Here is a 115,343-nt window from a genome sequence, read left to right as displayed (position 1 = left end):
GCGAGGAGGTGTGGGCGACCGGACTCGCGACCGACGCGCGCGCGGTCGCCGACGACCCGGCCAACCTCGGTGATCGCGCGGGACCGGCGGCCGGCGACGCCCGTGCCGGCTGACTGGACGCTGAGCAGGCGAGCCTTGTACGGCGTGGAGCTGGCCGCGACGTCACCGGTGGGAGCACCGCCGGAGAGCGCGCTCTCCGGCGATCCCGGGTTGTCCGGGTCGCTGGGCTTGCCGGCCGGCGGGACCTGGTCGGCACCATCGAGCTCGTCGGGCCGTTGCGCCGGGTCGTCCGGGGCCGAGGAGTCCTCCGGGCCGGACGAGTCGTCCGCAGCCGACGGCTGGGAGTCCCGGCCGCCGTCAGGGCCGCTGTCCGGTCCGTCGTCGGATCCGCCGTCAGGCCCACCATCAGGATCATCATCCGGATCCTCCGGCGGCGTGCTCTCGTTGATCACCTGATCAAGCCGGTCCTCGTCCAGCCCCGGCGCGTCGAACGGATTCCGCCGCGTCCGGTGCGGCAACGCGAGCTTCGCCGCCGCGCGCACGTCCTCCACCTCGACCACGGTCCGCCCGGACCACGCCGCGTGCGCGACCGCAGTACGGGCCGTGACCAGGTCGGCGCGCATCCCGTCCACGTCGAACGCGGCGCAGATCTCTGCGATCTGCCGCAGCGCCGAGTCGGTGAGGATCACGTCGGTGAGCAGGCTCTGCGCCTTGACGATCCGCTCGGCGAGCTCGCGCTGCGCGCCGTCGTACCGGGTGACGAAGGACGCCGGATCGGCCTCGTACGAGAGCCGCGCCCGCATCACCTCGACCCGGACGGCGGGGTCGCGGCTGGCGACGACGTCGACCGTCAGGCCGAAGCGGTCGAGCAGCTGCGGGCGGAGCTCGCCTTCCTCCGGGTTCATCGTGCCGACCAGGACGAAGCGCGCCGGGTGCGTCACCGAGACGCCGTCGCGTTCGACGGTCGCGCGGCCCATCGCCGCGGCATCGAGCAGTACGTCGACCAGGTGGTCGTGCAGCAGGTTGACCTCGTCGACGTACAGGAGTCCGCGGTGAGCGGCCGCCAGCAGGCCCGGCTCGTACGCCGTGACGCCCTCGGCCAAAGCCTTCTCGAGATGCATCGAGCCGAGCACACGATCCTCGGTAGCGCCCACGGGCAGCTCGACGAGCCGAGCCGGGCGGGAGACGGAGGTCGGCGCCGGGGAACCCGAGGTGGATCCGGGGAGGTGCCCCAGGGGCGTCGGACCGGCCGACGGGAGGTGAGCCCGCTCCGTTCCCCCGAGAGAGAGATCGGCGGCGGGGACTCCCGGGGAGAGCGCCGGAGTGTGCGGCCCATCAGGGCACAGCGGGTCCGGGCTCGCCGGGTCGCAGGAGAAGCGGCAGTCGGGGACCACGTCGACGGCGGGGAGGATCTCGGTGAGGGCTCGGACCGCGGTGGACTTGGCGGTGCCCTTCTCGCCGCGGATCAGCACGCCGCCGATGGCCGGGGAGATCGCCGCCAGGATCAGGGCGAGCTGGAGGTCGTCCATCCCCACCACCGCGGTGAACGGAAAGCCGGTCGGGGTCGGAGCAGGCCGCATCGGCGGTGGGTCCCTTCGTCCTGCGGGTGTCCACGCCCGCGTTGGCAACGGTCGCCCGGAAACGCGGAGAGCGCTCCCTGGCGGACGGCGCGAGATGTCCTGGCTTCCGGATCGCGTCCGGTCACAGTGGCGGGACCGCCCCGGACTCCGGCCGTGCTGGCCGTCACCGGTGTTCCTCTCCTGCCGTCCCGGCGATCATTCCACATCCCCGCCGGACGGCCGCCGCCCGGAGAGAAACCTCACCCGGTGTGAACCACTCCCTAGAAATACTGCGGGAATGAGTGAGCGCTTTCCGTGTGTCTGCTGCGGGCATCTGACGATGGACGACCCGCCGGGTGGCTACGCGATCTGCCCGGTCTGCTTCTGGGAGGACGACCAGGTGCAGCTGCGGACGCCGGACACGATGCTCGGCGCCAACCAGGTACCGCTCGTGCAGGCGCAGCAGAACTACCTCGCGTACGGCGCGTGCGACCGGGACGCGCTCGAGCACGTCCGGCCGCCGCGGGAGGACGAGCCGCTGGAGCGTGGCTGGCGGCCGATCGATCTTGGGCACGACGTGTTCGAGAGCCCGGGCGACAGTACGCCGGGGTTCATCGCCGACGGCACGATCCTGTACTGGTGGCGCCCCACGTACTGGAAGGCGGACAAGGTCTAGCTGATTCAGCCGAACTGCTGAGCCAGGTAGTCAGCGGCCCCGGACGAGTCGACTTCGCGAATCCCGACGATCGGCGTGACCGTCACGTAGCCCGCAGCGAGCAGCGCCTCGTCCGTGTCGGCTCCCGCGCCGGCTGCCGGCGCGGAAAGGGTGATCATCGGCTCGCCGGTAGGTGCTTGTGAGCCAGTGATCCGAGAGCGCTCGATCGGCGCCAGCCGCGCCCGCCGTACGCCCTCCAACTCGTCGACCGGACGGTCAGGCACATTGACGGTGATGACCGTCCCCACAGGCTCCGGCATCAGCCAGTCGAGCGCCTTCGCGGCGACCTCGCCCGCCGTGTCGAGATGCTTCGGATCCTCGGAGTCGATGCTGATCGCGATCGCCGACAGCCCTTGCCCAGCAGCCGTCAGCGCGGCCGCAACAGTGCCCGAGTGCAGAATCGGTACGCCGATGTTGTGCCCGTGGTTGATCCCCGACACCACCACCTCCGGCACCTCGCCGAACGCCCCCACCAGCGCGAGCGTCACCGCCAGCGCGGGCGTCCCATCGACGCCGATGTAGGTCACGCCGCCGACAGTCTCCGAAGCAGTCCGGACCGGCCGGTCGACCATCCCCGCGCGCGCCGACCCGACGCCGCTCTGATCATCCAGCGGCGCCACCGCCAGCACCTCGTGGCCGGCCGCGGCAAGCGCCGCCCCGAGGGCCCGAATCCCCCGCGCCCGGTAACCGTCGTCGTTGGTGATCAGCACACGAGCCATGCCTCTACCCAATCACCCGCGGTCCTCGATGTCGCCCTCGGTCTCCAGTACGGCGGTCCGCAGCGTCTCCAGCGCTTCCTCCGACGGCTCCGACCACAGCCCGCGCTGGGCCGCCTCCAGCAACCGCTCGGCGATGCCGTGCCGCGCCCACGGGTTGGACTTGCGGAAGAACTCGGCGACCTCGGGGTTGGCGACGTACTCCGTCGTCAGCGTCTCGTACATCCAGTCGTCGACCACGCCGGCGGTCGCGTCGTACCCGAAGAGGTAGTCGACGGTCGCCGCCATCTCGAACGCGCCCTTGTAGCCGTGGCGCTGCATCGCGGCCATCCAGCGCGGGTTGACGACGCGGGCGCGGAAGACGCGTTTGGTCTCCTCCTCCAGCGTCCGGGTCTTCACCTGGGCCGGTACGGCGGAGTCGCCGATGTAGGCCTTCGGGTTCGCCCCGGTCAGGTGGCGGACCATCGCGACCATGCCGCCGTGGTACTGGAAGTAGTCGTCGGAGTCCATGATGTCGTGCTCCCGGGTGTCCGCGTTCTTGGCCGCGACCTGGATCCGCGCGTAGGCACGCTCCATCGACGGCCGCGCCTCGGCGCCGTCGAGGTCCTTGCCGTACGCGTAGCCGCCCCACACCGCGTACACCTCGGCCAGCTCGGCGTCGGTGCGCCAGTTGCGCGCGTCGACCAGCGGCAGCAGGCCGGCGCCGTACGAGCCGGGCTTGGAGCCGAAGACCCGCGCCGTCGACGACCGCATGTCGTTGCCCGAAGCAACATCATCCAGGACGTGCGCCCGCAGGTAGTTGTCGGCGGCATCCTCGTCCAGCTCGGCGACGGTCCGGACCGCCTCGTCCAGCCACGCGACCACGTGCGGGAACGCGTCCCGGAAGAACCCGGAGATCCGGATCGTGACGTCCACCCGCGGCCGGCCGAGCTCGGCGACCGGGACGACCTCGAAGCCCGACACCCGGCGCGACGCCTCGTCCCAGACCGGCCGGCAGCCGAGCAGCCACAGGACCTCGGCCAGGTCGTCGCCCTGGGTGCGCATCGCCGACGTACCCCAGACGGTCAGTCCGACCGACCGCGGCCACTCCCCCGTCTCGGCCTGGTGCCGCGCCAGCAGCGAGTCGGCCAGCGCGACGCCGACGTCCCACGCGTTCCGGCTCGGGATCGCCTTCGGGTCGACGGCGTAGAAGTTGCGCCCGGTCGGCAGCACGTTGACCAGGCCGCGCGTCGGCGAGCCCGACGGTCCGGCCTCGACGAAGCGGCCGTCCAGCGCGCGCAATACGTTCGTCAGCTCGTCGCCGGTCCGCGCCAGCCGCGGCACGACCTCCTCGCAGGCGAACCGCAGCGACGCCTCCACACCAGCGGACTGCCGGCCGAGCACCTCACCGACGAGCACCGGCACCTTGGAAGCGTCCCAGCTCAGCGTCTCCAGGCCCAGCACGAGCTTGCGTGCCACAGCCTCCAGCAGGTCCACACCGTCGGCCGCACTCACTGCAGGCAGGTCAGCCAGCTCTGACAGCGCCGCCAGCTCAGCCGGCACCGCACGCCCCGGATCGGCGAGTAGGGCGGCCTCGTCCACGTCGTACGTCGCACCGAGCGCCGCTCGCAGTCCCGGTACGGCGCCTGACGTCCCGCCCCACATCTGCGCGGAGCGCAGGATCCCCAGCACCAGGTTGACCCGGGCCTCACCGACCGGCCCGCCACCGAGGATGTGCAGCCCGTCGCGGATCTGCACGTCCTTGATCTCGCACAGGTAGCCGTCGAGGTGCAGGACGAACTCGTCGAACTCCTCGTCCTCCGGCTTCTCGCTGGTGTGCAGGTCGTGGTGCAGCTGAGCGGCCTGGATCAGCGTCCAGATCTGCGCACGCAGCGTCGGCACCTTCTCCGGGTCCAGTGCCGAGACGGTGGCGTACTCGTCCAGCAGGTACTCCAGCTTGGCCATGTCGCCGTACGTCTCGGCCCGCGCCATCGGCGGCACCAGGTGGTCCACGACGACCGCGTGCCCACGCCGCTTGGCCTGCGTGCCCTCACCCGGGTCGTTGACGATGAACGGGTACACCAGCGGCAGGTTGCCCAGTACGGCGTCCGGCGCGCAGTCCGCCGCCATGCCGATCCCCTTGCCCGGCAGCCACTCCAGCGTCCCGTGCTTGCCCAGGTAGACGACCGCGTGCGCGCCGAAACCGCCCTCCGCGACCGGAGCCTCCAGCCAGCGGTACGCCGCCAGGTAGTGGTGCGACGGAGCCATGTCCGGGTCGTGGTAGATCGCCACCGGGTTCTCACCGAACCCGCGGGGCGGCTGGATCATCAGGACGACGTTGCCGAACTGCAGAGCGGCCAGTGCGATCGCCGGCTCGGCACCGGTCGTGTCGACGTACAGGGAGCCCGGCGCCTCACCCCAGGCCTCGGTCATCGCGTCCCGCAGGGTCTCCGGCACCCGGCCGAACCACTGCTGGTACGTCGACAGCGAGATCTTCGCGACCGCACCGGACAGCTGCTCGTCGGTCAGCCAGTCGACGTCGTGGCCTCCGGCCGCGATAAGCCGGTGGATCAGGCCGTCGGCGCCTTCGGCTCCCTGCAGCTCGTCCAGGTCGAGGTCCGGGCCCAGGTCGTACCCGGCGTCCTTGAGCTGGCCGAGCAGAACCACCGCCGACGCCGGAGTGTCCAGGCCGACCGCGTTGCCGATCCGGGCGTGCTTGGTCGGGTACGACGACAGCACGAGCGCGAGCTTCTTCTCGGCCGCCGGGACGTGCCGGAGCCGGGCGTGCGCGACGGCGATCCCGGCCAGGCGGATACAACGCTCGACGTCGGGCTGGTAGCTGGCGATGCCTTCGGCGTCGTACGCCTTGAAGGAGAAGGGGATCGTGATGATCCGGCCGTCGAACTCCGGGATCGCGACCTGGGTCGCGGCGTCCAGCGGGCTGATCGCGGCGTCGCTCTCCAACCACTGCTCGCGGGTCGAGGTCAGCGCGAGGCCTTGGATCAGCGGGATGTCGAGCGACGCGAGGGCACCTGCGTCCCAGGAGTCGTCTCCACCTGCGCTCGCGTTGGCTGCGACAGTGCCGCCCGCTGCGAGCAGGGTGGTGACCAGCACGTCGCAGCTGCGGAGCAGGTCGAACAGCTCGGCGTTGTCGGCGCTGGACGGGTCCAGACCGCGCAGTGTGCCGCAGTAGACGGGCAGCGGCTGAGCACCGGCCGCGTCCACGGCGTCGGCGAGGGCGTCGACGAAGGCGGTGTTGCCGGAGATCTCGTGCGCGCGGTAGTAGACGATGCCGACCACCGGGCGCCCGTCCAGCTCGGTGGAACGACCAGCCCGTACGCCGTACGCCGGAAGGCTGTGCGGCGGGTCGAACGTGTCGCCGGTGAGCAGGATCGTGTCGCGGAGGAAACCGGCCAGGTTGCCCAGGTTCTCCGAGCCGCCCTCGCGCAGGTAGGCCAGTGCCTCGGTCACCGCGCCGGCCGGGACCGTCGACAGCGACATCAGCTCGGCGTCGGGTGCGGCCTCACCACTGAGCACCACCACCGGCAGACCGGAGGCGACGACCGCGTCGAGCCCCTCCTCCCAGGCGCGCCGACCACCGAGCAGGCGGACCACCACAACCTCGACGCCGTCGAGCAGGGGCGACAGCTCGGCGACCTCGACGCGTGCCGGGTTGGCGACCTTCCAGCCCACCTGGGCCTGCGAAGCCGCCAGCAGATCGGTGTCGGCGGTGGAGAGCAGCAACAGGTTCGCGGGCATGCGCGTCCGGTCCTTCCTCGGGGTGTCCACGCCCCGGGTGGGCAGTTCGACGGCTGCAGTTCCTGACTCCCACGCTGAACGTGGTCACAGTGGCGGGACCGCCCCGGACTCACACCGGGTTCCTGCTGACGACCGTCGATGACACCGAGACTCTAGCCGACCGGCCTCAGCTGTGATCAGCGGTGAGCGGCGTAGTGGGCGGCCAGGAGGTCCTGGCCCCAGTCGTTGTCGAGGTCTCGCCAGACGGAGTGGATGTGGTTGGCGTCGGACTGGGTGTTGTCGTACTCGGCGAGGAAGGTGGGGCCGGCGATGGAGTAGTAGTGGCCGGCGCCGGGCTGGAGGGCTCCGGCCCAGGCGAAGGTGAGGTGGTCGAGGCCCTGGTCGCGGAGGTTGGCCCAGGCCTGCTCGGCGATCGGCTGGGCGGCTCGGCCGACGTACTGGTCGAGCAGGCGGGTGAAGAGGTCCTGCTGGGAGTCCTGCAGGTCGCCGTACGCGATGCCTCGGTGCAGGAGGGAAGCGTCGGCCACCGGGTCGTGGCGGGTGAGGATGTCGTCCGGAGCCGCAGTGGAGACGACGGCGACCTCGCGCTGGCTTGAATCGAGGGCGTGGAGGAGCTGGAAGCCCAGGTCGTGCTCGGCGGCCAGGAAGCGGCGGCCGGCGTACGGGCCTTGGCGGACCTCAGCAGGGTTGGAGCCGATGAAGTTGGGGACGAAGGAGATCCGGTCGCCGACCAGTGTCACGTGCAGGGCCAGGTGGTGGCCGTTGAGGCGCCAGGCCCACGGGTCCGTGCCGGACGGGTCGCCGAGGATGCGCAGGAAGTAGCGCTCCCCCACGACCGTGCCCTGCCAGCCACCGGTCGCACCGACGTCCGGCAACTCGCGCAGGATGATCTCGGCGGCCATGGTCGCCAGTGCGTCGCCCACACCGCGCTCGCTGCACGCCAGCTCGAGCAGGCGGTGCACGTGCTGCTCCTGCTCAGCGGTCAGCTCGGTCAGCTGCAGTCCGGGCCGGTCACCCGGCAGATAGGTCCACTCACGATGGTCCGGGGTGTCGAACGGCGCCGTAGCCTTCGCCCGCTGCTCGGACGTCAGCGCATCCAGCAGTTCCAGGGCGGTCTTGCGGGTCTGCTCTACAACCATGCCGAACGCTCCCCATCCTTCGGTTCGTAGTGCGTCCATTGCTCGAACGGCCGATCCAGCTTGTACCGGAAGTTTGGCTGCCGCAGCAGCACGCGCGTCTCGGCGTTGTCCGGATTGCGCAGCGTCTCGAAGAACTTCACCGACCAGTGGAACCAGCGCATGCAGAACAGCCGCATCGTCAGCCCGTGCGACACCAGCAGCACGTTGCGCGGCGAGTCGGGCGTCTCGAAGTCGCGGTGCATCGTCTCCAGGAAGCTCGACACCCGGTCGTACACGTCCGAGCCCGACTCGCCGTGGGTGAACCGGTAGAAGAAGTGCCCGTACGAGTCGCGCAACTGCTCCTGCCGCTCGATGTCCTCGGTGTCCTGGAAGTTCGCCCAGTCCTGCTCGCGCAGCCGCGGTTCCTCCCGGGCGATACCGATCAGGTCGTCCAGCCCGAGCGAGTCGAGCGTCTGCAAGGCCCGCAGGTACGGCGACACGTAGACGCGGACCGGCTCGTCCTCGAACAGCGTGCGCAGGTGCTTGCCCGCTTCGGCCGCCTGCTCGTGCCCGTGCGGAGTCAGCGGGACGGAGTGGTCGGGCAGTGTCTCGTAGACCGACTTGTCCAGGTTGGCGACCGACTCGCCGTGCCGGATCAGCGCGATCCGCAGCGGCCGCTGGCTCAGACTCATCGTGCTCCCCGTCCGGTACGCCGCCGCGCGACCTGCTCGCTCGCGAGCTGCCTGCCCGCGACCTGCTTGCCCGCGATCGCCAGAATCGCCGCGACGGCTGCCGCGCCGTACGACACTCTCCTCGCGAGCACGGCCGTACGGCGGACGTCGGCGACGCCCGGCCGGAGCCCGTCACCGAGCGTGCCGCGGTCCTCGATCTCCTCGCCGTACGTGTTGGTCCCGCCGAGCCGCAGGTCGAGCGCGCCGGCGAACGACGCCTCGACCGGTCCCGCGTTCGGGCTCGGATGTCCGCCGGCGTCGCGCCGCCAGATCCGCCAGGCCTCGCGCGGCCGCCCTGACGCCAGCCCAGTCAGCACCGCACAGACCCGAGCAGGCACCAGGTTGACCAGATCATCGAACCGCGCCGAAGCCCAACCGAACCTGAGATAACGCCCCGACTTGTACCCAACCATCGCATCGAGCGTGTTAGCCGCGCGATAGCCGACCAACCCCGGCACACCGAACAGCCCACCCCACACGAGCGGCGCCACCGTCGCGTCGCTCGTGTTCTCCGCGATCGATTCCACAGTCGCGCGGGCCAACTCGTCGGCATCGAGATCCGTGGCGTCGCGGCTGCAGAGGTGACTCAGCCGCTCGCGCGCCGCCGGAAGGTTCTTCGCCTCCAGCAGGCCGGACATGACCGAGGCCTCGCGCTCCAGGCTCCGCCCGCCGAGGACGGCCCAGGTCGCCACGGCCGTCACCAGCGTCCGCGCGACCGGCCGGTCCTTGGTGAGCCGCTCGGCGGCGACGCCCGCGGCGGTGACCGAACCGACGAGCACGGCTGCGTACGCCGTACCGGCTGCTCGTGAGTCGGCGTACGCGACGCCCTCGAGCCGGGACGCGGCTCGGCCGAAGCCCGCGACCGGGTGAAAACGGCGCGGGTCGCCGAGGACGCGGTCGGCGGCGAAGCCGAGGATCAGGCCGAGTGCTCTGGACACGCAAGGCAGTCTGCCAGGCGGGTCCGCTCCGCAAGCCCGCTACCTCAGATCTGCCCGGGATGTGGAAAAGTAACGACCATGGGAATTGCTGACCTGCTGCGCGGGGTGGAGGGCCAGGGCGCGTTCGGTGTCTGGCTCGGCCGGACGGACGGCGTCGCGGTGTTCACGCACGAGGCGGAGCGGCCGCACTACTCGGCGAGCACGATGAAACTGCCGGTCGCGATGGCGATGCTGCGCAAGGTCGACGCGGGCGAGCTCGCGCTGGACCAGCCGGTCACCGTGCACAACGACTTCGCGTCGGCGGCCGGCGGGCGGTTCGGGGTGAACCGCGCGGAGGACGAGGCGCCGGCGACCTGGGAGAAGCTCGGCTCGGAGGTTCCGTTGAGCTGGCTGGCCCGGGAGATGATCACGCGGTCGAGCAACCTGGCGACGGATCTGGTGCTGGAACTGGTCGGCGTCGAGGCGGCGAACGCCGTACTGACCGAGTTCGCTGGAGACGAGAGTGTGATCCGGCGTGGCATCGACGACTCCGGCGCCCAGCAGGCAGGGATCAGCAATCTGATGACGCCGGCCGGCCTGGCCGGCGTACTGGGTGCTGTTGGCAACCAATACCTGCGCGACCTGTTGGCCGCGAACGAGTGGAACGGCGAGATCCCCGCGGGTGTCCCCGACGGCACCCGCGTCGAGCACAAGAACGGCTGGGACCTGCGGATCCGGCACGACGGCGGCATCGTCCGCCCGGCCGACGCGGACCCGTTCGTGCTGGTCGTCTGTACGACGTCCGACCTGCCCGATCGCGACGCGCAGCAGCTGATCGCGGCGATCGCGGCCGAGGCCTGGCAGCACCGGCACGACCTCGGGGCGGTGCGCTAGATGAAGCTCTCCACGCATCTGGTGTCGGCGCCGCTGCACACGCCGTTCGTGACGGCGCTCCGGACCGCGACCCATGCCGAGTCCTTGCTGGTCTCGATCAGCGACGGCGAGCACACCGGCTGGGGTGAGGCTCCGCAGGTCTGGAAGGTGACCGGCGAATCGCTGGCCGGCGCGCAGGCCTGCGTCGAAGGTCCGATCGCGATAGCGCTCGACGGGCTCGGGCCGGACGACCTGACCGAGGCGTTGCGGCGTCTGCAGGGCTCGGCGCAGGGCAACTTCGGCGCCAAGGCCGCGGTCGACGTCGCGCTGCACGACCTCGCGGCGCGGCGCGTCGGGCTGACGCTGCAAGGTTTCCTCGGCTCGACCGCGACGACCGTACGGACCGACGTCACGCTGTCGGCCGGTGACGCCGACGCGCTGGTTGCCGCTGCTCAGGATCGGGTGCGCGACGGGTTCGACGTACTGAAGGTGAAGGTCGGGACCGGCGACGCGGCCGCCGACTTCGAGCGCGTACGCCGGGTGCGCGAGGCCGTCGGTCCTTCGCCGAAGATCCGGCTGGACGCGAACCAGGGCTGGAACCGCCGCGACGCCGTCACCGCGATCCGCGCGCTGGAGGATGCGGGCTGCGCGATCGAACTGGTCGAGCAGCCGGTCGCCGCGGCCGATCTGGAGGGAATGGCCTGGATCACCGACCGGGTCAGCACGCCGATCCTGGCCGACGAGAGCGTGTACGGCGTACGGGACCTGGTGAACGTGATCCGGCACGGCGCGGCCGACCTGGTCAACGTGAAGCTCGCCAAGTGCGGCGGGCTCGGGCCGGCCCGGACGCTGCTGGAACTGGCCCGCGAGCACGGGCTCGGCGCGATCGTCGGCTCGATGATGGAGAGCCACGTCGGTGTCGGCGCGGCGGCCGCGCTGGTCGCGGCGTACCCGACGACGGCCGTCAACGATCTCGACGCGGCCTGGTGGTTGCGGCAGCCGCCGGTCGACGGCGGGATCACCTACGAAGGGTCCACCATCCATCTGCCCTCGACTCCTGGGCTCGGCGTGACAGGCTTGATCGCATGAAGGTAGTAGCCGCCAAGGTCCCGGTCAGCACCGTGTGGACCTCCCCCGAAGCACCCCGTGCCATCGACGCCCCCGCGGTCGCCGCCGCGCCCGACGCCGCCGCCTGGGCGAAATCGATGGACACGGAGACGCGCCTGGGCCTGCACGGCCGGACGCTCACCCAACTCCTGTACGGCGAACCGGTGATCGTCCGCTCGGAACGCGACGGCTGGTCCGAGATCGTCGCGCCCTGGCAGCCGTCGTCCCAGGACGAGCTGGGCTACCCGGGCTGGGTCCCGTCGGCGCACCTGGGCGAGCTGCCCGGTTCGGCGACCGCGCCGGTCGCCGTGACTGTCCCGGTGACGTCACTGACGGCTGAACCAGGCGCCGGAGCGATCGCCGACCTGTCTTTCGGGACGGTCCTCTCCTCGGTCGACCACGCGGACGGCTTCACCCGCGTCGCCCTGGCGGACGGCGCCTTCGGCTGGCTCGCCGACGATTCCCTGCGCGCCGTCGACACACCCGCCACCCCCGAGGACCGCCTGCGCCTGGGGTCGCTCTTCCTCGGGCTCGAGTACCTGTGGGGCGGCACTTCGGCGTACGGGCTGGACTGCTCGGGCCTGATCCACGCGGTCAGCCGGGTCCTCGGCCAGCGAATCCCCCGCGACGCCCACGACCAGGCCGACGCACTGGAGTCCGTGGCGATCGACGAGGCGAAGCCGGGCGACCTGTACTTCTTCGCCCGCCCCGGCCAGCAGGTCCACCACGTCGGCTTCGTCTCGCCCGAAGGCATGCTGCACGCCTCAGAGACCGGCAAGCTCCTCGAAAACGAGCCCCTCCTCCCCGAACGCCGCGCAACCCTGGTCGCAGCCGGCCGCCTCTGAACCACTAGCCCGGCGACCGCCTCGCCCCCGCCCAACGGTCTCGGCCAGCCGAGCCTGAAGCGCAAACGCGGCAACCGCCCCGCCCCGCGCAGTGGTGTCCGCCGACCGACCCCGGCACAGCGGTCTCTACCGGCCGACTCCGACGCGCAAGCGCGGCGACGGCCTCGCCTCCGCGCAATGGTCTTGGCCGGCCGACTCTGACGCGCAAGCGCGGCAACCACCCCGCCCCCGCGCAGCGGGTGGCGTCGGGGCGACGCTGCCCCCCCACCCCCAACCCCCACCCAACAGCACAAGCGCCCGCGCCGGGGATCCGGTGCGGGCGCTTGTGCTCTTACCAGGTCAGGGCTTCTTCGAGTCCGTTTCGTGCGGCTCCGGCTCCGGGAGGCCGTCGATCTCCGCCTTGGTGCGCGGGTCCACGTCGTCCTGCGGCCGCGGCGTCGACTCGTCCAGCTCGCCGCCGGCGGTCTCGGCCGGCGCCGCCTCGCCGTTGGCCGGCCCACCGTTCGCCGCCTCGGCGGCGGCGATCTTGCGGGACTTCCACAGGCTCAGGACCGTGGTGATGCCGAGCGTCACGATGATGAAGCCGAGCGACACCGAGATCGGGATCTCCGGCGCCCACTTGATGTGCTCACCACCGTTGATGAACGGCAGCTCGTTCTCGTGCATCGCGTGCAGGACCAGCTTCACCCCGATGAACGCGAGCACGACCGACAGGCCGAGCGACAGGTAGATCAGGCGCTTGAGCAGGTCACCGAGCAGGAAGTACAGCTGCCGCAGACCCATCAGCGCGAAGACGTTGGCGGTGAAGACCAGGAACGGCTCCTGGGTCAGGCCGTAGATCGCCGGGATCGAGTCGAGCGCGAACAGCAGGTCCGTCGTACCGAGAGCGACGATCACGATCGCCATCGGGGTGAACAGCCGCTTGCCGTTCTTGACCACGGTCAGCTTGACGCCGTTGTACTCGTCGGTCGCGTTCAGCCGCTTGCGGGCGAACCGGATGACCGCGTTCTCCTTGTAGTCGTCATCGTCGTTCTCGCCCTGCTTGGCCAGGTGCACCGCGGTGTAGACCAGGAACGCGCCGAACAGGTAGAAGACCCAGGAGAACTGGTTGATCGCGGCGGCACCGACGGCGATGAAGATGCCGCGGAAGAACAGCGCCAGGATGATGCCGATCAGCAGCGCGGTCTGCTGGTACTTCCTGGGCACCTGGAACCTGGCCATGATGATCAGGAAGATGAACAGGTTGTCGACGCTGAGGCTGTACTCGGTCAGCCAGCCCGCGAAGAACTCCCCGGCGTACTGACCGCCCGAGAAGACCCAGACCCCGAGGCCGAAGACGACCGCGAGACCGACGTAGAACGCGATCGCGGTGGCCGATTCCTTGGTGGTGGGCTCGTGCGGGCGACGGCCGATGATGAAGACGTCGAACGCCAGCAGCGCGAGCAGCACCCCGACCGTGATGTACCAGACGTAATCGTGGACGTGCACAGGCAAACCTCCGGAGCGCAAGCGAAAGTGGACTCCGAAGGTCTCTTCCGCCTGGCTCGAATCCTCGGGCCTGGCCGGCGGTACCGGGCGTGGAGACGAACTCCCTGACCGTGATGACGATACCGCCGCGAAGGAATACTCCCCTTCAAAACTCCCACCATTCTGGCGGGTCGATGTCCAAGTTTCCAAATCGGCGACCCGGTACCCGCATGTCGGAATGATCACGCTCCGCCGCGGGAATAACTTCGCTGTGTGATCAGGTTGATCACTGCGTGGTGTGCCCAGGCGGGCGCCGGCTCTTGGGCAGCTTGCCGACCACGGTCGTGTACGACGCGTCGACCAGTTCGAGAATCTCGTCATCCGGTACGGCGCCGCCGAGGCGGACCGTGTTCCAGCCCGATCGCCCGATGTAGGCCATCTTGCCGACGTCATCGGGATAGGCGTTGACCAGCTCGTCCGCCTCGTCGCGGTTGGCCCCGCACTTGATCCCGACCGACTCGTCGCCGAGGAACGCGAAGATCTTCTCGCTCACCTTCGCGACCACGTCGCCCTCCCACGGCTCGTCCTGCCAAGCGCCCGGCTTGGCCAGACAGTGCTCGAGCAGTTCCTTCCCGGTCAGTCGCATCGCCCACCTCCTGGGCTGAACGATACGACCGCCGGCTCAGAGGCCGTAGCCGCCGGAGGCTTCCAGAATCTGCGCGGTGACCCAGCGGGTCTCGTCGGAGATCAGGGCGGTGATGACCTGGCCGATGTCGTCGGGGTCGCCGACCCGACCGAACGCGGTCTTGGCGGCCAGGACGGGGATCACCTCGGGGTACTTGTCGAAGGCGTCGCCACCGAGGCGAGTCAGCGTGGAGCCGGGAGCGACCGCGTTCACGCGGATACCGCGCGGGCTGAGCTCCTTCGCGAGGAACCGGGTCATCACGTTGAGCCCGCCCTTCATCGTCGCGTAGCCGCTGTAGCCGGGCTCGGCGTTGGTGTGCATCGAGGAGTTGCTGCTGACGTTGACGATCGCGCCGTGGTCCTCGATCAGCGGCAGCAGGGTCTGGGTCAGGAAGTACGGGCCTTTCAGCAGTACGGCGTACAGGCGGTCGAAGACCTCCTCGGTGGCCTCGCCGAAAGCTTCGGTCTGCGGGAAGCCGGCGTTGTTGACCAGGGCGCCGAGGGTCTCGACCTGCCAGGTCTCCCGCAGCGCTCGGACGACGGCGTCGCGGAACGCCGGGAAGGTCTCCGAACGCCCGAGGTCGAGCGGCAGCGCGACCGCGGTCCCGCCGTCCTTCTCAATCGCTGAGACAGTGTCGAGCGCGCCCTGCTCGTTGCCGCCGTAGGTGAGAATCACTCCCATCCCCCGCGCGGCGATCCGGTACGCCGTGCCCCGTCCGATGCCCGAACTGCCACCTGTCACCAGTGCGACCTGCATGAGTTGTCCACCTTGTCCAAACTGGAGCGCTCGGCGCGCTCTCGGAAACCGACTCCTCCTATTCCATCAATCTGACCTGCGGGAACGGTAGAACGATGCGAGCAACCTCTTGCACAATCCTCTCCACCACCTCCGACGACGCATCGGAGGTGTCCCGGTGAGCCCGGTCGTGCTCCGGTCCGCCGGCCCGGACGACGCCGCGCAGGTCGCCGAACTGCACGCGGACAGCTGGCGACGCCACTACCGCGGCGCGTACGCCGACGCGTTCCTCGACGGGGACATAGCGGTCGAACGCAACGCGGTCTGGACAGCCCGCCTGGCCACACCAACCGGCACGGCGACCGTCCTCGCGGAGTACGACGACCGCCTGGTCGGCTTCGTCCACGTGATGCTCGACCACGACCCCGAGTGGGGCAGCCTGGTCGACAACCTCCACGTCCGCCACGACCAGCACCGCCTAGGAATCGGCACCACCCTGCTCACCCACGCGGCCGCCGCCGTCACCAACCAGGCCACACACCAGGCGATGTACCTGTGGGTGCTCGAACAGAACACCTCCGCCCAACAGTTCTACCGAACAAGCGGCGGCACCACCGTAGAAAAAGCCCAGGTCCCACCCCCAGGCGGCAACCCCACCCGCCTCACCGGCAACCCCCACTGCCTACGCATAGCCTGGCCCAAAACCACCCCCTGGCCACAAACCCAGTAGCCCCCGCGCAACACCACACCACAAAACCAGGTGGTGGCCAACGCAGCACCGCACCACCCACCACCGAGTCGAGGGCAAAGACTTGCGCCCCGGGGCGCGGGCCCCGCACCCCCACCACCAGCCAGCGCCCCAACCCGCCACACCCGCACCCCTCCACTACCTCCACCTCATCTGTCCCGACACCACCCACCGCGACCAAACCAGGTGATCGCCGGCGCAACTCCGCGCCTCCCACCACCGAGTCGAGGGCTGGGGCTCAAGGACTCCAGCGCAGGCTCGGCCCGCACCACCCGCCACCGGATCGAGGGCTGGGCTTGAAGCCTCCGGGCGTGGGGGCGGTGACGCCCTCAGCACGGTCGGCGGGGGCCCGGGACTCTAACCCCGGGCGCGGGCTCGGCCGCGCCACCCCGGCGGCAGCCCAAGCCGTCCCACCGGCACCCAACTGCCTCCACATCACCGAACCGATGCGGCCCGAGACACCCAAGTAGTCGCCGGCGCAACACCGCGCCACCCATCACCGAGTCGAGCGCTGGGGCTTGACACCATGGCGATCGGGCTCGGGATGAGTTCGGCCTGCGGCTGCTTCCGGGCGCAGGCGCGGCCCGCGCCTCCCGCTGCCGGGTCCTGGGCGGGACTCGAGGCTCCCCGCGAGGGCTCGGCCGTACCCTCGCCACCGCGACGAGGGCTGGGACCTGAGGCCTCCGGGCGCAGGCCCGGCACGCACCACCCGCCACCGGATCGGGTGCTAGGACGTGAAGCCTCCGGGCGCGGGCTCGGCCGCGCCCTCGCCACGGGGCGGGACCTGGAACTAACCCTCGGGTGCGGGGTCGACCACACCACCATCCGGCGGCCCAAGCTGCGGCAGCATCACCGCGCTGCCTCCACATCACCGAACCGACGCCGCCCGGGACAGCCGAGTAGTCGCAGGCGCTGCACTGCGCCACCCATCACCGAGTCGAGGGCTGGGACTTGAAGCCTCCTCGCACGGCACGCCGCGCCCTCGCCACCGAGTAGAGGGCTGGGACTTGAGACCCTCGGCCCGCGCCTGCCGCCACCGGGTCCTGGGCTGGGACTTGAAGCCTCCCCGCACGGGCTCAGCAGGCCCTCCACCGGGACGAGGGGCTGGGACTTGAGACCTCCGCGCGCGGGCTCGGCCCACGCCTGCCGCCACCGGGTCCTGGGCTGGGACTTGAAGCCTCCCCGCCCCGGCTCGGGCGCGCCCTCCACCGGGACGAGGGGCTGGAGCTCGAGGCCTCCCCCGCGCGCAGGCTCGGACGTCCGCTCGCCACTAGGTCGCGGGCTGGACTGCCTGGCCGGGTACCAGTCCGTCTGTCAGCACATCTTGAGGCGTCTGGGCGTGGAGTCGGTCCTCGCCCTCGCCATCCGGGGCGAGGGCGGGGCTTGAGCTTGTGGGCTCGCGGCTGGGCGGTGGGACACAGCGGCCCCGGCCAGCAGGTCTACTTCGCGCCGGCGTTGACCATTTGGCGGAGTTCCTTTTTCAGTTCGGAGATCTCGTCGCGGTAGCGGGCCGCGACCTCGAACTGCAGCTCCGCGGCGGCGTTGTGCATCTGGTCGGTGAGTTGCTGGATCAGGTCGGCCAGGTCGGAGGACGGGAGGCCGCCGGCCAGTTCCTTGGCCTTGTCGCCGGCCTTCTTGCCGCCGCCGGGGACCGGTGCCTTGCCGCGGGACTGGGTCCGGCCGTTGCCGAGGAGTTCGGCGGTGTCGGCGTCCTCGCGGGCGAGCATGTCGGTGATGTCGGCGATCTTCTTGCGCAGCGGCTGCGGGTCGACGCCGTTCTCGGTGTTGTACGCGACCTGCTTGGCGCGCCGCCGGTTGGTCTCGTCGATCGCCATCTCCATCGACGGCGTGATCTTGTCGGCGTACATGAACACCGCGCCCGACACGTTCCGGGCCGCGCGGCCGATGGTCTGGATCAGCGAGCGGCCCGACCGCAGGAAGCCTTCCTTGTCCGCGTCGAGGATCGCGACCAGCGACACCTCCGGCAGGTCGAGGCCCTCGCGCAGCAGGTTGATGCCGACCAGGACGTCGTACTCGCCCATCCGGAGCTCGCGGAGCAGTTCGACCCGGCGCAGCGTGTCGACCTCGCTGTGCAGGTACCTGGTCCGGATGCCCATCTCGAGCAGGTAGTCGGTCAGGTCCTCGGACATCTTCTTGGTCAGCGTGGTGACCAGGACGCGCTCGTTCTTCTCGACCCGGAGCCGGATCTCGTGGATCAGGTCGTCGATCTGGCCCTTGGTCGGCTTGACGATCACCTCGGGGTCGATCAGGCCGGTCGGCCGGATGATCTGCTCGACGAACCCGTCGGACTTGTCCTGCTCGTACTGCCCCGGAGTCGCGGACAGGTAGACGGTCTGGCCGATCCGCTCCAGGAACTCCTCCCAGCGCAGCGGCCGGTTGTCCATCGCGGACGGCAGCCGGAAGCCGTGCTCGACCAGGGTCCGCTTACGCGACATGTCGCCCTCGTACATCCCGCCGATCTGCGGCACGGTGACGTGCGACTCGTCGATCACCAGCAGGAAGTCCTCGGGGAAGTAGTCCAGCAGGCAGTGCGGCGCCGTCCCGGCCTCGCGGCCGTCGGTGTGACGGGAGTAGTTCTCGATGCCGGAGCAGGTGCCGATCTGACGCATCATCTCGATGTCGTACGTCGTCCGCATCCGCAGCCGCTGCGCCTCCAGCAGTTGCCCGCCGCGCTCCAGCTCGGCCAGCCGATCGGCCAGCTCCGCCTCGATCGAGGTGATCGCGCGCTCCATCTTCTCCGGCGCGGTGACGTAGTGCGTCGCGGCGCCGATGTAGAGCTCGCTCTCCTCGCTGAGCACCTCGCCGGTCAGCGGGTGCAGCGTCATCACCCGCTCGATCTCGTCACCGAAGAACTCCACCCGCACGGCAAGCTCCTGGTACACCGGGAAGACCTCGAGCGTGTCGCCGCGGACCCGGAACGTGCCACGGGTGCCGGCCAGGTCGTTGCGCGCGTACTGCACGCCGACCAGTTTGCGGAGCAGGCCGTCGCGATCCATCTCGTCGCCGACCTTCACGTGGATCATCCGGTTCAGGTACTCGTCGGCGGAGCCCAGGCCGTAGATGCAGGAGACCGTCGCCACCACGACGACGTCGCGCCGGGTCAGCAGCGACCAGGTCGCCGAGTGCCGCAGCCGCTCGACCTCCTCGTTGATCGAGGAGTCCTTCTCGATGTAGGTGTCGGTCTGCGGGACGTACGCCTCGGGCTGGTAGTAGTCGTAGTACGAGACGAAGTACTCGACCGCGTTCTCCGGGAAGAAGCTGCGCAGCTCGGTCGCGAACTGCGCGGCCAGCGTCTTGTTCGGCTGCAGGATCAGCATCGGCCGCTGGATCTTCTCCGCCAGCCACGCCATCGTCGCCGTCTTACCGGTACCGGTGGCACCCAGCAGGACGACGTCCTGCTCGCCGGCGTTGATCCGCCGCTCGAGCTCGGCGATCGCGGCCGGCTGGTCACCCGCCGGATCGAAGTCGGACACCACCTCGAGGGGCGCGACCATACGCTGGAGATCCGAGACCTGTCTCATGCCCTCCACCGTACGACCCCGCGCCGACAGTTTCCGAAATCGCGATCCGTACGCCGTACGGAAAGGCGGTCAGAAGGAGCGGACCAGGGTCCCGTTCATGTTCAGGATCTCCTGCTTGCGCTTCGGCCAGACCTCGCGCTGCAGCGCCGCGTCGGTCGCCGTGGTCTGGCCGGTGAAGTCCTCGAAGGCCTGGACGAACCCGGAGAAGACCACCGGCTTCTTGCCCTTCACGGTGACCACGGCGGAGTAGTTGGTCGCGTAGCAGAGCTTGAGCGCCTTGTTCGGGCAGGGCCGGAAGCCGCCCTTGCCGATCACCACGTGGTCCAGGTTGTTCGACTCGACGTCGACCAGGTGCTCGGCGAACGCCTTGGCCCCCATGAGCTTGGTCTGCCGGATCCAGAAGTACCCGTCGATCGCCCCCGGACGGCCGGGCTCGGGCAGCAGGTAGCTGTGGCCGGAGCGGGTCTTGTCCGGGTCCTTGACCCAGCCCTTGGCCGGCGTGAACCAGACTCCCCCACCGATCTCCACGCCCTTGTCGTACGGGCCCTTGGTGATCTGCGTGACGGTCGGCGACGGCGCCGGCGGGGTGTACATCGTGCCGACCGGCGCCGGCGTCAGCGTGGTCCCGGCCACCGGTGCGGCGGGAGTGTCCTTCTTGCCCGCGGTGACCAGCAGGACCGCCCCAGTCGCGATCAGTACGACGGCCAGCGCGGCACCGCCGATCACGATCCACTGGGTCCTGCGGTTCTTCCGTCCACCCGGCCGGTACTGCGGCGGGTAGCCAGGACCCGGACCCCAGCCACCCTGACCAGCCGGCGGCTGGCCAGGAGGCTGACTGGGCGGCTGGTACTGGTTCTGGGGAGGTCCGTACTGCTGACTCATCAGGGCCTCTCGCGCTGTGTCGTCTGGTTGAGCTGGGTGGTCACAGACTGTCGATGACCGACTGCTTCATCGGCGCTGCTTCGGACTCGGCCTTCGCGGCGTACGTCGCGCTGCTGCGGAAGTCGAGCGCGGTCACGACACCGTCCTTGCGCCGGTAGACCTCCACCGAGCCCTGGACCTTGCCGGACTTGGCGGTGGTGGACGTGTAAGTGATCGCGACGCACTCCACCAAGACGTCCTTCGGGCACGGCAGGTTCCGTACGTCGCCCAGCTGGGTGTTCTCGTTCTCGGTCTCACCCTCGACGATGCCCAGCAGGTAGGTGTTCGCGGACACGTTCAGCTTCTGCCGGACCCACAGGAACGCCAGCGGCTCGCGGTTCGGGGCGTAGGTGACCAGCTGCTTGCCCTGCGTCTCCGTGGCGAGCAGGCTCCAGCCGTTGGCCGGGACGATCGAGACGCCGTGGTCGACGGCGATCGCGTTCGCCGGCGGCGTGTACGTCGAAGCCGGCGGCGTCGTCACCGTGGGAGTCGGCGTCTTGGCCTTGTCGTCACCACCGGTCAGTACGACGAGCGCCACGGCGACCAGGAGGACCACCGCCAGCCCGCCCGCGATCGGTAGCAGCAGCGGCGGGACCGGCGGCTTCTTCTTGACCGGCTCCGGACGCCGCAGCGACGGCGACCCGACCTTGTCTCCCCAGGAGGAGCTGGTCTCGGTCGCACCAGACCCAGCACCAGGACCAGCGGCGGACTCGTCAGTCTTGCCCCAGCCGCCGGCTGCCGCCGTACCGGAGTCAGGCGTGGCCGGACGGTCCGGTGCGGTCGGCTGGTCCGTGCTGGCCCGGCCCCAACCACCGTTGGCCGGTGCGGCCGGCCCGGCAGGGTCGGTCCAGGGAGACGGGCGTGGCGGAACCTCCAGCGACCACGGGGACGGCGGCAGCTCCTCCTCGGGCGCCGCGCCGTCGTCGCCGTCGTCGTCCGGACCCGTCTTGCGGACCCAAGGGTTGTCGGGCTGCTGGCTCTTGTCGCGTTTGTTGCTCACTGGCTCGCAACCACCGACCTGAACATGGCCGTCGAGTCCGGCTGCAACGTCGCGGACTTGTCCTGCCGGCCGTACACCTGAACGATCGTCATGATCCCGTCGTCGCGCTCGATCACGCCGATGAACCCGACCACGCCGAAGCTTCCGCCCTGACCGGTCGAGGTCGACTGGAACGCCTGGGTGGAGACCTGCTTCACCGGCGTCTTGTCGTCGGCGCCGGGCGTGTCCTTCTGCACCGCTTTGGTCTTGAACCCGGTCGGCCGCGCCTTCTTCTCGCTCGCGATCAGGATCGGCAGCACGGTGTCGGCCGTGTCCTTGCCGGCCTTGATGGTCTGCACCATGAAGTAGCCCTCCCCCTGCTTGAGCAGGTAGACGCCCTTGAAGCCCTCCAGCGTCTTGCGAAGGTACCCCGAGGCCGGATCGACGAACACGCCCTCCCCGACCTCGATGCCCTTGTCCGCGTTCTGACTGGGCTGGCTGGTCGGCTGCGGGTCCGGGCTCGGCTGCACCGTGTTGTCGTCGCCGCGGCCGAAGACCAGCGCCAGCACGACACCGATCACCACCACGACCGCGAGCGCACCACCGGCGAGCACCAGGATCTTCTTGCTGCCCTGGCCACGCCCACCGCGCGGCTGGAACTGCTGCTGTCCCTGCGGACCCCACTGCTGCTGCGGCGGGTACTGCTGCTGGTATTGCGGCGGAGGCCCTTGCTGGTACGGCGGCTGCTGCTGGTACTGCGGCTGGCCTTGCGGCGGACCCTGGTAGGGCGGCTGACCCTGGTACGGCGGCTGCTGCGGAGGGCGTCCCTGGTACGGCGGCTGACCCTGATAAGGCGGCTGCTGAGGCGGAGGCCCCTGCTGATACGGCGGCTGCTGCGGCGGCCCCTGGTACGGCGGCTGTCCCTGCGGAGGCTGGCCCTGGTAGGGCGGCTGCTGCGGAGGCGGCCCCTGGTACGGCGGCTGCTGCGGCGGCCGGCCCTGGTACGGCGGTTGCTGGTTGCTCATGCCACGACCCCTCGCTCCGACTTGGGCACCGATCGCACCGCGTTGCCACAGGCCGAACAGAAGTCCGAGTGCGGCAGCAACGGCATCTCGCACCGCGTGCAGAACGCCTGCTCGCCCGACGCGTGGTTCGACCCACCGCGAGCAGCCGACTCGAGCGCTGCTTCCAGCAGGCCCTTGTGCAGCACGGTCCGGACCAGCACGATCAGTGCGCCGAGCAGCAGCAGGCCCCAGATCACTCCGAGGACCGCTCCGATCCAGGAGCCCTGTCCGCCGACGAAGCCGAGCAGGTACACCCCGCCCTGGAACAGCGCGTTCACCGCGATCGCCTGCAGCACACCGATCACCCAGCGCGGGGTGAACCCGTCGTACTTCTCGCCCAGCCCGGAGAACTCCGCCACGGCCAGTCCGGCCGCCGACCCGTAGATCAGCGGCTTCACGAACCCCTGCAGGACGACGACCGAGATCCACGTCCCCGCACCGGAGCCCGGACCGGCGAACCCGCCGCTGATCCAGCCCCAGTGCAGGACGAGAGTCTCGAAGCAGGCGAACCCGACACCGGCGACCACACCGAAGGTGAAGCCGTCCATCAGGTCGTCGTACCGGGGCCTGGAGGCCAGGTAGAGCGGTCCGGCCTGCTGGATCAGCACCGACACGACCGGGACGAGCAGCAGCAGGATCAGCAGGTCACGGCCGACCGGGCCGGCGTCGTTGCTGCCGATGGTGTCCAGCGACAGGCCGATCCGGTCCGACCAGAGCCAGGTGAACACCGCCGCCAGGACGCCGGTCAGCAGGAACGCCGCCGCGACGACCGGGACCGGCTCGTCCTCCCAGAGGTTCACGTCGTACAGGTAGAGGATGTAGACGATCGGGATCGCGAAGGCGGCCACCATGATCGCCACCGGCAGCGCACCGACCGCCGCCGTCACCACGGTGAGCAGCAGCGCGACGCCGAGCGCCACCTTGTAGGTGTACGGCTGCTGGCCGGAGCCCTGCGGCATGATCGTCGACACCAGCTTGAACGAAGCCACCGGCTCGTCCGGTCTGGCGGCGTACGCCTTCTTGCGCCCCGGGTCCGCCGACCGCAGTCCGGTGCCACAGTGGTGGCAGAACTGCGAGACGTCGGGGACCTCGGAGCCGCAGCGGGGACACTCCACGCGCTTTCTCCCTAGCTAGGCCGTGCGGGACCGGCGTGATTCTCGTACAGGCCGGCCGGAAATCATCATTTCCCGGGCGGGGGTCACGCTTTCGTGTCCGGACCGTGCCCTTTCAGCTCGGCCCAGACCTCGTCGACCCGGCGGTCCAGCTCGTCCAGGCCGCCCGCGTTGCCGATCACCACGTCCGCGGCGGCCAGGCGCTCCTCACGGGAGGCCTGCGCGGCGATCCGCCGCCGCGCCTCGTCCTCGGCCATGCCGCGCTGCGCGGTCAGCCGCTCGACCTGGACCTCGACCGGTACGTCGACCACCAGCACCAGGTCGAACTTGTCCGCCTGACCGGTCTCCACCAGCAGCGGGATGTCGTGCACCACGACCGCGTCGTCCGGCGCCGACCGCTCGATCTCGGCCGCCCGAGCCCGGACGCGAGGGTGGATCACCGCCTCCAGCTTCCGCCGGGCGGTCTCGTCACCGAAGACAAGCTTGCCTACAGCGGGCCGGTCCAGCTCGCCTTCGGCCGTCAGTACGCCGTCGCCGAACGCCGCGACGACCTCAGCCAGCCCGTCGGTCCCCCGCGCGACCACCTCCCGCGCCAGCATGTCGGAGTCGATCACTACGGCCCCCCGCTCCCCCAGCCGCCGCGACACAGAGCTCTTGCCCGACCCGATTCCCCCGGTCAACCCAACTCTTAGCACGCCTGCACCCTACCGAGTGGCCGAGCCCCGGCCCGTCCGGCTGCCGAACGAACCACCCGCTCGCACGGGCCGTCGCCCCTGGTGTCCCGGAGAATGGGCGCACGTACACAGGAGGACCGACTTGGAGATCCGGCTGCTGGGGCCGTTCGAGGCGCTGCGCGACGACGAGCCGCTTCCCGGCCTGACCGGTCGCGTCCGCGCTCTCCTGGCGGTCCTCGCTCTCGCCGTGCCGGACGCTGTCTCCGTCGACGCGATCGGCCAGCGTCTGTGGGGCGACGACCCGCCGGCCAACCTGCGGCCCAGCGTGCACACGTCGGTCGCCCGGCTCCGCACGCTGCTCGGGCCGGACATCAGTCTGGACACCACTCCGGGCGGCTACGCGCTCCGCGTCGACCCGCAGCAGGTCGACGCTCTCGTCTTCGCCCAGCTGCTCGAACAGGCCAGCCTGGCAAGCGATCCGGCGGCCGAGCGCGACCTGCTCACCGCCGCGCTGGCTCTGTGGCGCGGCGAACCGTTCGGCGGCATCCGCTCGGACTGGCTCGACCGGGAGCAAGCGCCCCGGCTGACCGAGGCCTACCTGTCCGCCACCGAACGCCGGATCGACCTGGACCTCGCCGCCGGCCGCCAGGACGTCGTACTGCCACCTCTGCGCGAGCTCACCGCCAAGTACCCGCTCCGCGAGTCCCTGTGGCTACGCCTGCTCACGGCACTCAGTCACTCGGGCAGACCAGCCGAGGCCCTCAACCTGTACGACGAACTGCGCCGCCGCCTCGCCGACGAGCTCGGCGTCGACCCGGTCGCCGAGCTGCGCGGCCTGCACGCCGAGCTGCTGGAGGCCACCGACCCCAAGCGACCAGCCCGGGCTGCACCGCGGCAGCTTCCACCGGGCCCAGCCCGCTTCACCGGCCGAGCCGCCGCGCTGGACCGCCTCGACGCCCTGAGCGGAGAGCCCAGGACCGGTAGCGACCACCCCCAAAGCGCCAGCACCGCCAGCACCGCCGGCAGCGCCAGCGGCTCCGGCTCCGGCTCCGGCTCCGGCTCCGGCAACACCAGTAGCACCGGCATCGGCATCGGCAACCACCACCCCCTGGCGATCCTCGCCGTCCACGGCCAAGGCGGCGTCGGCAAGACCTCCCTCGCCCTGCACTGGGCCCACCGAGTCGCCGACCGCTTCCCCGACGGCCAGCTCTACCTCAATCTCCAGGGCTACGGCCCCGGCGAGCCGATGGACCCCGACACCGCCCTGGACACCCTCCTGCGCGCTCTCGACGTCCCCGGCGCCCAGATCCCCGAGCGCGGCCCAGCACGGACCGCAATGCTGCGGACCGTTCTCGCCGACCGCCGGGTGCTGCTACTACTCGACAACGCCCGCGACGCCGAGCAGGTGCGCCCACTCCTGCCCGGCTCCGGCTGCCTCGTGCTGATCACCAGCCGCAGCCAGCTGCGCTCATTGGCCGCGCGCGAAGGAGCCCACCGAGTCGCACTCCACCGATTCGGTGCCGACGACGCCGCGGCGTACCTGACGGCGACCTTCGAGCCGCACCACGTGCAGGCGACCGCCGCCGAGATCGCTGAGCTGAGCGAGCTGTGCGGGCAGCTACCCCTGGCGCTGGCGATCGCGGCCGAGCGGGTCACCAGGGAACCGGAGGCCGGCGTACGGGCGTTGATCGCTGAGCTGCGGGATCACCCGGACCGGCTCGGCGTACTGGACGTGGACGAGGACGACGACGGCGCGCTGCGGGTCGTCTTCGACTGGTCGTACCGGGTGCTGGCACCTGGGCAGGCCCGGATGTTCCGGTTGCTGGCGCTGCAGCCGGCGCAGGACCTCGGGCTGGGAGCTGTTGCCGCGCTGGCCGCGACCTCCGAGGCCGAAGCCGCCCAGTGCTTGGACGGGTTGGTCGGGGCTCACCTGCTGGAGCAGCCTGACCGGCGGTACCAGCTGCACGACCTGCTGCGGCTCTACTCGAACACCCTGGTCCAGCAGGTCGAGGAGCCGACTGAACGCGAGGCGGCGCGCGCCCGGCTGCTGGACTGGTACGCCCACTCGGCGCTCAACGGCAAGGTCATGCTGGAGCGGGCGGAGCCGTTGCTGCACTTCGGCTCGCCGCTGCCCGGGGTCACGCCGCTGACGTTCGACGCGACGCCAACGGCTGCTGACTGGTTCACCTCCGAGCGGCACGTCCTGATCGCGGCGGTGTACGACGCGGTCCGCCACGGGCACGACCGCGCGGCGTACCGGCTTGCCTTCGCGCTCTGGCCGTACCTGATCTACCTGCGGGCCTTCGACGAGCTCTTCGAACTGCAGCGCGTCGGGCTCGAAGCTGCTCGCCGTACCGGCGACCTTCTCGCGGAAGCCACATTGGCGGAGGGCCTCGGGGCCGCCTACCTGCACCGCCGGGACTTCCCGCGATGCTCCGAGCACCTCACCCACGCCTTGAAGCTGTTCGACACCCTCGACGCCGAACGCGGCCGGGCCTCGGTCCTCACCGTCCTCGGCCGGATGTTCCGGTACGCCGGTGACGCGCAGGCCTCCATCGAGCACCACCAGCAGGCCATCGCGGCCCTGGCCCCGGACGACCACGTCGAAATCGCCCGCAACCTGGCGAGCATGGCCCAGATGTACCTGGCCGACGGACGCCCCGACGAGGCCTGCGCCGCCGCCGAACAAGCCGTCCACCGCAACCACCTCTCAGGCGAGCGCCGGGCAGAAGCCTTCGCCCTCGACACCCTCGCCACCGCAGAAGTTGCCCGCGGCAACCACACCACCGCGACCGCCCTCTACGAACAGTCCCTCACCCTCTGCCGAGCCCTCAGCGACCGCTGGGGCGAAGCAGTCTCCCTGGCCAACCTCGGCCACGCCCACCAGAAATCCGGTAACCCGGCCGAGGCCCGCCACCACTGGCACCAGGCCCTCACCATCCTCACCACCAACAACCTCACCGGCTCCCCAGAACTCAACGCCGAGTCGCTCCAGGCCCTCCTGGCCACCACAGGCAGCTAGCTCGAGCACGGGGCGGCTGGGCAGGTCTGCCGGGAAAAGGCGAGACCCCCGCACCCAGTACGGGGGTGCGGGGGTCTCGGGTACTGCGGGTGGATCAGCCCTGGCCGGTCAGCTTCTCGCGGAGAGCCTGGAGCGCCTCGTCGGATGCGAGCGCGCCCTCGACGGGAGCGTCGTCCTTCGGAGCCGCGCCGCCGCCGGTGGCGGAGGAGTACGTCGACGCCTCGCCGGCCTCGACGTCCGCCGTCTTGGCGTCCTCGATCTGCTTCTTGTGCGCCTCCCAGCGCGCGTGGGCCTCGGCGTACTGCCGCTCCCACTCCTCACGCGCCGAGTCGAAGCCCTCGAGCCACTCGCCCGTCTCGGGGTCGAAGCCGTCGGGGTAGACGTAGTTGCCCTGGTCGTCGTACGTCGCCGCCATGCCGTACAGCGTGGGGTCGAAGTCGTCGGAGACCGGGTCGACACCCTCGTTGGCCTGCTTCAGCGACAGCGAGATCCGGCGACGCTCGAGATCGATGTCGATGATCTTGACCATCACGTCGTCGTTGACCTGGACGACCTGCTCCGGGATCTCGACGTGACGCTCGGCGAGCTCGGAGATGTGCACCAGACCCTCGATGCCCTCCTCGACGCGGACGAACGCACCGAACGGCACCAGCTTGGTGACCTTGCCGGGCACGATCTGGCCCATCTGGTGGGTCCGGGCGAACTGCTGCCACGGGTCTTCCTGGGTCGCCTTCAGCGACAGCGAGACGCGCTCGCGGTCCATGTCGACGTCCAGCACCTCGACGGTGACCTCCTGGCCGACCTCGACGACCTCGGTCGGGTGGTCGATGTGCTTCCAGGACAGCTCCGAGACGTGCACCAGACCGTCGACGCCGCCGAGGTCCACGAACGCACCGAAGTTGACGATCGAGGAGACGACACCCTTGCGGATCTGGCCCTTCTGCAGCTGGGTGAGGAAGTTCATCCGCACCTCGGACTGCGTCTGCTCCAGCCACGCGCGACGCGACAGGACCACGTTGTTGCGGTTCTTGTCGAGCTCGATGATCTTGGCCTCGATCTCCTGGCCGACGTACGGCTGGAGGTCGCGGACCCGGCGCATCTCGACCAGCGACGCGGGCAGGAAGCCGCGCAGGCCGATGTCCAGGATGAGGCCACCCTTGACGACCTCGATGACGGTACCGGTGACGACGCCGTCCTCTTCCTTGATCTTCTCGATCGTGCCCCAGGCCTTCTCGTACTGGGCGCGCTTCTTCGAAAGGATCAGGCGGCCTTCTTTGTCCTCCTTCTGGAGAACCAGGGCCTCGACGTGGTCGCCGACGTTGACGACCTCGTTCGGGTCGACGTCGTGCTTGATCGACAGCTCGCGCGAGGGGATGACGCCTTCGGTCTTGTAACCGATGTCGAGGAGAACCTCGTCCCGGTCGACCTTGACGATGGTCCCTTCAACGATGTCGCCGTCGTTGAAGTACTTGATGGTCTGATCGATCGCCGCGAGGAAGTCTTCCTCCGACCCGATGTCGTTGACCGCTACCTGCGGGGTGGTGCGCACTGCGGGGTCGAGAGGTGCCTCGATGCTGGCCGTCATGTGGTGGGTTGCTCCGTGGGCTGATGGTGTCGTACGGCTGCGCACGGGCCGTTGGATCGCACCAAACCGCTGGAAAGCTCTGAGGACAGATTCACCACCGACTGCTGCGAGCACGAGCCTGCTCCGTCCGAGGTCGCGCGGGCCCATAGCGCATCTCACAGAATACGTGTACCGGCTGGGGCAGCACAACCCGGGGCACCCGGTCCCTCCCGGCCGCCCGCCGAGGTCACCCGACGTCCTGCTGATCTCAATGTACGACGTCCGGATCCGGACGGCCCGCCGACAGGTCTCCCGTGTCGGCCATCCGGGTGATCAAGCTGTGCGCGGCGGTCGCCACCGGGTTCTGCCCGGACCGCGCGGCCAGGTCGATCAGCGCCCACAGGTCGGCCGCGCGACCCCGCTCGACCAGCCGGTCGCCGAGGTCCAGCCCACTCCCCCGGACAACGTCCAGCACCGCTCGCTCCAGCACCGGATCATCGCCGAACCGCAGCAGGTTCCCCAGATCCCCGTACGGCGTACCGCTGTGCGCGAACTCCCAGTCGACCAGCCCGGTGATCCTGACAGTCGCCGGATCGACCAGCAGGTTCTTCGGATTGAAGTCGCTGTGCACCAGACAGAACCGGTCGGCTCCACTGTCGGCCAGGTCCCCGGCCTCGGCGACGACGTCCCGCAGGTTCTCCACCTGACCACGCGAAAGCCCGAGCGCCTCGACATGACACTCCAGCCACTCGTCGAGCCCGCCGGCCCCGAACGACTCGATCGCGAGCCCACTCCCGACGAACTCCCCGAAGGCCAGGAACGGCATCCCGCTCAACCGAACCAGCAACTCCCCCAACTGCTCCCCCACCGAGACCCGCTGCCGCTCGTCAGCCTCCACGAGGAAGGTCTCGAGATTCATCCCCGGCAACCGCTCCGTCAGCACGTACGTCGGATTGCCGTCCACCTGATCCACCTGCGCGTCCAGCACCCGCGGCACCGGCAGCAGCCCGCGGACCAGCCGCAGCAACGCCGCGTCGACCGCCGCCCGTCCCGGCCGCTTCGCGTACAGCTTCAGCACGGCGTCCTCGCCGGCCGCGCTGACCGCGAACGTCTCCCCGCCGTACCCACCGGTCAGCGGTACGGCGCTGGCAGCGATCGCCTCGAATCCATCCACGGCGACGATCCTGCCAGCACCGACCGACAAGCCGTCAGACCTTCGCCGGAGTACCGATCGCCGCCAGGACCGTCGGTACGGCGTTGCGCAGCCCGGCCGCGTTCGGGTGCAGCGGCACCAGACCGTTCGTCGTCAGGCTCGGGATCAGCCCCTCGATCCACCGCGTCCCGGCGCTCTTGCACATGTCGTGACCGACGCTCGGCGTCGCCAGGTCGACGTACGTCGCGCCGTGCGCGTTCGCCTGCTCCGCCATTCGCGTGTTCAACCGGGTCAGCGCCGCCTGCAGGTAGTCCGCGTCGGCACCCCAGACCGGCACGACCGGCCAGCAGCCGCCCTTCTTGATCCCGGTCGGGTAGCCGACCATCAGGATCTTCGCGTGCGGGGCCCGGGCCCGGATCTGCTCGATCACCGTCCCGTACGTCGGCGCGAACGCGTCGATCTTCTGCGCGAGGCGGTCCACGCCGCCCGCGGTGTTGGTCGCCTTGCAGGACGTCCCGACCGGTTGCGGGAGCAGGTTCACGCACGAGACCGCGAGCCCGACCAGGCCGATGTCGTTGCCGCCGATCCCGACCGAGACGACCGTGGTGTCCTCGCTCAGCGCGTCGTACTGCGGTGCCGCCGTCCCCGCGATGATGCCCGGCTGCGGGTTCGGGAAGTGGTTGGTCGTCGCGCCGCCGCAGGTCACGTCACGGAACTTCGCGGGCTTGAGCTGCTGGGCGATCAGCGACGCGTAGTTGACCGCCGAGCGCGCGCAGGTGAGCACCTCCTTGGCCGGCAGGACCAGCGAGCCGGCGGCGAACGAGTCGCCCATCGCCACGTACACCAGCGGTGGCGCCGCGGCCGCCGGCGTGGTCACCGAACCCGCGACCACCAGACCCGCCGCGGCAACGGCGGCGACCACTCGGACCCGTACTGATCTCATCTGCATCGCGCTGCCCTTCGACGTTAAGTGACCGGCCAGTAACAGTTCGCAACAGCATGGGCACTGCTCGCTGCCGAGGCAAGACCTCGAGCCGTTCGACTTCATTTCGATACTGCGGTATCGTAACTCCATGGCCAGACCCAGGAACGCCGCGATCGACGGCCGAGTGCTCGCCGCCGCCGCCGAGGAACTCCGGCACGGCGGGTACGACGGCCTGTCGATCGATCGGGTCGCCGAACGGGCCGGGGTCGCCAAGACCACGCTGTACCGGCGCTGGGCGACCAAGGCCGAGCTCGTCGTCGCGCTGATCGTCACCCTGCGCGAGGACGTCCCCTTCGAGCCGAGCGACGATCCCCGCCGCGACCTGACCGAGCTGGTCACGGCGATCGCCGCCAACCTCGCGGCCACTCCGACGACGCTGATCGCGGACCTGGCCGCCGCGGCGGCCCGCGATCCACGCGTCGGCGACGCCGTCCGCGCCCTGTGGGCCGGCCGCCACCAGGCGGTCACCGCGGTCGTGGCCAACGCGCAGCAGGCCGGGCTCGTGCTCGACCACGTCGCGCCCGCCGTACTGGTCGATCAGCTGGTCGGCCCGCTCTACTACCGGCTCCTCGTCACCGGCGAGCCACTCACCCCTGACTACGCCCGGACGCTCATCACCAGCGTCCTAGGACCCGAGGAGCCCCGATGACCACCACCGCCACCACCACCCCCGTACGCCGGCGCCCTGCCCGCCGCCGCCTGCTGCTCGCTCTCGGAGCCCTGCTGATCCTGCTGATCGGGTACTCCGTCGTCGCGATCGCCCGCCCGACCGTCCTGCACACCGAGCTCGAGATCGACGCGACCCCCGACCAGGTCTGGACGGTCCTCACCGACCGCGAGCACTACCCCGACTGGAACCCGTTCATCATCTCGTCGACCGGCGAGCTGAAGGCCGGTACGACGATCACCAACGTGCTGCGCGACACCAACGGCAAGGACACCGAGTTCACCCCCGAGCTGCTCGCCGTCGAGCCCGGCCGCGAGCTGCGCTGGATCGGCAAGATCGGCTTCGGCGGCGTCTTCGACGGCGAGCACGCCTTCCGCATCGAGCCGCTCCCGAACGGCCGCAGCAAGCTCGTCCAGGAGGAGGTCTTCCGAGGCGTTGCTGTCCCCTTCACCGCCGGCATGCTGCGCGACACCATCGAGCCCCAGTTCCACGCGATGAACCAGGCGATCGCGACCCGGGCCGAGCAGTCCTAGCTAGTCCGGCCGGCAGCCGCGGACGATGGACTCGATCACGTCGTCGAGTCCTCGGTCCGCGGCCTCCGGCAGCGGTACGCCGCTGACCGCCAACCCGACGTACCCCTGCAGCGGAGCGAACACCGTCAGCGCGACCCGATCCAACGGCCCGTCGCGGACCTCACCCCGGCGCTGACCTTCACTGACCAGCTCGAGTCCCTGCGCCATCCACCGATGGGCGGCAGCCCCCAGGGCCTCCGACGCCTCCGGGCTGTGCTTGGCCGAGAACATCAGGTCGACCAGTGCGGCGTTCGCCAGGCAGAAGCCGACGAACGCGCGGGCCATCGCACCCAGCCGCTCGTCGAACGCCGGCCCCACGCCGCCCTCCGCGGCCGCGATGTCCGCGACGAGCCGCTCGAAGCCGTCCAGCGCGAGCGCGTCCAGCAGCGCCTGCTTGGTCGCGAAGTGGCGGCTGGGCGCGCCCGGGCTCACGCCGATGTCGCGCGCCAGCTCGCGCAGCGACAGCGCGTCGGAGCCTCTCTCGTCCAGCACACTCCCGGCCCGTTCGAGCAGGACGGCCCGGAGATCTCCGTGGTGGTACGGGCGCTTGGTCATGCCCGCAGTTTAGTCGGCACTGCCTACATTGTGATCGTTGACTACATTGTGATCACCGCATACATTGGCCTCAGCATCCATACCCAGCAGGAGGACCAGATGCCCCGGAGAACCCCCGACCTCACCGTGCCGGACCTCTCGGGCCGGCGTGCCCTGGTCACCGGAGCCAGCGACGGCCTCGGACTCGGGATCGCCAGCCGGCTCGCGGCGGCCGGGGCCGAGGTCCTGCTCCCCGTACGGAACCGCCTCAAGGGCGAAGCCGCCGTCGCCGCGATCCGGCAGACCGTCCCCACCGCCGAAGTACAGCTCCATGATCTCGACCTGTCCTCGCTCGACTCGGTCGCGGCTCTCGGCCGGACGCTGCGCGAGGACGGCCGGCCGATCCACCTCCTGATCAACAACGCCGGCGTGATGACTCCGCCCGATCGCCAGAGCACGGCCGACGGCTTCGAGCTGCAGTTCGGCACCAACTACCTAGGTCACTTCGCGCTGGTGGCCCAGCTGTTCCCGCTGCTGAGCGCCGGTCGTGCCCGGGTGACCTCGCAGCTCAGCGTCGCCGCCAACCGCGGCAGCATCAACTGGACCGACCTGAACTGGGACCGCTCGTACGACGGCATGAAGGCGTACTCCCAGTCGAAGATCGCCTTCGGACTCTTCGCCCTCGAGCTCGACCGCCGCAGCCAGGCCGGCGACTGGGGCATCACCAGCAACCTCTCCCACCCCGGCGTCGCCCCGACCAACCTGCTCGCCGCCCGCCCCGAGGTCGGCCGCGCCCGCGAAACCCTCGGCCGCAAACTCATCGGCGCCCTGTCCGCGCGCGGCATCCTCCTCGGCACCGTCGAGTCCGCCGGCCTCCCTGCTCTGCACGCCGCCACCTCCCCCGAGGCCCGGGGCGCCCGCCTCTACGGCCCCAGCGGCCCCGGCCACCTCGGCGGCCCACCCGCCGAGCAGAAGCTCTACTCCCCTCTCCGCAACCCCGAGGAAGCCCACCGCGTCTGGCAGGTCTCCGAAGAACTCACGAAGCTGTCGCTCCCGGTCTGAAAACCAGGTTGAAGTTGACGTAACGGCAACCTCTACCGTCGGTGAAGTCAGTCGATGGGAGGACGGAGATGACCTGGTCGATCGCCGAGGTCGCGAAGGCTTCGGGAGTGACCGCGCGGACGTTGCGGCACTACCACGCGATCGGCCTGCTCGAGCCGGTCCGGACGGCGCCCGACGGGCGCCGGTACTACGGTGATCAGGAGCTGCTGAAGCTGCAGCAGATCCTGCTGCTGCGGGACCTCGGACTCGGCCTCGACGTCGTCGCCGAGGTGATCGCGCACCGCAGTCCGCGGGACACGATCGAGGTGCTCGGCAAGCACAAGGAGTGGCTGCTGCGTGAGCAGCTGCGGCTCGGGCGACTGGTCAGGACCGTCGAGTCGACCATCGAGAACATCGAGAACGGAGGAGAGATGGCACCCGACAAGGTGTTCGAGGGATTCGAGCACAACCCGTACGAGGCGGAGGCGCGCGAGCGCTGGGGCGACGAGGTCGTCGACGCCGGTTACCGCAAGATGCAGTCCTGGTCCACGGCCGACGCCGAGAAGGCGAAGACCGGGTACGTCCGGGTTCACGAGCGGCTCGCCGTACTGAAGGCCGAGGGCGCCGACGTGTCCGACCAGCGCGTGCAGGACGTCGTGCAGCTGCACTTCGAGGTGACCAGCCTGTTCTGGACGCCGACGGCCGAGGCCTACCGCGGACTCGCGCAGCTGTACGTCGACGACGAACGGTTCCGCCGCAATATCGGTTCCGGTGACGACTCGCTGGTCGAGTACCTACGGGACGCGATGGACGTCTACGCCGAAGCCAACCTGTAAATAGGTTCCCGGGGCCCCGGGGATAGGGTGACGGCGTGGTCGAGCCGCAACGTATCGAGCTGACCGAGGCGCAGACCTCGCAGGCCAGCAAGACCTACTGGGACTCGGCCGCGACCGAGTATCTCGAGGAGCACGGCGCCTTTCTCGGCGACGACCGGTTCGTCTGGTGTCCCGAGGGCGTCGACGAGGCCGATGCCCAGCTCCTCGGCAGCGTCCGCGGCAAGCGCGTGCTCGAGATCGGCTGCGGTGCCGCGCAGTGCGCCCGCTGGCTGACCAAGCAAGGCGCGCGGGCCGTTGCCTTCGACATCTCCTTCGAGCAGCTCGAGGTTGCCAAGGCACTCGACCGCAAGACCGGTACGCCGGTCCGCACGGTCGCCGCCGACGCGACCGCGATCCCGTTCGCCGACAGCACCTTCGACGTCGCCTGCTCGGCCTTCGGCGCGTTGCCGTTCGTCGCCGACGCCGAGGCCGCCCTGCGCGAGATCGCACGCACGCTCAAACCCCAAGGCCTGCTGGTCTTCTCGGTCACCCACCCGATCCGCTGGAGCATGCCGGACGACCCGACCCCGGCCGGCCTGCGGATCACCCAGTCGTACTTCGACCGCACGCCGTACGTCGAGGTCGACGAGCACGGCGTCGCGATCTACGCCGAGCACCACCGGACCACCGGCGACTGGATCCGCGCGCTCACCGGCGCCGGCTTCGTCGTCGACGACCTGCTCGAACCGGAGTGGCCGGCCGGCCACGACCAGGTCTGGGGCGGCTGGGGACCAGAGCGCGGCCGCCTGGTCCCCGGCACCGCGATCTGGTCCGCCCACAAGGCCGGCACCAAGCCCTAGCGGGACAACCCCTAGGCCGCCCGGCGAGCCTTCGGCCGCAGCGACAGGAACCCGGCCAGCCCGAGCAGCAGCAGGCCCAGGATCAGCGACAGTAGCGGCACCCAGAAGCCGATCAGGTTCAGCTGCGACGCCTTCTCGGCGTACCCGCCCTCGGCCTTGCCGTCGACCGTCGCACCCTCGACGTTCTTCTTCACCGTCGCGTCGTCGTACCCGATCGTGGCGTCGGTCGCGGTGATCTTGACCTCGCCGTTGTAGTCGATCGTCGCGAGCTGCTTCTCCTCGCCCTTGATGATCGCGCCGGTGACCGGCTCGATCCACAGCGTTCGGGTGTTCTGGTAGCTGCGGTCGACGACGACCGACGGCTGGCCCTTCTCACCGATCAGCGCGCCCGGCACCTTCAGCTTGGCCGCCTGCGGCACCTCGGACTTCGGGATCTCCTGGACGAACTTGTAGACCTTCAGCCCGAGCAGCTCGGTCTCGCCCTTGAACTCGATCGGGAACGCCTGGCGCAGCGTGCTGTCCCAGAACTTGTACGTCTTCTTCTCGGTGCCGAACGGGAACTTCAGCACCAGCCCCTGGTGACCGTCCTTGAAGACCTGGTCGCCCGGCCGCTTGCGGTCCTCGGTCTTCAGCGTCGTGGTGATGTACTCGCCGCTGTTGTCCGTGGCCTTGTCCGGGTCCCAGGCGATCGCCTCGCCGGTGTGCGCGTCCAGCACCACCCGCTCCTGCACGAAGCTCAGCGGCGCCTTGTCGTCGCGCTTGGCGTCGTCCTCGCTCGGGAACGCGTACGCCGGGTCGTCGTCGGTGACCACCGCGGTGTCGAACACGACCACCTCGCGGTTCAGCGCCTGGCCGATCTTCTCGGCCGCGACCACGTCACCGCGCACGGTCCGGGTCGACGTCAGCGGCAGCTGGGTCTCCTTCTGCGTCGCGACCACGAACACCGTGCCGTCCTGCGTCGTCGTCGACGTGGTGTGCGCGACCTGGTCCGGCGGCGCCACCGCGAGCGTCGGGTAGGCGTAGAACCTGGCCATCACGGCCACCCCGACGAAGAAGATCCCCAGTGCCAGCAGCACGATCCGACTGCGATTCCCCACAACAACCCCTCCCGGTCTGTCCGCGGGACGCTACCAGCGAGTAGCGTTCTTGAACAGAGGCAGTTCGAGGTCGTCCCTGGCTGACATATAGTCCGGCCCCATGAGGGGGATCCAAGGCATGCTCGTACGCCGTCGCACCGGGCCCGAACCGGCCGTTCGGCGCGCGTCGGCGAGCCACTGGTCCGCGCCCGATCCGGCCGTACTGCGGGCACTCGTCATCGGCGTCGCGGTCGTCCAGTCGGTGGTGCTCGGCCTGCTCGCGCGCCGCGGCTCCTGGCTGAGCGACGACGTCGAGTTCCTGGTCCAGGGCGGCGAGGGCTTCGCGCCGCGCGAGCTGCTGACCCCGGTGAACGATCACATCGCGCCGGGCCTGCGCTTCGTCTACGCAACCTTCGCCGAGCTCGCGCCGCTGAACTGGGACTTCACCGTCGTCTGCCGGGTTCTCCTGCAGGCGTTGGCGATCACGCTGCTCGGCCTGCTCCTGCTGCGGCTGCTCGGCGCGAGCTGGTGGGTCCTGACCGGCACGGTCCTCTACGCGCTGACCTCGCTCAGCATGCCGTCGTTCATGTCCCTGTCCAGCGGCGTCAACAACCTCCCGGCCCACGTCTTCGGCCTCCTCCTGCTGCACGCGACCGTCGACTGGTCCGCCGGCCACCGCCGCCGAGCCGTTGCCTACGGCCCCCTTTCCCTGCTGGTTTCCCTGGCCTGCTGGGAGAAATCGGGCCTGGTCCTCGTCACCGCGCTCGCCCTGGCGCTCTACCTGCGCGAGACTCCCCTGAAGCCCTGGTTGCGCCGGACCTGGCCGTACGCCGCCGCGCTGACCGTCCCGATCGTTGCCTTCGGCATCCTGTACGCCGCCAACGGCAGCCCCACGGCAGGCCGGTTCCCCAGCTTCGGCACCCTGGTCGAACTGGCCGGCAAGTCGTTCGCCGTACCGCTAGGCGCACTCGCCGGCGGCCCCTGGCACTGGAGCCCGATCTCCGGCGCCTTCGGCCTCGCGGACGCTCCCGGCCCCGTCGTGGTCCTCGGCGGGATCGTCGCGGCCGGCCTGCTCCTCACCGCATGGCGCCACGACCGCCGGGTCCTACTGCTCTGGGCCTCGGTCGGCATCTACACCCTGGTCACGCTGCTCCTGGTCTCCTACGGACGCTTCACGCTCTTCGGCGCCTCCTTCACCGTGCACTACCACTACTGGTCGGACCTGGCGATCCCCCTGACACTCGCGGTCGTGCTCACCGCCCGATGGATCCGCTTCCCCCCGCTGGTCGCCGCCGGCGCGATGATCACCTGGACGACGGCCGCCGTCGTCTCCCTGGCGAGCTTCGCGCAGTACTGGGACGACAACCCGTCCCGCCCGTACTTCGCGACGCTGCGCGCCGAGCTGGAGAACGCCGGTCCGGCGGTGAACCTCTGGGACACCCGCCTGCCGAACTCGTTGTCCGTCGCGCTGTCGGCCGATCCACGCGTCTCCCCCGTGCTCCGGACGGCCGGAATCCCCTTCCAGCTGCAGTCCTCGAGCAGTGAACCGCGGATGGTCGACGACGCCGGCCGGATCCGTCCGGCGCACCTCGGTGCGTGGGCGACCGCGGCCATCCCACCCAAGGGCAAGGGGCAGATCTGCTCGGTCTTCCTCCAGGGCGCGAGCACGGTGACGCTGCCGCTGAAGGCGACCACCGCCGAGCGCCCGACGGCCAACTGGTTCGTCAAGGTCGGCTACCTGAGCAGAGTGGAGCACACCGTCGCGATCGAGCTGGTCGGCACCGACGGCCGCTCCGTCGCCGTACCGGCCGCAGTACCCGCGGTGTGGCCCGCCGGACTGGCGAACAGGTATCTCGGTCCGACCCCGGTGACCGACCTGGCCGCGGTCCGGTTCCGGAGCACCGACCCGAAGAGCAACCTCTGCATCGGCAACGTCGAGATCGGCCTGCCCCGGGTGAGCGAATGACACAGGTGACTGCATGAGACGGACGCGTTTCCCCGCCCTGGACGGTCTGCGGGCCTTCGGAGCCCTCGCCGTGCTGACCACGCACGTCGGCTTCCACAGCGGCGACTCGCTGAACGGCCCCTTCGCCGGCCTGCTGGCGCGGCTCGACGTCGGAGTGGCGATCTTCTTCGCGATCTCCGGCTTCCTGCTCTACCGGCCGTACGTCGTCGCCTGGTTCGGCGAGACCGAGCCGCCGCTGACGCTCCCGTACCTGCGCAACCGGGCCCTGCGGATCCTGCCCGCGTTGTGGGTGGCCGTGATCCTCGCGGCCCTGCTGGTCCCCCGCCAGGACGGCATCACCTGGACGACGTACCTGCGGCACGCGTCGTTGAGCCAGATCTACGTCGGCTCTCCCGCCGCCGACGGACTCACCCAGATGTGGAGCCTGGCGACGGAGGGCGCGTTCTACCTCCTGCTGCCGTTCCTGGCTCGCCTGCTGATCAGCTACGAGCGCCCGACCCGCAAGGCGGTACGTCGCCGGCTCGCCGTGCTGACCTGTTTCACGCTGCTCGGCCCGGTCTGGATGGCTGCCGTCAACGCGACCGACCAGCCGATGGCCGGGCTCTGGCTGCCCGGTTACCTCGGCTGGTTCGCGGTGGGCATGGGCTTCGCGCTCTGGCAGGTCGCCCGGAGCAGCGGACGGCTCGGGCACTCCGCGCTCGACACGCTGTCCACGGTCCCCGGCACGATCTGGGCGGTCGCGGCCGTCCTGCTGGTGATCGCGTCGGGCCCGCTCGCCGGCCCGTACAACCTGACGTCGTCGAGCGCCGGCCAGGCGTTCGTGAAGAGCTTGCTCTACACCGCGATCGCCGCCTGTGTGGTGTTCCCGGCGATCACGCCGTCGCGGCGGACCGCCGCGATCCTCGGCGGCCGGATCGGGCACGTCGCCGGAGACATCTCGTTCGGTGTCTTCTGCTACCACCTGATCGTGCTGAGTCTGGTCGAGCAACTCTTCGACATCAAGCCCTTCGAGGGCCACTTCGCCCTGCTCTTCTGGCCGACGCTGGTCCTGTCGACCGCTGTCGCCGCCGCGAGCTACTACCTGATGGAGCGGCCGATCATGCGGCTCGGCCGGCGGGACCGGTCCTACGACGTTTCGCCGGTCGGCCTCGACAGCGCCGCCAACGCCACGGCCAGCAGTACGGATCCCTGGACGACTCCGGACGTCAGTCCCGCATCGCCGTCCGGCCAGGGCTGAGCCGCGGCGATCGCCGTACCGAGCAGGACCGCTACGACGACCGCACCGATCAGGGCGATCCTGCGACCGTCCAGGAACCAGGCCAACGCCGCAGCGACGACTGTGACGGCCAGTCCGATCCAGCCGGCCATGAAGACACCTGCCACCACCAGCAGGACGGAGGCCGGCCAGGCACCGAGCCGCTGGGCCTCACGCAGCCGGTGGCCGGAGTGGCGCGACCGGCGCCGCGAGAAGATCGCCAACCCGGCAACGAGGATCAGGGCGACCAGTCCGACGAGCAGACCGGCCCGGTAGTCGCGGTCGGGCGTGAAGCGCGCGGTGACCTGTTGCTCGGGCCCTGCCGGGAGCAGCCAGCCCTGCTGCCAGCCGCCGACCCGGATCGGGACCAGCTTGCGGCCGGTGCCGTCGTACGCCTCCCAGCCCGTGCTGAAGTTCTGCGCGACGGTCAGCACCGAGTCCTCGGTGGCCACCGGTGCCTCCAGCGTCAGCTCGGCCGGGCTGGGCCGCCAGACGTTGACGCCCTGCGCAGGCACGTTCTCCGGCGTCACCGCATCGGTCTTGGTCAGCGTCACCTCGACCGGTGTGAAGTCCTTGCTGGCGGCAACATCCAGAGTGTGGCGACCGGACTGCAGCGGTACGGACGGCTGCTGGCACAGCGTGTACTTCACCGGCCGCCGCTGCAGCACGTCCAGCATCGTCGCGGTCACCTTGGTCGCCGCGGGTACGCCGTCGACCTGGACCGTCGGACCGAACCCGCACACCGCGCCGGTGACCGCCTTGGGGTCGATCGCCTTGCGCAGGTCGTTGGCGCCGAGGATGCGCAGCTCGGCCACGCCGACCGGCAGACGGCGGGACAGACCGGTCGCGGAGTCGACGTCGACCACGTCCTGCGTCCCGGTGAAGGCCAGCGCGACGGTGCGGACGGACTTGAACCGATCGGGGAACGTCACGAACCCTTCCGGAGTCACCGGCAGCGTCGTCGCCCGACCGCCGTCGAAGCGGACCTCCACCTCGGTCGGCCGGGCTGCGGCCAGGTACGGGTCGCTCAGGAACTGCATGCCCTGCAACTTCCGGTACCCCGGCAACTTCAAGGTCAGCGTCGGGCGCTCGTCTTCCGGTGCCGCCACCCAGCCGGTGCCGAGGTCCTGGTCGACCACTGCACCAGGCCGGCCCTCGGGCGCGGCTACTGCTCGCGAGGAGGCCGACGCGGTGATCCCGCCCGGTACCTCCAGCAGTCGCTCCAGCGACGCGCCGTCCCGCGGCAACGCCGTCCCCTGCAGCTTGTACGACGCGGCGCCGGGCAGGTCGACGCTGCGGTAGAGACCAGTCGCCTCTTCCGAGTCCTTCGCGACGCTCTGCCGGCAGAGCGGACGGACACCGGCGTGCAGACAGGCCGAGCGGCCGGCCTGCTCGGTGCGGAAGACCAGTGCGTCCGGCTGCTTGCCCAGACCGCCCGGTACCTCGAGCCGACTGACCGGTGTCAGTCCGGGCAGCATCACCTCGGCGATGGCGACGCCGTTCGGGTTCTTGCCGTCGGTCACGCCGACACTGAGCCGCAGCCGCTGGGTGAAGCCGTCCGGGGCGGGGACCGGCTGCGGCTTGCCCGTGCCCTCGATCACGCTGGTCAGCGAGCCGGCATCCGTGTCCACCGTCAGGGTGCGGACCGGGTCGGTCGTCGGTGCCTGCAGTGAGAACTGGATCTTCAGGTCGGACACCTTGCGCGGCGCGGTGAAGTTCAGCTCGAGCCACTCGCCGCTGCTCTTCCCGAACGTGCCGGAGATCCAGCGGGTCGACGGGTCGCCGTCCACGGCCGCGAACGGTCCGTTGCCCGGTCCGGTGCGCAGGGTCGCGTCGGCATCGGCCGCTGACGACGAGGCGCGGACGTCGGCCACTCCGCCCGCCCACACGCGAGTGGTCGGCGGCGAGGGCGGGTCGAGCAGGTAGTCGAGCGTGCGGCGGCCCATCCGGCCGGGGTCGCTCGCGGTCATCACCGGCGAGTAGTTGTCGGCCGGGCGCCCGACGGACACCTCCCGCCGTTGCAGGCCGTCGGTCTGGACCAGCGGCAGGTCGAGGCCGTTGGCGTCCGTGCTGAGCACAGCCTCGCGGTTGCCGCCCAGTGCGGTGAGCACCGACGGCACGTCCTCGGAGCCGCCGCGCACAGCGACCAACTGGGACTGCGGGACCAGCCGGGCCGGCCTGACCTCGTCGCCGACGTCGTAGATCTCCACGCTGGGGTAGGGCAGCCGGGTCCGCTCGTCCAAGGTCAGGGTGGGCGACTCGATCGAACTGCCGGTCGCCGGTCCGAAGTACGCCGCTCGTGCGATGCCCGCCTCGGCCAGGCTCTCGTGCACGGCGACCGTCGGGCTCACCTGCGCGTCGTACCGGAGGTCGTTGCGGACGACGACATACCGGACCCCCGCTCGAGCTAGTGCTTGCTGCAGGGTCCGGTCGCCGACGCCGGAGCCCAGTCGGCGTTCCACCTCGTCCAGCCAGCGCGTCGTACCGGCTGATCCGAGCGGTACGGCGTCGCGCACCGCCATCGGCCGCTTCAGCAACGCCTGGAACGGCTCATCCTTCGTGGAGCCCCAGGTGAAGTCCGCGAACGACGCGGCCGGTACGACGAGTACGCTGCCGCTGGTCTGCTGGCTGTCGAGCCAGGACGCGGCCTCATGCCAGTGTGCGGGGATCGCTTCGTAGCTCTCGTCTCTGGGTAGCTGAGCGAAGATGGCCGGGGTCGCCACCGACAGGACCAAGCAGGCGGCGAGTGCAGGCACGAGACGTCGCTGCACGCCGCGGGCCGTCGCCCAGCTGGTCAGCCGGGTCAGTGCGTGAGCTGCAGCGAGCGCCAGCGGCAGCCGTACGACCAGCTCGAACTTGTGGGTGTTGCGCAGTGCTGCGAGCGGTCCGTCGAGCAGGTCCTGCACCTGGCCGGACAGGGGTGAGCTGTGATGGCCCAGCGTCAGCAGGAGCAGGCCGACGACGACCGAGAGCTGCAGGAAGCCTCTGTTCCTCAGCGAGCCCATCGCGAGGCCTGCCAGGCCCAGCAGGGCAACGGCCGCGGTCGTCATGATCAGCGCCGGCTGCGTGACGAACAGCCAACCGGCCGGCCAGCTCGGCCCGCCGCCGGTGGCCAGGAAGTTCAGCCACTGCGAGGTCCCGCGGAACGACTCGAAGATGCTCGCGCTGCTGGTCGTGGTCGCCGCGTTCTCGATCCAGTCCAGGAACGGCGGGCTGTACTGGCCGAGCAGCAGCAACGGGACCAGCCACCAGAACGACACCGCGACGATGCAGCCGAACCAGCCGGCCGCCAGCTTCAGGGTCGACCGGTCCAGCCGGCGCGTCAGCAGCCACAGCGCGGGCAGCACCAGCGTCGCGCCGGTCGCGACCGCGTTCACTCCCCCGACCAGTCCGAACGCCACGGCCGACCAGCCGACCCGCCACCATCCGGAGCGGGCTCTCGGCGTCACCAGCGGCAGCAAGACCCAGGGGGCCATTGCGAGCGGCCAGACCTCGATCGAGGTGATCGCCACCTCGCCGAGCATCCGTGGGCTCAGCGCGTAGAGCAGCGCGACGGTGAAGCGGGCCCAGGGTGCGCCGTACCCGAGTGCTCCGGCGAGCTTCCAGACACCGAGGAACGCCGTACAGAGGACCACTGCCCACCACGCGCGCTGGATGGCCCAGGACGGAACGTTCACCAGGTCCAGTAGCCAGTGGAACGGGCCCATCGGTAGCAGGTAGCCGTACGCCTGGTTCTGCAGCTGGCCGAAGGCGCCCTGCGGATCCCACAGGTGCAGTGCCCGGACCAGGAAGGCACCCGGGTTGGCGGTGAGGTCCAGCTTGGTGTCCGGCACGATCTTGCCCGGCGCCTGGTGGAACGACAGCGCGATCAGCAGCAGGCAGCCCAGGACGAGACGTGCTCGCCAGACCACCTGCTCCGGGCTGCCTGCCTTCAGCCGCTTGAGTGGTCCTCGCAGTAGCCCGCTCATCGGCGCCGAAGCACCAGGACGAGGTTCCAGGTCACGACCTCACGCACCCCAGGCAAAGCCAGTACGCCGTACGCCCAGCGCGGGTGATACCTCGGCACGGTCGCCACCAGCTCGGCGTCCCCGCACTGCCGGGCCCAGCGGAGTCCGCCGGCCACGGTGATCGGGAAGAGGGACTCGCCGAACCTGTTCTTCGGCGGGTGGCCCTTCTGCTTCTCGTACCGGCGGGCGGCCCGGTCCCCACCGAGGTAGTGCCAGGGCGCGGTCTCGTGGCCGCCGTGCGGACCCCACCAGCCGGTGTAGGACAGGAAGACCGTGCCACCCGGCTTGGTGACCCGGACCATCTCGTCCGCCATCAGCCACGGGTCCGGCACGTGCTCCAGGACGTTCGAGGAGAAGCAGATGTCGACCTGCTGGTCGCCGACCGGCAGAGCCATCCCGCTGCCGAGCACTGTGCCCGGTGAGGGCTCGCCGCGGCCGCTGAGCTCACCCAGGTCCGAGTCGACCGCGTAGTAGCGGGCCCCGGCGGCCCGGAACGCGTCGGCGAAGTAGCCGGGACCGCCACCCACGTCGAGCATCCGCGCCCCGCGCAGATCGGCGTACGCCGAGAGCTGGCCGACCGAGTCCGCGGCGAGCGTTCCGTAGAAGGTGTCCGGGTCGCTCTGCTCGACCCCGAAGGCCCGGAACAACCGCAGCGCGCGGCGAACGTCCGGCGTCCACCCGGCGGTGGTCACGGAGTCCGGAATCGATGCGCGCACAGGCGGGACGATAACCGATCTCGCGACCTCTGGCGGACATCGTTACTGCCTGGTAACCTCGCGCCCCATTACCCGGGGGTAGCTTCGTCGAGGGTGGGGGTTGTGGAGTGCGTGCTCAGAGCGTGCTGTTGCTGAACTGGCGGGACACCACGAATCCGGAGGGTGGTGGCTCCGAACGCTACGTGGAGGAAGTCGCGAGAGGCCTTGCAGCGCTGGGCTGGCGGGTCACCGTGCTGTGCGCGGCCTACCCGGGCAGCCCGCGCGAGGCCAGGCGGTACGACGTCCGGTACGTCTACCGGGGCAGCAAGGTGACCGTGTACCTGCGCGGCCTGCTGCACACCGTGCTGCGCCGGCCGGACCGCGTGGTGGACGTGCAGAACGGACTGCCATTCTTTACCCGCCTCGTACGTCGTACCGGGGTGGTCGTGCTGGTCCACCACGTCCACGAGGAGCAGTGGCAGGTGGTGTACCCGGGACGGCGCGGCCGCTTCGGGTGGTGGCTCGAGTCGCGGGTCGCGCCGAGGCTCTACCGGGACTGCCGCTACGTCACGGTGTCCTCGGCCTCCCGGGACGAACTGGTTGCCCTGGGCGTCGATCAGCAGCGGGTCGACGTCGTGCACAACGGCACCGACCCCGCACCGGCGCGACAGGTCGCGCAGTCCGCCGTACCGACGGTGGTGTGCGTCGGGCGGATCGTGCCGCACAAGCAGGTCGAGCACGCGGTCGACGCCATCGCCGCGGCGCGTGCGGTGCTGCCCGACGCGCGGCTCGTGGTCGTGGGCTCCGGCTGGTGGGAGGAGTCGCTGCGCGAGTACGTCGCTTCGCTGGGGCTGCAGGACGCGGTGGAGTTCCGGGGGCACGTGAGCGAGGACGACAAGCACGCGGCGTACGACGAAGCGTGGGTGCAGGCCCTGCCGAGCCTGAAGGAAGGCTGGGGGCTGGTGGTCGGCGAGGCAGCCGGCCACGGCGTACCGACTGTTGCCTATCGCAGTGCGGGCGGGCCGACCGAGTCGGTGCAGGACGGGGTGTCAGGAGTGCTGGTGGACGACCCCGCGGAGTTCAGCGCGACGATCACCGCGCTGCTGCTGGACGAGAGCCGGCGACGGGCCCTGGCGGCCGGTGCGCTGGCCAGTGCGGGCAACTACACCTGGTCGGCCACGGCGACCGCGTTCGACCGGGTCCTGACCGGCCGGCCGGCCCTCGAGCAGCAGAGGTCCTACTTGTTCCCGTAGGCGACGATCGGCACGTCGGCCTGGCCCTGAGCTGCCTCCGGGCCGGGCTTGGCCGGGTCTTCCCGCACGGACTGGACGACCCCGATGACCGCGGCCGACGCGATCCCCGCCCCCGCGAGCACCGCGATGACAGCACCGATCAAAGCTCCCATGAAACGTGTCCCCTCCTCGAAGTAAACCGAAGAGTAACAACGAGCCGCCCCGGCGGCTAGAGCTTGGATCGGACGCGTTGCACGACCGGTGCCGCGCTCAGCAGAGCGACCACCAGTACGGCGCCCGCCGCGATCCAGGCGGCGGCGATCACGACGACCCGCCAGGCCGGGAGGTGCTGCTCCTTGGGCGTCCCGTCGAGGCGGTACACGCTGACCGTCGGACCGCTGAACTCCTCGGTCAGCCGCGGGATCAGCTGACGCGGCTGCGGCCCGCCGGCCTCCCGGTCCACGACGATCCAGCCGATCCCCTGCCGCAGCAGCTCCGGCGACGGATCGGCGCCGGTCCGTACAGCGGTGCGCAGCGCCTCCGCGACCGCCGCGGCCCGCGGGTCCTCGCCGTCCAGCCGGTTGCCGCCGACGATCAGCTCGTCCGGGACCACCGCGCCCCTGTCGAAGTACCGAGGCATCGGGTCGAGCACCGGGCGGCGAGCGTTCCAGCTCGGTGCCCGGTAGGTCTCGAACGGCCAGGGCATCAGGTCACCGGTCTGCGAGTCCGACCCGATCACCAGACGTGCCTGCTCCCAGTCGGCCGGGTACTGCGACGTGTGGAAGCCTCCGCCGACCAGCTGCGGCAGTGCGGCCAGTGGCATCAGCGCAGCGGTCGCACCGACCAGCCAGGTCAGTGGCGCGGCCTTCAGCAGGGCGGCAATCGCAGCACCGAAGCCGATCGCCTCCAGCAGGACCAGTGGACCCAGGTACCGCTGGCCGTCCCGGAACAGTCCTGCGCCTGGCACATGAGCCACCACCCACGAGAACGGCTCGGCCGCGACAACACCGGCCATCGCGATCACCAGGACGACGCCCGCCGCCACGACCAGACTCGCCGCCAGTCGTTCCAGCCGGCACCACAGAACAACACCGACGCAGGCGATCAGGAGCATGACGAAGGCCACCACGACAGGGACCAGGTCACCGCGGCGCGAGGGCACCACGTTGGCGTTCCACACCCCGCCGAGCGTGAGCACAGTCGGAAGCACTCCCCCGTAGCCCTCGTCGCGGGCTGCGAAGGCGGGGACGGACGCCGGGTCGGTCGTGGCGGCCGACGTACGGGCCAGGCCTGCGACGATCCACGGCAGGTTGAGCAGGACGGCTCCGACGAGTGGGCCGGGTCTGCTGCCGCGCGGCCAGAGCAGGATGAGCCCGGCGACGAGTAGACCAACGATGCCGCCGGAGGCCGTCAGCGCGCAGAGCGCAGAGGCCAGCAGGAAGCCGACCCACCCCTCACCCCGGCGGAGGCGCAAAGCCGACCGGACCAGCCACGGAAGGGCGGCGTACCCGAGAAGAAGGGCCCAGGCGCCGAGGCGGAAGCGCTCGGCGACGAACGGGTTCCAAACGTAGAGCGTCGCGGCGGCCGCGCCGGCCAGTGGTCCACCCAGCCGCAGCTCGCGCCAGAGCGCTGTCAGGCCGAGCCCGGCCAGCAGCGGCACGGCGACCAGGACCACTTTGTTGAGCACCTGGCCGCCACCCAGCTCGTCGAGCAGCGCGACCACGACGTCGGAAGGAACCGCGCGCGGTAAGGCAGTTGTGACACCGAAGAGGTCACGCCGTAGCGTGAGGTCCGGCACGAACACCAGGTCGTAGCCGACCACGAACCCCGGAGCGAGCAGCGGAGCGGTGATCAGCACAGTGAGCAGCACCGGCCAGGCCCACGGCATCAGCCGGGCCACCCGGTTGGGTCCCCCCTCCACGACCGCCTCCTCGCAGTACTGTTCCAGCGCAACCTACAACCGACCCACCACCAGCAGAACAGAAGCCGGATGACCTCAGACACGACTCCCGATCAGCAGCCGGCCGCACCGAAGCTGGCGTTCCTCCGCAGCGCCACGGTGGTCGCCGTCGGTATGGCCATCATGAACGTGGCCGCCTACGGTTTCACCTTGATTGCGGTCCACCGGCTGATTCCGGAGCAGTTCGGCGCCGTCACCGCCCTGCTGGGACTGCTGCTGATCGGCAACGTCGCCTCCCTGGGACTGCAGGCGTCCGGCGCCCGCCGGATCGCCACCCACACCGGTCCGGGCGAGGCCGCGCTGGCCGACAGCATGCTGAAGGCCGGCCGCCGGGCCGCGGTGGGGCTGACGGCGGTCTGCCTGGTCGCGACGCCGCTGATCATGTGGCTGCTTCATATCGACTCGATCATCGCCGCTGTGATGGTCGCACCGACACTGGGTTTTCTGACCGTGATGGGCTCGCAGCTGGGCGTGCTCCAGGGCGGCAAGAACTGGACCGAGCTGGCGGCCGTCTACACGTCGACCGGAGTGGGCCGGTTGCTGTTCGGGGGCGGCGCGCTGCTCGTCCACCCGAGCGTGCCGTCCGCGATGATCGGCCTGGCGCTCGGCGCCGCCGTACCGGCGCTGCTCGGGACGTTCCTGCTGCGGGGGTCGACCGGCGGGAGCATCCAGCAGGTCAAGGAGGTGCTGCGCGAGACCGTGCACGGCACCCACACGCTGCTCGCGTTCTTCGTCATCGCCAACGCCGACGTGCTGCTGGCGCGCGGCCTGCTCGACTCCAAGGACAGCGGGTACTACGCGGCCGGCGTGATCGTGGCGAAGGCCTGCCTGTTCCTGCCGCAGTTCGTGATCGTGATCGTGTTCCCGTCGCTGGCCACGAGTCCGGGTGACACGCAGCGCCTGCGCCGCGCGATCCAGGCCGTCGCCGCGCTCGGGGTGTGCACCGTGCTCGGTGCGCTCGTGCTGCCCGACCTCGTGGTCAAGATCGTCGGCGGCGCCGACTACGCGCCGGTCGGCCCGATCGCCTGGCTGTTCGCCCTGGCCGGTTCGTCGTACGCCGTGCTGCAGCTGGTCGTGTACGCCGCGATCGCGCAGCAGGAGAAGCGCGCCGCCCTGCTGATCTGGATCGGCCTGGCCGGCCTCGCGATCGCCACGCTGATCATCCTCGGCGCCGACATCGCCACCGGCATGACCGGCGTCAAGGTCCTCGTCGCGATGACCAGCGCCTGCGCCATCGCCCTCTCGGTCGCGTTGGCTTCGGGCCTCCACCGGCAGTCGGCCGCCCAGCCTGAATGAAGATCTGCGTCCTCACGGTCAACCACGGCACGACGCCGTACGCCGAACTGCTGCTGGCGTCGCTGCTGCACCATCATCCTGACCGTGAGGACGTACGGGTCGTCGTCCTCGACAACGCTTCCACCGACCTCGACCGGCTCGCCCGCTTCCCGTCGGTCGAGGTCGTGCAGACGGGCTACACGACCGACCACACGCTCACCACCCACGGCGAGATCCTGCGCGCCGCGGTCCTGGCCCGGCCGGAGTACGACGCCTACCTGTTCGTGGACTGCGACGTGTGCTTTGTTGCCGACGGCACCATTGAGGCGTTGGCGGCCGAGCTGACCGCCGACCCGGACTGCTTCGCCGTGCAGGCCCGGTGGATCACTCATCAGGGCGAGGAGCTCCAGCCCACCGACAACGCGGCGCCCGTCGCGTACGTCCGCGAGTCGATCCGCAACAGCCCGGACGCGGCCTGGCCGGATCCGATCGAGTACTCGTTGGAGATCCAGCTCAACGAGCGGGTTCATCCGTTCTGCGCGCTGATCCGCAACGACGACGCCTTCCGTCGTACGGTCGAGCACGTCGGCCTCTCCCCCGCCGCCGTGCAGGCCGAGCGTGGCGGCAAGTGGTGGGACACGCTCGGCCTGCTCACGCAGGTGATGAAGACGCACGGCAGGCACTGGACGCTGTCGGAGCAAGGCGTCGTCCACTTCGGCAACGTCAGTTGGAGCGCCGACTGGGCGGCCGAGAAGGCGGCCGCCCGGGACCGGTTGCTGGCTGCCTACTCACCAGAGGCTGGACTTGGCGAAGCGGCGCGCGAGGGTGTTGGCGAGGACCAGCAGGACCAGACCGACGAGTGAGCGGAACAGCCCGATCGCGGCCGCGTAGCTGAACTGCGGGATCTGGGAGACGAAGCCCAGCTTGTAGACGTAGGTGTCGATCACCTCCGAGGTCTGCAGGTTCAGCGGGTTCTGCAGCAGCAGGACCTTCTCGAAGCCGACCGACATGATCGAACCGATGTTCAGGATCAGCAGGATCACCGCGACGGGACGGATCGCCGGCAGGTCGACGTGCCAGACCCGCCGCAACCGCGAGGCGCCGTCGACGATCGCGGCCTCGTGCTGCTCGGGCGAGACCGACGTCAGCGCGGCCAGGTAGATGATCGCCGAGAAGCCCATCGTCTGCCACGCGGCCGACCACACGTACAGGTGCCGGAACCAGTCCGGATTCGACAGCACCTCGACCGGCCCGATGCCGAACAGCCCGAGGAACTGGTTCACCACACCGGTGTTCGGGTCGACCAGCACGACGATCAGCCCGACCACCACGACGGTGGAGATGAAGTGCGGCGCGTACGTGATCATCTGCACCGACCGCCGGTACCAGCGCCTCCGCGCGAGATTGAGGCCGAGGGCAAGGATGATCGGCAGCGGGAAGGTGACCAGCAGCTCGTACCCGTGCAGCACCAGCGTGTTCTTGATCAGCCGCCAGAACTGGTACGACTCCGCGAACCGCTCGAAGTGCTTGAACCCGACCCAGCGGCTGCCGAGGATGCCGTCGATGACGTTGTAGTCCTTGAACGCGATGATCGCGCCGTACATCGGCCAGTAGGCGAAGATGCCCAGCCAGATCAGCGGCACCGCGAGCATCAGGTACAGCTGCCAGTTCTTCCTCATCCGCGCGCCGAGGGTCTGCGCGTGCTTGCGCCGGGGCAGCGGTGCGGGCGTGGGCGCGACCTGTGGCCGCTCGATGGTTTCGGTGGCCATGGCGTTATCCCTTCAGCGAGCCGACCATGGCCCCCTTGACGAAGTGCTTCTGCACAAAGGGGTAGACCAGCAGGGGTGGGATGGTGGCGATCACGATCAGCGAGAACTTCAGCTGCTCCTGCAGCTCCTTCATCCGCAGCAGCTCGGCGACGTCACGGACCTGCGACGGATCGACGTTGCTCTGGACCAGGATCTGCCGCAGTACCAGCTGCAGCGGGAACAGGTGCTCGCTGGTCAGGTAGATCAGCGCGTTGAACCACGAGTTCCACTGCGCGACGGCGTAGAAGAGCAGGTTCACCGCGATGATCGGCTTGCTCAGCGGCAGCACCACCCGCCAGAAGAACCCGATGTCGCTGCAGCCGTCGACCCGCGCCGACTCGTGCAGCTCCTCGGGAATCGTGGTCTGGAAGTAGGTCCGGGTGATGATCACGTTCCAGACCGCCATCGCGGTCGGCAGGATCATCGCCCAGCGGGTGTCCAGCAGGCCGGTCCGGTCGACCACCAGGTAGTTCGGGATCAGCCCGCCGTTGAACATCATCGTGAACAGGAACAGCCCGAGGATCAGCCCCTTGCCCGGCAGGTCGCGGCGGGACAGCGGGTACGCCGCCAGCAGCGTCAGCACGGTCGCCAGCAACGCGCCGCCGATCGCGTAGACCACCGAGTTGCCGAAACCGCGGACGATCCCGTCGTAGTCGAAGATCGACCGGAACGACTCCAGGCTGAGCCCGACCGGCCACAGCCAGACCTCGCCGGACTGGACGTTCTTCGGCTCGCTGAACGCGGCGCTCAGCACGTAGACCAGCGGGTAGAGGACCGCGAGCGAGAACAGCCCGAGCGCGGTGTAGTTGCAGATCAGCACGATCCGGTCGGAGCGGGTCTCCTTGACCGCGGCCGGCAGGTAGTCGTCGGACTCGCGCTCCGGTGCGGACTGGGTCGTCGTCATGCCCTCACCCCTGGAAGCTCTCGTAGGCGGCCTGCTGGATGTCGAGGTACGGCCGTAGCCCGATCTTGTCGAGCCGGCCCAGGTAGTCGTTCCACTGCCCGTCGTCGGCCGGGTCGGCCTTGCCGGTGACGAAGCGGGCCATCGTCTGCACCACCTCACCGCTCAGGTCGAGCAGCAGTGACGCGTCGAGCGCCGCCTGGTCACCTTCCAGCGCGACCGGCGGGAACTGCTGCTCGATCGGTTCGGCGTACGGGAAGTAGCGGTCGCGGGTCTGCTCGTACAGCGGCTTCTCGAACGTCGGTTTGGTCGGGTCGACCCGCTCGGACAGCCGGAAGTCGCCGGAGCGGTAGTTGGGGTTGCGCTGCGCCCAGGTGTCCTTGGTCTTGTCCGGCGCCCACGTCCCGGAGATGCCGAACAGCGCCTGCTGGCCGCTGATCGCCTTGTCGCCGCGCTTGGCGAAACTCCAGCTGCCGGGCCCGGCGTACGCGGCCATCATCACCTCGAGGTCGAGCTGGAAGTCGGCCCACTTCACCAGCAGGTCCGGCCGCCGGCACCTGCGGGTGATCACCAGCCGCGGGTCGAAGCCGGTGTAGTGGTCCCAGTTGGCGACCCGGAAACCGTCCGGGCCCGTCAGCGGCGGCAGGGCTTCGTAGTCGTGCCAGCGCGCGTTCGGGTCCTCCACGTCGACGTCCATCGCGCTGCCCCAGTAGTTGCCCTGGAACACGCCGAGCAGGGAGCCGTCCTTGTTGTTCCCGGCGCGCTGCAACTGCTCGGCGGTCATGCTGAACGCGTCGCGGTTCAGCAGGCCTTCGCCGTACAGGGTTCTGAGGTACTTGAGTCCTTCGCGCCAGCCGTCCTGCGAGTACGCCGCCTTGACCTTGCCGCCGTCGACCACCAGCCACGGCGAGGTCGGGTTGAAGAGGAAGGAGTTCATCACGAACTTGTCGACGGTGACCTGGTTGGTGCCGTCCTCCTTGTAGCCGACGAACGGCAGGGTCCGGCCACCGCCGGCCGGGTCGGCCTTCTTGAACGCCCGGAGGACCTCGCGGAACTCGTCGGTGGTCTTCGGTATCGCCAGCCCGACCTGCCGGAGCCAGCGGGTGTTGATCCAGGTCCGCGACTTGCCGGCCCGGCAGTGGTAGCAGTCGTTGAAAGACGGGTAGACGTAGACGTTGCCGTCCGGGGACGTCGACAGCTTCTTGGCCAGCGGGTAGTCGTGGAACATCTGCTGGAGGTTCGGGGCGTACTTGTCCGTGTACGCCGTCTGGTCGACGAACAGGTTCTGCGCGCCGTACAGGTAGAGCTGCGACGGACTGAACTTCACGCCCATGAACGCGTCCGGGATGTCGCCGGCCGCGATCATCGCGTTGACCTTGATCGTCACGTCCTCGTCCGCGCCGGCGACCTGGCGGAACTCGATCGTGATGCCGGTGCGCTGCTCGAGCCACTTGGTGAACTTGTTCTTGGCCCAGTCGCCGACGGTCAGGTCCTGCGGGACCACGACGACGAACTTCGTCGGCTCGGTGACGATCGGCCCGAGCTTGCGGGCCACCGGCCCGACGTACCCGTCCGGGTACACGATGCCGCCGGTCTTCGGCCCGGGCGTGACCGGCGGAGCCGCGAGACTCTCCGGACTCGCCCCGACCGCCTCGTCCGGACCGCAGCCGCTGAGCAGACCGCTGGTGGCCGCCGCGGTCAGCCCCATCGCGCCCGCGACGAAACTGCGCCGCCGGACGGCACCTGTCCTCACTGCTGGTTGCACGCTGCCTCCCAGTCGAAGCCACCGAGGCTTCATGAGATATCCGATAGGATCCAGGATCTTTTGGCAGGTGAGGATGGCACAGATCGCTGGGCCCCGAAAGGGGTCGGTGTCACCGTCCGTGGAATCGTCGTGAACCGTCGGTGATTTCCAATGAAACGTTCACCACATGCCCTGAACCGTTTCACTTTCTTGCATCAAGTAACCCCGCCCTGGCTAGGGTCGAACCATGACGACGCCGAAGTTCATCCTCGCCCTGCGCGAGAAGATCGGTCACGATCTGTTGTGGATGCCCGGAATCACCGCGGTCGTCCTCGACGACACCGACCGCCTTCTTCTCGTACGCCGCGCCGACAACGGCCGCTGGAGCCTCCCCGCCGGCATCCTCGAACCCGGCGAACAACCCGCCGAGGCGATCGTCCGCGAGATCCACGAGGAAACCGCCGTGACGACGGTCGTCGACCGCCTGGTCCGCGTCGAGTCCCTGCCCCCGTCCGCCTACCCCAACGGCGACCAGGTCCAGTACCTCGACCTCTGCTTCCGCTGCCACCCCACGGCAGGCGAAGCCCGCGTCAACGACGACGAGTCCCTCGAGGTCGCCTGGTTCCCGCTGACCGACCACCCGGAGCTCCACCCCCGCGAAGAGCTCTGCATCGCCGACGCTGTGAAGAACAACCCGGCCCCGGTCTTCGCCACCAGCTGAGCCAGGCAGATCACGAGCCGGCTCGTTCGTTCGGAGCCAGCCGGACCTCGTCAGGGGGCTACTCTGTGCCACTGGAACGGGCATTTGCCCAGCGGCCGACGGCGCGGAGACGACACCACTGATGAGCACCGACCCGAGCGCCTACTACGCGGTCGTCGAGATCACTGCGTCCGAGGGTCCGGTCGGACTGGTGCGGCAGCGCCCGGATGGACCGGGTCGTTGCGTGGACGAGATCCTCACGCGAGACGGTTCGTGGATACCCACTGACACGCTGAGCCGTTGGTTCCGGGGCGGTGAGCTGGATCAGGACCTGGTGCTGATCAATGCAGGTGAGGCATCGGAGTTGCTGGCCTGGTTCGACGACCGGACCCGCACCTGTCCCGTCATCGGTGGCTGGACGGTAGGACAGGCGTGGTGGGCGCAGTTCTCCGGTGACTGTGCGGTGGACGTCCTGTGCGCTCAGCTCGGGCTGTCTGTCCACGGCTCACTCACCAACGACGTCGACCGAGATCTCGGCTTCAAGGTCTTGAGCAACTCCCCGGATGGCCGGATCACGATGACGCTGCGCCGCCCGCGCTCCGGCCGATGGACCGTCGCGGTCGAGTACCTGCGGACCGAGCCGTCCGAAGCCGTCGTCGCCAAGGCCCGAACCGAAGCCCGGGCGGCCGGCGCTGCCCTCGGACTCACCCTCGAATCCGAGCAGACCCACTCGTCGCCCTCGGTCTCGATCGACGGTCCACTGGTTCCGCCGTCCGCCCGATCGGTCGCCAGACTGATCACCTTGTCGTACGTCGGCCCGCTCGACGACGACCACCTCGCAGCGCTGCGGCACACCCTTCACCTGGACCAGGAGCCAACGTCGGGGGAAGACGACGAGATCGAACTCGGCGAGCGCTACCTTCCCAACAACGGCTACCACCGCACGCGGATGTGGCTGGACCGCGCCAACGCCACGCGATGGACCTTCGGCCTGTCCACCGAGGGCCGGCGCCCTCCGCCCGACTGGATCGATCACTGGCGCCAGGTCATCGACAACGCCGCCACCACAGCAGGCCTCCGCCTCGACCAGGAGTGGCGGACACCTGCGACCACCCCAGAGATCCCGCCGCAGACCGTCCCCACCAGCCTGCCCAGAAGCGGCCCTCACCCCGCCCGGTCGAGCCACCATCGGCCGTGACCGAGGTTCACCATGGACGTTCGTCCCTGGCCGACTGATCCGGGCACCGGGCACCGGGCACCGGGCACCGACTAAACCACCGCGACCTGACCGAGGCACAGATCGAGCGGTGGAAGCGGAAATTGATTCGCCGAGTTGGTCGCGTAGGGCGGGAGCAGGTGTCCGCCCTGCGTCCGTGGAGTTCCAGGGCTCAATTCGAGGTCACCGCCGCCCGTGGGTCCGCGAGAATGCTCGCGGACCCACGGGCTGATCGGCTGATCGGCTGATCGGCTGATCGGGCAGGTTCGGCTCGCGGGGAGCTAGTGGGCTGCTTCGTGCCAGGTGCGGCCTACGCCGACCGAGACGTCCAGCGGGACGGCCATGTCGACCGCGGCGCCCATGTTCTGGCGGACCAGGGTTTCGAGGGGTTCGCGTTCGCCGGGGGCGATCTCGAAGACCAGTTCGTCGTGGACCTGGAGGAGCATCCGGGACTTGAGGCCGGAGGCGCGCAGGGCGGTGTCGACCTTGAGCATCGCCAGTTTGATGACGTCGGCGGCCGAGCCCTGGATCGGTGCGTTCAGGGCCATTCGCTCGGCCATCTCGCGGCGCTGGCGGTTGTCGCTGGTCAGGTCGGGCAGGTAGCGGCGGCGACCGAGGATGGTTTCGGTGTACCCGCTCTTGCCGGCCTCGAGCACGATGCTGCGCAGGTAGTCCCGCACCCCACCGAAGCGCTCGAAGTACTCGTCCATCAGGCCCTTGGCCTCGTCCACGCCGATCTTCAGCTGCTGGCTCAACCCGTACGCCGACAGCCCGTACGCCAGTCCGTAGTTCATCGCCTTGATCTTGGCGCGCTGCTCCTGCGTCACGTCGCCGGCCTCGACCGAGAACACCCGGGCGGCGGTGACGGAGTGGAAGTCCTCGCCGGAGTTGAACGCCGAGATCAGCCCCTCGTCCTCCGACACGTGCGCCATGATCCGCATCTCGATCTGGCTGTAGTCGGCCGACATCAGGGCCTCGAAGCCCTCGCCGACGACGAACGCCTCGCGGATCCGGCGGCCCTCCTCGGTCCGGATCGGGATGTTCTGCAGGTTCGGGTCGGTCGAGCTGAGCCGCCCGGTCGCCGCGATCGTCTGGTTGAACGTGGTGTGGATCCGGGCGTCCTTCGGGCTGATCGTCTTCAGCAGCCCTTCGACGGTCTGCCGCAGCCGGGTCGCGTCCCGGTGCGCGAGCAGGTACGCCAGGAACGGGTGCTCGGTCTTCTCGAACAGCGACTGCAGCGAGTCCGCGTCGGTCGTGTACCCGGTCTTGGTGCGCTTGGTCTTCGGCATCTGCAGCTCGTCGAACAGCACCACCTGCAGCTGCTTGGGCGACCCGAGGTTGATCTCCTTCCCGATCACCTCGTACGCCGAGGCCGCCGCGTCCCGGACACCGGTCGCGAACCGCTCCTCGAGCTGCTCCAGGTACGGCCGGTCGACCGCGATCCCGTCCCGCTCCATCGCGGCGATCACGTCGATCAGCGGCAGCTCGACGTCGGCCAGCAACGCCGTACCGGCCTGCTTCTCGAGCTCGGCGTCGAGCGTGTCGGCGAGGTCCGCGATCGCGCGGGCGCGCAGCATCGTCGCGTCGGCGGCCGGGCCGCCCTCGACGTCGTCGAAGCTGAGCTGACCGTTGTCGGCCTCCTCGGTGCGCAGCTCACGCTTGAGGTACCGCACGGTCAGGTCGGACAGGTCGTACGACCGCTGGTCCGGACGGGCCAGGTACGCGCTCAGCTGGGTGTCGGAGGTCAACCCGGCCAGCGTCCAGCCGCGCTCCAGGAACCCGAGCAGCGGACCCTTCGCGTCGTGCAGCGCCTTCGGCTGCGCCGCGTCCGCGAGCCAGGCCTGCCAGGCCGCGTCGTCGTCGGGCGTCAGCGCCGCCGGGTCGAACCAGGCCGCGGCACCGGTCGACGTCGCCAGCGCGAGCCCGGTGATCTCACCGGTCCCCCGACCCCACGTCCCCTGCACCGCGACGCCGGTCCGCGCACCGGTCGACACGTGCTCCTTGATCCAGGCCGCGACCTCGCCCGGCTTCAGTTGCGTGCCCTCGAGGTCGAAGCCTTCCTCGATCGTCTCCTCGACCTGCTCGTGCTCGGCGACCAAGCGTTCGCGCAGCACCCGGAACTCCAGGCTGTCGAACAGCGTGTGCACCTTGTCGCGGTCCCACGGGTGCCGGACCAGGTCGTCGACGGCCACGTCCAGCGACAAGTCGCGGACCAGCTCGTTGATCTGCCGGTTCCGGATCACGTCGGACAGGTGCTCGCGCAGCGACTCGCCCGCCTTGCCCTTGATCTCGTTGACCCGGTCGATCACGTCGTTCAGCGAACCGAACTGGTTCAGCCACTTCGCCGCGGTCTTGTCACCGACGCCCGGTACGCCGGGCAGGTTGTCGCTCTTCTCGCCGACCAGGGCGGCGAGATCGGGGTACAGCCGCGGGGGGATGCCGTACTTCGCCTCGACCGCGGCCGGGTCCATCCGGGCGATCTCGGAAACCCCACGCTTGGGGTACAGCACCGTGACGTTGTCGTTGATCAGCTGGAAGGAGTCGCGGTCGCCGGAGCTGATCAGCACCTCGAAGCCCTGCTCGTCGGCCTGCGTCGCGAGCGTGGCGATGATGTCGTCGGCCTCCCAGCCGTCGATCTCGGTGGTCGGGATGCGGAGCGCCTCCAGCACCTCCTTGACCAGCGAGACCTGCCCCTTGAACTCGTCCGGGGACTTCGACCGGCCGGCCTTGTACTCCGTGTACTGCTCGGAGCGGAAGGTCTTGCGGGACACGTCGAAGGCCACGCAGATGTGCGTCGGCTGCTCGTCGCGCAGCATGTTGATCAGCATCGAGGTGAACCCGTACACCGCGTTGGTGTGCTGACCTGTGGTGGTGGAGAAGTTCTCCACCGGCAGCGCGAAGAACGCCCGGTACGCGAGCGAGTGCCCGTCCAGCAGCAGGATCCGCGGCCGGGGCGAGTCGCCCACCACCGGTTCCGGGTCCTTGGTCGTCGTCGAGATGTCAGTTTCTGGAGCCACGTACCGACTCTAGTGGGTGGCACGGACAGTTTCTCTCACGCCGGGCGAAGGTAGTCTGCGCTCTGTGAGTGATCAGAGTGGTGGAGGGACGGCGCTGCCGCCGGGGATGGACGTCGAGGGCACTTTGCTCAGCGCGATGGGCATCGCGGTCAGCGAGGCGTCGCCCGAGCGGGTCGTGGCGACGATGCCGGTCAAGGGCAACACCCAGCCGTACGGGCTGCTGCACGGCGGCGCGTCCTGCGTGCTCGCCGAGAGCCTCGGGTCGATCGGGTCCGCCCTGCACGCGGCGCAGTACGGAAAGGTCGCGGTCGGCGTCGACATCAACGCGACCCACCACCGGGCCGTCCGGGACGGCGTCGTGACCGGTGTGGCCACGCCGATCTACCTGGGCCGCACCACCACGTCGTACGAGATCGTCGTCACCGACGAGCGGGACAAGCGGGTCTGCACCGCGCGGATCACCTGCCAGCTGATTCAGGCTCCGCCGGAGAAGTGAGGTCGGACCGGTGCCCGAGCTGGGCCCGGCGAGCGATCACCGAACGGCGTGACGACAGCATCGCCAGCAGGTTCGGCGCGTGCTCGGCCGCGAGCCGGCGACGGACGGTGTGCGTGCCGGCGAACCGCAGTACGGCGGCCTGGCCGAGTCCGAGGCGGGCGAGGAACCGGTTCGCCTCCCGGGCCAGCGGTGGGGCGACGACACCGAGGTACGGGCAGTTCTCGTGCTCGGCCCACGCGGCGGCCTCGGCGACCAGCGCCTTGCCCAGTCCGTGGCGCCGGGCCTGGTCGGTGACGTGCAGGTACTCGACCGTCATCGTCTCCTCGACGTGCAGCGGGGAGATCGGCGTACGGCGCAGGTAGACCATCCCGCTGACGTGCCCGTCGAGCTCGCCGACCACCAGCCGGGCCCCGGGATCCTTGCCGAGCCGGGCGATCGAGGCCCGCACCGACGCCGGCGTCGGTGCGGCCAGCGCACGCTGGTGACCGGTGCCGATCGACATCTCACCCCACAGCGTCACCAGGGCAGCGGCATCGTCGGGGCGTGCGTCGCGCACCTCGATGGCAGCTGCCACGTCGGCCTCCTGGTGTGATCCACCCCCGAGGTGAACAGGACCGGGCGGATACGCTCGTCCCCGCGCAACAGTAGGGCTTCGGCGGTCGCTTGCAAAGCGACGCGACCACCACCACACCGGCTGTGATCGCCGGCGATCGGAGAGCACGCTTGTTCATCGGAATCGGCACCGTCGTGAACGTCGCGACGGTTCTTGTCGGCTCGGTCCTCGGCGTCCTGATCGGGCACCGCCTGCCCGGCCGGACCCGCGACCTGGTCACCGACGCCCTCGGCCTGGTCACGCTGCTGATCGCGGTCACGTCGGCACTCACCGTCGGCGACGCGGCCCTCAGCGACGCGGTCGGCGACAGCGCCCCGGTGCTGATCGTACTCGGCGCGATGCTGATCGGCGGGATCGCCGGGTCGCTGCTGAAGATCGAGCAACGCCTGGAGGGCTTCGGCAGCTGGCTGCAGCACCGGTTCAGCCGCGGCGAGGGTGAGAGCACCTTCGTCGAAGGCTTCGTGACGTCGTCGATGGTGTTCTGCGTCGGCCCGCTGACGTTCCTGGGCGCGCTGTCCGACGGACTGGGCCGGGGCGCCGACCAGCTGTTCCTGAAGGCGGTGCTGGACGGCTTCGCCTCGATCGCCTTCGCCGCGTCGCTCGGCTGGGGCGTCGCGGCGTCGGCGCTCGTCGTACTGGTCATCCAGGGCCTGATGACGGCTGTGGGGGCCTTGCTCGGCGATGTGTTGCCGGAGGCCCATGTCACGGCCCTGGGCGCCACCGGTGGGCTGCTGCTGATCGGCGTGGCGTTGCGGCTGCTGAAGATCAAGCAGGTCGCCGTCGCCGACCTCCTGCCGGCCCTGATCGTCGCACCACTCCTCGTCCAGCTCCTGGTTGTCGTCCGCAACTGAACGGTTGCGGACGGCAACCAGACGGTCAGAGCAGGGTCCGCAGGAACTTGTACGCGATGCTCAGCTTCGTCAGCAGGTAGGTCTGCACCACCGCCACGATCAGGTCGCAGATGATCTCGGCCGTGCACGCGCGGTAGGCCTCGGTCCAGGTCTTGTACGGCCGGACCAGCTTGTGCTCCAGCGCGTACATGTCGATCGCGCCGTGCACCGCGCCGTCGTAGGTCGAGATGATCTTGATGTTCCCGCCGCGACACTCGCTGGGGTCCTTCGGGTACGAGATCAGTCCCGTGGGGCTGCGGCACCACATGTAGTAGCTGTGCGGCTCAGGGACCGCGGCAGCGGGCGCCGGAGCGACGGGCTCGGCCGGGTGGGCGGACGCGGTGTTCACCCCCAGCAGCATCAGCAGGCAGCACGCCAGCAGCACACCGATCGATCGTTGCGTTCTCATGATGTTCCTCCTCGTCGTCCGGGCGGAAATCAGTTGACGCACCCGACGCTAACCGTGACCGAGCGTGCACAACAGGTACAACCCATACAATCCACCCCTACAAAAGGAGCCGAGGGCCCCCAAAGTGGGGGCCCTCGGCTCCTGTCGGTGAAGCTACGGGTCAGTCCTCGCCGAGGTACGCCTTGCGGACGTCGTCGTTGACCAGGAGCTCGCGGCCGGTGCCCTGGACGACGATCTTGCCGACCTCCAGGACGTAGCCGTAGTCGGCGCGCTTGAGCGCCGCCTGGGCGTTCTGCTCGACCAGCAGGATCGTGGTGCCCTGCTTCTGCAGCTCGGTGACGGTCGTCATGATCCGCTTCATCATGATCGGCGACAGGCCCATCGACGGCTCGTCGAGCATCAGCAGCTTGGGACGGCTCATCATCGCCCGGCCCATCGCCAGCATCTGCTGCTCACCACCGGAGAACGTCCCGGCCGGCTGCTTGCGCCGCTCCCCCAGGATCGGGAACAGCGCGTACGCCGCCTCGAGGTCGGTCCGGATCGCCGACTGGTCGTTGCGGGTGAACGCGCCGAGCAGCAGGTTCTCCTCGACCGACAGCCGGGGGAAGATCCGCCGGCCCTCGGGCGAGTGCGCCAGCCCCATCGTGACGATGTCGTGGGCCGGTACGTCGTCGATCCGCTGACCCTGGAACAGGATCTCGCCCGCCGTCGGGCGCAGCAGCCCCGAGATCGTCCGCAGCGTGGTCGTCTTGCCGGCGCCGTTGGTGCCGATCAGCGACACCACCTGCCCCTGCTCGACGGAGAAGCTGATCTTCTTCACCGCGACGATCTTGCCGTAGGCAACCTCGAGGTCGCGGACCTCTAGCATCGCGGTCATCGCCCCTCCTCCGGACCGTCCTGCGGCCGTCCGTCGCTCGACTCGTCCTCGTCGTCGTCCTCGCCGGTGCCGATGTAGGCCTCGATCACCCGCGGGTCCGACTGCACCTCACCCGGCAGGCCCTCGATCAGCGTCTCACCGCGGACCAGGCACAGCACCCGGTCGCACAGGTTGAAGATGAACCGCATGTCGTGCTCGATCACGACCACCGACAGGCCCGAGTCCCGGATCTTGAAGATCAGGTCGCTGGCCTGCTTGGTCTCCTGCGGGTTCATACCGGCCGTCGGCTCGTCCAGCAGGATGAGCTTCGGGTCGGTGGCCAGCGCGCGGGCGATCTCGAGCCGCCGCTGGTCGCCGTACGGCATGTTCCGCGCGAGGTGCTCGGTCGACCTGCCGAGCCCGACGAACTCGAGCAGCTCCTGGGCCCGCGCCCGGGTGGCCGCCTCCTCGCGACGGTACTTCGGGCCGTGCAGCACCGACGTCAGCGCACCGGCCGACGTCCGGCAGTACCGGCCCACCATGACGTTCTCCAGCGCGGTCATGTTGGCGAACAGGCGGATGTTCTGGAACGTCCGCGCCATCCCCGCCTTGACCACGGCCCGCGGCTTGGGCGGCAACGGCGTGCCCTCGAACCGGACCTGACCGCTGGTCGGCTTGTACAGCCCGGTCAGGCAGTTGAAGAACGTCGTCTTGCCGGCGCCGTTCGGGCCGATCAGCCCGACGATCTCGCCCTCGCGGACGGTCAGGTTGACGTCGTTGACGGCCAGCAGACCACCGAACCGCATGGTGACCCCGGAGGCCTCCAGCACCGGCCGGCCGGTGCTCGGCGCACTCGGCGCCGGTTCCGTGACGGTCATTTCGCCTCCTCGACGAGTTCTTGCTCGACCGCGACGGCCAGCTCCTCGTCCTCTTCGTGGAACTCCAACTGCCGTCTGCGGCTGGCCACCAGGCCCTCGGGGCGGAACCGCATCATCAGCACCAGCAGCAGACCGAACAGCAGCAGCCGGTACTCCGAGAAGAACCGCAGCTTCTCCGGCAGCAGCTTCAGGATCGTTGCACCGAGCAACACACCGGCGATGGTGCCCATACCGCCGAGCACGATGGCCGCCAGCAGAAACGCCGACTCCAGGAAGACGTACTGGTCGGGACTGACCGCTCCGTCCTGGTGCGCCTTGATCGTGCCGGCCAGACCGGCCAGGAACGCGCCGACCGCGAACGCCAGCAGCTTCAGGCCGAAGACGTTCACGCCCATCGCCTCGGCGGCCTTCTCGTCCTCCCGGATCGCCACCCAGCCCCGCCCGATCCGGCTGTTGTTCAGCCGGGCGAAGACCAGGATGATGCCGCCGATCAGGACCAGCAGCAGGAAGTAGTAGTTCGAGAAGCGCCCGAGATCGATCCCGGCGATGTTGTGCTCGTCGCCGAAGTTGAAGCCACCCACCTGCAGGTCGGGGATGCCCGGGATGCCGTTCGGGCCGTTGGTCAGGTTCGGCCCGTTGTTGCCGTCCAGGTTCGCCATCGCGAGCCGGAAGATCTCACCGAAGCCCAGCGTCACGATCGCCAGGTAGTCGCCGGAGACCCGCAGCGTCGGTGAACCGATGATCAGGCCGAAGGTCGCCGCCACGCAGGCACCGACCAGGACCACGACCAGGAACGGCGGGGTCCAGCCGATCGTCGCGAACGCCGAGTTCGACAGCATCGCCGCGACGTACGCGCCGGAGCCGAGGAACGCGATGTACCCGAGGTCCAGCAGGCCGGCCAGGCCGACCACGATGTTCAGGCCCATGGCGGTGGCCGCGAAGACCAGCACCTGGGTCGCGATCGACATGTTCGCGTCCGAGCCGTTCTGGGTGAACGGGAACAGGAAGGCGACGACGAACGACGACAGTGTCAGCACCTTCTTGTGCCGCTGCGCGGCGTGGCCGACCCACGTCATCGAGCCGGTCCGGAACAGCGCGGCCACGACGGCCGCGATGAACACCAGGCAGAGCACGAAGCCCCAGGCGTCGTCCAGACCCAGCGCGTACGCCGAGACGAACAGCACCGACGCCATCAGGACGGCGATCGCGAGGATCTCCGACCAGCCCGGGAGCTTCGCCTTGCCCATGTCGTGCAGCGTCCGCAGCGGCAGCATCCGGGACGAGACCAGGAGCGCGACCGCACCGACGAAGGAGATCCAGCCGCCGGGGTTGACGTTGATCAGGCCGTCGGACTCGACGGTGATCGCGATCAGCACCAGCAGCATGTAGAGCGTCATCGTGAGGCCCAGCGCCCGCAGGCCCAGGGTCGTGTCGAGCCAGACGTTCAGCCGGCTGAGCGGACCGCGCTCGGCCAGCAGCAGCACCAGCGCGAGCAGGGCGGCGATGATCGCCAGGATCTGCAGCCCGCCGGGGTAGAAGTTGATCGACAGGTCGCCCAGGATCGAACCGTCGTAGCTCCAGGACAGGAAGGAGCCGGCGATCACCAGGACCACACCCGCGAGACCGAGCGGCCAGGCGGCCTTCGACGGCGCCGCCGCCGGTTCCGTCGTACCGGTTGTCGTGTCGACCTGCGTCATGCGCGATCCACCACCCTCGCCCCGAGCAGGCCCTGCGGCCTGAAGACCAGTACCAGAATCAGGATGACGAACGCCCAGACGTCCTTCCAGGTACTCCCACCGAACTGACCGGGGATGTACTGGGTGGCCATCGCCTCGACGACGCCGAGCACCAGACCACCGGCGACCGCACCGTAGATGTTGCCGATCCCACCGAGCACCGCGGCGGTGAACGCCTTCAGACCGGCCAGGAAGCCCATCCGGAACTCGATGTTGTTGTTCTGCAGACCCTGCGAGACACCGGCGACGGCGGCCAGTACGGCGCCGAGCGCGAACGCGACCACGATGATCCGGTCGACGTTGATGCCCATCAGGCGCGCGGTGTCGGGATCCTGCGAGACCGCGAGCATGCCGCGGCCCAGCCGGGTCCGGTTGATGAAGTACCACAGGATCGCGGTGCAGACGATCAGCGCGCCGACGGTGAAGACCGCCGACCGCTGGATCGTCACGCCCCCGAGCTGCAGCGCCGACCCGGTGACCACGTCGATCTGCGGGAACGGGATGCGCTGCTTCGCGCTCGGCCACTCGATCGAGCTGAGGATCTCGCGGTAGACCACCCAGAGGACCTCGAGCAGGACGACGGCCCCGCCGGCCAGCTGTAACGAGGGCGTCAGCAGGAGCTTCGCGCGCTCGGCACCGGACCCGGTCCGGGCCAGCAGCCAGGCGGCGCCCACGCCGACGACCACGCCGGCGATCAGGACGACGGGCGTGAAGGCGTAGCCGGGGTCGACGAGCCGGCGGACCAGGGCCCAGACCAGCAGCGCGACGACACCGGCGGCGATCAACGGCGTCCGGTCGTGCCACTTCGTCACGGGGTGGTTCAGGTTGAGCTTCAGCCCGCGGGTGGCCACGACGTACGCCACCCACACCACGACCGGGGCGATCACGACGAGCGTCCACTGCGGCCGGTCGTACAGGAGCCGGATGAACTCCTGCAGGAACACCGAGATCCCGATCGCGGTGATCAGCGGTGCGAGCCGTGGCGCGTTCCGCAGGGGACGGTACGCGACACGTTCCATCGCCACCGCGGTGGCGGTCGAGGCGATGATCGCCCCGATGATCATCACCGGCAGGATCCAGACGCTGGTCTGCCCGTCGAAGAACAACAAGTACGTCGTCAGGGCGCCGAAGGCGCCGATCATGAAGATCTCGCCGTGCGCGAAGTTGATCAGCTGCACGATGCCGTAGACGACGGTGTACCCGACCGCGATCAGGGCGTACAACGACCCGAGAGTCAGCCCGTTCACGAGCTGCTGGAAGAACTGGTCCACGTCGACCTCCTAACTACCTCTGTGCCGACATGCCACGGGGGTGGGAGAACTTTCGCTCCCACCCCCGGACACGAGGCCGACTAGTTTGCTTCGAAGTCCTTGGTCTCCACGGTCGCCCACTTACCGGCGTCGACCTTGTAGACGGTCAGCACCTTGGAGGTGGTGTCGCCGTACTGGTCGAAGGCGACCTTGCCGGTCACACCTTCGAAGGAGACCTTGCCGAGCGCCTCGACGGTCTTCGGACGGGCCGACTCGACGTCGGTGGCGTCCTTCAGGGACTCCTTCAGGGCGGCGATGAGCGCGTTGGCCGCGTCGTAGGAGTAGCCGCCGTACGCACCGTACGGCTCCGGGTAGTTCCCCGCCTTGTAGTCCTCGACGAACTTCTTCGCCGACGGCAGCGCGTCGGTCGGCGCGCCGACCGAGGTGGCCAGGTCGCTGGTGGAGGTCTTGCCACCGAGCTGGATGTACTTCGGGTCGAAGATGCCGTCGCCGCCCATCAGCGGGACGTTCAGACCGGCCGCCTTCATCTGCTGCGACAGCGGCCCGGCCTGCGGGTACTCACCGCCGTAGTAGACCGCCTGCGGGGCGGACGGCTTGATCGCCGAGACGACGGCGGAGAAGTTGCTCTCGTCGGCGGTGATCGTCTCGGCCGAGGTGACCTGACCGCCGAGCTTCTTGAACTCCTCGGTGAAGGTGCCGACCAGACCCTGGCCGTACGCCTTCTTGTCGTGGATCGTCGCGACCTTGGTGATCTTCGCGGTGTTGTACAGGTAGCGCGCCGCGAACGGACCCTGGACGGCGTCCGTGGTGCAGGTGCGGAAGTACGTCGGGTACGGCCGCTTCGGGCTCTTCTGCCAGTCCGCACCCTGGGTCAGGGCGGGGCCGGTGTTGGCCGGCGAGACCTGGGCGATGTTCTTCGGCGCGAGCACCGGCTGAACCTGCAGGCTCGTGCTGGTGTTCAGGGTGCCGACGACACCGATCACGTCCTTGTCACCGGCGAGCGCGGTGGCCGCGTTCTTGGCCGGGTCCGTCTTGCCCTCGTCGTCCTTGGCCGAGACCTCGAACTTCCAGCCCGGAACGGCGCCGGAGTCGTTGGCCTGCTTCACGGCCAGCTCGACCGAGTGCTGGATACCCAGACCAAGCGCCGACAGGTCGCCCGACAGCGGCGCGATCACGCCGATCTTGGCCGTCTTGGTCGCGTCGCCGGAGCCCCCGCCACCGTTGTCGTCACTGCGTGAACCGCAGGCAGTCAGGGCCAACGACGCAACGATCAGCGACGCGCCGACCCGTACTACGGAACGCTGGTGCACTGTTCCTCCCATGTCTGGATAGCCCGAGTGGATCCCCGGACCCCCGCGATTCCCGCGAGCACCCGCAGGTTAGACCCCGCTGAGCAGTCAAGGCGAACGTGACCCAGCGTGTGTTGTGAGGTCGTTACAGCTGTAAGCACCATCCTGATCGGTCGCCACTGGCTTTGCTCAGCACGGTCACTGACTGTGGCGGCGGGACGCACTCAGAGCCACATTGACAACCAATGCGTGCCAGGGGTATTCGGTCCGCTTTTACGCTGTGTGACGGCCGTCTCGTTCCTCGGACGCACGACGGCTCCCGCCACGCCCGAACGGGTGGCGAGAGCCGGCATTTCGTGCCATCTTGCGGGGCTCTGTCGGTGGCGAAAGCTGCCTGGAGACCCCTGGTGCGTCGGCTAGGAGCCGGCCTCGTCGACGACGAGCTCGGCGACCTGGCGCATCGAGACGCGCTTGTCCATCGCGGTCTTCTGGATCCAGCGGAACGAGTCCGGCTCGGACAGCCCGAACTTGGTCTGCAGCACCGACTTGGCCCGGTCGACCAGCTTGCGGGTCTCCAGTCGCTCCGACAGGTCGGCGACCTCCCGCTCCAGCTCTGCGAGCTCGACGTACCGGCTGGCCGCGATCTCGATCGCCGGCAGCAGGTCGGCCTTGGAGAACGGCTTCACCAGGTACGCCATCGCGCCGGCGTCGCGGGCCCGCTCGACCAGCTCCCGCTGCGAGAACGCCGTCAGCATCAGCACCGGCGCGATCCGCTCCCCCGCGATCTTCTCCGCCGCACTGAGCCCGTCCAGCTTCGGCATCTTCACGTCCAGGATCACCAGATCCGGCCGATGCTCGACCGCCAGCCGAATCGCCTCCTCCCCGTCCCCGGCCTGCCCGACGACGTCGTACCCCTCCTCAGCCAGCATCTCCGCCAGGTCCATCCGAATCAGGGCTTCGTCCTCAGCGATCACCACACGCTTAGCAGTCACACCCGACACCTTATCGAGCCCACCTCCCGGCAGCCTGACAAGCAAGCCGATCCGGACACGGCGGCTCAGCACAGCATGTACGCCGATGCACCGGCCGGTGCCTCCCGTACGCTAGGATCTTCCGCGCAAAGCCCTGGTACTCCAACGGCAGAGAGAGCGCACTCAAACTGCGTACAGTGTGGGTTCGAATCCCACCCAGGGCACCAGAAACCTCGCCAGAACTGTCGGTCCTCGCTGCGAGACTCTTCCCGTGTACGACGCCCGCACGCGACAGTCCGCGCTGGACTCACTTGCTGCTGGTGAGACTCTGAGTTCGGTCAGCCGCCGGTTTTCTGTGAGCCGCAGTGCGATCCGTGCCTGGCGGGACAATCCGCTGCCTGCGGTCGATCCCACTGCATGTCCTCGCTGCACTGGCTCCGCGCTTGCGGCCGGCGAGTACTCGCAATCGCTTGGTCTCTATCTGGGTGACGGCTGCCTGTCCGAACACAGGAGAGCCGTCCATGCCCTCCGGATCACGTGTGACGAGGCCTACCCGAACCTCATCACCGAGGCCGCGGAGATCGTCGCCGCAATGAACCCAGGCCGGCCGGTCCATCGAGTTCAGGCACCCGGCTGCACTCACCTGGTGTCGTACTGGAAGCACTGGCCATGCCTGTTCCCTCAGCACGGTCCCGGGCGCAAACACCTCCGGCCGATCGTCCTCGCCGCCTGGCAACAAGAAATAGTTGCCCAGCGCCCTGAACCGTTCCTCCGCGGATTGTTTCTCTCCGACGGCTGCCGGGTTGCGAACTGGACAACCAACCGAGCCAACGGCGAGGCCCGTGGCGAATGCCCCGCTCCAACGCCCTCTCAGTAGCCCGCCGAGAAGCCGTAGCCGCACTCGACCGCATCGTCGGCCCCAAGACCTGACGGCTCCGCCGCCGATCACCCGACCGCCGACAGCGACCACAGCTCCATGTTCTTATCTGTTCTTCAAAGCACTGCGGCCGGTCAGTTGACCGGCCGCAGCAACCACTTGCTCTGTTCCTACTCCCGGTACGCCGGGGCCGCGCCCGAGATGGCGTCGCCCATGCGGTGGACTCGGAGGGCGTTGGTGGAGCCGGGGATGCTGGGGGGGCTGCCGGCGACGATGACGACCAGGTCGCCCTTCTGGAGTTTGCCGAGTTCCAGCAGGCGCTGGTCGACCTGGCGGACCATCTCGTCGGTGTGGTCGACCGTGGGGACGATGTGGGTCTCGATGCCCCAGACGACACTGAGCCACGCACTGACCGACGGGACGGGCGTGAACGCCAGGACCGAGATCTCGGTGCGGTAGCGGGCCAGGCGGAGTGCGGTGTCGCCGGACTGGGTGAAGGCGACCAGGTACTTCGCATCCAGCGCTTCCGCGACGTCCGCGGCGGCCTTGGCGATCACGCCGCCCTTGGTGCGGGGTTCCCAGTCGATCTCGGCGACGCGGCCGAGGCCGTGGTCCTCGGTGGACTCCACGATCCGGGCCATCGTCTTGACGGTCTCGATCGGGAACCGGCCGACGCTGGTCTCGCCGGACAGCATCACCGCGTCGGCGCCGTCGAGCACCGCGTTGGCGACGTCGGAGGCCTCGGCGCGGGTCGGGCGCGGGGCGGAGATCATCGACTCCAGCATCTGGGTGGCGACGATCACCGGCTTCGCGTTCAGCCGGGCCTGGTCGATGATCAGCTTCTGGACCAGCGGGACCTCCTCCAGCGGGAGTTCCACGCCGAGGTCGCCGCGGGCGACCATGAAGCCGTCGAAGGCCTCGATGATCTCGTCCAGGTTGGCGACCGCCTGCGGCTTCTCGATCTTGGCGACCACCGGGATCCGGTGACCTTCCTCGTCCATGATCTTGTGCACGATCTGGATGTCGGAGGCCCGCTGGACGAACGACATCGCGATCATGTCGGCCGGCAGGTGCAGGGCCCAGCGCAGGTCCTCGACGTCCTTCTCCGACATCGCCGGCACGCTCACCGTGGCACCGGGCAGGTTGATGCCCTTGTTGTTCGACACCGGCCCGCCGACGGTGACCCGGCAGATCACGTCGGTCCCGGTCACCTCCTCGGCGACCAGCGCGATCCGGCCGTCGTCGATCAGCAGCTGGTCACCGGGGCTGACGTCGCCGGGCAGGCCGTCGTACGTCGTACCGCAGATGGTGACGTCACCGGGGACCTCACGGGTGGTGATGGTGAAGCGCTCGCCGTAGGTCAGCGTGACCTTGCCTTCGGCGAACTCCGCCAGCCGGATCTTCGGGCCCTGCAGGTCGACGAGGATGCCGACGTTTTTGCCGGTCTCCTCCGCTGCAGCGCGAATCCGGTGGTAGATGCGCTCATGCTCGGCGTGGGCGCCGTGGCTCAGGTTCAGCCGAGCGACGTCCATACCTGCTTGGACAAGTTCCAGGATGCGCTCCGGGGCGGCCGTAGCCGGGCCGAGCGTACAAACGATCTTTGCGCGACGCACGTCACAAAACCCTACTCCTACAAGACCACTGGCCCGCTGGTCCGCCCCCGTTACCGGCCGGTCAACATCACGTGACGAGCGCGAGAACGCCTGACCGGGCAGCAGAACTCAGGCCGGCAACGGCCGGTACGTGCCGACCGTCACCTCGCCGGTCAGCTCGGCCGTGACGGTCTGCAGGCCGGTCGGCTGCCCGTCGGCGTACGTGATCAGCGTGACCTCACCCGGCCGCCGCAGCGTGTAGCCCAGGGCGAACGCGTACGCCGCTCCGCCGGTCGTGCCGTTCGTGTACGTCGTGACCGAGCGCCCCTCGACGGTCTTCGTGTCCGGCCCGACCTGCCGGTGCAGATGCCCGGACACCAGCAGCGAGGCGCATCCGCGCGCGGCGGTCTCCTGGTACGACGCGGGGTCGTGCACCACCATCGTCGAGATCGGTTCGTCCTCGGCCTGGCCGCAGGCGACCTCGGCGAGCCGGGTCGACTGCTCGCTGGTGGTCTCGTCGCCCGGGGTGTCGGCGCTGCCGAGCCCGGTCCGGGTCGGGTCGCTGTCGCCGAGGAAGCGGATCCCCTCGACCTCGACCGGTTTGCTGTCGAGCACGGTGAACTTGTTCCGCCGCATGGCGTCCTCGACGAAGCCGCCGGAGTCGTGGTTGCCGGCCACGGCGACGACCTTCAGGTCCTTGAAGTGCTGCGCCAGCGAGTTGATGCTGAACGCCTCCCACGACTGCCCCGACGACGTGTCGTCGCCGGCGTCGATCAGGATCTTCGCCCCGGCCACCTTCGCGACCTCGGCGGCGAACGGGTCCATCCCGATGTTGTCGTGCCGGTCCGAGACCAGCAGCGCGACGGTCTCGCCCTCGCCGGCGGGCCTGATCCGCCCGCCGACCCGGCTGACCCGGTCCCGCAGCTTCCCGTAGAACTCGGTCGACCGCTCGTACGTCTCGAACGCCGTACGGATGACGCCCACTCCCCCGTCGGTGGAGAACCCGGACGCCACCTCGACGGTCTTCAGCCGGTCGTCGAACGACACCTCCGGCAGCAGCTCCCCCAGCGGCCGCCAGGACGTCGGCGGCGCCTGCTCCTGGCGCATCTGCCCGGGCCCGATCACCGACGCGACCGTCACCAGCAGAGCCACCAGTACGACGACCGCCCGGTGCTGCACGCGCCGCTCACCGCGGTGCACCAGCCCGAACAGCTCGCGCCGCCGCTTCGGCCCGAGCATCGCCCACACGGTCGTCACGAGGACCGTGACCAGCAACCCGGACCCGGCCCCGGCGACCGCGTTGTCGACGGCCATCTGCTGCACGACCTCGCGGATCCGCGCGATCTCACCGTCGGGCTGGGACGCGATCAGCGCGTCGCGTTGCAGCAGGTCGTTGAGGTTGGACGCGTCGGTCTCCTGGACGTCGAGGTTGACGCCCAGCCCGAGCGGGAGGTTCATGTCCAGCCGCAGCCGCGGCAGGACCGCGCCGAGGTCGAGGGTCGCGTGCGAGTCGAAGGTCGGCGAGACCTGCGCGGTGTGCGCGCCGATGGTGACCCGCTCGGAGTCGTTGGCGAACCCGAGCAGCCCGACCACGACCGAGACGACGAACCAGAGCACGACCAGCAAGGCCCACGGCACCGTCTTGCGGAGCCGCGCGCGGGTCAGGAGTCGTCGAGGCACGACCACCAACTTATGGGTCCGGGTCAAACCCTCGTTCGACCGGGCGCGGCGTTTCGGTGAATGCGGCGCCCGGTCAGCACGAGAGTCAGACCACCAACGGCCGGGCCGTCGGTGGGATCGGCGTCGGCAGCGTCGACGACCCGGTCAGGAACGCGTCCACGCCGTTGGCGCAGGAGCGTCCCTCGGCGATCGCCCAGACGATCAGCGACTGGCCGCGGCCGGCGTCACCGCAGGCGAACACGCCGTCGACCGAGGTCTGGTACGCCTTGTCGCGCTTGACGTTGCCGCGCTCGTCGAGCTCGACGTCGAGCTGCTCGAGGAAGCCCTCCTTCTCCGGACCGAGGAAGCCCATCGCCAGCAGCACCAGCTGCGCGGGGATGGTCCGCTCGCTGCCTTCGACCGGCGTGAACTTCCCGTTCACCAGCTCGACCTCGACCAGGTCCAGCCCGGCGACCCGACCGTTGTCGTCGGCCACGAAGTTGTTCGTCGACACGGCGTACACCCGCTCGCCGCCCTCCTCGTGCGCGGAGGCGACCCGGTAGATCATCGGGTACGTCGGCCACGGGTGCGCGTCGGGCCGCTCGTCCGACGGGCGCGGCATGATCTCCAGCTGGGTCACGCTGCGCGCGCCCTGGCGGTGCGCCGTCCCGAGGCAGTCCGCTCCGGTGTCACCACCACCGATGATCACGACATCCTTGTCGGTGGCAACGATCTGGTCCTCGACCGTCTCACCGAGTGCGACCCGGTTGGACTGCGGCAGGTACTCCATCGCCTGGTGGATGCCGCCGAACTCGCGGCCGGGCACCGGCAGGTCGCGGGCCGCGGTCGCGCCGGTGGCGATCACCACGGCGTCGTACCGCTGCTTGAGCTGGGTCCCGGTGACGTCCTTGCCGACGTTGACGCCGGAACGGAAGACCGTGCCCTCCTCCTTCATCTGCTGGATCCGGCGCTCGACCTGGGCCTTCTCCATCTTGAACTCGGGGATGCCGAAGCGGAGCAGCCCGCCCGGCGCCGAGGCCCGCTCGTACACCGCGACGGTGTGACCGGCCCGGGTCAGCTGCTGCGCGACGGCCAGGCCGGCCGGGCCGGAGCCGACGACCGCGATCGTCTTGCCGGTCAGCCACTCCGGCGGCTGGGGGCGGACGTCGCTGGCCTCCCAGGCCTTGTCGATGATCGCGACCTCGACGTTCTTGATCGTCACCGGCTCCTGGTTGATGCCGAGCACGCAGGCCGGCTCGCAGGGCGCCGGGCAGAGCCGGCCGGTGAACTCCGGGAAGTTGTTGGTCGCGTGCAGCCGCTCGATCGCCCCGGTCCAGTCGTCACGCCAGACCAGGTCGTTCCACTCCGGGATCAGGTTGCCCAACGGGCAGCCGGAGTGGCAGAACGGAATCCCGCAGTCCATGCACCGGCCGGCCTGCTTGCCGATGATCGGCAGCAGCGCCTTGCCGGGTCCGCCCGGGTAGACCTCGTTCCAGTCCTGGACCCGCTCGGCGACCGGGCGGCGCTCGGCCACCTCCCGCTGCGTGGTCAGGAACCCCTTCGGGTCAGCCATCAGATGGCCTCCATCATCGCTCGCGTGGTGGCGTCCTCGTCCAGCCCGTCGCGCTCGGCGGCCGCCTTGGCCGCCAGCACCCGGGCGTAGTCGCGGGGCATCACCGTGGTGAACCTGGTCTCGGCGGCGGTCCAGTCCGCGAGCAGCTTGGCCGCCCGCTCCGAACCGGTCTCCTCGTGGTGACGGCGGACCAGGTCCTGCAACAGGTCGGACTCGTCCGAGGTGAGCGGGAGCAGATCGACCAGCTCCGGGTTCACCAGGGAACGATCCAGGTCGAGCACGTGGGCCACGCCGCCCGACATGCCCGCCGCGAAGTTCCGGCCGGTGGCGCCGATCACGACGACCCGCCCACCGGTCATGTACTCGCAGGCGTGGTCGCCGACCGCCTCGACCACGGCGGTGGCGCCGGAGTTGCGGACGCAGAACCGTTGCCCCGCGCCACCGCTGATGAACAGCTCGCCGGACGTCGCGCCGTACGCGATGACGTTGCCGGCGATGATCTGGTCGGCCGCGTCGAACCGCGCGTCGCGGTCCGGGCGGATCACGACCCGGCCACCGGACAGGCCCTTGCCGACGTAGTCGTTGGCGTCGCCCTCCAGCCGCAGCGTCACGCCCTTCGGTACGAACGCCGCGAACGAGTTGCCGGCCGACCCGGTGAAGGTCAGGTCGACGGTGCCGTCCGGCAGGCCGGCCGCGCGGTACTTCTTGGTGATCTCGTGGCCGAGCATCGTGCCGACCGTGCGGTTGACGTTCCGGATCGGGAGCTGGGCCCGGACCGGTTCGCCGTTCTCGATCGCCGGCGCGCAGATCCGGATCAGCTCGTTGTCGAGCGCCTTGTCCAGGCCGTGGTCCTGCAGCACGGTCTGGTGCAGCGACGCACCCTCCGGTACGGCGGGCACGTGCAGGATCGGCGACAGGTCGAGCCCGTCGGCCTTCCAGTGGTCGACCGCGCGCTTGATGTCCAGCACCTCGGCGTGGCCGATCGCCTCGTCCAGGGTCCGGAAGCCGAGCTCGGCCAGGTACTCGCGGACCTCCTCGGCGATGAACTCGAAGAAGTTCACCACGAACTCCGGCTTGCCGGCGTACCGCTCGCGCAGGACCGGGTTCTGCGTCGCGACGCCGACCGGGCAGGTGTCCAGGTGGCAGACACGCATCATGATGCAGCCCGAGACGACCAGCGGCGCAGTCGCGAAACCGAACTCCTCCGCACCGAGCAGCGCCGCGACCACGACGTCCCGGCCGGTCTTCAGCTGGCCGTCGGTCTGCACGACGATGCGGTCGCGCAAACCGTTCAGCAGCAGGGTCTGCTGGGTCTCGGCCAGGCCGAGCTCCCAAGGACCACCGGCGTGCTTGAGCGACGTCAGCGGAGCCGCGCCGGTCCCACCGTCGTGCCCGGAGATCAGTACGACGTCCGCGTGCGCCTTGCTGACCCCGGCCGCGATCGTGCCGACCCCGACCTCCGAGACCAGCTTCACGTGCACCCGTGCGGACGGGTTCGCGTTCTTCAGGTCGTGGATCAGCTGGGCCAGGTCCTCGATCGAGTAGATGTCGTGGTGCGGCGGCGGCGAGATCAGGCCGACGCCGGGCGTCGAGTGCCTGGTGCCGGCGACCCACGGGTACACCTTGTGGCCGGGCAGCTGACCGCCCTCGCCGGGCTTCGCGCCCTGCGCCATCTTGATCTGGATGTCGTCGGAGTTGGTCAGGTACTCCGCGGTCACGCCGAACCGGCCGGACGCGACCTGCTTGATCGAGCTGCGCAGCTCCGGGTCGTGCAGGCGGTTGGAGTCCTCGCCGCCCTCACCGGTGTTCGACTTGCCGCCGAGGCGGTTCATCGCGATCGCCAGCGTGGTGTGCGCCTCGGCGCTGATCGAGCCGTAGCTCATCGCGCCGGTGCTGAACCGCCGGACGATCTCCGCCACCGGCTCGACCTCGTCGATGCTGATCGGCTCGCGACCGGAATCGAAGCCGAAGAGCCCGCGCAGCGTCATCAGCCGCTCGGACTGCTCGTCGACGCGGCTCGTGTACTGCTTGAAGATGTCGTACCGGCCGGTCCGCGTCGAGTGCTGCAGCCGGAACACGGTCTCGGGGTCGAACAGGTGCGGCTCGCCTTCGCGCCGCCACTGGTACTCGCCACCGATCTCGAGCTTGCGGTGCGCCGGCAGGATCCCGCTGGCCGGGTAGGCCCGCAGGTGCCGTCGGCGGACCTCCTCGGCGACGACGTCCAGGCCGATGCCGCCGAGCTTGCTCGACGTACCGGTGAAGTAGGCGTCGACCAGGTCCGGGGACAGCCCGGTCGCCTCGAAGATCTGCGCACCCGTGTACGACGCGACGGTGCTGACGCCCATCTTGGACATCACCTTCAGCACGCCCTTGCCGAGCGACTTCACCACGTTGCGGACCGCCTGCTCGGGGTCGACCCCCGGCAGGTAGGTGCCGCGCCGGGCGAGGTCCTCGGCGGACTCCAGCGCCAGGTACGGGTTGACCGCGGCCGCGCCGTACCCCATCAGGGTCGCGACGTGGTGCACCTCGCGGACGTCACCGGCCTCGACGACCAGACCGACCTGGGTGCGGGTCTTCTCCCGGACCAGGTGGTGGTGCACCGCGGAGGTGAGCAGCAGCGACGGGATCGGCGCCTTCTCGGCGTTGGAGTGCCGGTCGGACAGGACCAGGATCCGGGCCCCTTCGGCGATCGCCGCGGACGCTTCGGCGCAGATCTCGTCCAGCCGGGTCTTCAGCGCCTCGCCGCCGCCCTCGACGTCGTACACGCCGCGCAGGACCATCGTCGCCAGGCCCGGCATGTCGCCGTCCAGGTTGATGTGGCGCAGCTTGGCCAGCTCGTCGTTGGTGATCACCGGGAACGGCAGCACCACCTGACGGCAGGACGCCGGGCCGGGGTCGAGCAGGTTGGACTCCGGGCCGAGACTCGACGACAGCGAGGTCACCAATTCCTCGCGGATCGCGTCCAGCGGCGGGTTCGTCACCTGGGCGAACAGCTGCACGAAGTAGTCGAACAGCAGCCGCGGCCGGTCGCTCAGGACGGCGATCGGGGTGTCGGTGCCCATCGAGCCGATCGGCTCCGCGCCGGTCCTGGCCATCGGGGTGAGCAGGACCCGCAGCTCTTCCTCCGTGTACCCGAAGACCTGCTGGCGGCGCGTCACCGACGCGTGGCTGTGGACGACGTGCTCGCGCTCGTGCAGGTCCTCGAAGCGGATCAGGCCGGCGTGCAGCCACTCGTCGTACGGGCTCTCGTCGGCCAGCGCGGACTTCACCTCGTTGTCGGTGACGATCCGGTGGGCGTCGACGTCGACGAGGAAGATCTTGCCGGGCTCGAGCCGGCCCTTCTGGACCACGGTCGCCGGGTCGATGTCGAGCACGCCGGCCTCGGACGCGAGGACGACGAGACCGTCGTCGGTGACCCAGTACCGCGAGGGGCGCAGGCCGTTGCGGTCGAGCACCGCGCCGACCTTGGTGCCGTCGGAGAACACGACACTCGCGGGGCCGTCCCAAGGCTCCATCAGGGTCGAGTGGAACTCGTAGAACGCGCGGCGCTTGGTGTCCATCGTGGCGGCGTTCTCCCACGCCTCCGGGATCATCATCAGCATCGCGTGCGGCAGCGACCGGCCGCCCAGGTGCAGCAGCTCGAGCACCTCGTCGAAGGACGCGGAGTCGGAGGCGCCCGGCGTACAGATCGGGTACAGCTGCTCCAGGTCGCCCGGGATCAGGTCGCTCGCGAGCAGGGCCTCGCGGGCGCGCATCCAGTTCCGGTTGCCCTGGACGGTGTTGATCTCACCGTTGTGGGCGATGTACCGGTACGGGTGGGCCAGCGGCCAGGACGGGAACGTGTTGGTGGAGAACCGGCTGTGCACGACGCCGATCGCCGAGGCGAGGTCGGGGTCGGTCAGTTCGGGGAAGAACTTGTCCAGCTGGTCGGTGGTCAGCATCCCCTTGTAGGTGATGGTCCGCCCCGACAGCGACGGGAAGTACGTCGCGGTCTCGCGCTCGGCGCGCTTGCGCAGCCGGAAGGCCATCCGCTCCAGGGCCAGGCCGAGCACGCGGCCGGCCTTCGACGCGACGAACAGCTGCCGGAACACGGGCATCACCGAACGGGCGGTGGAGCCGAGCAGGTCGGGCGTCGTCGGGACGTCGCGCCAGCCGAGGACGACCAGGTTCTCCTCGTCGGCGAGCTCCTCGATCCGGGCCACCGCCTTGGCGGCGTCGTCCGGGTCCTGCGGCAGGAACGCGATCCCGGTCGCGTACGCGCGCAGCCCGGGCAGGTCGAAGTCGCACACCTTGCGGTAGTACGCGTCCGGGACCTGGATCAGGATGCCGGCGCCGTCGCCGGAGTCGGGCTCGGCGCCCGAGGCGCCGCGATGCTCGAGGTTGCGCAGGGCGGTCAAAGCCTTGGCCACGATGTCGTGGCTCGGTTCACCGGTGAGAGTGGCGACGAAGGCGACACCGCACGCGTCGTGCTCGTGCTTGCCGTCGTACAAACCCTCGCTCGGGTATGGGGGGCGACCAAACATTCAGGGCTCCCGTCGTCCTACGGTCAACAACTGGCCGCGGGACAACACTGGCCCAAGCCGGGAGTCCCGAGACTACCTCAAGACGCCCGACTGGTGGACAGCCGTTTCACGGCCGGGCGCCCTTTCACTGTTGAGTGTCACGCCCTGTAAGCAAGCGCTCACTCCGTCGCTCTATCTTCGCAGGTGGGACCGCCCTCCGACCACCCGAAACCAGGTGAACATCCGGCGCGTTCTGACTCATGGTGGTGTCCATGCATCTTTCCTGGACCCCGCTCACGCTCGGCACCGGCCGGCACAACGGCGGAGTCTGGCGTACGCCGGAGGGTGCGGTCGTCAAACGCCTCGTCCGCGGCACCGAGCAGCCCCGCCACCACGCGTACTGGCGCCGCCAGGCCCTGGTGGCCGAGTCCGGCCTCGTACGGCGTACGCCGGGCCTGAGAGCGCCGGAGACGCTCCGGGTGGAAGAGGATGCCGAGGGCATCACGCTCTGGATGGACTGGGTGGAACCGGCTGGTCCGCGCTCGGCGAGGCCGGCCTGAGCGATTCGTTGCTCAAGGCACCCAACCGGTTGTGGACCCGGCGGGAGGCCGCGCTGGCCGAGCTCGCGGCGTTGCCGCGGGTCCCGGCGCACGGGGACCTGTTGCTGGCGTCGACCCTGTCGTTGGACAAACTGGTCGACGCCTTCGGCGATCCCGCCGTACGACGGGGCGCCGTACTGGTTGCCGCGTTCACCGCGGCGTCGCGGGCGGCGTGGTCGCTTGGTCAGCCGGAGCCCGGTGAGCATGTACGGCGGTTGGTGGAGCTGGAGCAGGTCGTCTACCTCGCCTGCGACCAGGCGTCGTGGAACGCGGTGTAGCTCGGGCAGCCGACGTGCAGCACCCACCACGCTTCTCCCCGGAGCCGTGCTCAGGCGTGCGGAGGGGCGCTGGGAGCTGTGAACGGGGCCTTGGACGGTGGTGGGCGTCGGGCTCAGCCGATGCCCGGGCCGACGAGGGTGCCGACGAAGTAGGTGAGGCCGGCGGCCGCTGCGCCGAGGAGGAGTTGGCGGAGGCCGGAGTACCACCAGGAGCGGCTGGTGACGCGGCTGACGACGGCGCCGCAGACGAACAGCGCGGTCAGCGACATGATCAGCGCGGGGACGACGTTGGAGGCGCCGAGCAGGTACGGGAGGAGCGGGATCAGGGCGCCGACGGCGAAGCAGACGAACGACGACGCGGCGGCGACGACCGGGGACGGGAGGTCGTTGGGGTCGAGGCCGAGCTCTTCGCGGACGTGCTCTTCGAGCGCCTGCTCCGGGTTGGCGTGGAACTGCTTGGCGACCTGGTCGGCGAGCTCCGGGGCGAGGCCCTTCGCGCGGTAGGTCTCGGCGAGCTCGAGCTCCTCGTCACCGGGGTGCCGCTGGATCTCCAGCCGTTCGACCTCGATCTCGGCCCGGGCCAGCTCCCGCTGCGACGCCACCGAGGTGTACTCCCCCGCGGCCATCGAGAACGCCCCGGCCGCCAGCCCGGCCAGCCCCGCCAGCACGATGAACTGCGAGCCCGACGAGGTCCCGCCGTCCATCCCGGCGATCAGCGCGAAGTTGCTGACCAGCCCGTCCATCGCCCCGAACACCGCAGGCCGGAGCCACCCACCGGTCACATCCCGATGAGTGTGATCCCCCGAGTGCTCGGCGGAAACAGCAGCAGGAGGCGACGTGCGAGGCACTTCGTCTCCTGCCGGGGTGGTGCTCTTCTCGTCAGTCACGCGACCCGTCAGCGGGTGGCGTGCTGGCCTCGACCTTGGACTGTACGTCGTCAGAGTCCTTCTCCGCCGACTCTTCCGAAGCCGTGTCGTCCGAGGCCTCGGCAGGCTCACCGTTCTCAGGAGCCGGCTCGGCCGTCCGGAGGTCTTCCTTGCCGGGGTGCCGGCGGGCGCTGACGACGAAGAAGATCACCGCGGCGACGAAGACGATCAGCGACGTCCACACGTTCAGGCGCAGGCCCAGGACGTGGTCCGCGGTGTCGATGCGGAGGTTCTCGATCCAGGCGCGGCCGACGGTGTAGCCGGCGACGTACAGGGCGAAGGCGCGGCCGTGGCCCAGCTTGAAGCGGCGGTCGGCGGCGATGATCAGGGCGACGACGCCGAGGTTCCACAAGGCTTCGTACAGGAACGTCGGGTGGAAGGTCGCGAACTGCTCGAAGCCGGCCACCCGGTGCTGCGGGTCGATCTCCAGGCCGAACCAGTGCATGGTCGGCCGCCCGTACAGCTCCTGGTTCCAGTAGTTGCCGAAGCGGCCCAGGACCTGCGCCAGCGCGATCCCGGGCGCCATCGCGTCGGCGACCGCGAGGAACGGCACCTTGTGCCGGCGGCAGGCGATCCACGCGCCGAGGGCACCGAAGGCGATCGCGCCCCAGATGCCGAGCCCGCCGTGCCAGATCTTCAGCGCCTCGACCGGGTCGCCGTCCGTGCCGAAGTACCGGTTCCAGTCGGTGAGGACGTGGTAGATCCGCGCGCCGACCAGACCGAACGGAACCGCCCACATGATGATGTCGGCGAGCACCTCGGCCGAGCCGCCGCGGGCGACCCAGCGCCGCCGGCCGACCCAGTAGCCGACGAAGATGCCGGCCAGGATGCAGAGCGCGTACGCACGCAGCGGCAGACCGAAGAGGTGCCAGACACCCTGGCTGGGACTGGGGATGAAGGCCGGCACGATCACGGCGGTCAGCTGACTAGACATGGCAAGGACGAACGCTACTCGACCCTCCCCACCGCGACCACCAACCCGCGGTCACGATGGGGACTCGGAGTGCGACGGATCAGCCCTTCGCCTCGTTGACGGCGGCGGTGATGCCTTCCGGCGTCAGCGCGTCGGCCGGCAGTTGCTTGTCGTTCACGAAGACGGTCGGCGTGCCCTCGACCTTGCGGGTGGTGGCCGCCTGGCCGACCGACTCCAGCCAGCCGCCGTAGGTGTTGCCCTTGACCCCGGCCTCGAACTTGCCGTCGTCGACCTTCAGCTGCTTGCCCAGCTCGATCAGCTGGTCCTCGGTCCACGACTTCGCGAAGTCGGCGTACAGCTCGTCGGCGTAGCTGCGGGCCTTGCCCTCGGCAGCCGCGGCCGCGAAGGCGTTCGCCAGCCGCGGCGAGTTGTCCGGGTTGACGAACATCAACGGCCAGTACGTCAGGGTGACCGTGCCGTCGTCGACGAGCTTGTTGATCGCCTCGCCGGCCTCGTCCTCGAAGTCCTTGCAGTGCGGGCAGCGGAAGTCCAGGTAGAGGTCGATGTTGACCTTGGCACCCGCCTGCCCGACCTTGACGCCCTGACCTGTGGTCCCGGGACCGGTGATCACGGTCGGCTCCGGTCCGCCGCTCGAGCTGACCTCGACGCCGGAGTTGCTGCGCCAGTACTGGACACCTACGCCCGCGCCGAGCGCCAGCAGCAGGACGACCACGACGACGATGCCGGGCCCGATCCGGCGTTTCTTGCTCTGCAGCAGCGGGTTCACCGGGGTTTTGCTCTTGCTCACGACGCCGTGGCTCCTGTCGGTCCGTGGGGATCTGATTCGAGGGCGAACTTGCTGAGCGGGCGGACGAACAGCCAGCCCGCGAGGACCAGCAGACCGGTGTCGCGCAGGATCTCCTGCAGGTACCTGGTCTGACCGGCCGCGACCGCACCGCCGCCGCCGAAGCAGCCGCAGTCGATCGAGAGGCCGCGGGCCCAGGCGGACGAGACCGCGGCGATGAACACCACCATGAACACCCCGGCGGCCACTCCGGCCGGCCGGGTCCCGAAACCGACGATCAGCAGCAGGCCGATCGCCATCTCGAGGAACGGCAGACCCCACCCCACCGGGGTCACCAGCGCTTCGGGCAGCAACGCGTAGGCCCGGACGGCCTGCGCGGCCATCGCCGGGTCGGCGACCTTGAGCGCGCCGGCCACCAGCATCACGACGCCCAGCGTCAGCCGGGCCGCCGTCGACACCCAGGGCAACCAGGCCCGCGGGCTCACCGGTTGTCCTCCACCAGCTTGCCGAAGTCGTGCGCCATGTCACCGATCGCGGCGTTGTCGAGCCACAGCACGGTGGCCTTCTCGTCCTTGCCGAAACCGAGTACCTGGGCCCCGTGGCCGACCTCGTACCCGCCGGAGGGAAGCTTCTTCATCCCCTCGACCGGGACGCCGACGGCCTGCGCGATGTCCTTGATCGAGGTCAGCGACCCGGTCAGGCCGACGAACGACGGGTCGAACCGGTCCAGGTACTTGCGGATCACCGGGCCGGTGTCGCGGGCCGGGTCCGTGGTGACGAACAGCATCTGGACGTTGTCCCGGACCGGGTCGTCGAGCTTGGTCAGCGCGGAGGCGACGTCGGCCATCACCGTCGAGCAGACGTCCGGGCAGTTGGTGTAGCCGAAGAAGACCAGGGTGACCGGCTTCTTGGTCGACGTCCGCAGGTTGAACTCGTTGCCCGCGGTGTCGGTGAGTGACTTGGCCGGCAGCGCGTACGGCCGGTCCAGCACCGCGCCGCGCAGCCCGTTGGGGTCGCCCGATGCGGTGCGGATCACCGCCCCGCCCGGATTGTCGGCCTCCTGCTTCTGCCCGCTGCTGCACCCGGCGAGGGCGAGCAGAGTCACCGCGGCGAAGAATACGGCCGCGTTCCTGGTTCGACTCACGGGCGTACTAACGAGCGGCGGGAGCCGTGGGTTCCCGCCGGACGCCGTCGGCCAGACTTTCGGTCAGTTCCCGGACGCCGGCCGGCCCGCCCGCCGTCAGCGCCTTCACCAGCGCCGACCCGACGATCACAGCGTCCGCGTACGTCGCGACCTCGGCCGCCTGGTCGCCGTTGGACACGCCGAGCCCGACGCCGACCGGAATCCCCGTGGTCGCCTTCGTCCGGGCCACCAGCGGCGCGGCCAGGTCCGAGGCCTGGTCGCGGGTCCCGGTGACACCCATCACGGCCGTCGCGTAGACGAAGCCGCGGCAGTTCGCCGTGGTCATCGCGATCCGCGCGTCGGTCGACGACGGCGAGACCAGGAACACCTTGTCCAGCTCGTGCTTGTCGGCCGCGGCGACCCACTCGGCGCCCTCGTCGGGGATCAGGTCGGGCGTGATCAGCCCCGCTCCCCCGGCGGCGGCGAAGTCGGCGGCGAACCGGTCGACGCCGTACCGCTCGATCGGGTTCCAGTACGTCATCACCAGCACCGGGACGTCGGAGTACGCCGCGAGCTTCTCGACCGTCGCGAGCACGTCGCGCGTGCGCAGCCCACCGGCCAGCGCCGCCTCGGCGGCGCGCTGGATCGTCACGCCGTCCATCACCGGGTCGCTGTACGGCAGGCCGAGCTCGACCACGTCGACGCCGCCGTCGATCATCGCCTTGACCGCGTCGACGGCCACGTTGATCGTCGGGTAACCGGCCGGGAGGTAGCCGACCAGCCCGGCCCGCCCGGCGTCCTGGGCCTTCCGGATCGCGCGCCCACCGTTGCCCAAGGCAACCGTCTCGTCGCCGCTCATGCCTGGGCGCCCTTCTCGATCAGGCCGAACCACTCGCCGGCCGTGTCCATGTCCTTGTCGCCGCGGCCGGACAGGTTCACCAGCAGCACGGCCTCCGGGCCGAGCTCCTTGGCGATCTCCAGCGTCCCGGCGATCGCGTGCGCCGACTCGATCGCGGGGATGATGCCCTCGGTCCGGGCCAGCAGCTTGAACGCGTCCATCGCGTCCGCGTCGGTCACCGGCCGGTACGACGCCCGCCCGGTCTCCGCGAGCCACGAGTGCTCCGGGCCGACGCCCGGGTAGTCCAGGCCGGCCGAGATCGAGTGCGACTCGATCGTCTGGCCGTCGTCGTCCTGCAGCAGGTAGGACCGGGCGCCGTGCAGTACGCCGATCTGCCCGGCCGTGATGGTCGCGGCGTGCCGGCCGGTCTCGTACCCGTCGCCACCGGCCTCGATCCCGTACAGCTTCACGTCGGTGTCCGGCACGAACGCGGCGAACAGGCCGATCGCGTTCGAACCGCCGCCGACACAGGCGATCGCCGCGTCGGGCAGCCGGCCGAGCAGCTCCAGCGACTGGGCCCGGGCCTCGTCGCCGATGCCGCGGACGAAGTCGCGCACCATCGCGGGGAACGGGTGGCCGCCGGCCGCCGTACCGAGCAGGTAGTGGGTGTCGTCGACGCTGGAGACCCAGTCCCGCAGGGCCTCGTTGATCGCGTCCTTCAGCGTCCGCGAGCCGGTCTTGACCGAGATGACCTCGGCGCCGAGCAGCTTCATCCGGGCCACGTTGAGCGCCTGGCGCTCGGTGTCGACCTCGCCCATGTAGACGACGCACTCGAGGTCCAGGTACGCGCACGCGGTCGCGGTGGCGACGCCGTGCTGACCGGCACCGGTCTCGGCGATCACGCGGGTCTTGCCCATCCGCTTGGTCAGCAGCGCCTGGCCGAGCACGTTGCGGATCTTGTGGGCGCCGGTGTGGTTGAGGTCCTCACGCTTGAGCAGGATCCGGGCGCCGGCGACGGCGGACAGCCGGGTCGCGTCGTACAGGAGGCTCGGGGTGCCGGCGTACTCGCGCAGCATCCGCTCGAACTCGTCGGTGAAGGACTTGTCGGCCATCGCCTCCTGCCACGCCGCCGTCAGCTCGTCCAGCGGGGCGATCAGGGCCTCCGGCATGAACCGGCCGCCGAAGCGGCCGAAGTGCCCGAGCTGGTCGGGGAGCAGCAGTGCAGTCATCTCTCGCCTTCCGACCCCCGTCGGTCGAGGCCCGGAAACGGCCGACGGGCCCGACCGAAGTCGAGCCCGCGGACGATCCGGACCCCTGACGGAGCAGGGGTTCTACGTCTCAGTGACGCTGCTGGATGGCGGGGTGCGATCCGGCAGCGACCAGATCGGCGACCGAGGAGCGGGGATCGCTGCCGGTCACCAGGGTTTCACCGACGAGGACGACATCGGCCCCGGCGCGCGCGAACTCGATTACATCACGCGGGCCGCGGACACCGGACTCCGCCACCCGGACCAGGTTGGCCGGAATGCCGGGCGCGACCCGGGCGAAGGTGTCACGGTCGATCTCGAGGGTCTTCAGGTTGCGGTTGTTCACGCCGATCAGCTGGGCCCCGGCGTCGACGGCGCGCCGGGTCTCCTCCTCGTCGTGCACCTCCACCAGCGGGCACAGGCCGATCGACTGGGCCCGCTCGATCAGCGAGACCAGGGCCTCCTGCTCCAGCGCCGCCACGATCAGCAGCACCATGTCCGCACCGGCCGCGCGGGCCTCCCACAGCTGGTAGGAGGACACCACGAAGTCCTTGCGCAGTACCGGGACGTCGACCCGGCCGCGGACCGCGCGCAGGTCGTCGAGGCTGCCGTTGAAGCGCCGCTTCTCGGTCAGCACCGAGATCGCCGCCGCGCCGCCCTGCTCGTACTCCCCGGCCAGCGCGGCCGGGTCGGTGATCTCGGCCAGCTCGCCCTTGGACGGGCTGGACCGCTTCACCTCGGCGATCACCGCGATCCCGTCGCCGCGGAAGACCGGCATCGGGTCCTTGGCGTCGGGCATCCGCTGGGCCTCGAGCTTGAGGTCGTCCAGGCTGACCGACGCCTGGCGCTCCGCGAGGTCCTCCCGAACCCCGGCGAGGATGTCGTCAAGCACAGTCATGTCGTGGTCCGTCCGTCAGTGGTGGTCGCTGGACTTGGCACCGAAGCCGAGCAACTGCATCACCTTGCCGACCAGTCCGCCGGCCACCGCGATCGCGGCGGAGATCCAGAACAGCACCCAGTTCGGTCCCATCACCATGGCGATGGCGCCGAGGGTGAACCCGACCAGCACGATCACCACGGCGGTCCAGGCCGCCGGCGTGCTGCCGTGCAGGCCGCCCGCGTGGGCGTCGTCGTCGCTCTCGTACTTGACCGGTACTTCCGTGCTGGTTTTGTCCGTCACCTGGGCCACTCCTCGTCGTCGTCCCGTCCTATTGTGGCGGTAGCCCGCCGCGATCAGATCGTCGGGTCCTCACCCGCGTCGATCGCCTTCCACTGATCCGCGGGTGTGGCGGCCGGATCACGCTCGTAGCGCCGGGTCGGCCGTCGCCACCGGTGCGCCGTCAGTACGCCGGTCAGCCCGGCCACGACCAGGGCCACTCCCCCGGCCAGCGCCAGCCAGGGAGCGGGTCCGGTACTCAGGCCGACGTGGTCGGTGACCGCCTGGCTCAGCTCGGGGCGGATCCGGCCCAGCTCGGTCGTGCTCGGCCGGACCTGCAGCGCGACCCAGACGGCCGCGACACCCATCAGCAGCACCAGGGCGGACAGGACGCGGCGGACCGCCGTACCGGCGAGTTTGGCGACCACCACCGCGACCAGGGCGGCCAGGCCCATCGTCAGCGGCGCGCGGGTGACGGCGTACCCGTTGAAGTCGACCGACGGACGGCCACTGCCGGGGTCGGCGGTCGACCAGGTCAGGTAGGCCGACAGCGCGAGCAGCGCCAGCGCCAGGACGGCGAGCAGGTCGACGAGTCGTTGCGGCTTCTGCATCAGACCTCGGTGAACGTTCCTGCGACGGCGATCGCGTTGAGTACGGCGGCCGCCTTGGTGCGGCACTCGGCGTCCTCGGCGGCCGGGTCCGAGTCGGCGACGATGCCGGCGCCGGCCTGGACGTAGGCCGTCGAACCGCGCAGGACCGCCGTACGGATCGCGATCGCGGTGTCCACGTCACCGGCGAAGTCCAGGTAGCCGACGACACCGCCGTACACGCCGCGGCGGGTGACCTCGAGCTTGTCGATGATCTCCATCGCCCGCGGTTTGGGGGCCCCGGACAACGTTCCGGCCGGGAACGCCGCGGTCAGCGCGTCGAACGCGGTCCGGCCGGCCGCGAGCCGCCCGGTGACCGTCGACTCCAGGTGCATCACGTGGCTGTACCGGCGGACGTCCATGAAGTCGACCACCTCGACCGTGCCGGGCGCGCAGACCCGGCCGACGTCGTTGCGGCCGAGGTCGACCAGCATCAGGTGCTCGGCACGCTCCTTGGCGTCCGCGCGCAGCTCCTCCTCCAGCGCGTGGTCCTCCTCCGGCGTCACGCCGCGACGGCGAGTGCCGGCGATCGGGTGCAGGATCACCTTGTTGTCGGTGACCTTGACCAGCGCCTCCGGGCTGGAGCCGACGATGTCGAAGCCGTCCAGGCGGACCAGGTACATGTACGGACTCGGGTTGGACCTTCTGAGCACCCGGTAGATGTCGAGCGCGCTCGCGGTCGTCTCCAGCTCGAACCGCTGGGAGACGACGATCTGGAACGCCTCGCCCGCCCGGATCTCCTCCTTGGCGTGCTCGACGGCCTCCCGGTACTCCGCGCTGGAGCGCTGCCGGTGCGGGTCGGCCTCGACCTGGCGATCGGCCCGTACGACGTACGACGGCGTCGGCTGCGCCAGGTCGCGCTCCATCGCATCGAGCCGGCGGACGGCGTCGGCGTACGACTCGTCGACGCGCTCGTCGGAGTCGTCCCAGTTCACCGCGTTCGCGATCAGCCAGATCTCGCCGGTCTCGTGGTCGAGCGCGGCCAGGTCGGTGGCGAACAGGAAGGTCAGCTCGGGCAGGCCCAGGTCGTCGACCGTTGTGTCGGGCAACTTCTCCAGGCGGCGGACCGCGTCGTACCCGAGGAAGCCGACCATGCCACCGGTCAGCGGCGGCAGGCCGGGCAGGCGCGGGGTGTGCAGGATCTCGAGCGTCTCGCGCAGCGCCAGCAGCGGGTCGCCGGTCGCGGGCAGGCCGACCGGTGGGTTGCCGGTCCAGATCGCCTCGCCGTTTCGCTCGGTCAGCGTCGCCGCGCTGCGGACGCCGATGAACGAGTACCGCGACCAGACGCCGCCGTTCTCCGCCGACTCCAGCAGGAACGTGCCCTCACGCTCGGCCGCGAGCTTGCCGTAGACACCGATCGGCGTCTCCGCGTCGGCCAGCAGGCGCCGGGTGACCGGGATGACCCGGCGGTCCTTGGCGTACTCGCGGAAGGTCTCGATGGTCGGGGTGTTCACGCCTTCACCTCGATCTCGCCGTGCTCGAAGCAGCTGCGGGTGCCGGTGTGGCACGCGGGGCCTTCCTGGTCGACGAGCACGAGCAGGGTGTCGGCGTCGCAGTCGACGAGGATCTGCTTCACGTGCTGGCGGTGGCCGCTGGTCTCGCCTTTCACCCAGTACTCCTGACGGCTGCGCGACCAGAACGTGCTCCGCCCGGTCGCGGCGGTCCGGCGGACGGCTTCGGCGTTCATCCAGCCGACCATCAGCACCTCGCGGGTGTCGTACTGCTGCACCACCGCCGGGATCAGCCCGGCCGCGTCGAAGGTCAGCTCCTCGATACTCACCGGCCCATTGTCCCCCAGGCCGGATACGGTCCCGACCAGGAGGGTTGCCGATGGACCTGAACGCCTACTACGCCGAGAACCGCCGTCGCGGCGAGATCGCCCGGCAGGAGTTCGTTGCCCGGGACCACGGCTGGCGTTTCAGCTTGTCGCCCGACGCGGCCGGCTGGGCCGGCAGCCGGCCGGTGCGGGCTTCGGGTTCTGGCCCGCGCAAGCGACGTACTTGGTCGTCCACGCCTCCGGCACGATCGCGTACGACGAACTGCCCGGGCTGGACGCGCTGGGGGTGCTGCGGCGGGTGGTGGAAACGTTCGCGGCTCCTCGTGCGTCGTACCCGCAGTCCTGACAGGATGTGGCCATGACGACGAGTGTGGCGCGGGTGCAGACGCTGTTGCAGGACCATCCGCTGATCGACGGGCACAACGACCTGCCGATCGCGTTCTACGAGTTGTGCAACTACGACCTGGACGCGCACGACCTCAGCGTCTCGGTGCCGAAGCTCAACACCGACCTGCCGCGGCTGCGGCTCGGGCAGGTCGCCGCGCAGTTCTGGTCGCTGTGGGTGCCGCAGGACGACGACGCCGTACGGCGGACGTTCGAGCAGCTCGACTTCGTGCGCCGGCTGGTCGAGCGGTTCCCCGAGTCGATGGCGCTGACGCCGACCGCGGACGAGGTCGAGGCCGCGTTCAAGGAGCGCCGGATCGCGTCGCTGATGGGCATGGAGGGCGGGCACTCGATCGGTGAGTCGCTCGGCGTCCTGCGGGTGATGCGCGCGCTCGGCGTGCGGTACATGACGCTGACGCACAACAACAACGTCTCCTGGGCCGACTCGGCCACCGACGAGCCGGTGCTCGGCGGGATGAACGAGTTCGGCGAGCAGGTCGTCGCCGAGATGAACCGGATCGGCATGCTGGTCGACCTGTCGCACGTGTCGGCCGACACGATGCGGCACGCGCTGCGCGTCACGACCGCGCCGGTGATCTTCAGCCACTCGTCGGCGCGCGCGGTCTGCGACGTCCCGCGCAACGTGCCCGACGACGTGCTGACCACACTGGCCGGGAACGACGGCGTCTGCATGGTCACCTTCGTGCCGTACTTCGTCTCGCAGGCCTTCGTCGACTGGGTCGCCGAAGCGCGCGAGCTGGCCGATTCGATGGACCTGGACCCGCTGAAGCCGGCGGACCAGAAGAAGATCGCGGCCGCGCATCCGAAGCCGGCTCCGAAGGCGACGCTGCAGGACGTGGTCGCCCACGTCGAGCACGTGCGCGAGGTGGCGGGGGTCGACCACATCGGTCTGGGTGGTGACTACGACGGTTGCCCGCAGTTCCCGGTGGGGCTGCCGGACGTCGCGTCGTACCCGTCGCTGTTCTACGCCCTGGCCGACCGCGGCTGGTCGGACGAGGACCTGGCCAAGCTTGCCGGAGGCAACATTCTGCGGGTGCTGCGGGCTGCTGACGAGGTGTCGGCGGGCTGACGAGGCCCCAGGCGGCCGGCGAGCTTTTCAAGTCTTCCCCGTCGTGCGGGGAAGACTTGAAATCACCTGTCGCGCCTAAACCTTGCGGTACTGGTCCCGGCGCTGCGGCAGCAGCCCGAACCCCGCGCTGCGGTACGTGGCGATCGCTCCCGCGTTGAAGCACGGCGTCAGCACCTGCGCGCGCGACGCCCCGAGCTCCCGCAGCGCCGCCGTACCGGCCAGCGTCATCGCGCGCCCGTACCCATGTCCGCGATGGTTCCGATGCACGCCGAGCGGCTCGATCAACCCAGGCCGTCCCTTGCCCGCCGACCACACCGTGATCGCCGCCACCGCCTCGCCGTTCGCGTCCCGCCCGATCAAGCACCGCGCTCGCGCGTACGGCGTACCGTCCGCCATCGCCTGCCACCGCTCGTCACTGAACGTCGACCCGTCGAACGAAGCCCGCTGAATCCCCACCCGCACCCCCGCCGTCTCCGCCGTCACGAGCTCGACCGCCAGCCCCGAGTCCTCGACCTCGTCGGTCAGATCCCGCTCGAGCGGCTGCCACGGGTCATCCAGCTCCCACCCCTCCGCGAACAGCAGATCCCGCACCCGGCAGTCGTTCGGGGTCTCCAGGTAGACCTTCCCCTCCACCAGTACGCCGGCCGCCGGGTCAGCCACATCCGCGGCGATCCGCCGCGCCAGCTCCTCGTCCTCCAGCGCACCAGGAGCAATCGCCACCCGCAGCAGATCCGGCTCGTCCAGCATCCCCACCGCCAGCAGCTCGCCGTCCCGGGCCCAGGTCCGCACCGCGGCGGCCGTCCGCTCGGCGCCGTACCGCCAGAACCACCCCAGATCCCCCGGATGCAACTGCACCGCCGAACCGTCCACCTGCCACTCGGCCAACCGCGCCGCCACCAGCTCCAGCCCACCCACCGCCGGAGTCTCCCGCTCGATAGTCATCCCCCGATCCCACACCACCCGCCGACGGCTCGACCCACCGGGCCTCTCAACCCACCGGCCCCACTCAACCCACCGGCCCTCTCAACCCACCGGCCCCTCAACCGCCCGCCCCTCAACCCGCCGCCCCCTCGAACCGCCGACACCTCAACCCCCACCGCCTTTCAAGTACCGGCCACCGCTCGAGGGTCGGTACTTGAAAGACGGACGGGGGACGAGGCACACCGACGGGCCCGCGGGCCGGCGGCACGCTCGGCGGCAGGCCGGCGAGCCGACGGCTCGCCGATGGCACGAGCGCCTGGCCGCGTTGATGCCCGCCGCATCCCGCGCAGGTCGGCGAGCCGGAGGCGGACGGCCGGTGAGGTCTTTCAAGTACCAGCCACCGAACGAGGGTCGGCGCTCGAAAGACGGACGGGCGACGAGGCCCGCAACCGCATCCCCCGTGGTCCGCACAGCGGACGGGGCATGTTTGGCCTCCAGGCCATCGGGCACGGGGCGGGCTCACCGTGTTGATCGACAACGAGGAGTAGTTGTGCTGACCTTGACGGAGAACGCGACTCTGGTCATCAAGTCCATCACCGGCGTCGACGGCGCGCCGGAGGGTGCCGGCGTGCGGATCTCCCAGGAGAACCCGACCGATCCCGCCCTGGCGGTGACCACGACCGAGGCTCCGAAGCCGGGGGACCAGGTGGTCGAGGAGAGCGGGGCACGGGTGTTCCTGGAGCAGAACGCGGCGAACACGCTGGACGACAAGATCCTGGACGCAGCTGTGGACGACAAGGGTGGCGTGGAGTTCCTGCTGGTCCCGCAGCCGGGTCCCGGGCAGAACGGCGCCGTACCGACGCCGTAACCCTCTGAGCTGGGCGTGCTGCCTCAACAGCACTGCCCTCCCTGAACGACAGGGCGGTCCTGGAGCCTCTTTCCTCCCTCTCCGGGCCCGCCCTGTCGCGTCCCCACCCGGGGGAAAAATGCGAGAGGGAGGCGCGGGGCCCGCCCGGGCGGCTGGGAGCCGGACTAGTTGGCCGAGCGCTGGGCGATCCAGCTGGCGTGCAGACGCGCATAGATCCCGTTCACAGCAAGCAACTCCGCATGCGCACCGCGTTCCACCACGCGCCCCTCGTCGAACACCAGCACCTCATCGGCCGCCTCGGCGGTCGACAGCCGGTGCGCGATTGTCACCGACGTACGGCCGGCCATCAGCCGCTCCAGCGCCGCGTTGACCCGCACCTCAGTCCCCGGGTCAACGGCGGACGTCGCCTCGTCGAGCACCAGCAGGTCCGGGTCCGCGATGTTCGCCCGCACGAGCGCGACCAACTGCCGCTCACCAGCCGACAGCGACTCACCCCGCTGACCCACCGGCGAGTCCAGCCCATCCGGCAACGACTCGAGCCAGTCCGTCAGCCCCAGCGACTCGAAAGCCTCCAGCAGCTGGGCGTCCGTCACCTCAGGCCGCCCGAACCGCACGTTCTCCGCCAGCGACGAGTCGAACAGATACCCGTCCTGGGGCACCATCACCACCCGCTCCCGCAGCGAGCTGAACGCAATCGTCCGCGCGTCCGCGCCATCCAGCAACACCGCACCGGAGGTCGGATCCATCAACCGCGTCAGCAGCTTCGCGAACGTCGTCTTGCCCGACCCAGTCTCCCCCACGACGGCGACGCGCCGGTGCGGTTCCAGCCGTACGTCGACGTCCCGCAGCACCAACTCCCCTTCCGGGTAAGCGAAGTTCACGTCCGCGAACTCGACCGTGATCGGCCCCCGCGCCTGCGTCACGCCGTCGGACCCCGGGTCGACCACGTCGGCCGGCGTGGCGATCACGCCGAGCACCCGCCGCCACCCGGCGAACGCGCTCTGCGCGTCGGTCAGCACCTGGGTCGCGATCTGCACCGGGTCCGAGAACAGCGCGACCAGGAACATGAACGCCAGGATCTCCCCCAGCGTCGCGTTCCCGTCCACCCCGAGCAGCACCCCGGCCGTCAGCACGCCGGCGTTCGCGAGCCCCGCGGCCAGGCCACCGATCGAGAACGTGATCCCCGTGATCGCCTGCGCCCGCGTCGCCGTCTTCCGGTAGTCCTCGATCGACGCGTCGATCCGCTGCTGCGTCCGCCGCTCGATCGCGTACGCCCGCACCACCTGCGCGCCGACGACGGGCTCGGCGATCGCGGACAGCATCTCGCCGACCTTGGCCCGCACCACGCCGTACGCCGCCGACATCAGCCGCTGCAGCGACTTCAGGCTCGCGAACAGCGGGATGAAGCAGATCAGCACCACCAGCGCGAGCTGCCACGAGTACACGAACATGACGACCGTCGCGAGCAGCATCTGCCCGATGCTGACCAGGAAGATGAACCCGCCGAACTGCAGGAACTGCGACACCGTGTCGACGTCGGACGTCACCCGGCTCACGAGCGCACCGCGCCGCTCGGTCGACTGGGTCAGCACCGGCAGGTCGTGCACGTGCCGGAACGCCTTGATCCGCATCGTGGCCAGGCCGCTCTCGGAGTTGATCGCGAGCCGCACGGTGGTCAGGTACGACGCGAACGCGGTCACCAGGATCCCACCCACGCACGCCGCGCACATCCACGCCACGAACGACATGTCCGGGCCGCCCGGCCCGGACAGCCCCTTGTCGATGGTCTGCTGAACAGCGATCGGTACGACGATCCGCCCGCCCGTCATGGTCAGCGCGAGCAGCCCGGTGATCCACCACCCGCGGGCCAGCTCCGGCGAGACCTTGATCCCCTGGCGCAGGGTGTCGAGTCCTCCGGCGTTGTCCCCGGCGTCGAGCCGGGTGGCCTCCGCGGCACTCACGCGCTTGCTCCTTCGCTGTCCAGATCGTCCAGTTCGGCGGCCAGCTCGGCCTCTTCCTCGCGCCGCGCGGCGTCCTTCTCGTAGGCGTCGACGAGATCGCGGTACTCCGCGGACCGCTCCTGCAGCTCCAGGTGCGTGCCCTGCGCCGCGATCCGTCCCTCGGCCAGGAACAGCACCTCGTCGGCGAGCGAGATCGTCGCCTTGCGGTACGCGATCACCAGCACGGTCGTGTCCGACCGCCCACCCTGGACGGCGCTCCGCAGGCCGGCCAGGATTCTGGCCTCGACCTGCGGGTCGACCGCGCTGGTCGCGTCGTCGAGGATCAGCAGCCGCGGCCGCCGGACGAGGGCCCGGGCCAGCGCGATCCGCTGCCGCTGGCCGCCGGACAGCGTCGTCCCGCGCTCGCCGACCTTGGTGTCGAGGCCCTCGGGCAGGGACCGGATGAAGCCGTCGCCCTGCGCGATCCGCAGCGCGTCCCAGATGTCGTCGTCGGTGAAGTCGCCGCCGAGCGTGATGTTGCCGCGGACCGTGTCGTCGAACAGGAACGCGTTCTGCGCGACCAGGGCGACCGATCCGGCCAGCTCGTCGCGGGCCAGCGTCCGCAGGTCGACACCGTCGATCCGGACCGCGCCCTCCTCCGGGTCGACCAGCCGGGTCAGCATCGTGGTCAGCGTCGACTTGCCGGAGCCGGTCGGGCCGACCACCGCGACCGTCCGCCCGGGCTCGATCGTGAAGTCGACGCCGCGCAGCACGTCGCGGTCGGGCAGGTACCCGAAGCGGAGGTCGTCGACGTCGAGGCGCGCGGCCTTGATCGAGGTCAGCTTCTGATCGCCGTACTCCATCCCGCCCTCGGCGGTGAGCACGCGCTGGACGCGGTCCCAGCCGACGACCGAGCGCGGCAGCTCGCCGAGCACCCAGCCGAGCGCGCGGATCGGGAAGCCGATCAGCGTGAACAGGAACGCGACCTGGACGACGTCACCGGCGTCCGCCGCGCCCGACCGCACCCGGCCGACGCCGACCAGCAGCACGGCCAGTACGCCGAGCCGGGGCAGTCCCTCGATCACCGGGTCGAAGGCGCCGCGGGCACGGTTGACCGCGATGTTCGCGTCCTTGAGCGCCATCGTCGGGCCGGTGAAACGCTCGGTCTCGGCCGCCTCCCGGCCCAGCGTCTTGACCACCAGCGCGCCGTCGAACGACTCGTGCGCCACCTCGGACACGTCCGCGCGCAGCTCCTGCGCGCGGGTGGCCAGCGGCTGCAGGGTGCGCTGGAAGATCACGTTCGCGACGAACACCAGCGGGAAGACCAGGCACCCGACCAGCGCCAGCCAGACGTCGGCGGCGAACATCGCCGCGGTCGCGAAGGCGAGCATCGCGATCACGCCGATCGCCATCGGCAGCGGGGCGATCACGAACCAGATCGACTCGACGTCGGCGTTCGCGTTGGACAGCAGCTGCCCGGTCGGGTGCCGGTGGTGCCACTCCAGGGGGAGCTTCAGGTACTGCCGGGTGACGCGCCGCCGGTACGTCGCCTGGAGGCGGAACTGCATCACGCCGGCCCCGATCCGGCGGCCGACCACGCCGATCGCGCGCAGTACGGCGATGCCGAGGAACAGCGAGACCAGGGCCGCGAGCGCGCCGAAGGTGGTGTCGCCGCGCTCCAGGGCCGGGCGGATCACGTGGTCGGTGGCCCAGCCCAGCGCCCAGCCGTCCGCGACCGTCATCGCGCCGTACAGCATGCTCGCCGCCACCGAGAGCGCGAAGACCCACGGCTCCTCGGCGATCGCGACGCGCAGGACCGCGAACCCGCGCCGGGTCACGCTCCCCTTGGTGGGGACTTTCGGCAACGGCACGAGGCATCCTTCGTCACGGCGGTGTGTCAGGTGTGTGGACAGTCGGTGCGACTGACAACGATTGACATTCTGCCATTGGGCTCCGACAACTACGATCGAGTTGTGACCGACTACAGCCGGACAGAACGACTCGCACTGTGTGACCTCTTCGATCAGGCCGGGCCTGATCGGACGACGCTGTGCGAGGGGTGGCTGACCCACGACCTGGCCGCCCACCTGTACGTGCGGGAGTCGGACCCGATCGCCGCGCCGGGGATCATGCTGCCGGCGCTGGCCGGCACCACCGAGCGGCGGATGGCCGCGGTCAAGACCCGCTGGAGCTTCACCGAGCTGGTCGGCAAGGTCCGCGGCGGGCCGCCGTCGTTCTCGATCTACGCGCTGCCGGTGATCGGCCGCGAACTGAACACGCCCGAGTACCTGGTGCACCACGAGGACGTCCGGCGGGCGGTTCCCGACTTCCAGGTCCGCGCGCTGCCGGGCGAGCAGCAGGAGGGCCTGTGGAAGGGACTCAAGCTGGCCGCGCGGTCGATGCTCCGGAAGGCGCCGAGCGGCGTCGTCCTGCGGCTGCCGGACGGGCGGGAGTCGGTCGCGAAGAAGCCGACCGCGGCCGGTTCGGTGACCGTGACCGGCGAGCCGGCCGAGCTGGTCCTGTTCTGCTTCGGCCGGCAGGCGGTCGCCCAGGTCGACCTCGACGGCGATCCGGAGATCACCGCTCAGCTGCAGGGCAAGTCATTCGGTTTCTAGGGCGTGTCTGACGATTCCCGCCGTAGCGAGCAGGTGCTCGGTGCGGTAGCTCGGAGTGCTGGAGTGAAGGCCTCGATGTTTTTCCATCGTGGTCTTTGCTCCAGTGCTTCGAGGTGCCGTGCCGAGTGCCGCGCAGTAGGCGGGAATCGTCAGACACGCCCTCACTGCGCGGAGGCCGCCTTCTTCTTCCGGAACCGCTGGACCAGGCTGCTGACCACCGTGGTCAGCAGCACCAGCACGATCGCGGCCACGACGCCCTGCCACGGCTTGTCGAACAGCGCGTACCCGAGCAGCCCGATCGCCATGTAGACCGCCGCCCACAGCGACGACGCGGCCAGGTCCACCACGGCGAACCGATGCCATCGGTACCCGGCCAGACCGGCCGCGAGCAGCACCGGCACCCGCCCGCCCGGAATCAGCCGGGAGGTCAGCAGCACGGTGATCTCGTGCTCGGCCAGCCGCTCCCGCAGCGCGTCGAGCGACGCGTTCTCGCGCAGCCAGCCGATCCGCTTGGCGAGCCGCTCACCACCGGCCCGGCACGCGGCGTACACGATCAGATCGCCGACGTACGCGCCCCCGGCACCAGCGATCAGTACGCCGACCAGCCCGATCGGGTTGCTGTGCGAGGCGAGCACCGCACCGGCCGACACCGCCGCGCCGGTCGGCAGGACGGGCAGCACCGCGCCGATCAGAACCGCGCCGGCCAGCACGACCAGGTACCAGAGATCGAAATGGGCGTCACCGCTCACGGCCGCACCACCTCCGTCGACTCCCCCGGCACGAGGACCTCCACCTTCACGCGGGCGTCCGCCGACGCCATCTCCGCCTTGAACCGGTCCCCCGGCGGCAGGAACAACTCGGGCTTGAGCCAGTCGCAGCCGATCGGCCAGAACGTCCCGAAATGTACCGGTACGGCGTACTGAGCACCGACTCGCCGAACCGCTTCGGCGGCGCGCACCGGATCCAGGTGCTCGTCCCCGAGCGTGGGTCCCCAGCCGCCGACCGGGATCAGCGCCAGGTCGACCGGGCCGACCTCCGCCGCCATCTCGTCGTACAGGCCGGTGTCACCGGCGAACCAGACGCTCGGCGAGCTCGCGACCCGGTACCCGAGGGCCTGGGCGCGGTACTGCGACCAGGGCAGGCGCCTGCCGTCATGGCGGGCGGTGACCGCGGTGATCTCGAGCCCGCCGATCTTGATCTGGTTGCCCGGCGCAACTTCGATGCAACGGTCCGAGTAGGCCTTGCCGGCCTCCGCGTGGATCAGCCGGGCCGCGCCGCGCGGGACGACCAGGGCAGCATCCGGCGAGACGAACGGCAGCGACGTCAGGTGCAGGTGGTCGGCGTGCAGGTGCGAGATCAGCACCGCGTCGCACTCCCCCGCCTCCGGCAGCGGCAGCGGGCCGCGGCGGCGGCGCAGGTGCGCGATCCGGGCCGTCAGCACGGGATCGGTGAGCAGCTTCGTCCCCCGGTCCTCGATCGTGGAGGTGGCGTGCCCCCACCAGGTGATTCGCACGCCTCAGGCCTCCACACTCGCATCGCTGTCCACCCGGTCGGACTCCTGCAACTGGTCGACCGTCTCTACTCCGGACCGCTTGCGCTGACCGAGCTGGTCCAGCCAGCTGACCAGCAGCGCGTGGACCGCGTCGGAGCCTACGGGAGCCTCGTCGACGGCCCAGCGGCGCGGGTGAACCAGCACGGCCTCGGTCTGCCAGCCACCGATCCCGCCGTGGCACCCGACCAGCTCCTCGAACGCGGCCACCTCGTGGGTGTACTCGTCCAGGCGGCTGACCACGACGATGTCCCCGTTGTGCGGCATCTCGGCCTGCCGCAGCAGCGACGAGGCAGCCATCGGCCCGTACGCCGTGAGCGGGTCCTCGCCCTCGATCCGCCCGGTCCGCAGCACATGGACACCGGCCCGGCCGATCGCGACCGGCCCTTCGGCGAGCGAGTCGATCACCACGAAGCCGACGCCGGGGTGGGTCGCCAGACCGGGGACGAGCCGCGGGTGCAGCAGCTCGATCTCCTCCAGCGGGACCCGGCCCGGCGTGGTCGCCAGGTAGATCAGCGCGAGGTTGCCCGACGCGGTGACGACCATCTGCTCGTCGGCCGCGACCGGCGGCTCGCAGTCGCGCGGGCCGAGCTCGATCTCGCCGCGGGTGGCCTTGCCGTGGAGCGCCTTCCGCGTCACCGAACCGGCGACGCTACGGCGCAGGCTCAGCTCGGTCAGGAACGCGTTCACCGGTCCCCAGCCCTCGGACCGGCCGGTCGCCGCGACCGGCTCCTTGGTGGTGTCGACCAGGTCGTCGACCACCTGCGTCAGCGTCCGCCCGTACCGCTGCAGGAACGTCGACCCCTGGCTCTGGCCGTGGTCGGACAGTACGACGATCTCGTACGAGTGCGGCAGCGTGTCGATGATCCGCTGCAGCGCCCCGAGCACCCGGTCGAGGCCCTCCAGCGTCTGCAGCGACTCCGGCCGGGTCGGTCCGGCGTGGTGGGCGACCTCGTCGTAGTCGACGAAGTCGCAGTAGATGACCGGCGTGCCCTTGACCAGTTCGTCGGTGATCAGCGAGACGTTGAGGTCGCGCAGCAGCACGTTGGAGATCGCGCGCAGGAAGATGTACGAACCGCCGCGGTTGACCCGCGGGACCAGCTTGCGCCGGCGCTGCCGCCGGGCCTGGTGCAGTTCCTTGATCATCTCGCCGACGCAGAGCACCAGCCCGCGGGCGGCACCCTGCGGGCTGGAGAAGAACCGGACGTAGCCGCGGCTGCGGGTCGGCGGCAGCGCGGCCCGGCTGAACACGAGCACCGAGTTCGGGGCGTCGCCGGACCAGTTGTTGCTGATGCTGACCCCGCCGTCGGCGAGCAGGCCGCGGCCGGTCGACATCCGCGCCTCGATCTCGGCGGCGTCGCGGGCGCGGTTGGTCACCATCACCCGGCCGGTCTCCTTCTCGTACCAGCGGAAGGCCGGGATCTGCCCGGAGCCACCGTGCAGGATGCCCGCCTGGCTGGCCGGGGTGGTCGCCGGTACGCCGGTGTGCCAGCCGAGCATCGAGTGGCTGCCGTCGCGGATCCAGCCGCCCAGGTGCGGCAGGTTGCCCGACATCACCATCCAGTTCAGCAGCGGCGCGGCCAGGCCGTCGATCTGGACGATCAGCATCCCGGTCTTCGGCGCGGGCTGGATCCGGCGGGCCCGGCGGCGGACGCCGCGCATCACCTCGGCGACGTACGCGTCGTCGCTGCCGGCGTACGCGACCCAGCCGACGAACGCGCTGACCGACGACATCACGATCGAGACCAGGACCGGCGCCTCGACCCCGCCGTGCAGGTTGACGCCGGGATCGAGGGTGACGCCGAGGTAGACCACGCCGAACTGGGACAGCAGGCCGCCGACCAGGACGCCGACCGAGCCGATCAGGATCGCCAGCCCGGCCAGCAGCCAGCGCATCAGCAGCCCGATCACGGCCAGCAGGACGACCAGCCGGAGCACCGGCAGCGGCCCGTCGCTGCTGATCTGCGGCAGGGTCCAGAAGGTGATGACGAGCGAGGCCAGTGACGCCAGCCCGCCGAGCAGCATCGCCTGCAGGCCGCGGGTGGTCCGGCGGACGTCGAGCCAGATCGGTCGCCGGCGCCGGTCGCCGGTGACCTGCTCAGGTGGTTTGGCCAACCTTCGGACTCCCCGTTCGAGTAGTTCACTGCTTGCACTACTGGAACGAGACTACGAGGCCCGGCCCGGGACCCGCCCACTGCGCCACGCAACGGACGGGTGGTTCCCGGGTGGTCCCTGAGTTCGCGGCGGGGTGAACCCCTACTGCAGCTCGAAGTAGTCGACCTCGGCGTACGACGTGCCCTTGGTCAGCCGGATCGTGTTCCAGCCCTCGTTCAGCGTCACGCTCACCGACGCCTGGCGCCAGTTGTCCCAGCCGGCGGCCGGGTAGCTGACCGCGCCCTGGCTGTTGCCGTTGACAACCACCCCGTGGGTGGCCGTGCCGCCGGTGCCGTTGGCGTACCCGACCGACAGCGTGTAGCTGCCGGCGCGCGGGGCGTAGAAGGTGTTCTCGACCCAGGAGTCCGCGAAGTCGATGTACGCCGCGACCGCGCCCTGCGAGGCCCCGGCCGCGCCGGTCCGGACCCGGCAGTTGTTGAGGGTGCCGCGCTCGGCCTCGGTCCGGACCCGGCTGCCGCGGACGACCGGGAAGTCACCGGCCCAGCCGAGGTCGGCGACGTACAGGTGACGGGAGCCGTTGACCCAGCCGTGCAGGAAGACCTTGTCACCGACGAAGTCGGCACCGCCGGGGCCGCAGACGCGGTTGTCGAAGGAGGCGGTGGTCATCAGCGGGCGGTACGCGGTGGTCCAGGGGCCGTTGAGGCTGGGCGCGACGGCGTACGAGGTGAGGTACTCGCAGCCGGTGTAGCTGCCGCCGGAGTAGAAGAGGACGTACTGGCTGCCGCGCTGCACGAGGTCGGGTGCCTCAATGACGCCGCCGGAGGAGATCAGCGCGGTGTTGCCGCCGGTGAGGGCGGTGCCGTTGTTCGTCGTACGGGTGAGCCAGAGGGTGGAGTTGACGCCGATCGCGTTGCCGTCGTTCTTCCACAGCAGGTAGCGGGTGCCGTCGTTCGCGACGAAGGTGTTCGCGTCGATCGCGCCGCCGAGATTCAGCGGGCAGATCAGCGGCTGGCTGCCGACCGGACTAAACGGGCCGAGCGGTGAGCTCGCGGTCGCGACGCCGATGCACTGGCGGCCGGAGGCCTTGTGCCAGGCGGTGTAGGTGAGGGTGAAGCTGCCGTCGGGATTCGGGTGGACGTCGGGCGCCCAGGTCCGGCCGGACTGCGCCCAGCCCGCCGACGGACCGCCGGACATCGCGTCGCCGCGGATGGTCCACGGGCCGTTCGCACTCGGCGCGGACGCGGTCGGGACGTGACCGCGGCCGTTGTTGGTGGAGTAGGCGTACCAGGTGCCGTTGACCTGGATGACGTCCGGATCGGGGAAGTCCTCGCCGATCACGGCGGTCGGGAAGACGGCTGCGGTCGTTCGCTGCTCGGCCGCGGTGGCCGGGCTGATGGCGGTGGCGAGCGCGGTCAGAACGACCAGCGCGGCCAGAACTCGTCTACGCATCGGTGAGCTCCTCAGGTGGGGCGGTACCTGCGGAGACTACTTTTCCATCGATTCACCTGGATGAGTAGAGGGCAGCCCGGACGTGCACCACTGTCCAAGCCGGCGACACGCCGACGATCGCCCGCCACACCCGGCGTGTCGCACTGGTTAGTGAGTGGTGCACGTTCGGCGCGCCCGATCGCTGGACCGGGGCCGCCGGCGGGTGTTGACTCCGGTGTGTTGGTTTCCGCCTGAGGGGTTGGAGTTGTCGTGAAGTTCTTACCAAAGGTGTCTCCGCGCGGGGTTGTCGCCGTCGCTGCCGCGCTCGCGGCCACCACCGGACTGGTCGGCCAGTCGGTCTCGTCGGGTCAGTCGGCTTCCACGGCCGGGGCGCAGGTGGCCGCGACCGGGCTGCAGCAGCAGCTCGACGCGTTGCTCGCGGACGCGCGGTTCCAGGGGTCGCAGGTCGGGCTGGTGGTGCGCGACGCGACGACTGGCGAGACGCTGTACGACCGGGACGGCTCGACCCGGTTGCTGCCGGCGTCCAACACCAAGCTCTTCTCGTCGACGGCCGCGATGGACACGCTCGGGCCGTCGTACCGGTTCCACACCGACGTCCTGGCAACCGCGCCGGTCCGGGGTGGCAAGCTGCGGGGCGACCTGTATCTGAAGGGGTACGGCGACCCGACCGCACTCGAGGGCGACTACGTGGCGCTGGCCAAGCAGGTCGCGAAGTCCGGCGTACGGCGGATCGACGGTGACCTGGTCGCCGACGACACCTACTTCGACCACGTCCGCCTCGGCGACAGCTGGGCCTGGGACGACGAGCCGTTCTACTACAACGCGCAGATCTCCGCGCTGACGCTGGCGCCGAACACCGACTACGACTCCGGTACGGCGATCGTCGAGAGCCGCCCGGGCACCAAGGCGGGGGCGCCGGTCGGATTGAAGCTGGTCCCGGCGAACGGCGTGATCAAGCTGGTCAGCACCGCGAAGACCGGTGCCGCGGGGTCGGCCAACACGCTCAGCATCGAGCGGGACCACGGGACGAACGTCGTACGGGTGAGTGGATCGGTTCCTCTGGGCGCGTCGGTCGGGACCGAGTGGGTGACCGTGTGGGAGCCGGAGGTGTACGCCGCCGACGTGTTCCGGCGCGCGCTCGCCGCTCAGGGCGTGCGGGTCGACGGGCGGATCAAGGTCGCCGCCACCCCGGTTGCGAGCGCCCGCCGGCTGGCGCGGGACGAGTCGATGACGGTCGGCGAGCTGATGAACCCGTTCCTCAAGCTCTCCAACAACATGCACGCCGAGACCCTGGTCAAGGCGATGGGCGCTGTCGCCGAGGCGTCCGGCACCTGGCCGGCCGGTCTCGGGGTGGTCACCGACTATGCGCAGAGCGTCGGCGTCGACACCTCCGCGATCCGCCTGTCCGACGGCTCCGGCCTGTCCCGCAAGGTCAACGTCACCGCCGACAGCGTCACCGACCTGTTGATCGCCGCGCAGAAGGAACCGTGGTTCCAGCAGTGGTACGACGCCCTGCCGATCGCCGGCAACCCCGACCGCTTCGTCGGCGGCACCCTGCGCTCGCGCATGGCCGGCACTCCCGCCGCCAACAACCTCCACGGCAAGACGGGTTCGCTGACCGGTGTGACCGCGCTGTCCGGCTACGTCTCCACCGCGGACGGCCGCAAGCTGGTGTTCTCGATGATCAGCAACAACTACCTGACCACCCCGCGCCCGGTCGAAGACGCAGTAGGCATCACGCTGGCCTCCTGGTCCGACGCGGCTCCGCCCGCGGCGATCAGCCCCTCGACCAGCCGCTCGGCAACCAACACCCCCGACACCGAGTGGACCAAGGACCGCTGATCCGTCCCGGCCTCCCCTCAGCCCCGCGACCGGGGAGGCCGGACCGCCACAACCCCCGCCCCGCCAGCCTTGAGCACCGACCAGCCACTCCAACACCCGATCAGTGGCTGAGGCGTGCTCAAGGTCCACCATCACCGCCACCCGGAGCACTCACGAGTCGTAGCCGGTGACTCCGGGGCGGAGTAATCGGTTGGACAGGCTCCTGCCGGGTGCCGACGATGTCGGCATGAGTGCTGTGCTGCCCGAGCAGCTGTCCTTTCGCCGGCCGACCGCTGGTGACGCGGAGGAGATCTTCGCGCTGGTCGCCGCGCGGAACACCGCGGTGGTCGGGTTCGCCGACTACACGCTCGACGACATGATCGACGAGCTCGCCGAGCCGGGTCTCGAACTCGGCACCGACGCGTGGCTGGTCCTGGAAGGTAACCAACCGGTTGGCTACGCGACCGTGTTCGGCAAGGGCGACCACCGCGCCGTCGACCTCGAGCTGGTCTCCACCGACCGCGCCGCCGCCGACTGGCTGCTCGACCAGGCACTCCCCCGCGCCGCCGACCTCGGCCGCGCCCACGGGCACCGCGAGATCTCCGTCGACGCCGGCGCCTACCGCACCGACGAGGCCCAGCGCGCCCTGCTCGCCGCCCGCGGTTTCCTTCCCGGTACGACGTTCCACCGCATGCGCATCGACCACACCGCATCGCCTCAGGCCCCCGAGATCCCGCCCGGTATCACCGTCCGCCGGGGCGCCCTCGACGACGCGACCCGGCGCGTGGCGCACGCCGTACTGAACGCTGCCTTCGACGGCCAGTTCGGTTTCGTCCCGCGCCCGTACGACGAATGGGCGGCGGCGCACGAGTCGAGGTCGACCTTCGACTGGTCCCAGCTCACGCTCCTCGAGCTCGACGGCGAACCCGTCGCGTTCCGCGAGTGCACCGACGAGTTCGTCCCCGACGAGAACTGCAGCTACATCGGCCGGCTCGCCGTACTGCCCGCGGCGCGCGGCCGGGGCCTCGCCAAGTTCCTCCTCCGCGACGCCTTCGCCCAGGACGCGGCAGCCGGCCGGACCGGCACGATCCTCCACGTCGACACCAACAACCCGACTCCCGCCCTCGGCCTCTACCTCTCCGTCGGCATGCGAGCCGTCCTCGCCATCGACGCCTGGCGCCTGGTGCTGAAGACCACCTGACCTGCTGTTCGTCGGATTGCGTACGGAGGCCGCCGCACCTCAGCCCGTCAGTGCGCGGCGGACCTCTTCCGTCGCGCGCTCGCGGGACCACCTGGCCAGTTCGGGCCAGGTGTAGGTCCGCCGAAGGTCCTGCACCAACCGCGTGCCGACCAGATAGCCGATGCGGTCGGGGAAGGGCGACTCCTGGTTGCGGGTCAGGTACCGGCCGATGAGCTCGTCGTCCTCGGAGTCCAGGTCGGCCAGGATCGCCTGTTCCGCGGCGGGCAGGACACGCAGACAGTCCGCCATCCACTCGTCGTACCCGCCGCCGAACCACAGGTGTTCGACCAGCCCGTACTTCGGCAGCAGCTCGGCGGTGAGTGCGGTCGCGAAGCCCTCGGCGTAGATCCACTGCCCGAGCGGCCCGACGTCGGGCCAAGGGGTCTCGGGCAACTGCAGTTGCACCGCGTGGGCGAGTTCGTGCGGGGCCACGATCCGCGCGGCGCGCTCGTCCGGGATCCGCTCGACGGCCAGGAACAGCGTCGGCGTACCGCCGAAGTCGGCGACCCAGCCGTTGGCCGTGCCGAGGCCGACCATCACCACGGCGTGCAGGTCCAGCTGGGTCGCCTCCAGGACCGGTGTGACCAGCGCCGCCGCGTCCCGCACCCAGCCGGCGGCAGGCTTCGCGTTCGACTCGATCAGGGCCAGGTCGGCCGGGTAGCGCTCGAGCGCCTGCCGCGGATCGGGAGCGCGGCCGCTGCGGCGAAGGTCGTTGACGACCTCCGGGTGCTGGTCGGCGTACTGGGCCCAGAGTGCGAGCTGCTCGTGCTCGTCCAGCCGGGCCGCTCGTCGCCAGAACTCGAGGAAGTCCGGCACGAGGTTCCGTACGGCGATCGGCATCTGCCCAGCCTACGGACCTGGCGGGGGTAATCGGTTGGACAGTGTGGCTGGTCGTGTTCACGATGTGGGGATGACTGCCGCGTTGCCCGCTGGGCTGACCGTTCAGCCCGCTGAGCTTGCCGATGCTGCGGCGATCACCGCGCAGATGGCGGCGTACACGACGCCCATGCTCGGGTTTCCCAAGCACAGTTACGAGAACGTCGCCGACTACCTGCGGGATCCGGCGATCGAGCTGGCGAGCGGGAGTTGGCTGGTGCACGACGGGGACGAGCTCGTCGGGAGTGCGACAGCGGTGCTGACCGGCGCGCGGCCGCAGGTGGATCTGGATGTGTTCGCGGCGGATCCGGCAGTTGCCGCGTGGTTGTTCGCGACGGCGTCGGCGCGGGCTGTCGACCTGGCGCGTACGGCGGGCCTGCCGGAGGTCAAGCTGCACTTCGGGCAGCTGGAGCAGGACGCGACCACCGGCCGGATGCTCGCCGACGCCGGCTTCGACCGGAGCACCGCGATCCATCTGATGCGGATCAACCACACCACGCCGGCGCCCGCGCCGGAGCCGCCCGCGGGTGTGAAGCTGCAGGTCGGCGCCTTCGACGACGCGACCAAACGGGCCGCGCACCGGGTGATCGCCGAGTCCTTCGCGACCCAGCCCGGCGCGGTCCCCCGCCCGTACGACGAGTGGGTGGCCTCGCGAGAATCCCGGTCGGCCTTCGACTGGTCACAGCTCACCGTGGCCGAGCTCGACGGCGAAGCGGTCGGCGTGCGCGAGTGCGGCGATCAGTTCGTGAGCAGCGACAACTGCAACTACATCGGGCGCCTGGGCGTACTGGAGTCAGCGCGCGGCCGAGGCCTCGCCAAGTTCCTGCTCCGCGACCAGTTCGCCCGCGACGCAGCAGCCGGCCGGACCGGCACGACACTGCACGTCGACACCAACAACCCCACGCCCGCCCTCGGCCTCTACCTCTCCGTCGGCATGCGCCCGACCGTCGTCACCCACATCTGGGAGAAGCAGATCGCACTGACGCACTGACTGGGCGACTTCGCCAGTGCCCCCTTGCTCCTTCCGCGTTGAGGATACAAGCGTGGGGTGAGGACGGCCGGGGTTTATCCACAGGCGGCGCTGATCGCAAGCGTTGGGCGATCAGACTAGGTCGACGACCTCGCCGGGGCGGTCGCGGTCCGTCCCGGCGAGGTCGTCAGTTCAGTAGCACCCGGTCGCCGGTGGTGCCGGCGATGATGCGGCGGGTACCGATCGCGGTCCGCAGGTCGAGTTCGACCTTGACCGGGCCGGTCTGGGGCTTGGAGCACTCTCCGCCGCCCGGTTCGTCCGGCGCCACCACGTAGCGGTACGCCGCGATCCGGGCCGTGGTCGCGTCCTGATCGAGGATGCGGACCATGGTGTGCGGGTAGCACCCCTCCCCGGGCGCACTGGACCGGGGAGCCTCGACCTGCAGGACCGAAGGCGATCCGGGCACCGGCCGCACAGCCGTCACCGGGATCTCCTTCTGCAGCAGCATCAGGGTGGTACCGAACGTGAACTGGGCCGGCGGCGGCCCGTCGTCCAGTACGCCGAGTGTCGGCGTACTGATCGGGGCGGCCGGCTCGGCGCCGCGCTGGACGTCCTGGGTGACCACCGTGGCGACCGTCGCGACTGCCACCACAGTCGCGACGGCCAGCAGGTTGCGCTGCCGCTTGCGGCGGCGGGCTCCCCGCTCGACGCCCTGGAAGGGCGGGGCCTGCTCGGGGGTCTGCTCGTCGACGTACTCGACGAGCAGGTCGGTCCTCAGCTCAGCCATGGGGCACCTCCTGGACGGCCAGCATCGGGGCCAGGGCCTGGCGGGCCCTGGCCAGCCGGGACTTCACGGTGCCCGGCGGCACTTGCAGTTCGTCGGCGATCTGGTCGACCGGTAGATCCATCACGTGGTGCAGCACCACCACTGCCCGCTGGGCCGGTGGGATCCTGGCCAGCGCCGCCGCCACGTCGAGTGCGTCACCGTCCGGTTCACGGACCTCTCCTGTTCTCCCGAGCAACTTGGCGGAGGCTTTCTGCGCGACCTGCTGCCGCCGGAGCCTGCTGATCAGGGTCCGTACGGCGACCGCGCGGACCCAGGCCTCCGGGTCGTCGTACCGGCGGATGCTGTCCCAGCGGCCGAGCAGCTTCACGTACGCGTCCTGCGCGACCTCCTCGGCGTCCGCGCGGGACCCGCCGATCGACACCAGGACACCGATCAGCCGCGGCCAGGTCCGGGCGTAGAGCGCCGCGACCTCCGCGTTCGGGTCGGTCTCGTTGTGCCTCACACCGCTAACACGCGCTGCCACCGGATCAGGTTCCATCCTTTTTCCAGGTATTGCATCAGCGAGATGTGAGAGATTACTCTCGAAACATGTCTCTCAGAAATCCGTACGGCGACTTCGAGGTCACCGACCCGCAGGCGATGCGGGCGCTGGCCCATCCCGTCCGCCTGGCGGCGCTGAGCTACCTGCAGAAGAACGGCCCGGCGACCGCGACCCAGCTGTCCGAGCATGTCGGCGCCTCGCCGTCGGTGACCAGCTGGCACCTGCGGCACCTGGCCGGCTTCGGCCTGGTCACCGACGGACCACCGCCGGACGGCGTCGGGGACCGGCGGCAGCGGTGGTGGCAGGCGGCCGCTCGCGGGTTCCGGTACGAGATGCCGGACACGCCCGAGGGCACCGAGGCCGGCCGGCTGCTGCGCGCCGAGATGATGAACCAGGCGCTCGAGGCCGCCCAGCACTGGCTCGCCGAGACCGAACCCAGGCTCGACCCTGAGTGGAACCGCGCCGGCGGCGGGTCGAACACCCTGCTGCACGTCACCCAGGACGAGCTGGAAACCCTGGAGAACGCGATCGAGGACCTGCTCGCGCCGTACGTCCAGCGTGGTCCGCACGGCGCGCCCGCAGAGGCCCGTCCGGTCCGGCACCTCCGCATGTTGTTGCCGGAAGCAACCGACTCCTGAGTCTTTCCCGTACCGCCCGCAGCGCCCCACGGCGCTGCCCCCTGCCCTGATTCAGCCGGCCCGGCTGACCGAACCGAGTGAGGCCCGATGAAGTCCTTGTCCGCCAGCAGCCTGCTGCGCGACCGGCAGTTCCGGACGTTGTGGTCGGCGCAGGCCGTCTCCGAGTTCGGCGACCGGGTCAGCGAGCTCGCGCTCCCGCTGATCGCCGTCACCCTGCTCGACGCCAGCGCCTTCCAGACCGGGCTCCTGACCGCCGCGGTCTGGCTGCCCAACCTGCTGTCGCTGTTCATCGGGACCTGGGTCGACCAGCACCGCGACAAGCGGCCGCTGATGATCGCGGCCGACCTGAGCCGGACCGTCGTGCTGCTGTCGCTGCCGGCGGCGTACTGGCTGGACGTGCTGACGCTCGGTCAGCTCTACGTGATCGCGATCCTGGCCGGTACGGCGCACGTCGTGTTCAACACCGCCAACGCGGCGTTCTTCGTCCGGGTGGTGCCGCGGGCGCAGTTCCTGGAGGCGAACAGCAAGCTGTCGGCGACGCGGTCGTTCTCGTTCATGGCCGGGCCGGCCGTCGGCGGTGTGCTCGTGCAATGGCTGACCGCGCCGGTCGCGATCGTCGTGGACGCGTTCTCGTTCCTGTTCTCGGCGTTCCAGGTCTCGCGCCTGAAGGTCGAACCGGGCGCGGCCGACGAGACGACCGAGTCGCTGTGGCGGCGGGCGGGCGAAGGCATGCGGTACCTGATGCGGCACCCGTACCTGCGCGCCAGCCTCGGCTGCGCGACGACGGTGAACTTCTTCAACATGATCGGGATGGCGCTGCTGGTGCTGTTCGCCAGCCGGAACCTCGGACTGTCCGCCGGGGCCATCGGCGTCGCGTTCGGCATCGGAGCGTCCGGCGGCCTGCTCGGCGCGATCGCCGCCGCTCCCCTGGCACGCCTGATCGGCGCCGGCCGCCTGATCGCCGTCGCCTCGGTGGTCTTCCCGGCCTCGATGGCTGTCCTGGTGCTCGGGGGCGGACCGTTCTGGGCCCGGGCGGGAGTGCTCGCGGCGGCCGAGTTCATCGGGTCGTTCGCGGTGATGTGCTTCGACGTCCCGCTCAACTCGCTGCAGGCCGCCGTCATGCACGACCACATGCGGAGCCGGGTGGTCGGTGCGTTCGCGAGCATCAACTACGGCGTACGGCCGCTGGGTGCGGTGGTCGGTGGTGCGCTGGGGACGTGGATCGGGGTGCGGGAGACGTTGATCATCTCGGGTGTCGGAGGAGCATTCTCGGTGTTCTGGTTGCTGCGGTCTCCGATCATCAGCACCAAGACCTTGGACGACCTGCAGCCACCAGAAGGTGTTCTGCTGACAAGTACAAGCAAGGTCTGAGCAGCACCACCACAACAAATACCAGCCACCTGATCGGTGGCTGGTACTTGGTAGGTGCTGAGTCAACAAGTACCAGCCCCCGAGAGGTGGCTGGTACTTGTTGGGTGACCGGTGACTAGTCGAGTTCGATCGGTTCTTCGAGCTTCGCCACCGTGGTCCTCAGGGGGACCTCCTTGATGAAGAAGACCGCGATCAGGCTGACCAGCGCGCACGCGGCGGCGATCAGGAAGATGCGACCGGTGGCGTCGCCGTACGACTGCCGGACGAGCTCGGCGAGCTGCGGCGGCAGGTGGTTGACGTCGAGGAGGCTCGTACCGCTGCCGTCCTGGAGCTTGCCGGCCGCGGCAGCTCCACCCGGGCCGTGCAGCACGCCCTCGATCAGCAGGTCCTTGACCCGCGTCGCGAGGACCGCGCCGAGGACCGAGACGCCGACCGCACCGCCGAGGCTGCGGAAGAACGAGACCGACGCGCTCGACGCACCGATCTGGCTGACGTCGACGGTGTTCTGCACCGCGAGCACCAGGTTCTGCATCATCATGCCCATGCCGATGCCCATCGACAGCATGCCGAGGCCGACGTACCAGTACGGGCTGGTGTGGTCGATCGTGCCGAGGACGACGAGGCCCGCGACGAGCAGTACGCCGCCGGCGATCAGGTAGCGCTTCCACTTGCCGTAGCGGGTGATCATCTGGCCCGAACCCACCGAGCCGACGAACGAACCGAGCATCATCGGGATGGTCAGCAGTCCGGCCTCGGTCGGGCTGTAGCCGCGGGCGATCTGGAAGTACTGGCCGAGGAACAGCGCGCTGCCGAACATCGCGACGCCGACCGACAGGCTGGCCACGATCGCCAGCGCGGTGGTCCGCTCGCGGACGACCTTCAGCGGAACCAGCGGCTCGGCCGCCCGGGTCTCCACGAACACGGCGAGCACGGCGAGCACCGCGGTACCGCCGACGAACAGCGCCGACTGCCAGGAGATCCAGCCGAAGTCGTGACCGGCGAAGGTCACCCAGATCAGCGGGAGGCTCGCGGCGGCGCTGATCAGGATCGCGCCGAGGTAGTCCATCTGCACGCGGCGCTTGATCACCGGCAGGTGCAGGTACTTCTGCAGTACGACGAGGCTGACGACGGCCAGCGGGACGCAGACGTAGAAGCACCAGCGCCACCCGAGCCAGCTGGTGTCGACGATGACACCGCCGATGAGCGGACCGCTGACGGTCGCGACCGCCATCACCGCGCCCATGTAGCCGGAGTACCGGCCGCGGCTGCGGGGCGGGATCGCCGCGCCGATGATCGCCTGCGCGAGCGCCATCAGGCCGCCCATCGCCAGGCCCTGCAGGACGCGCGCGCCGATCAGGAACGCCATGCTGTGCGCCATGCCGGCCAGCGCGGAGCCGACCACGAACAACGAGATCGCCAGCTGCACCAGCAGCTTCTTGCTCATCAGGTCCGACAGCTTGCCCCAGATCGGGGTGGACACGGTCGTCGCGAGCAGGCTCGCGGTGAGGACCCAGGTGTACTGCGTCTGGCTGCCCTGGAGGTCTGCGGTGATCGTCGGCAGGGCGTTGCTGACGATGGTCGAGCTGAGCATCGCCGTGAACAGCGCGGCGAGCAGCCCGACCAGGATCTCGAGGATCTCGCGGTGGGTGAGTTCCGGCGCGGCAGGAGCCGGCCGGGTCTCGGTGACAGTCATCTTTCTCCAGTCGAAGTGGTGGGACGCCTCACGGACGTGGCAGCCGCGGTGACGGCGCCGGCCACCTTGCGCAGGGTCTCGGCGGCGGCTGCCATGTCGTCGTCGTTCCAGTCGGCCAGGGCCGATCGCAGGTGCCGGGTGTAGCCGGCGTACAGGGCCTCGAGGCGCTGCCGCCCGATCGGCGACAGCGCGACCAGGGAGACCCTGGCGTCGGCGGGATCGGGCCGACGGCTCACCAGGCCGTCGGCTTCGAGCGTGGTCAGCTGTCGGCTCACGACGGACGCGTCGACGCCGAGCTTCGTCGCGATCTCGCCGCCGCGCTGCTCGCCGTCCTTGGCCAGGACCTTCAGCACGCTCGCGTCGGCCCGCCGCAGCCCGGAGTCGGGCCACAGGTGCCGGTGCTCGATACACCGCACGGCGCGGATCAGAGAGCTGACGCCCTCGAGAACGTCCTGCGCCGGCGTGTCCCGTTCAACCTCCGGGACAGAGGCTTGCTGGGCTAGTTGCATAACCCAACTATATACTTGAATAGTTGGTTTCCACAACCATCTGTGCGCGGGGTGGGCTGGTGACTACGGAGGGTGAGAGTCAGCTCAGGTCGGTGTTGAGGCGGCCGAGCAGACGGGCCAGGTCGGTCAGGTCGGTGCTGTCCCAGCGGTCGAGGATGGCGCGGAACTCGGCCTGGCGCTGGGCGCGCATCGCGCCGTACCGCTCGGCGCCGGCGGTGGTCATCCGGAGCAGCCGGGCGCGGCCGTCGTCGGGGTCGCCGATGCGCTCGATCAGCCCGAGGGTCTCGAGCTGGGACAGACCCCGGCTGACCGTCGACTTGTCGAGGCCGAGCGCCTGCGCGACATCAGAGGCCCGTACGCCGGCGCCGCCGCCCGCCGTCCCGAGGTCGATCTGGGAGATCAGGGCGTAGCCGGCGGCGTCCATCTCTGGGTGCACCCGGCGCGCCAGCAGCATCTGCGCGGACCGCGCGCGACGAAGCAGGATCGAGAGCTCCTGCTCGACGTCGGCGATCAGCTCGGGTGGACGCCCGGTGGCGTGGCCGGTCGTGGGCCCGGCGCCCACCGGTCCCCCGGGGACAGGGGTAGCGGCGGCGCCGCGAGCAGGCGTCGTACCGGCAGCAGAGCCGGCCGGAGTCCCGCCCGACTGGCCCCCGCCCACCGGAGTTCCGGCGGGGGGAGCGCCTGCGGTGCCGCGGGCGGGCGTCGTACCGGCTTTCGGTTCGGGGCGCTGGGCAACCATTTCGTTCACCGGACCACGATGCCGGCGTCGCGGAGGGCCTTCTTGACGTCGGCGATCCGCAGGTCGCCGAAGTGGAAGACGCTCGCGGCGAGCAGCGCGTCGGCGCCGGCCTCGACGGCGGGCGGGAAGTGCTCGGGCGCACCCGCTCCCCCGCTGGCGATCAGCGGGACGTCGACCACGGCGCGGACCGCGCGGATCAGTTCCAGGTCGAAGCCCTGTTTGGTGCCGTCGGCATCCATCGAGTTCAGCAGGATCTCGCCCGCGCCGAGCTCGGCGCCCTTGCGGGCCCACTCGATCGCGTCCAGCCCGGCCGACTTCCGCCCGCCGTGCGTGGTCACCTCGAACCCACTCGGCTGCTCGGCCGACCGCCGGGCGTCGAGCGACAGCACGAGCACCTGGTTGCCGAACCGGTGCGCGATCTCCTCGATCACCGCGGGCCGGTGGATCGCGCCGGTGTTGATGCCGACCTTGTCCGCGCCGGCCCGGAGCAGCCGGTCCACGTCCGCGGCCTCGCGCACACCCCCGCCGACGGTGAGCGGGATGAACACCTGCTCGGCGGTCCGCCCGACCACGTCGTACGTCGTCTCGCGGGATCCCGACGACGCGGTGATGTCGAGAAAGGTCAGCTCGTCGGCGCCCTCGGCGTCGTACAGCTTGGCCATCTCGAGCGGGTCGCCGGCGTCGCGCAGGTTGACGAAGTTGACCCCCTTGACCACCCGCCCGGCATCGACGTCCAGGCAGGGAATCACACGCACGGCGAGAGTCACGGGGACAAGGCTAGCGAGGAAGTCCAGAACGGACCGCATCCGCCCTCCAGGCACCTACGCTGCCGAGCTCCGACCGAGATCTTGTCGACCGCCGCCGAGGAGAACGCGTGGTTGAGGTGCGTCACCTTGGACCACGGAACGTTCTTCCGTTGTCGTCCACCGGATCGGGACCGGTCGGGTTGCGCTCGACGATCTCGTCGATCAGGCCACCGCCGGGGAAGTCCATCATGATCACGCCGGTCCGCGTCATCGACGGCTGACCACCGAACTTCTCGTCGCGGCCGGGGTAGAACTCGGGACAGCGGTCGCTGCTGCCGCGCAGACACTGGATCAGGAACTCGTTGACCCCGGTGACGGTCGGCGTGCCGCCGGCCACGGTGAACGGATGCGCCCCCGAACCGGTGCCGCTGGTGTAGTTCACGTACATCGAGTCCGGCTGGTGGACGTGCTCCTTCTCGCCCGGCCGGGTGAGGTCCCACACGCCGTTCGTCCGGCGCAGGTGGGTACGAACCTTCTCCCACTTGTCGTCGATGGAGCTGACGTCGCTGACCTGGTAGTCGTCCTGGACCCACTCGTCGTTGGACCCACCCCCGGGGTAGGGGACCTTGAGCCCGTAGCCCGAGTAGATCCCGCCGCGGACGCCGCGGTACCCCGCCAGCACGATCTTGCCGCGCGTCTCGCTGAGCTTCGGGGTGTCGGCCTGGCTGTCGCCGGTCACCGACGGCGCCCAGAACAGACTGCTCCAGTTGGTCGCCGGGTTCGACTCGTCACCGTTCCCGGTGTACGCCTTGCCTTCCAGGTACGACCGCAGCGTCTTCCGGCGCCACTCGTCGTTCCCGTAACCGCCGGCGTCGCTGCAGGACCCGGCCTCACCGGTGCACTCGGCCTTGAGGTGCAGCAGGATCGTCTCCCGCGGATGCGCGGCGAGGAAGGCCCGCACCTTCGTCAGGACGTCGGCGAAGTTCGCCCGCTGATAGAACGCGCCGTGGTGCACCGTGAAGCTCACCCCGGCCTCGCCCTTGTCCACGCGAACGCGGATGTCGAGGGCGCGGATGCCGGCGGTGAGCTGGGTGGTCAGCGTCTCCGCGCTGTACCCGTGGTTCTCCTGGGTCTTGGTGATGCTGGTGGTGATCGCTTCGCAGCTGCCGTCCTCACCGGAGATCCCGCACAGCGCCAGGCTGTCATGGGTGCCGGGCACCGAGAGCTTGTCGAGGGTGACGTCGCCGGGGACTCGGCTCATCCAGTCGACGTTGGAGGCCGCGGCGGACTCGATACTGCTGTAGTGATCGTTGGCCGAGGCCGTACCGGCGCTCAGGACGAGCGACGAGGTGGTGATCGCGAGGGTGGTCACGGCAGCGAGAAGTCGCCGGGGTCTGGGCAAGGGTCTCACCTTCGGTCGACAGGGGGCGGACAGTCGAACGTGTTGAGAGTAGGTGCTTGAGAGCGCTCCCACAACCGGAGTGGCGGGCCATCCGGTCAACGTCGCAGAACTCCGGATGGACAACTGGTGAGCCCGGCCTCGGGGACCACAAACGAGCGCGGAGCACCCTCAGCAGGTACTCCGCGCTCGGTCGGTGCCGCAGCCTCTACTTCCAGGCGCGGCGGAGGACCGGGGTCTACTTCCTGGCCTTCTCAGCGTCCCGCTAGGAGACGCCGACCCGTGTCGACCCTTACCGCCAGGGTGGCCGCGCCGTCGCAACTTCCTCCACAGGCAACGGCCGCAGGCGGAGTGCCTGCGGCCGTTGGGGTGCAGCCTCTACTTCCAGGCGCGGCGTTTGCCGGCTGGGGCCTTGATCGGGGTGGTCGACTCCCACACCCGGCGCCAGCGGGCGGCGTCCGGGCCGGACTGGGAGGGGGAGGCGCCGGTCGCGACGCGGCGGCGGGCCTCGTACCAGGTGGTCGACTCCTCGTCGAGCAGCGCCGACACGGCGGCGGCGATGCGCGGCGCGAACTCGCGGGCGCTCTCGCCGTCCTTGGCGTGCAGCGGGTCGCCGTACCGTACGGCGACCGTCGGACGTCCCGGCACCGGCCAGCCGCGGCCGCGGGGCATCGCGGCGAACGAACCCTTGATGCCGACCGGGACGATCGGCACGTTGTGCTCGACGGCCAAGTACGCCGCACCCATCCGGAAGCGCTCCATCCAGCCGTCGGGCGACCGCGTGCCCTCGGGGAAGACGACCACGTTCCACCCGTCGGCGAGCAGGTCGCCCGGTGTCGCGCTGAGCTTG

The 115,343-nt window shown here is 70.0% G+C and carries 99 protein-coding genes, 1 tRNA gene and 2 riboswitches (2 of these 102 only partly in view); of the genes, 32 read left to right on the top strand and 68 right to left on the bottom strand.

All coding sequences use genetic code 11. The annotated features are described in order from the left end of the window. Positions 1-1,580: the 5' portion of a magnesium chelatase subunit D family protein gene (locus HDA39_RS06605; protein ID WP_184794353.1), read on the bottom strand. Its footprint begins 661 nt before the window's first position; only the first 1,580 of its 2,241 coding nucleotides appear in the window; its start codon is at positions 1,578-1,580; the stop codon falls past the left edge of the window. Positions 1,581-1,675: 95 nt separating this feature from the next. Beyond that, a riboswitch (cobalamin riboswitch) is annotated at positions 1,676-1,755 on the bottom strand. A gap of 102 nt (positions 1,756-1,857) precedes the next feature. Between HDA39_RS06605 and HDA39_RS06600 the strand changes: the two genes are divergently transcribed. Further along, positions 1,858-2,235 carry a CPCC family cysteine-rich protein gene (locus HDA39_RS06600; protein ID WP_184794352.1) on the top strand — a complete coding sequence of 126 codons (378 nt, stop codon included), beginning with the start codon at positions 1,858-1,860 and terminating at the stop codon, positions 2,233-2,235. 5 nt (positions 2,236-2,240) lie between these two features. On the opposite strand, the gene surE is transcribed toward HDA39_RS06600, so the two are convergent. The 5 genes from surE to HDA39_RS06575 form a co-directional block, all read right to left on the bottom strand. Beyond that, positions 2,241-2,993, bottom strand: a complete 753-nt coding sequence (gene surE, locus HDA39_RS06595) for a 5'/3'-nucleotidase SurE (protein WP_184794351.1) — start codon at positions 2,991-2,993, stop codon at positions 2,241-2,243. Between the two features lie 12 nt (positions 2,994-3,005). Further along, the gene (cobN, locus tag HDA39_RS06590) at positions 3,006-6,728 is read right to left on the bottom strand and encodes a cobaltochelatase subunit CobN (RefSeq protein WP_184794350.1); all 3,723 of its coding nucleotides are present in this window, start codon (positions 6,726-6,728) and stop codon (positions 3,006-3,008) included. Positions 6,729-6,762: 34 nt separating this feature from the next. Next, a riboswitch (cobalamin riboswitch) is annotated at positions 6,763-6,880 on the bottom strand. Positions 6,881-6,904: 24 nt separating this feature from the next. Next, on the bottom strand, positions 6,905-7,867 hold the full coding sequence (locus HDA39_RS06585) for a DUF3500 domain-containing protein (RefSeq protein ID WP_184794349.1): 963 nt from the start codon (positions 7,865-7,867) through the stop codon (positions 6,905-6,907). Then, entirely contained in the window at positions 7,858-8,538 is a 681-nt protein-coding gene (locus tag HDA39_RS06580) for a phosphoglycerate mutase family protein (RefSeq protein WP_184794348.1), read from the bottom strand. Before HDA39_RS06580 ends, HDA39_RS06585 begins: the two co-directional genes overlap by 10 nt. Then, positions 8,535-9,515, bottom strand: coding sequence for a cobalamin biosynthesis protein (locus tag HDA39_RS06575; RefSeq protein ID WP_184794347.1), 981 nt, complete (start codon positions 9,513-9,515; stop codon positions 8,535-8,537). The genes HDA39_RS06580 and HDA39_RS06575 overlap by 4 nt, the downstream gene beginning before the upstream one ends. A gap of 78 nt (positions 9,516-9,593) precedes the next feature. On the opposite strand from HDA39_RS06575, the gene HDA39_RS06570 reads away from it, so the two are divergent. From HDA39_RS06570 to HDA39_RS06560, 3 genes are read left to right on the top strand one after another with little or no spacing between them, the layout of a single operon-like run. Beyond that, entirely contained in the window at positions 9,594-10,388 is a 795-nt protein-coding gene (locus HDA39_RS06570) for a serine hydrolase (protein ID WP_184794346.1), read from the top strand. Beyond that, positions 10,389-11,456, top strand: a complete 1,068-nt coding sequence (locus HDA39_RS06565; protein ID WP_184794345.1) for a mandelate racemase/muconate lactonizing enzyme family protein — start codon at positions 10,389-10,391, stop codon at positions 11,454-11,456. Beyond that, positions 11,453-12,319: a C40 family peptidase gene (locus tag HDA39_RS06560; RefSeq protein WP_184794344.1), complete on the top strand. Its 867-nt coding sequence runs from the start codon at positions 11,453-11,455 to the stop codon at positions 12,317-12,319. The genes HDA39_RS06565 and HDA39_RS06560 overlap by 4 nt, the downstream gene beginning before the upstream one ends. 339 nt (positions 12,320-12,658) lie before the next feature. Here HDA39_RS06560 and HDA39_RS06555 read toward each other — a convergent pair whose 3' ends face one another. The 3 genes from HDA39_RS06555 to HDA39_RS06545 form a co-directional block, all read right to left on the bottom strand. Continuing rightward, on the bottom strand, positions 12,659-13,807 hold the full coding sequence (locus HDA39_RS06555; RefSeq protein WP_184794343.1) for a TerC/Alx family metal homeostasis membrane protein: 1,149 nt from the start codon (positions 13,805-13,807) through the stop codon (positions 12,659-12,661). Between the two features lie 265 nt (positions 13,808-14,072). Further along, the gene (locus HDA39_RS06550) at positions 14,073-14,432 is read right to left on the bottom strand and encodes an MmcQ/YjbR family DNA-binding protein (protein WP_184794342.1); all 360 of its coding nucleotides are present in this window, start codon (positions 14,430-14,432) and stop codon (positions 14,073-14,075) included. Positions 14,433-14,468: 36 nt separating this feature from the next. Continuing rightward, positions 14,469-15,227 (bottom strand): SDR family NAD(P)-dependent oxidoreductase, encoded by a 759-nt coding sequence (locus tag HDA39_RS06545; RefSeq protein ID WP_184794341.1) that lies wholly within the window; start codon positions 15,225-15,227, stop codon positions 14,469-14,471. 157 nt (positions 15,228-15,384) lie between these two features. Here HDA39_RS06545 and HDA39_RS06540 point away from each other — a divergent pair, with 157 nt between their 5' ends. Beyond that, a complete protein-coding gene (locus HDA39_RS06540) occupies positions 15,385-15,936 on the top strand; it encodes a GNAT family N-acetyltransferase (protein WP_184794340.1) in 552 nt (183 codons plus the stop codon). A 1,457-nt stretch (positions 15,937-17,393) separates the two neighbouring features. Here the strand turns inward: HDA39_RS06540 and uvrB are convergent. The 6 genes from uvrB to coaE form a co-directional block, all read right to left on the bottom strand. Continuing rightward, the gene (gene uvrB / locus HDA39_RS06535; RefSeq protein ID WP_184794339.1) at positions 17,394-19,496 is read right to left on the bottom strand and encodes an excinuclease ABC subunit UvrB; all 2,103 of its coding nucleotides are present in this window, start codon (positions 19,494-19,496) and stop codon (positions 17,394-17,396) included. A gap of 69 nt (positions 19,497-19,565) precedes the next feature. After that, positions 19,566-20,378, bottom strand: a complete 813-nt coding sequence (locus HDA39_RS06530) for a hypothetical protein (RefSeq protein WP_184794338.1) — start codon at positions 20,376-20,378, stop codon at positions 19,566-19,568. Positions 20,379-20,418: 40 nt separating this feature from the next. Beyond that, the gene (locus HDA39_RS06525) at positions 20,419-21,417 is read right to left on the bottom strand and encodes a hypothetical protein (RefSeq protein WP_184794337.1); all 999 of its coding nucleotides are present in this window, start codon (positions 21,415-21,417) and stop codon (positions 20,419-20,421) included. Then, the gene (locus HDA39_RS06520; RefSeq protein ID WP_184794336.1) at positions 21,414-22,421 is read right to left on the bottom strand and encodes a hypothetical protein; all 1,008 of its coding nucleotides are present in this window, start codon (positions 22,419-22,421) and stop codon (positions 21,414-21,416) included. The genes HDA39_RS06525 and HDA39_RS06520 overlap by 4 nt, the downstream gene beginning before the upstream one ends. Beyond that, complete coding sequence (locus tag HDA39_RS06515; RefSeq protein WP_184794335.1) at positions 22,418-23,575, bottom strand: zinc-ribbon domain-containing protein; 1,158 nt, start codon at positions 23,573-23,575, stop codon at positions 22,418-22,420. Before HDA39_RS06515 ends, HDA39_RS06520 begins: the two co-directional genes overlap by 4 nt. An 83-nt stretch (positions 23,576-23,658) precedes the next feature. Further along, positions 23,659-24,267 carry a dephospho-CoA kinase gene (coaE, locus tag HDA39_RS06510; RefSeq protein WP_184794334.1) on the bottom strand — a complete coding sequence of 203 codons (609 nt, stop codon included), beginning with the start codon at positions 24,265-24,267 and terminating at the stop codon, positions 23,659-23,661. 121 nt (positions 24,268-24,388) lie between these two features. Here coaE and HDA39_RS06505 point away from each other — a divergent pair, with 121 nt between their 5' ends. Further along, entirely contained in the window at positions 24,389-27,268 is a 2,880-nt protein-coding gene (locus HDA39_RS06505) for an AfsR/SARP family transcriptional regulator (RefSeq protein ID WP_184794333.1), read from the top strand. A 94-nt stretch (positions 27,269-27,362) separates the two neighbouring features. Here HDA39_RS06505 and rpsA read toward each other — a convergent pair whose 3' ends face one another. The 3 genes from rpsA to HDA39_RS06490 form a co-directional block, all read right to left on the bottom strand. Beyond that, on the bottom strand, positions 27,363-28,853 hold the full coding sequence (gene rpsA, locus HDA39_RS06500; protein ID WP_184794332.1) for a 30S ribosomal protein S1: 1,491 nt from the start codon (positions 28,851-28,853) through the stop codon (positions 27,363-27,365). Between the two features lie 247 nt (positions 28,854-29,100). Continuing rightward, positions 29,101-30,006 (bottom strand): phosphotransferase, encoded by a 906-nt coding sequence (locus HDA39_RS06495; protein WP_184794331.1) that lies wholly within the window; start codon positions 30,004-30,006, stop codon positions 29,101-29,103. A 34-nt stretch (positions 30,007-30,040) separates the two neighbouring features. Continuing rightward, entirely contained in the window at positions 30,041-30,934 is an 894-nt protein-coding gene (locus tag HDA39_RS06490) for an SGNH/GDSL hydrolase family protein (RefSeq protein WP_202892889.1), read from the bottom strand. Between the two features lie 124 nt (positions 30,935-31,058). Between HDA39_RS06490 and HDA39_RS06485 the strand changes: the two genes are divergently transcribed. Together HDA39_RS06485 and HDA39_RS06480 are read left to right on the top strand one after the other, a co-directional pair. Beyond that, positions 31,059-31,619, top strand: a complete 561-nt coding sequence (locus tag HDA39_RS06485) for a TetR/AcrR family transcriptional regulator (RefSeq protein ID WP_184794330.1) — start codon at positions 31,059-31,061, stop codon at positions 31,617-31,619. Then, a complete protein-coding gene (locus tag HDA39_RS06480) occupies positions 31,616-32,170 on the top strand; it encodes an SRPBCC domain-containing protein (RefSeq protein WP_184794329.1) in 555 nt (184 codons plus the stop codon). Before HDA39_RS06485 ends, HDA39_RS06480 begins: the two co-directional genes overlap by 4 nt. Here the strand turns inward: HDA39_RS06480 and HDA39_RS06475 are convergent, their stop codons facing one another. Continuing rightward, a complete protein-coding gene (locus tag HDA39_RS06475) occupies positions 32,171-32,764 on the bottom strand; it encodes a TetR/AcrR family transcriptional regulator (protein ID WP_184794328.1) in 594 nt (197 codons plus the stop codon). A gap of 99 nt (positions 32,765-32,863) precedes the next feature. Between HDA39_RS06475 and HDA39_RS06470 the strand changes: the two genes are divergently transcribed. From HDA39_RS06470 to HDA39_RS06460, 3 genes are all read left to right on the top strand, one after another. Beyond that, the gene (locus HDA39_RS06470) at positions 32,864-33,805 is read left to right on the top strand and encodes an SDR family oxidoreductase (protein WP_184794327.1); all 942 of its coding nucleotides are present in this window, start codon (positions 32,864-32,866) and stop codon (positions 33,803-33,805) included. 68 nt (positions 33,806-33,873) lie between these two features. Then, on the top strand, positions 33,874-34,620 hold the full coding sequence (locus HDA39_RS06465; RefSeq protein ID WP_184794326.1) for a MerR family transcriptional regulator: 747 nt from the start codon (positions 33,874-33,876) through the stop codon (positions 34,618-34,620). Between the two features lie 35 nt (positions 34,621-34,655). Then, positions 34,656-35,459 (top strand): methyltransferase domain-containing protein, encoded by an 804-nt coding sequence (locus HDA39_RS06460; RefSeq protein ID WP_184794325.1) that lies wholly within the window; start codon positions 34,656-34,658, stop codon positions 35,457-35,459. An 11-nt stretch (positions 35,460-35,470) separates the two neighbouring features. Here the strand turns inward: HDA39_RS06460 and pgfA are convergent, their stop codons facing one another. Continuing rightward, on the bottom strand, positions 35,471-36,556 hold the full coding sequence (gene pgfA / locus HDA39_RS06455) for a cell envelope lipid trafficking protein PgfA (protein WP_184794324.1): 1,086 nt from the start codon (positions 36,554-36,556) through the stop codon (positions 35,471-35,473). 100 nt (positions 36,557-36,656) lie between these two features. Here pgfA and HDA39_RS06450 point away from each other — a divergent pair, with 100 nt between their 5' ends. After that, entirely contained in the window at positions 36,657-38,501 is a 1,845-nt protein-coding gene (locus tag HDA39_RS06450) for a hypothetical protein (protein ID WP_184794323.1), read from the top strand. Between the two features lie 13 nt (positions 38,502-38,514). Beyond that, positions 38,515-39,738: an acyltransferase family protein gene (locus HDA39_RS06445; protein WP_184794322.1), complete on the top strand. Its 1,224-nt coding sequence runs from the start codon at positions 38,515-38,517 to the stop codon at positions 39,736-39,738. Here HDA39_RS06445 and HDA39_RS06440 read toward each other — a convergent pair. After that, positions 39,627-43,724 carry an alpha-(1->3)-arabinofuranosyltransferase gene (locus HDA39_RS06440; RefSeq protein WP_184794321.1) on the bottom strand — a complete coding sequence of 1,366 codons (4,098 nt, stop codon included), beginning with the start codon at positions 43,722-43,724 and terminating at the stop codon, positions 39,627-39,629. The two genes, HDA39_RS06445 and HDA39_RS06440, sit on opposite strands and share 112 nt — an antisense overlap. Then, positions 43,721-44,479 (bottom strand): class I SAM-dependent methyltransferase, encoded by a 759-nt coding sequence (locus HDA39_RS06435; RefSeq protein ID WP_337925649.1) that lies wholly within the window; start codon positions 44,477-44,479, stop codon positions 43,721-43,723. The genes HDA39_RS06440 and HDA39_RS06435 overlap by 4 nt, the downstream gene beginning before the upstream one ends. A 107-nt stretch (positions 44,480-44,586) precedes the next feature. Between HDA39_RS06435 and HDA39_RS06430 the strand changes: the two genes are divergently transcribed. Next, positions 44,587-45,711: a glycosyltransferase family 4 protein gene (locus HDA39_RS06430; protein ID WP_337925648.1), complete on the top strand. Its 1,125-nt coding sequence runs from the start codon at positions 44,587-44,589 to the stop codon at positions 45,709-45,711. Here HDA39_RS06430 and HDA39_RS06425 read toward each other — a convergent pair. Then, entirely contained in the window at positions 45,696-45,863 is a 168-nt protein-coding gene (locus HDA39_RS06425) for a DUF2613 family protein (RefSeq protein ID WP_184794320.1), read from the bottom strand. The genes HDA39_RS06430 and HDA39_RS06425 overlap by 16 nt on opposite strands. 56 nt (positions 45,864-45,919) lie before the next feature. Continuing rightward, positions 45,920-47,611, bottom strand: a complete 1,692-nt coding sequence (locus HDA39_RS06420; protein ID WP_184794319.1) for an MmpA family trehalose lipid delivery protein — start codon at positions 47,609-47,611, stop codon at positions 45,920-45,922. A 69-nt stretch (positions 47,612-47,680) separates the two neighbouring features. On the opposite strand from HDA39_RS06420, the gene HDA39_RS06415 reads away from it, so the two are divergent. Then, a complete protein-coding gene (locus tag HDA39_RS06415) occupies positions 47,681-48,946 on the top strand; it encodes an MATE family efflux transporter (RefSeq protein ID WP_184794318.1) in 1,266 nt (421 codons plus the stop codon). After that, a complete protein-coding gene (locus tag HDA39_RS06410) occupies positions 48,943-49,788 on the top strand; it encodes a glycosyltransferase family A protein (RefSeq protein ID WP_184794317.1) in 846 nt (281 codons plus the stop codon). Before HDA39_RS06415 ends, HDA39_RS06410 begins: the two co-directional genes overlap by 4 nt. Here the strand turns inward: HDA39_RS06410 and HDA39_RS06405 are convergent. Genes HDA39_RS06405 through HDA39_RS06395 form a run of 3 tightly spaced genes read right to left on the bottom strand, consistent with a single transcriptional unit; the run spans position 49,714 to position 53,399 of the window. Continuing rightward, positions 49,714-50,694: an ABC transporter permease gene (locus tag HDA39_RS06405; protein WP_184794316.1), complete on the bottom strand. Its 981-nt coding sequence runs from the start codon at positions 50,692-50,694 to the stop codon at positions 49,714-49,716. The two genes, HDA39_RS06410 and HDA39_RS06405, sit on opposite strands and share 75 nt — an antisense overlap. A gap of 4 nt (positions 50,695-50,698) precedes the next feature. Then, entirely contained in the window at positions 50,699-51,637 is a 939-nt protein-coding gene (locus tag HDA39_RS06400; RefSeq protein WP_184794315.1) for a carbohydrate ABC transporter permease, read from the bottom strand. A 4-nt stretch (positions 51,638-51,641) separates the two neighbouring features. Further along, complete coding sequence (locus tag HDA39_RS06395; protein ID WP_184794314.1) at positions 51,642-53,399, bottom strand: extracellular solute-binding protein; 1,758 nt, start codon at positions 53,397-53,399, stop codon at positions 51,642-51,644. 226 nt (positions 53,400-53,625) lie between these two features. On the opposite strand from HDA39_RS06395, the gene HDA39_RS06390 reads away from it, so the two are divergent. Together HDA39_RS06390 and HDA39_RS06385 are read left to right on the top strand one after the other, a co-directional pair. Next, positions 53,626-54,099, top strand: a complete 474-nt coding sequence (locus HDA39_RS06390) for an NUDIX hydrolase (protein ID WP_184794313.1) — start codon at positions 53,626-53,628, stop codon at positions 54,097-54,099. A 121-nt stretch (positions 54,100-54,220) separates the two neighbouring features. Beyond that, positions 54,221-55,276 (top strand): hypothetical protein, encoded by a 1,056-nt coding sequence (locus HDA39_RS06385; RefSeq protein WP_184794312.1) that lies wholly within the window; start codon positions 54,221-54,223, stop codon positions 55,274-55,276. Between the two features lie 299 nt (positions 55,277-55,575). Here HDA39_RS06385 and polA read toward each other — a convergent pair whose 3' ends face one another. After that, a complete protein-coding gene (gene polA, locus HDA39_RS06380) occupies positions 55,576-58,311 on the bottom strand; it encodes a DNA polymerase I (RefSeq protein ID WP_460658511.1) in 2,736 nt (911 codons plus the stop codon). Between the two features lie 106 nt (positions 58,312-58,417). Between polA and HDA39_RS06375 the strand changes: the two genes are divergently transcribed. Then, a complete protein-coding gene (locus tag HDA39_RS06375) occupies positions 58,418-58,807 on the top strand; it encodes a hotdog fold thioesterase (protein ID WP_184805621.1) in 390 nt (129 codons plus the stop codon). Here the strand turns inward: HDA39_RS06375 and HDA39_RS06370 are convergent. Then, on the bottom strand, positions 58,770-59,381 hold the full coding sequence (locus HDA39_RS06370; RefSeq protein ID WP_184794311.1) for a GNAT family N-acetyltransferase: 612 nt from the start codon (positions 59,379-59,381) through the stop codon (positions 58,770-58,772). The genes HDA39_RS06375 and HDA39_RS06370 overlap by 38 nt on opposite strands. A 149-nt stretch (positions 59,382-59,530) precedes the next feature. Between HDA39_RS06370 and HDA39_RS06365 the strand changes: the two genes are divergently transcribed. Further along, the gene (locus HDA39_RS06365; RefSeq protein WP_184794310.1) at positions 59,531-60,271 is read left to right on the top strand and encodes a DUF554 domain-containing protein; all 741 of its coding nucleotides are present in this window, start codon (positions 59,531-59,533) and stop codon (positions 60,269-60,271) included. A gap of 25 nt (positions 60,272-60,296) precedes the next feature. On the opposite strand, the gene HDA39_RS06360 is transcribed toward HDA39_RS06365, so the two are convergent. The 7 genes from HDA39_RS06360 to HDA39_RS06330 all read right to left on the bottom strand — a co-directional run bounded on the left by HDA39_RS06360 (position 60,297) and on the right by HDA39_RS06330 (position 67,750). Next, positions 60,297-60,719 carry a hypothetical protein gene (locus HDA39_RS06360; protein WP_184794309.1) on the bottom strand — a complete coding sequence of 141 codons (423 nt, stop codon included), beginning with the start codon at positions 60,717-60,719 and terminating at the stop codon, positions 60,297-60,299. A 160-nt stretch (positions 60,720-60,879) separates the two neighbouring features. Beyond that, the gene (locus tag HDA39_RS06355) at positions 60,880-61,596 is read right to left on the bottom strand and encodes an ABC transporter ATP-binding protein (RefSeq protein WP_184794308.1); all 717 of its coding nucleotides are present in this window, start codon (positions 61,594-61,596) and stop codon (positions 60,880-60,882) included. Next, positions 61,593-62,453 (bottom strand): ABC transporter ATP-binding protein, encoded by an 861-nt coding sequence (locus HDA39_RS06350; protein WP_184794307.1) that lies wholly within the window; start codon positions 62,451-62,453, stop codon positions 61,593-61,595. The genes HDA39_RS06355 and HDA39_RS06350 overlap by 4 nt, the downstream gene beginning before the upstream one ends. Further along, positions 62,450-64,150, bottom strand: a complete 1,701-nt coding sequence (locus HDA39_RS06345; protein ID WP_184794306.1) for a branched-chain amino acid ABC transporter permease — start codon at positions 64,148-64,150, stop codon at positions 62,450-62,452. The genes HDA39_RS06350 and HDA39_RS06345 overlap by 4 nt, the downstream gene beginning before the upstream one ends. After that, positions 64,147-65,460, bottom strand: a complete 1,314-nt coding sequence (locus tag HDA39_RS06340; RefSeq protein WP_184794305.1) for a branched-chain amino acid ABC transporter permease — start codon at positions 65,458-65,460, stop codon at positions 64,147-64,149. Before HDA39_RS06340 ends, HDA39_RS06345 begins: the two co-directional genes overlap by 4 nt. Before the next feature lie 80 nt (positions 65,461-65,540). Then, positions 65,541-66,770 (bottom strand): ABC transporter substrate-binding protein, encoded by a 1,230-nt coding sequence (locus HDA39_RS06335; protein ID WP_184794304.1) that lies wholly within the window; start codon positions 66,768-66,770, stop codon positions 65,541-65,543. A gap of 395 nt (positions 66,771-67,165) precedes the next feature. Beyond that, the gene (locus tag HDA39_RS06330) at positions 67,166-67,750 is read right to left on the bottom strand and encodes an ANTAR domain-containing response regulator (protein ID WP_184794303.1); all 585 of its coding nucleotides are present in this window, start codon (positions 67,748-67,750) and stop codon (positions 67,166-67,168) included. Positions 67,751-67,871: 121 nt separating this feature from the next. On the opposite strand from HDA39_RS06330, the gene HDA39_RS06325 reads away from it, so the two are divergent. Then, positions 67,872-67,947, top strand: a tRNA-Leu gene (locus tag HDA39_RS06325). Between the two features lie 820 nt (positions 67,948-68,767). Here the strand turns inward: HDA39_RS06325 and pyk are convergent. The 4 genes from pyk to gltB all read right to left on the bottom strand — a co-directional run bounded on the left by pyk (position 68,768) and on the right by gltB (position 77,944). Then, the gene (gene pyk, locus HDA39_RS06320) at positions 68,768-70,210 is read right to left on the bottom strand and encodes a pyruvate kinase (protein WP_184794302.1); all 1,443 of its coding nucleotides are present in this window, start codon (positions 70,208-70,210) and stop codon (positions 68,768-68,770) included. Between the two features lie 108 nt (positions 70,211-70,318). Then, positions 70,319-71,869, bottom strand: a complete 1,551-nt coding sequence (locus HDA39_RS06315) for a metallophosphoesterase family protein (RefSeq protein WP_184794301.1) — start codon at positions 71,867-71,869, stop codon at positions 70,319-70,321. 85 nt (positions 71,870-71,954) lie between these two features. Next, the gene (locus HDA39_RS06310) at positions 71,955-73,421 is read right to left on the bottom strand and encodes a glutamate synthase subunit beta (protein ID WP_184794300.1); all 1,467 of its coding nucleotides are present in this window, start codon (positions 73,419-73,421) and stop codon (positions 71,955-71,957) included. Next, positions 73,421-77,944, bottom strand: a complete 4,524-nt coding sequence (gene gltB / locus HDA39_RS06305) for a glutamate synthase large subunit (RefSeq protein WP_184794299.1) — start codon at positions 77,942-77,944, stop codon at positions 73,421-73,423. The genes HDA39_RS06310 and gltB overlap by 1 nt, the downstream gene beginning before the upstream one ends. A 251-nt stretch (positions 77,945-78,195) precedes the next feature. On the opposite strand from gltB, the gene HDA39_RS06300 reads away from it, so the two are divergent. Both HDA39_RS06300 and HDA39_RS06295 read left to right on the top strand, forming a co-directional pair. Continuing rightward, a complete protein-coding gene (locus tag HDA39_RS06300) occupies positions 78,196-78,483 on the top strand; it encodes a hypothetical protein (protein ID WP_184794298.1) in 288 nt (95 codons plus the stop codon). Between the two features lie 8 nt (positions 78,484-78,491). Beyond that, a complete protein-coding gene (locus HDA39_RS06295) occupies positions 78,492-78,800 on the top strand; it encodes a hypothetical protein (RefSeq protein WP_184794297.1) in 309 nt (102 codons plus the stop codon). Positions 78,801-78,913: 113 nt separating this feature from the next. Here HDA39_RS06295 and HDA39_RS06290 read toward each other — a convergent pair whose 3' ends face one another. The 12 genes from HDA39_RS06290 to hisI form a co-directional block, all read right to left on the bottom strand. Beyond that, positions 78,914-79,648 carry a VIT1/CCC1 transporter family protein gene (locus tag HDA39_RS06290; protein WP_184794296.1) on the bottom strand — a complete coding sequence of 245 codons (735 nt, stop codon included), beginning with the start codon at positions 79,646-79,648 and terminating at the stop codon, positions 78,914-78,916. Between the two features lie 31 nt (positions 79,649-79,679). Next, complete coding sequence (lgt, locus tag HDA39_RS06285; protein ID WP_184794295.1) at positions 79,680-80,660, bottom strand: prolipoprotein diacylglyceryl transferase; 981 nt, start codon at positions 80,658-80,660, stop codon at positions 79,680-79,682. Positions 80,661-80,739: 79 nt separating this feature from the next. Further along, a complete protein-coding gene (locus tag HDA39_RS06280; protein ID WP_184794294.1) occupies positions 80,740-81,447 on the bottom strand; it encodes a thioredoxin domain-containing protein in 708 nt (235 codons plus the stop codon). Beyond that, complete coding sequence (locus HDA39_RS06275) at positions 81,444-81,929, bottom strand: MauE/DoxX family redox-associated membrane protein (protein WP_337925646.1); 486 nt, start codon at positions 81,927-81,929, stop codon at positions 81,444-81,446. The genes HDA39_RS06280 and HDA39_RS06275 overlap by 4 nt, the downstream gene beginning before the upstream one ends. Further along, the gene (locus HDA39_RS06270; RefSeq protein WP_184794293.1) at positions 81,926-82,588 is read right to left on the bottom strand and encodes an SCO family protein; all 663 of its coding nucleotides are present in this window, start codon (positions 82,586-82,588) and stop codon (positions 81,926-81,928) included. The genes HDA39_RS06275 and HDA39_RS06270 overlap by 4 nt, the downstream gene beginning before the upstream one ends. A gap of 7 nt (positions 82,589-82,595) precedes the next feature. Further along, complete coding sequence (trpA, locus tag HDA39_RS06265) at positions 82,596-83,426, bottom strand: tryptophan synthase subunit alpha (protein ID WP_184794292.1); 831 nt, start codon at positions 83,424-83,426, stop codon at positions 82,596-82,598. Next, complete coding sequence (trpB, locus tag HDA39_RS06260; protein ID WP_184794291.1) at positions 83,423-84,634, bottom strand: tryptophan synthase subunit beta; 1,212 nt, start codon at positions 84,632-84,634, stop codon at positions 83,423-83,425. The genes trpA and trpB overlap by 4 nt, the downstream gene beginning before the upstream one ends. A 109-nt stretch (positions 84,635-84,743) precedes the next feature. After that, positions 84,744-85,550: an indole-3-glycerol phosphate synthase TrpC gene (gene trpC / locus HDA39_RS06255; RefSeq protein WP_184794290.1), complete on the bottom strand. Its 807-nt coding sequence runs from the start codon at positions 85,548-85,550 to the stop codon at positions 84,744-84,746. Positions 85,551-85,565: 15 nt separating this feature from the next. Further along, entirely contained in the window at positions 85,566-85,832 is a 267-nt protein-coding gene (locus HDA39_RS06250; RefSeq protein ID WP_184794289.1) for an HGxxPAAW family protein, read from the bottom strand. 53 nt (positions 85,833-85,885) lie between these two features. Beyond that, on the bottom strand, positions 85,886-86,419 hold the full coding sequence (locus tag HDA39_RS06245; protein ID WP_184794288.1) for a Trp biosynthesis-associated membrane protein: 534 nt from the start codon (positions 86,417-86,419) through the stop codon (positions 85,886-85,888). Then, on the bottom strand, positions 86,419-87,909 hold the full coding sequence (locus HDA39_RS06240; protein ID WP_184794287.1) for an anthranilate synthase component I: 1,491 nt from the start codon (positions 87,907-87,909) through the stop codon (positions 86,419-86,421). The genes HDA39_RS06245 and HDA39_RS06240 overlap by 1 nt, the downstream gene beginning before the upstream one ends. After that, positions 87,906-88,235, bottom strand: coding sequence for a phosphoribosyl-AMP cyclohydrolase (gene hisI / locus HDA39_RS06235; protein WP_184794286.1), 330 nt, complete (start codon positions 88,233-88,235; stop codon positions 87,906-87,908). Before hisI ends, HDA39_RS06240 begins: the two co-directional genes overlap by 4 nt. 220 nt (positions 88,236-88,455) lie before the next feature. On the opposite strand from hisI, the gene HDA39_RS43070 reads away from it, so the two are divergent. Beyond that, the gene (locus HDA39_RS43070; protein WP_273481512.1) at positions 88,456-88,578 is read left to right on the top strand and encodes a hypothetical protein; all 123 of its coding nucleotides are present in this window, start codon (positions 88,456-88,458) and stop codon (positions 88,576-88,578) included. Between the two features lie 12 nt (positions 88,579-88,590). Further along, a complete protein-coding gene (locus HDA39_RS06230) occupies positions 88,591-89,706 on the top strand; it encodes a dipeptidase (protein ID WP_184794285.1) in 1,116 nt (371 codons plus the stop codon). 75 nt (positions 89,707-89,781) lie between these two features. On the opposite strand, the gene HDA39_RS06225 is transcribed toward HDA39_RS06230, so the two are convergent. Next, positions 89,782-90,648 (bottom strand): GNAT family N-acetyltransferase, encoded by an 867-nt coding sequence (locus tag HDA39_RS06225; RefSeq protein WP_184794284.1) that lies wholly within the window; start codon positions 90,646-90,648, stop codon positions 89,782-89,784. Positions 90,649-91,177: 529 nt separating this feature from the next. Between HDA39_RS06225 and HDA39_RS06220 the strand changes: the two genes are divergently transcribed. Next, entirely contained in the window at positions 91,178-91,495 is a 318-nt protein-coding gene (locus tag HDA39_RS06220; protein WP_184794283.1) for a Fe-S cluster assembly protein HesB, read from the top strand. A gap of 164 nt (positions 91,496-91,659) precedes the next feature. Here the strand turns inward: HDA39_RS06220 and HDA39_RS06215 are convergent, their stop codons facing one another. Both HDA39_RS06215 and HDA39_RS06210 read right to left on the bottom strand, forming a co-directional pair. Next, a complete protein-coding gene (locus tag HDA39_RS06215; protein ID WP_184794282.1) occupies positions 91,660-93,456 on the bottom strand; it encodes an ABC transporter transmembrane domain-containing protein in 1,797 nt (598 codons plus the stop codon). Continuing rightward, entirely contained in the window at positions 93,453-95,306 is a 1,854-nt protein-coding gene (locus HDA39_RS06210; protein ID WP_184794281.1) for an ABC transporter transmembrane domain-containing protein, read from the bottom strand. Before HDA39_RS06210 ends, HDA39_RS06215 begins: the two co-directional genes overlap by 4 nt. Positions 95,307-95,408: 102 nt before the next feature. On the opposite strand from HDA39_RS06210, the gene HDA39_RS06205 reads away from it, so the two are divergent. Further along, positions 95,409-96,050, top strand: a complete 642-nt coding sequence (locus HDA39_RS06205) for a TIGR03085 family metal-binding protein (protein WP_184794280.1) — start codon at positions 95,409-95,411, stop codon at positions 96,048-96,050. A gap of 161 nt (positions 96,051-96,211) precedes the next feature. Here HDA39_RS06205 and HDA39_RS06200 read toward each other — a convergent pair whose 3' ends face one another. The 4 genes from HDA39_RS06200 to HDA39_RS06185 all read right to left on the bottom strand — a co-directional run bounded on the left by HDA39_RS06200 (position 96,212) and on the right by HDA39_RS06185 (position 101,163). Then, on the bottom strand, positions 96,212-96,799 hold the full coding sequence (locus HDA39_RS06200; RefSeq protein ID WP_184794279.1) for a VTT domain-containing protein: 588 nt from the start codon (positions 96,797-96,799) through the stop codon (positions 96,212-96,214). Beyond that, positions 96,796-97,563, bottom strand: a complete 768-nt coding sequence (locus HDA39_RS06195; protein WP_184794278.1) for an MBL fold metallo-hydrolase — start codon at positions 97,561-97,563, stop codon at positions 96,796-96,798. The genes HDA39_RS06200 and HDA39_RS06195 overlap by 4 nt, the downstream gene beginning before the upstream one ends. A 3-nt stretch (positions 97,564-97,566) precedes the next feature. Further along, a complete protein-coding gene (locus HDA39_RS06190) occupies positions 97,567-99,714 on the bottom strand; it encodes an alkaline phosphatase family protein (protein WP_238355989.1) in 2,148 nt (715 codons plus the stop codon). A 141-nt stretch (positions 99,715-99,855) separates the two neighbouring features. Next, complete coding sequence (locus HDA39_RS06185) at positions 99,856-101,163, bottom strand: family 43 glycosylhydrolase (RefSeq protein WP_184794277.1); 1,308 nt, start codon at positions 101,161-101,163, stop codon at positions 99,856-99,858. 249 nt (positions 101,164-101,412) lie between these two features. Between HDA39_RS06185 and dacB the strand changes: the two genes are divergently transcribed. Together dacB and HDA39_RS06175 are read left to right on the top strand one after the other, a co-directional pair. Beyond that, on the top strand, positions 101,413-103,005 hold the full coding sequence (dacB, locus tag HDA39_RS06180; RefSeq protein WP_184794276.1) for a D-alanyl-D-alanine carboxypeptidase/D-alanyl-D-alanine endopeptidase: 1,593 nt from the start codon (positions 101,413-101,415) through the stop codon (positions 103,003-103,005). Positions 103,006-103,231: 226 nt separating this feature from the next. Further along, positions 103,232-104,185, top strand: a complete 954-nt coding sequence (locus HDA39_RS06175; RefSeq protein WP_184794275.1) for a GNAT family N-acetyltransferase — start codon at positions 103,232-103,234, stop codon at positions 104,183-104,185. Positions 104,186-104,224: 39 nt separating this feature from the next. Here HDA39_RS06175 and HDA39_RS06170 read toward each other — a convergent pair whose 3' ends face one another. Next, positions 104,225-105,064 (bottom strand): hypothetical protein, encoded by an 840-nt coding sequence (locus HDA39_RS06170; RefSeq protein ID WP_184794274.1) that lies wholly within the window; start codon positions 105,062-105,064, stop codon positions 104,225-104,227. A 70-nt stretch (positions 105,065-105,134) separates the two neighbouring features. On the opposite strand from HDA39_RS06170, the gene HDA39_RS06165 reads away from it, so the two are divergent. Next, positions 105,135-106,091, top strand: a complete 957-nt coding sequence (locus tag HDA39_RS06165; protein ID WP_184794273.1) for a GNAT family N-acetyltransferase — start codon at positions 105,135-105,137, stop codon at positions 106,089-106,091. A gap of 166 nt (positions 106,092-106,257) precedes the next feature. Here HDA39_RS06165 and HDA39_RS06160 read toward each other — a convergent pair whose 3' ends face one another. Both HDA39_RS06160 and HDA39_RS06155 read right to left on the bottom strand, forming a co-directional pair. Then, complete coding sequence (locus HDA39_RS06160) at positions 106,258-106,857, bottom strand: hypothetical protein (RefSeq protein WP_184794272.1); 600 nt, start codon at positions 106,855-106,857, stop codon at positions 106,258-106,260. Next, entirely contained in the window at positions 106,850-107,380 is a 531-nt protein-coding gene (locus HDA39_RS06155) for a sigma-70 family RNA polymerase sigma factor (protein WP_184794271.1), read from the bottom strand. The genes HDA39_RS06160 and HDA39_RS06155 overlap by 8 nt, the downstream gene beginning before the upstream one ends. A gap of 65 nt (positions 107,381-107,445) precedes the next feature. On the opposite strand from HDA39_RS06155, the gene HDA39_RS06150 reads away from it, so the two are divergent. Both HDA39_RS06150 and HDA39_RS06145 read left to right on the top strand, forming a co-directional pair. After that, positions 107,446-108,036 (top strand): ArsR family transcriptional regulator, encoded by a 591-nt coding sequence (locus tag HDA39_RS06150; RefSeq protein WP_184794270.1) that lies wholly within the window; start codon positions 107,446-107,448, stop codon positions 108,034-108,036. Between the two features lie 87 nt (positions 108,037-108,123). Then, a complete protein-coding gene (locus HDA39_RS06145) occupies positions 108,124-109,407 on the top strand; it encodes an MFS transporter (protein WP_184794269.1) in 1,284 nt (427 codons plus the stop codon). A 115-nt stretch (positions 109,408-109,522) separates the two neighbouring features. Here the strand turns inward: HDA39_RS06145 and HDA39_RS06140 are convergent, their stop codons facing one another. The 6 genes from HDA39_RS06140 to HDA39_RS06115 form a co-directional block, all read right to left on the bottom strand. Beyond that, entirely contained in the window at positions 109,523-111,100 is a 1,578-nt protein-coding gene (locus HDA39_RS06140) for an MFS transporter (RefSeq protein ID WP_184794268.1), read from the bottom strand. After that, complete coding sequence (locus HDA39_RS06135) at positions 111,097-111,609, bottom strand: MarR family winged helix-turn-helix transcriptional regulator (protein ID WP_184794267.1); 513 nt, start codon at positions 111,607-111,609, stop codon at positions 111,097-111,099. The genes HDA39_RS06140 and HDA39_RS06135 overlap by 4 nt, the downstream gene beginning before the upstream one ends. A 79-nt stretch (positions 111,610-111,688) precedes the next feature. Next, positions 111,689-112,348 carry a MarR family winged helix-turn-helix transcriptional regulator gene (locus HDA39_RS42150; RefSeq protein ID WP_238356450.1) on the bottom strand — a complete coding sequence of 220 codons (660 nt, stop codon included), beginning with the start codon at positions 112,346-112,348 and terminating at the stop codon, positions 111,689-111,691. Between the two features lie 5 nt (positions 112,349-112,353). Then, positions 112,354-113,115, bottom strand: coding sequence for an imidazole glycerol phosphate synthase subunit HisF (hisF, locus tag HDA39_RS06125; RefSeq protein ID WP_337925645.1), 762 nt, complete (start codon positions 113,113-113,115; stop codon positions 112,354-112,356). A 121-nt stretch (positions 113,116-113,236) separates the two neighbouring features. Then, entirely contained in the window at positions 113,237-114,496 is a 1,260-nt protein-coding gene (locus tag HDA39_RS06120) for a phosphatidylinositol-specific phospholipase C (RefSeq protein WP_184794265.1), read from the bottom strand. A 375-nt stretch (positions 114,497-114,871) separates the two neighbouring features. Then, positions 114,872-115,343, bottom strand: the 3' portion of a protein-coding gene (locus tag HDA39_RS06115; RefSeq protein WP_184794264.1) for a lysophospholipid acyltransferase family protein. The gene runs 461 nt beyond the window's last position; 472 of the gene's 933 nt are visible here — the last part of the coding sequence; its start codon lies beyond the right edge, outside the window; it ends in the stop codon at positions 114,872-114,874.

Origin of the sequence: Kribbella italica (assembly GCF_014205135.1) — a bacterium.
Taxonomy (GTDB): Bacteria; Actinomycetota; Actinomycetes; order Propionibacteriales; family Kribbellaceae; genus Kribbella; species Kribbella italica.
This window is presented reverse-complemented; position numbering and strand designations above follow the sequence as displayed.

Excerpts from the sequence above, each read along its gene's own strand:
- HDA39_RS06600 (WP_184794352.1), top strand. The coding sequence starts at position 1,858 with ATGAGTGAGCGCTTTCCGTGTGTCTGCTGCGGGCATCTGACGATGGAC.
- surE (WP_184794351.1), bottom strand. The coding sequence starts at position 2,993 with ATGGCTCGTGTGCTGATCACCAACGACGACGGTTACCGGGCGCGGGGG.
- cobN (WP_184794350.1), bottom strand. The coding sequence starts at position 6,728 with ATGCCCGCGAACCTGTTGCTGCTCTCCACCGCCGACACCGATCTGCTG.
- HDA39_RS06585 (WP_184794349.1), bottom strand. The coding sequence starts at position 7,867 with ATGGTTGTAGAGCAGACCCGCAAGACCGCCCTGGAACTGCTGGATGCG.
- HDA39_RS06580 (WP_184794348.1), bottom strand. The coding sequence starts at position 8,538 with ATGAGTCTGAGCCAGCGGCCGCTGCGGATCGCGCTGATCCGGCACGGC.
- HDA39_RS06570 (WP_184794346.1), top strand. The coding sequence starts at position 9,594 with ATGGGAATTGCTGACCTGCTGCGCGGGGTGGAGGGCCAGGGCGCGTTC.
- HDA39_RS06565 (WP_184794345.1), top strand. The coding sequence starts at position 10,389 with ATGAAGCTCTCCACGCATCTGGTGTCGGCGCCGCTGCACACGCCGTTC.
- HDA39_RS06560 (WP_184794344.1), top strand. The coding sequence starts at position 11,453 with ATGAAGGTAGTAGCCGCCAAGGTCCCGGTCAGCACCGTGTGGACCTCC.
- HDA39_RS06550 (WP_184794342.1), bottom strand. The coding sequence starts at position 14,432 with ATGCGACTGACCGGGAAGGAACTGCTCGAGCACTGTCTGGCCAAGCCG.
- HDA39_RS06545 (WP_184794341.1), bottom strand. The coding sequence starts at position 15,227 with ATGCAGGTCGCACTGGTGACAGGTGGCAGTTCGGGCATCGGACGGGGC.
- uvrB (WP_184794339.1), bottom strand. The coding sequence starts at position 19,496 with ATGAGACAGGTCTCGGATCTCCAGCGTATGGTCGCGCCCCTCGAGGTG.
- HDA39_RS06530 (WP_184794338.1), bottom strand. The coding sequence starts at position 20,378 with ATGAGTCAGCAGTACGGACCTCCCCAGAACCAGTACCAGCCGCCCAGT.
- HDA39_RS06520 (WP_184794336.1), bottom strand. The coding sequence starts at position 22,421 with ATGAGCAACCAGCAACCGCCGTACCAGGGCCGGCCGCCGCAGCAGCCG.
- rpsA (WP_184794332.1), bottom strand. The coding sequence starts at position 28,853 with ATGACGGCCAGCATCGAGGCACCTCTCGACCCCGCAGTGCGCACCACC.
- HDA39_RS06490 (WP_202892889.1), bottom strand. The coding sequence starts at position 30,934 with ATGCAGATGAGATCAGTACGGGTCCGAGTGGTCGCCGCCGTTGCCGCG.
- HDA39_RS06485 (WP_184794330.1), top strand. The coding sequence starts at position 31,059 with ATGGCCAGACCCAGGAACGCCGCGATCGACGGCCGAGTGCTCGCCGCC.
- HDA39_RS06480 (WP_184794329.1), top strand. The coding sequence starts at position 31,616 with ATGACCACCACCGCCACCACCACCCCCGTACGCCGGCGCCCTGCCCGC.
- HDA39_RS06475 (WP_184794328.1), bottom strand. The coding sequence starts at position 32,764 with ATGACCAAGCGCCCGTACCACCACGGAGATCTCCGGGCCGTCCTGCTC.
- HDA39_RS06470 (WP_184794327.1), top strand. The coding sequence starts at position 32,864 with ATGCCCCGGAGAACCCCCGACCTCACCGTGCCGGACCTCTCGGGCCGG.
- HDA39_RS06465 (WP_184794326.1), top strand. The coding sequence starts at position 33,874 with ATGACCTGGTCGATCGCCGAGGTCGCGAAGGCTTCGGGAGTGACCGCG.
- HDA39_RS06450 (WP_184794323.1), top strand. The coding sequence starts at position 36,657 with ATGAGGGGGATCCAAGGCATGCTCGTACGCCGTCGCACCGGGCCCGAA.
- HDA39_RS06445 (WP_184794322.1), top strand. The coding sequence starts at position 38,515 with ATGAGACGGACGCGTTTCCCCGCCCTGGACGGTCTGCGGGCCTTCGGA.
- HDA39_RS06440 (WP_184794321.1), bottom strand. The coding sequence starts at position 43,724 with ATGAGCGGGCTACTGCGAGGACCACTCAAGCGGCTGAAGGCAGGCAGC.
- HDA39_RS06425 (WP_184794320.1), bottom strand. The coding sequence starts at position 45,863 with ATGGGAGCTTTGATCGGTGCTGTCATCGCGGTGCTCGCGGGGGCGGGG.
- HDA39_RS06415 (WP_184794318.1), top strand. The coding sequence starts at position 47,681 with ATGACCTCAGACACGACTCCCGATCAGCAGCCGGCCGCACCGAAGCTG.
- HDA39_RS06410 (WP_184794317.1), top strand. The coding sequence starts at position 48,943 with ATGAAGATCTGCGTCCTCACGGTCAACCACGGCACGACGCCGTACGCC.
- HDA39_RS06405 (WP_184794316.1), bottom strand. The coding sequence starts at position 50,694 with ATGGCCACCGAAACCATCGAGCGGCCACAGGTCGCGCCCACGCCCGCA.
- HDA39_RS06400 (WP_184794315.1), bottom strand. The coding sequence starts at position 51,637 with ATGACGACGACCCAGTCCGCACCGGAGCGCGAGTCCGACGACTACCTG.
- HDA39_RS06390 (WP_184794313.1), top strand. The coding sequence starts at position 53,626 with ATGACGACGCCGAAGTTCATCCTCGCCCTGCGCGAGAAGATCGGTCAC.
- HDA39_RS06385 (WP_184794312.1), top strand. The coding sequence starts at position 54,221 with ATGAGCACCGACCCGAGCGCCTACTACGCGGTCGTCGAGATCACTGCG.
- HDA39_RS06375 (WP_184805621.1), top strand. The coding sequence starts at position 58,418 with ATGGACGTCGAGGGCACTTTGCTCAGCGCGATGGGCATCGCGGTCAGC.
- HDA39_RS06360 (WP_184794309.1), bottom strand. The coding sequence starts at position 60,719 with ATGAGAACGCAACGATCGATCGGTGTGCTGCTGGCGTGCTGCCTGCTG.
- HDA39_RS06355 (WP_184794308.1), bottom strand. The coding sequence starts at position 61,596 with ATGACCGCGATGCTAGAGGTCCGCGACCTCGAGGTTGCCTACGGCAAG.
- HDA39_RS06350 (WP_184794307.1), bottom strand. The coding sequence starts at position 62,453 with ATGACCGTCACGGAACCGGCGCCGAGTGCGCCGAGCACCGGCCGGCCG.
- HDA39_RS06345 (WP_184794306.1), bottom strand. The coding sequence starts at position 64,150 with ATGACGCAGGTCGACACGACAACCGGTACGACGGAACCGGCGGCGGCG.
- HDA39_RS06310 (WP_184794300.1), bottom strand. The coding sequence starts at position 73,421 with ATGGCTGACCCGAAGGGGTTCCTGACCACGCAGCGGGAGGTGGCCGAG.
- gltB (WP_184794299.1), bottom strand. The coding sequence starts at position 77,944 with ATGTTTGGTCGCCCCCCATACCCGAGCGAGGGTTTGTACGACGGCAAG.
- HDA39_RS06300 (WP_184794298.1), top strand. The coding sequence starts at position 78,196 with ATGCATCTTTCCTGGACCCCGCTCACGCTCGGCACCGGCCGGCACAAC.
- lgt (WP_184794295.1), bottom strand. The coding sequence starts at position 80,660 with ATGTCTAGTCAGCTGACCGCCGTGATCGTGCCGGCCTTCATCCCCAGT.
- trpA (WP_184794292.1), bottom strand. The coding sequence starts at position 83,426 with ATGAGCGGCGACGAGACGGTTGCCTTGGGCAACGGTGGGCGCGCGATC.
- trpB (WP_184794291.1), bottom strand. The coding sequence starts at position 84,634 with ATGACTGCACTGCTGCTCCCCGACCAGCTCGGGCACTTCGGCCGCTTC.
- trpC (WP_184794290.1), bottom strand. The coding sequence starts at position 85,550 with ATGACTGTGCTTGACGACATCCTCGCCGGGGTTCGGGAGGACCTCGCG.
- HDA39_RS06245 (WP_184794288.1), bottom strand. The coding sequence starts at position 86,419 with ATGCAGAAGCCGCAACGACTCGTCGACCTGCTCGCCGTCCTGGCGCTG.
- HDA39_RS06230 (WP_184794285.1), top strand. The coding sequence starts at position 88,591 with ATGACGACGAGTGTGGCGCGGGTGCAGACGCTGTTGCAGGACCATCCG.
- HDA39_RS06225 (WP_184794284.1), bottom strand. The coding sequence starts at position 90,648 with ATGACTATCGAGCGGGAGACTCCGGCGGTGGGTGGGCTGGAGCTGGTG.
- HDA39_RS06185 (WP_184794277.1), bottom strand. The coding sequence starts at position 101,163 with ATGCGTAGACGAGTTCTGGCCGCGCTGGTCGTTCTGACCGCGCTCGCC.
- HDA39_RS06175 (WP_184794275.1), top strand. The coding sequence starts at position 103,232 with ATGAGTGCTGTGCTGCCCGAGCAGCTGTCCTTTCGCCGGCCGACCGCT.
- HDA39_RS06170 (WP_184794274.1), bottom strand. The coding sequence starts at position 105,064 with ATGCCGATCGCCGTACGGAACCTCGTGCCGGACTTCCTCGAGTTCTGG.
- HDA39_RS06165 (WP_184794273.1), top strand. The coding sequence starts at position 105,135 with ATGACTGCCGCGTTGCCCGCTGGGCTGACCGTTCAGCCCGCTGAGCTT.
- HDA39_RS06160 (WP_184794272.1), bottom strand. The coding sequence starts at position 106,857 with ATGGCTGAGCTGAGGACCGACCTGCTCGTCGAGTACGTCGACGAGCAG.
- HDA39_RS06150 (WP_184794270.1), top strand. The coding sequence starts at position 107,446 with ATGTCTCTCAGAAATCCGTACGGCGACTTCGAGGTCACCGACCCGCAG.
- HDA39_RS06145 (WP_184794269.1), top strand. The coding sequence starts at position 108,124 with ATGAAGTCCTTGTCCGCCAGCAGCCTGCTGCGCGACCGGCAGTTCCGG.
- HDA39_RS06140 (WP_184794268.1), bottom strand. The coding sequence starts at position 111,100 with ATGACTGTCACCGAGACCCGGCCGGCTCCTGCCGCGCCGGAACTCACC.
- HDA39_RS06135 (WP_184794267.1), bottom strand. The coding sequence starts at position 111,609 with ATGCAACTAGCCCAGCAAGCCTCTGTCCCGGAGGTTGAACGGGACACG.
- HDA39_RS42150 (WP_238356450.1), bottom strand. The coding sequence starts at position 112,348 with ATGGTTGCCCAGCGCCCCGAACCGAAAGCCGGTACGACGCCCGCCCGC.